Origin of the sequence: Aquimarina rhabdastrellae (assembly GCA_947387485.1) — a bacterium.
Lineage (GTDB): Bacteria > Bacteroidota > Bacteroidia > Flavobacteriales > Flavobacteriaceae > Aquimarina.
Window position 1 is genome coordinate 1 of sequence record CANDNT010000005.1, and the last position, 115,343, is coordinate 115,343.

A 115,343-nucleotide genomic window follows, 5' to 3' on the forward strand; every position below is an offset into this window, starting at 1 on the left:
CCATTCCGAACAGAGAAGTTAAGCCCGATAGCGCCGATGGTACTGCGCTCGTGGGAGAGTAGGTCGCCGCCTTTTTTAAACCCTTCACAATAACTGTGAAGGGTTTTTTGTTTTTATAAATCTTTGGGATTAAGATAAGATAATACTTCATAGAAAAGAATCTCGAACAAGAAGAATAAAATAAGCTTATTTAAGCCATTAACTACACTCAAGCATACTTCTGTCTCAACTTATTTATAAAAGATTAAATTACTTTCATTTTAATGGTTAGAATGAATTGTTTTACTAGGATATAAATATCTATAAAATACTTTATGAATTTATAAAAGGGAAATTATTTATAATTAAAAAAAGAAATGGGTAGGGAAATACTTGTTTAAAAAGTTTTATTTAAAAAGAAATATTCAAATTGTTGATTTACTGCAAATTGAATATGATAATAAATAAGCTTTAAACCTATATCTAATTGATTGTTCTTATGGATTTGAAAAATACCCACAATGTGCTTCGTTTTTTTAAAAGGACATGTTCTTTTTTGGCGATTAACCTGTTGATTATGCTATGTTTTTCTTGCAAAGATTCAGATAAAACTAATAGAGAAAAAGATGAATATGCAAAATCACCTCATGACTTTATGTTTATGCAAAGAGCATATCCTAGTGGGGAGATTGAAACAACAGCTTACGCGAAAGCTGTAGCATGGAAAAAAGAAATTGTAAAACATCAAAAAACAAATACTGCCATTTGGGAATTTGTAGGGCCAGAAAATGTAGGAGGTAGAATTACGGATATTGAAATTCCTATAGACAAAGCAACGACATACTTTGTTGGAGCTGCTTCAGGAGGGATTTTCAAAACTACTGATGCGGGGAATACATGGCAACCTATTTTTGATGATCAAGAGATGTTATCTATAGGAGATATAGAAATCTCAAAAAGGAATACAGATATTATTTGGGTTGGAACAGGAGAAGTTAATGCAGGAGGTGGTTCATTAGCCTATGATGGTGACGGAATTTATAAAAGTATAGATGGTGGATTAACATGGGAAACAAAAGGACTGCCTGATGTAGGGAGTATTGGTAAAATAGTAATTGATCCTGTTAATGACGATATCGTATATGTAGCTGCCATGGGACCTCTTTTTAGAAATGATACGAATAGAGGAGTATATAAGACTACAGACGGAGGAGATACTTGGAATCAAGTATTATTTGTAAGTGATATAACAGGAGTGATCGATATGGCGATTCATCCTACTAATGGAAATATTTTATATGTAGCAAGTTGGGAACGTATAAGAAGACCTGATAATAGAAGTTATGGAGGAGCTACATCAGGAATTTATCGTTCTAATGATGGTGGAGTGAATTGGGAAGAATTAACTAATGGTTTACCTTCAAATCCTAATGAAAAAGGACGTATTAGTATTGATATATCTCAATCGAATCCTAATGTTTTATATACACGTTATGCAGATGCTAATGGTAGTATTCGTGGTGTGTTTAAAACAGTAGATGGAGGGGATACTTGGCAAGAAGTTAATTCCAGTCAATTAACAAATGTAGGATTCCATTGGTGGTTTAGAGGTATTTATATCGATCCTAAAGATGAAAATACATTATATAATGTAGATTTTGTTGTAGAAAAATCTACAGATGGAGGTATGAATTGGCAATCAGCATTCCCTAATGTACATGTAGATCAACATGCATTAGCATTTAATACACTGGTTAATAATGAAGTGGTTTTGGGGAATGACGGTGGTTTTTATAAAAGTACTGATGCTGGAGTATCTTCTACAAAAGATCTATCCTTACCCATAACACAATTTTATCGTTTTTATGTAGATCCGCAGAATGGGAATAAAATTTATGGAGGAACTCAGGATAACGGAACACAAAGAACAATAACTGGTAGTACAAATGATTGGCATAGAATTTTTGGAGGAGATGGTTTTCAACCATTAGTTGATGCATCTAATACAAATATTATTTATGCTTTATCTCAACGAGGTAATTTAGGGAAGTCTATAGATAATGGTAATTCATTTGCAAATGCAACTAATGGGATTTCAGGAATAGATAGAAATAATTGGGATACACCAGTAGTTTTTGACCCTAATAATCCAGAGACCTTATATTTTGGTACAGATAAAATTTATAAAACAACTAATGGAGCGCAACAATGGACAGCAATTAGTACAGATTTAACTAATGGTTCAGGTAGTGGTAATTTAGCCTTTGGAACGATAACAAGTATAGATGTATCTCCATTAAATAGTGAGATTATTATTGCAGGTACAGACGATGGTAATGTTTGGATTACAATAGATGGAGGAGGAATTTGGGATAACATATCAAATATATTGCCTAATAGATGGGTAACTAAGGTTTTGACGGATAGGAATAATGAAAACACACTATATGTAACATTTTCTGGGTATCGATTTGGGGAAGATAATGGACACATATATAAAAGTACAGATAGAGGCGTTACTTGGAATGATATAGGAACAAGTTTACCAGATATACCCATTAGTGATGTTGTAAAAGATAAACATGGAGTCTTATTTATAGGAACTGATATAGGTGTTTTTGCTTCTAGTGATGAAGGATCTACATGGGAAGCAATAGGAGATAATATGCCATCGGTAGTGATTACAGATCTATACATTCATGAAAATGATGAATACTTATATGCAGCCACTTATGGGCGATCGGCTTATAAATTAGATATATCTTCAAATGTATTAAGTATTGAGGATATAAATGATAAAGAAAGAGTGATTATTTATCCTAACCCTACTAGTGAGCAATTAAGAATTAATGGATTGGAAAGTGTAGATAATTTAGAAATCTATAATATTCAAGGACAATTAGTAGAAATTGATACGCAATGGAACCTAGAACAAAAGTTACTTAATGTACAAGAGTTAAGTGCAGGGACATATTTCTTAAAAATTTACTCAGATAAAAAAGCACATACATTTAAATTTATCAAAAGATAATTTTAGAATAGTCTTATACTGATTTTAATAAAATAAAAGCCTCATAAAATTTTATGAGGCTTTGAGTTATGATAGAATTGTTTCAATAATGTTTTAGAAACTGTGATGTAAACTAAGTTGTAACTGATTTTTATTTAAGTTATCGGTAGTTTGATTCATCACACCTAATTGAACTTTTAATCCCTTTTTGATCATATAACCTACAGCACCATATAAACGATTACGATCAAAAATTTCTACTTCACGATCATCACCGATATCACGTTGACCATTAATAAATAATTCGTTATAAAGAGCTATGTAAAATGTTTTAGGATTAAATTCGGCTGAATTTAAAGGAATGTTTAAAAAGAGATTGTATCTATATCGTGTACGGAAATCTTGATCTTCTACAAAACGTTGTTCAAATCTAAAGCGATGTGTAAAATAAAAACGTTTACCAACACGAACCGGCATTAAAGCTTCTTGATAAATTCTACTTTCAGTTGTAGTATCATATTCATCTGTACCAAAAGCTCCTGTAGTGATATGTCCATAACCAAGAGTAAATTTAACATTGGCACTTTTAGGTTTATAAGTTAATCCAGCACGAAGTAGTAATTGTTCGAGATCGCCTCCTAGATTCCAATTACGATATTGTACATCACCTTGTACACCCCAAGAACTTTCTTTAAAAGTGGTATTAAAAAAATACATATACCAGGCTCCTAATTTATCTTCGTCGACTTGTGCATTTCCATTAATAGGAATAAAAAGAGCAATAGCTATTAATGCTAAAAATAGATTCTTTTTCATTTTGTTTAACAATTGATATATTGATTCAAAAACTAAAGTAAAGAATTATCTAAGAGCAATAAAAATCTTTTATGAAGTATATAACATATAATTACATGATGTAAATATAAATTAGAGTTACTATCTATTAAAAAGCGTTGAATTAAATATAAGGTTTATGGGGGATATAGAAGATAAATATAGAAAGGCTAATGAAACGATAGAATTTCATATTATTATAGCAGAAAAGAATGGTTAAGTTGTTTTGAGAAAGAATTATAAGCTTTAATCTAGATAATATTCGTATTCCATATAAGAATAGATTTTAAACAGAAAGAAGAGGTGTTTTTGAACGGCTGTTTAAAAATAGCAATTTTCACCCCCTTTATTTTATATGTAGCTTATAAATTTGTTTTACAAACTATAATATTCTTTCTATAAGAAAGATAGTAACTTAATTATAATTATATGATCAATAAAAACTCTGATATAGGAGTATTAATATTACGAATAACTATTAGTATCCTTATGTTGTTTCATGGAATAGCCAAAATAGGTAAAGTAGAAGGCTTTTATGATGTAATGGAAAATATTAATTTACCAACATTTTTTGCCTATGGTCTCTATTTAGGTGAAATTATAGTTCCTATTGTAATATTAATAGGGGTTAGAACAAGAATAGCGGCATTAATGTTTGCTTTTACTTGTTTTGTTCTTGGGGCTTTGGGACATGGAGATGAGTTCTTTACTTTAGCACCGCATGGTGGTTGGGCATTGGAGTTGTTAGGATTATATTTTTTCGGAGCGATTACTTTATTCTTTACAGGCGGAGGAAAATATGCTATCTCTACTAGCAATAAATGGGATTAGGAGTAATGTCCCTTTCTAGAATAAGAGGACACAAAAAGAGATCAAGTTTAAAAGTTGTAAACGAATTATATTCATGAATAACGAATATCAATATAGAAATTTTAGATAGTATGGAAAAGAATCTTCCATTAGCTAGAATTGTATTCGTTAAGATAGTTTATGTAGAGAATCCTTTTTAAATACAAGTCAGCTTATTCCTTGTTACTAATTATTCTTTTCTTATAAAAAACACAATAAATGTTCTTGATTCAAAATTTGATCATTTATTGTAATTATTAGCGTGTTCTTAAAATTGAAAAAGCTTCTGATTTATCAGAAGCTTTTTTTAGTAGCGGGAACAGGACTCGAACCTGTGACCTTCGGGTTATGAGCCCGACGAGCTACCTACTGCTCTATCCCGCGATATTTGGATTGCAAAGATACAACCTCTTTTTAGTTATGCAAAGAAAAACTGATAAATATTTAAAAAATATTCCCGTAATGTTAAGAGAATGTTGTTAATGTGTTGTGTGTTAGTGGATTTTACAATTATATAATCATAAGATGTACTTGAGATAATTCAAAAAAAAGAAGGAAATCAGATTTTTGAAAGATTAAAAAAGTAAAAAGATGAACTATTTTAAATATGTGCTTTTTGCAGGAATGACTGCATTAATAGCTTGTAATAATGATGATGATACTACAGATAACGATCAACAAGTTGAACCTAAAGTAATCAACTTTGAATATAAAACTACGATAGCTGTAACAGGAGGAGGAGAAGGTAAGGCCGAAATTTCAGCATATGACTCTACAACTCAATCAATTTTTACGATTAATGCAGAGGATAATACTGTGGAAGTATATGATATTTCGACTATCGAATCACCTCTTTATAATACAACAATTGACTTAACGAATTATGGTTCGCCTAATAGTATTTCAATACATAGCGGAAAAGTAGCAATAGCTGTAGAAAATGAGAATAAACAAGAAGCAGGTAAAATTGTATTATGGGATATTCAATCTAAGACGATAACGCAGACTTATATAGTAGGAGCATTACCAGATATGGTAACATTTACACCAGATGGGAAGCAACTTGTTGTTGCTTGCGAAGGTGAACCAAATAAAGAATATACAATAGATCCTATTGGGGAGGTATCGATAATAGAATTGAATACGAATACGGTAACTAATCTTAATTTTTCAAATTTTAATGGTTTAGAAGAAACATTAGAAGAGCAAGGTTTTAGAGTTTTTGGACCAAATGCAGATTTAGCAAAAGATATAGAACCAGAATATATAGCAGTATCAGATGATTCTAAAATGGCTTGGGTTTCATTACAAGAGAATAATGGAATTGCTAGAGTGAATTTAGAAACTAAGAATATAGAAGGTATTTTTCCTTTAGGATATAAAGACTATAGTCTAAGTGGAAATGAGATTGACCCTAGTGATAAAGATGATACAAAAGTATTAGCAAATTGGCCTGTATATGGTATGTATCAACCAGATGCGATTACATATATAAATATCAATGGAACAGGATATATTATTTCGGCAAATGAAGGAGACGCTCGTGAATACGAAACTAATGATATAGATTATTTTGTAGAAGAAGAAAGAATTAAAGATATAGATTTAAATCCAATAGCATTTCCAGAAGCTAATAATTACCAGGATAATGCTAATCTAGGAAGATTGAAGATTACTACAGAACTTGGTGATGAAGATGGAGATGGAGTATATGAAAAATTATATACCTATGGTGCAAGATCTTTTTCTATATGGTCAGAGCATGGAAGTTTAATGTATGATAGTGGAAGTGAAATAGCAAAGAGAACACTTGCTTTAACTCCAGAAAGATTTAATGATAATGATAAAAGGAGTGATGATAAAGGGGCAGAACCAGAATCTGTAGAAGTTACTAAGATAGGAGAGAAGTATGTTTTATTTGTAGGATTAGAAAGAACAGATCAAGTGTTGGTATATGATATAACTAATCCATTTACGCCAGAGTTTATACAGATATTATCTCATGAAGAAGATGAGTCGCCAGAAGGTGTATTGGCTATAGAAGCCAGTGATAGCCCTACTGGTAAAGCATTGGTCGTAATTAGTAATGAAGAAAGTGGTACGGTTTCAATTTATGAAAATGAAGATTAATATTATTTTTTGTAATTTTCAAAAAATCAATTAATACAAACAAACTTTATGAAAAAACAATTAATAGTATTCTTATTAGCGTGTTTTACGGTAATACAATATTCATCAGGACAAAAAGTAAAAGGAAACCCAAAAGCTTTAAAAGAGGTTAAAGCTTATAAAGTAATTTTTGATTATACAGATATCAAAGTAGGGAAGTTTAAAACAGAAGAAGACTTCTTGAAAGATAAAATGAAAAAGCGAGAAGAAAAAGAAAAAGGCTTAGGAGAGAAGTTTAAAAAATCGTGGTTTGATGATAGAGAAACACGATTTAAACCGAAATATATAGAATCTTTTAATAAAAGATTTGAAGATGGAGAATTAGCAGTAAATGAAAACGATGAAGAGTATATAATGAAAATTCATTCTACATGGGTTTATCCAGGTTATAATGTAGGTATAGTACGACACAATGCCGAATTAACTGCTACGGTTTCTGTTTATAAAGCTTCAGAACCAGATAATGAAATTTTGAGTTTAACATATAAAAAGATTCAAGGGAAAGGAGCTTTCGGAAATGATTATAATTCAGGGTACAGAATATCCGAATGTTATGCAAAACTAGCTAAGAGTGTAGCTAAATATTTTAAAAAGAAAGTAATTAAATAACAACAAAAAGAGGCTCATTTGAGCCTCTTTTTTTATATTAGAATTTCTTCTGAATTTAATCTTTTAAAATACTTCTAGAGATTACGATTTTTTGAATTTCGCTAGTTCCTTCATAAATCTGAGTGATTTTTGCATCTCTCATTAAACGTTCAACATGGTATTCTTTTACAAAACCATTTCCTCCGTGAATTTGAACAGCTTCAACAGAAACATCCATAGCAGCTTGAGAAGCATATAATTTTGCCATAGCACCAGAAAGATCATAACTTTCATGATTATCTTTATCCATAGCAGATTTATAAACTAGCATTCTAGCAGCTTCAATTTGTGTATGCATATCAGCAAGTTTGAATGCAATAGCTTGGTGATTCATAATTTCTGTACCAAAAGCTTTTCTTGTCTTAGCATACTCTTTGGCTAATTCATAAGCACCAGCTGCAATACCTAAAGCTTGAGCAGCAATACCAATACGACCTCCAGATAATGTTTTCATAGCAAATTTGAATCCAAAGCCATCTTCACCAATACGATTTTCTTTAGGTACTTTTACATCGTTAAAAATTAAAGAGTGAGTATCACTACCTCTAATTCCTAATTTATCTTCTTTGGGGCCGATCTCAAAACCTTCCCAACCTTTTTCAACAATAAAAGCATTAATACCTCTATGTTTTTTCTCTTTATCAGTTTGTGCAATTACTAAGTAATAATCTGCAGTACCACCATTAGTGATCCAGTTCTTAGTACCATTAAGAACATAATGATCTCCCATATCTATAGCAGTAGTTTTTTGTGATGTAGCATCACTACCTGCTTCAGGCTCTGATAAACAGAAAGCACCAATAGATTCTCCAGTAGTAAGTTTTGTTAAATATTTTTCTTTTTGCTCTGGAGTACCATAAGTATCAAGACCCCAACAAACCAAAGAGTTGTTTACAGATACGATTACAGAACATGAAGCATCCACTTTGGATAACTCTTCCATAGCTAATACATAAGAAAGTGTATCCATTCCACCTCCACCATATTCAGGAGAAGCCATCATACCCAAGAAACCAAGTTCACCCATACGTTTTACTTGTTGCGTAGGAAATTCTTGCTTGTTATCACGTTCTATAACTCCAGGTAATAGTTCTGTTCTAGCAAAATCACGCGCTGCATCGCGTATCATTAATTGTTCTTCAGTTAATTTAAAGTCCATTAGATTTTGTTTAGTTTACTATGCGTGCATAATACACGGATTTGTTTTTTAATAAAAAAAAATCGAGATATACTGGATTTTTTTATGAATATCACAAATATAAGCGATAATTTGATAGTTTTTATGTTTTATTTCATTTTTGAAAGAAATGCATTCTGATCTTTCTTTGATAAAGAATGATAAAATGTTAGCAAAAAGATCGTTTTGAAAAGATCTGAAAACCAGGAAAACTTTTTTTGTGTTTAAAGTTTCCTTTGATATATTTGCTCAACTTTATTCTATCCATTTTAATATTTGTAAATAATATAGAACTATAGTGATTTTAGTTTTTATATTTGTGGATATACTTATATAAAAGGTAAGAAGGTTTAATTTATTGAATAAAGTTATTTAATATGACTCAGCTTTGACCTCCCTTGAGGGAGAACATATACATTGAATTATATACGTAATCAAAAGCATAAACGAGAAATATAAAATATCAATAAATTACAACATATAGAAAGAATGAAAGACTTACTAAAGAAATACGAAAATAAAACACCAGAAATAGTTTTTAATTGGAAAGATTCTGAAACAGATGCCGAAGGATGGGTAGTGATTAACTCATTGAGAGGTGGAGCAGCTGGAGGAGGAACACGAATGCGAAGAGGATTAGATATGAATGAAGTATTATCTCTTGCAAAAACTATGGAGGTTAAATTTACGGTATCAGGTCCTGCAATAGGAGGAGCTAAGTCTGGAATTAATTTTGACCCTAATGATCCGCGCAAAAAAGGCGTTTTAGAACGTTGGTATAAAGCGGTTTCCCCATTATTAAAAAGTTACTATGGAACTGGAGGAGATCTTAATGTAGATGAAATACATGAGGTAATTCCTATCACAGAAAATTGTGGTGTATGGCATCCACAAGAAGGGGTTTTTAATGGGCATTTTCAACCTAAAGAGGCAGATAAAATAAATAGAATCGGACAACTTAGACAAGGTGTTATTAAGGTTCTAGAAAATGAAATATTCTCTCCTAATGTAGAAAAGAAATATACTGTAGCAGATATGATCACAGGTTATGGTGTAGCAGAGGCAGTAAGACATTATTATGATATTTATGGAGGAGATGTAAAAGGAAAGCGAGCTGTAGTTCAAGGTTTTGGAAATGTAGGAGGTGCAGCAGCTTACTATTTGGCCGAAATGGGAGCCAAAGTAATAGGAATTATAGATCATGCTGGTGGTTTAATTAAAGAAGAAGGTTTTTCTTTTGAAGAAATTAAAGAATTGTTCCTAAATAAAAAAGGGAATAAACTTTATAGTGAAAAAATGATTCCTTTTGAAGAAATGAACGAGAAAGTTTGGTCATTACCAGCAGAGATTTTTGCTCCGTGTGCAGCGTCGAGATTGATTACTAAGGATCAAATCACACAAATGATCGCTTCTGGATTAGAAGTCGTATCATGTGGAGCAAATGTTCCATTTGCAGATAAAGAAATATTTTTTGGACCTATCATGCAATATACAGATGAAAGAATCAGTTTGATTCCTGATTTTATATCTAATTGCGGTATGGCAAGAGTGTTTGCCTATTTTATGGAAAAAAGAGTGCAAATGACAGATGAGGCAATTTTTATGGATACTTCAGAGACTATAAAAAGAGCTATCCAACATACATTTAATAATAATAATACAAGAATAAATATAAGTAAAACAGCGTTTGAAATAGCCCTCAAACAGCTGGTGTAATTTTAAGTAAGCGAAACTATGTTTAAATATTTTTTAGGAAATAGCCCCAAGTGGTTTAAGATGACAATGTTAGGGTTTTTAATCTTTAATGTGTTTTCTTTTTTTGTTTTAGGAAAAACCATAACGGCTTGGCTGTTTATAGGTGAGTTCATTTTTACTTTAGCAATGGCGTTAAAATGCTACCCGTTACAATCGGGAGGATTGTTGGCTATTCAAATTTTGATACTCAACCTTACTACCCCACATAATGCATATCATGAAGTTAATCAAAACTTAGAAGTAGTACTATTATTAGTATTTATGGTTGCAGGTATCTTCTTTATGAAGCCATTATTGATGTATATTTTTAGTAAAGTTTTTACCAAGATTAAATCAAAAATGGTGCTCTCATTGTTATTTGTATTCTTGGCAGCGGTATTGTCAGCATTCTTAGATGCATTAACAGTAACGGCTGTATTGATAAGTGTAGCAGTAGGTTTTTATGGAGTATATCATAAAATCCATTCTGGATCGGGAGATTATGATGAAAGCGGAGTATTGGATAGAGAAGAATTAAGTGGAGAAACCCTAGAAAAATTTAGAAGCTTTTTGCGTAGTTTAATCATGCATGGTGTAGTAGGTACAGCTCTAGGAGGTGTTTGTACACTAGTAGGTGAACCACAAAACTTATTGATAGGAGAAAAAATGGGATGGGATTTTATAGAGTTTTTCTTAAGAATGGCTCCTATTACTATGCCAGTACTATTATTTGGATTATTAACAACAGTAATATTAGAACTTACAGGAAGTTTTGGTTTTGGAGAAAAATTACCAACTGTAGCGCGTACCATTATTGAGAATTATACAGAAGAAGAAGATGCTAACAGATCTGATAGAGCAAAATTTGGATTAATAGTACAAGGAGTGTCTGCTATCTTATTAATTTTAGCACTAGCATTACACCTTGCACCAGTAGGATTTATAGGATTAGCATTAATTATAATTCAAACTGCTTTTATGGGAATCACAGAAGAGCATCATTTAGGAAAAGCTTTTGAAGAAGGTTTACCTTTTACAGGATTATTGGTAGTGTTTTTTGTTGTTGTAGCAATGATACACGATCAGCATTTATTTTCACCAATAATTAAATGGGCCTTATCACTTGACCCAGCAGAACAACCTACGATCTTTTATGCAGCAAATGGATTATTATCGATGATTAGTGATAATGTATTTGTAGCTACAGTATATATAGGAGAGGTGAAGCAGGCTTTTGAAGCAAATCAAATAACACAAGAACAATTTGAAAAATTAGCAATAGCTATTAATACAGGAACAAACTTACCAAGTGTAGCAACGCCAAATGGACAGGCAGCGTTTTTATTCTTATTAACGTCTTCTCTGGCACCGTTAATCGGATTATCATACGGAAAAATGGTGAAAATGGCATTGCCATACACGATAGTTTTAGGAACTGTAGGATTATTAGGTGTAATGTTTTTATTGTAAAAAAAAAATCTATATACTTAACCCCGTAAATTAACGTTATACACAATACAATTAAAAAATAAAAAAACACAATGTCATATTTAGTAATACTAAGTAGCATAGCACAAAAAGCTAAAACGGTTGACCCAGAAGCCGAAGAAAAAACATTATCGATTATCGAATTGTTACTGAGTGGAGGAGTAGGAGGAATGATCATCATAAGCGTGTTATTTGTGCTGTTATTTGTAGCCGTATATATTTATTTTGAACGTCTTTTTGCCATAAAAGCAGCTTCAAAATATGATGAGAGCTTTATGGATCAAATAAAAGACAATGTGACTAATGGTAAAATTGAAGCAGCAAAATTATTATGTGAGCAACACGATAATCCAGTATCTAGATTAACAGAAAAAGGAATTTCTAGGATAGGAAATCCCCTAGAAGATATCAATAAGGCTATAGAAAATGCTGGACGTCTTGAAGTATACAAATTAGAGAAAAACGTAAGTGTTCTAGCTACTGTTGCAGGAGCAGCACCTATGATTGGTTTTTTAGGAACGGTTTTAGGTATGGTTCTTGCTTTTCATAATTTGGCAACAAGTAGTGGTCAAGCAGATATGGGATCCCTTGCAGAAGGAATTTACACAGCAATGACAACCACTGTAGCAGGATTAGTAGTAGGTATTATAGCATATATAGGATATAACCATTTAGTAGTAAAAACAGATAAAGTTGTACACCAAATGGAAGCAACAGCTGTTGATTTCTTAGACTTATTAAACGAACCTGCTTAGTATGAATTTAAGAGGAAGAAATAAAGTAAGTCCAGAATTCAGTATGTCTTCGATGACAGATATTGTATTTTTATTGCTAGTATTCTTTATGCTTACTTCCCCGGTTATTACTCCAGAAGCTTTAGATTTGATTTTACCTAAAGCAAAAGGGAAGACAACTAATGTTCAAAACATATCGGTTAGTATTACCAAAAAATTACAATACTATATCGATAGTGATAGAGTTAGTCAAAGTAAACTAGAAGCAACATTAAAATCTAGATTGCGAGGACAAAATGAGCCTACTATTATTTTAAGAGCAGAAGAGGGGGTACCTATTGAGAAAGCTGTTAAAGTAATGGATATAGCCAATAGAAATAGATATAAAATAGTTTTAGCAGTTAAGCCTGAATAAAAAGATATATGTATAAGCTGGATACAAAGCATAAAAGAAAATCATTAATATTAACAACAGTATTGCATGCAATGCTGTTGTTAATCATGTTTTATGTAGGACTTAGTTATTTGGATCCAGCACCAGAAAGTGGTATAGCAGTTAACTTTGGAACTTCAGTTACAGGATCAGGTGATGTGCAACCTACCGAGCCTGTTAAAACAACTCCTAAACAGAATGTGCCAGAACCAGAAGTTCAAGAAGAAGTAGAGGAAACTTCAGAAATTACAGAAGAAGTTATCACTCAGGAAACTGAAGATGCTCCTGTGATTGAAGAAAAACCTGAGGAAAAACCTAAGAAAAAGGCAGAAAAGAAAGAAAAGAAACCCAAAGAACAAAAAGAGGTAAAGAAAAAGCCTATTAAGAAACCAGATCCAAAACCAGATAAATCTACATTGGATATTTTGGATAGCTTTTCTAATGGACCAGAAAGTGACGGTACAGCTTCAGGAGGAGAAGGAGATGATGATACGGGAGGAGATAAAGGTAATCCCAATGGTGATCCTAATGCAAAATCATATTATGGTAATGGTAAAGGATTAGATGGAGATGGTAATTACCGATTAGGAGGAAGAAAAGCACTTAATAAAGAAAAATTCGTTCAGAATTGTAATGAATCAGGAATAGTGGTTGTTCGTATTGAAGTAAATCAAAACGGAAAAGTAATTAAAGCTACTCCAGGAGTAAAAGGAACTACCAATAACGCTTCATGTTTATTGGCTCCAGCAAAAAAAGCAGCTCTAGCTACACGATTCAATAGTGATAATAAAGCACCTATAAAGCAAGTAGGGACTATTATCTATCAATTTAAACTTTCAGAATAAAGTATTATTTACATGAGTATGAATTATAGGGAAACATTACAATGGATGTTTGCCCAGCTACCTATATACCAACGCCAAGGTGCCAAAGCGTATAAAATAGATTTGTCGAATACTACAAAATTAGCCAAATATCTAGGGAATCCAGAGCGTAATTTTAAAAGTGTTCACATAGGAGGAACTAACGGAAAAGGTTCTACAAGTCACCTTATATCCTCCATTATGCAAGAAGCTGGTTATAAAGTTGGATTGTATACATCACCTCATTTAAAAGATTTTAGAGAGCGTATACGTATTAATGGGAAAAAAATAAAGAAGAAATACGTAAAACAATTTATAGCAGCTCATAAGCCATTTTTTGAAAAAGAGCAGTGTTCTTTTTTTGAGATGACTGTGGGTATGGCATTTCGATATTTTGCAGACGAATCAGTCGATATCGCAATTATTGAAGTAGGTTTAGGAGGAAGATTAGACTCTACTAATATTATTACCCCAGAAGTTGCTGTAATCACGAATATAGGCTTAGATCATACACAATTTTTAGGAACAACTATAACTGAGATAGCAGGGGAGAAGGCTGGAATTATAAAAAATGACATACCAGTAGTTATAGGGAATTCTAAAGAGGATGCAGAAAAAGTATTTTTAGCTAAAGCGAAAGAAACCAAGAGTGAAATGTTTTTTGCTAAATCTTATACAGGTAAACTGTATCCTACAGCACTCAAAGGGAATTATCAAAAAGAAAATGTAAAAACGACGCTACAAACCATTTCTGTATTACAAAATAAAGGATGGAATATTACAGATACACAGGTTCAAAATGGGTTATTGAATGTGATAGTCAATACAAAACTATTAGGAAGATGGCAAGTGATACAGGAACATCCTAAGGTAATATGTGATACAGGACATAATGAGGATGGTTTGCGATGGATTATGAAGCAACTTGAAGAAGAAAAATATAAAAGATTACATATCGTATTAGGGGTGGTCAATGATAAAAAACTAGACGAAATTTTGCCATTATTTCCTCAAGGAGCACAATATTATTTCGCTAAACCCTCTATACCTAGAGGTCTTGATGCAATTAAATTAAAAGAAGAAGCAACTTTTTTTAATTTAACAGGAAAAAAATTTAAGAGTATAAAAAAAGCATATAAAGCTGCATTACAGAGTGCTACGGATGGGGATTTGATTTTTGTAGGAGGAAGTACGTTTGTAGTAGCAGAAATAATTTAATTTTTTTTCAAAAAAGTTTTGCCATAACGTTGAAGTGTCTTATATTTGCACCCGCAACAACGCATTACGCAAGGGCAATTAGCTCAGTTGGTTCAGAGCACCTCGTTTACACCGAGGGGGTCGGGGGTTCGAATCCCTCATTGCCCACAAAATTTTAGCGTAAGGGTGATTAGCTCAGTTGGTTCAGAGCACCTCGTTTACACCGAGGGGGTCGGGGGTTCGAATCCCTCATCACCCACAATTTTAAAGCCGATTTTTAATCGGCTTTTTTTATACTTCATGTTTGGATTCATTTGAAAAGATAGTAAAGGGATCAATAACAATTGGGATCAAGAACAAAAGTTGTACTTAAGCAAAAATTTGCGTTAATCTGAAGAGAAAGAATTCTACATTTTTTACACCTCTAAATTGTGCTCTAAAAGGGATCAAGAATAATTATTGTATCCAATTATTAAAAATTAGATAACATTACTCTAATTTTTAATAGATTTTATAGCTTTAAATAAGCTATTTAAAAACTGTTCTTTAAGTAATGGTTATACGGTTAAGCATTAATATTAAAGATGGATTAAAAGCCTTTAAAATGAGGTTTGTACATATCCTAAAATGATCTATTTTGACTATTTTTAACCTAAGTTTTTAATTCTTTAGATATAAGAAACATAAAATGATAAATAGGTGGAAATATAGCCCTTAAAAAAACAGATAAAATAAACTCACCTAAATAAATATTAAAAGTTAATATTTTGAAAAAACATTATCGAATCTAAATATGATAGTGTTTTTAAATAATTAAATCACGGTATAAGTAATATAGATAGGCTAATAAACCTCATTAAAAAAGAAGGATAAAGTCTATGAAGGCTAACTATGCCTGATCTGATTGCGATCTAAATAAAAATTAAGCTGATGATATAATTATAGAAGACTATAAATTTTAAATAAAATTATGCTTAAAACTTCAAAAGCGAATAACTGATACGTATTGTATATACGATCTGATTATAAAAGAAAAGAGGATAAATAAATAAAGGCAAAAGAAATAACATCTTTTTTGCCTATGGTAAAAACTATTAAATAAGTTAGAGAAAGAATTAAGGAAACTTGATAAAATTAAGATAATATAAAAATAAATTTATAAAGTGTTATTAAATGTTTTGATAATGTGAGTTTTAGATTGTAATAAACTAAGTAAGGTTATTTTGTAATACAATAAATAGAGAAGGGAATGAAACAAAAAAATAATAGTATCATGAAAACAACAGAAGAAATTTTAGGAATAATTGTATCTAATATATCCAAGATCGTTCCAGATTTAAGTCAAGAGAATATTAATAGAAATGCAAAATTATCCCCATTAGGATTAGATTTGGTAGGGAAAGCAGAATTGATTGAAATGACTTTAGAAGAACTTAATACAGACATCTCAAGAAAAGAATTATATATAGTAGATAGTATAGGGGAGTTGGCAGATCAATTTGCTAATAAATTAAAAAGCACCTTGGTATAGGTGCTTAATGTTTCTTTTATAATAAATCTAGAATACGTTCGAGTTTCATACCTCTAGAACCTTTGATTAATATCGTTTTAATAATAGTATTTGAAGTATAAGAACTTTCAAAATCGTCATAAGTTTTAAAGCGATTGATACGAATATCTTTAAATGAGGTTTGATAAAACCATTCACCTATAATATATATATGATCAATAGCACTATCTATCAAATAATCAACAATAACTTGATGTTCTTCTAAAGAGGTGTTACCCACTTCAAACATGTCTCCTAGAAAAATAGCTTTAGGAGTATTAGAAATTTGTTTGAAATTATCAATTGCAGCAATCATACTTGTTGGATTAGCATTGTAAGCATCAAGAATGATTAAACAATCTCCCTTGGTGATCAATTGAGATCTATTGTTACTAGGATTATAAGCTTTAATAGCATTAGCTATAGTTTTGGTCGAAATCTTAAAATAATGACCTATAGCAATAGCAGCAGCAATATTTGTGAAATTATAATCACCGATTAATTGACTATGAATGGATTCATTTTCAAAAGAAGCAATGGCCATAGGGTTGGCATTACTAAGTTGTATTTTAAGATCACTTTCTTTATGTTGAGAGAAAGAATAAGTTTTGTTGAGCATTGATGCCTTGACTAATTTAGGATCCTCTTGATTAAGAAATACTAAACCATTTTTCTTTTCAAGGAATCTATAAAGTTCTGTCTTTGCAGTTAAAACGCCTTCTAAACTACCAAAACCTTCTAAGTGTGCTTTACCTATATTAGTGATATAACCATAATTAGGTTGAGCAATAGTACATAAAAAATCAATTTCTTTATGATGATTAGCCCCCATTTCTACAATACCTATTTCGGTATGAGAATTCATCGAAAGTAAAGTAAGCGGAACGCCTATATGATTATTGAGATTCCCTAAAGTAGCAGTTGTTTTAAATGTGGTGCTAAGTACAGCATTGATAAGTTCTTTTGTAGTAGTCTTACCATTACTCCCAGTTAAGGCTATAATAGGAATATCAAGATAATGACGATGATAAGTTGCAAGTTCCTGAAGCGTTTTAAGAACATCGTCGACAAGGATTAATTGAGGGTTATCTTCAAGAGGAGCTTCATCTATAATAGCGTATTTTGCTCCTTTTGATATAGCTTGAAGCGCATAAGTGTTTCCATTAAAGTTGTCTCCTTTAAGAGCAAAAAACATATCGTTAGGCTCAATTTTTCTAGTATCAGTACAAACTGATTTGCAATCTAAAAATAGAGTATGTAATTGTTGAATAGTCATAAAAGCAATTAAAAAAAAGCCCTAACTTTTACAAGTTTAGGGCTTTTTAATTATATGTTGTAATTATTAGTTACGGTGTTTAGGTGTCTTTTTGTTTTTAGACTTAGCCCCTACACGAGACATAGCATTTCTAAACCCGATATAATCAGTAGCCATATCTTGTGGTAAGTACCTTCTTTGAGCAGGATCTAACCAATAAGCTCTATCTTTCCAAGAACCTCCTTTGTATACACGAACTGCGTCATCTACTAAAGTAGTTCTCTTATCAGACTCATCATATTTTTTGTCTAAAGTTCCATTCTCTTTATTAGGAGTTACTTCATGAACAGGAGAGTTGTACATACGCTTGCTATCAGATCCAGCTTCTTGGAAACCTTCGTAATAACGAGTAGAACTCTTATCACCATCTCTATAGTTTCTGTTTTCACTTTGATCAAAATTAGTTCTTAAGTAAGTTTCATTTTCATCAACAGGAACTTGAGCAATTCCTCCAGGTAAAACTCTAGCAACAATACGACCGTTACTTAATGTATCATAAACAACTGAATCAGTAGTTACAATTTTTACAGTACCATCTGAGTTAATAGCGTTTTTAGTATATACGTTACCTCTATAGTAATTAAAGTCATTAAACTCATCATCAACTATAGGTCTGTAAACGTCAGCTACCCACTCGGCAACATTTCCTGCCATATCATATAATCCAAAAGAGTTAGGAGCATAAGATTTTACTTCTGCAGTAATATCAGCACCATCATCACTCCATCCAGAAATACCTCCGTAATCACCATCACCTTGCTTAAAGTTAGCTAACTGATCACCACGTTTTCTTCTATTTCCATCACGAGTATATTGACCATTCCATGGATATTTTTTTCTACCTCTATAAATGTTATAGCTTCTAATTTCTACTAAACCAAGAGCAGCATATTCCCATTCTGCTTCAGTTGGAAGTCTATATGCTGGTAAGAATAAACCATCTTTACGTTGAACATAAAGTCCAGTTGAATCATTATTCTTGCTATAACGTTCAGAAGTTCTACCACCTCTAGTAGCTTCGTCGTTTCCACCATAAACTTGGCTAGGAGCATTAATATAAGTTTCCGTATCAAAAGTACTTTCAGCAGAAACATCTTCATACTGAACATTCTTTTTAGTGAAACCTTCTTCTTCAAGAATTAATTCGTTTACACGATTTGTTCTCCAATTACTAAATTCTACTGCTTGGATCCAATTAACACCTACTACAGGATAATTAGCATAAGATGGATGGCGTAAATAGTTGTTTACCATTACTTCATCATATCCTAAACGGTTTCTCCATACTAAAGTATCAGGAAGTGCCCCTTTATAAATATTTCTATATTGTTGTTCTGCTGGTGGGAAAACTTGCTTGATCCAATCTAAGTATTCTAAGTACATTAAGTTGGTAACTTCAGTTTCATCCATATAAAAAGACTGAACGTGCTGTTGTGTTGGAGTATTATTCCAATCGTGCATCACATCGTCTTGAACTCTACCCATAGTGAAAGTACCTCCTTCTATGAATACTAATCCTGGACCAGTTTCTTGCTCTCTATAATTTGTGTTTACTTGGAAACCACCTTCCTTGGCATTAAATTTCCAACCGGTAGCTCTAGAGCTTTCGCTGTAATTTCTTGAATTGTTACAGCTAACTAACACAGTACTAATGACAATCACTAAAAGTGATCTGAAGATAAATGTGTTCTTCATAATTTAAGTTCGTTAAAGTAGAAATTAGGGCTTGCAATATAATAATTAACGTTAAATTTACCCCATTATTTTATAATAATAATTACGGTGACGCAAAATAACAACAATTTTGCAATGATTTTGATTTAACGCAAGATTTATTTCTTTATTGTTGTTTTAGAAGAAAAAAAACTCTGTAATTAAAGATACTAATGTGTATATTTAACACGTTTAAAAGGCTATGATGAAGAAAATTGTATTAATGTATATATTATTTTGTTGTGGAATTGTGGTAGCACAACAAAAAAAGCATATAGAGATTACCTGGAAGGATATAGATATATCCACTTCAAGATCATCTGCAACAGTACCGGGTTTTGATGCTCCTTTTTTTGATTATACAGACGAAGAAGGAATAAAATATCAAATACAATGGGATGAAAATGGTACTATAGAACAATCTTCGATCAGCGTAACTAATGTAGTATATCAGAATATTAATAAAGCGCAATTAAAAGATTTAAACACTGCTACAGTTTCTACAGAGATCAATCCTATAGTTAAAACAATTTCGGCTAGAGGAAAGAGAAAAGGTTTTTTAAGTTTCTCTCCTATAATTAAAGAAGGTAATAGTTATAAAAGAGTCTTATCATTAGATCTTATATATAATATAGGAATAGGAGTATCGAGATCATTTAATACTAATAGAAATAATAGAACCATTTCAAATTCTGTATTAGCCTCAGGAAAATGGTATAAGTTTTATATAGACAAAACAGGAGTTTTTAGAATTACACCAGATTTTTTAAGTGGATTAGGAATGGATCTCAGTGGAGTAAATCCACAAAACATAAAGATATATGGTAATGGTGGACAAATGATACCATTATTAAATGAAGAAAATACGCAATTTGATCTTAGAGAAAATGCGATTCAAATTGTAGGCGGAGAAGATGGTGTGTTTTCTGGAGATGATTATATCCTATTTTATGGAGAAGGAACACAAGGATATAATGAAGACAGTGATACACATATAAATGTATATGAGGATAGATCATATTATTATGTAACAGCAGATGGAGGACCAGGTAGACGTATTTCGTCTTATACAGAACCAACAACTGCTGCAACTACCACGATAACTACATTTACAGATTATCAATTTCATGAGATTGATCAAGAGAATATAGTAAAGGTAGGTAGACGATGGTTTGGAGATCGTTTTGATATAGAAACAAATAAACGCTTTAACTTCGAATTTCCTAATCTAGTGAGTAGTACTCCTATAGTATTAAGAGTTTATGCGGCTGCAACTGCAGAATCATTTACTAATATGAATGTAGTTGTTAATGGTCAAGTAGAAGGGACAATGACTTTTAATGCAATTACAAGTACGTCATTAGCTTCTGGACGTGAGTTAAGTCGCAATGTTACAGTTAATGGAGATGCTATTGCTATAGATTTAGTATATAATAATAATGGTAACCCAACAGCGACAGGATATTTAGATTATATAAGCATAGAGGCAGAAAGACAATTGATTGTTTCAGATAGACAAATGTCATTTCGAAATAATAATACTGCAACAATTTCAGGAATAGGAGCATATCAAGTAACGAATACTGCTGCAGTATCTCAAATATGGGATGTGACCAACCCAGAATTTATCACTACTATTTCTAATGCAGGAAACCAGAGTGCTATAAACTTTAAAGCAAACTTAGGAGAAGTAAGAGAATATATAACTGTAGTACCTAATGATTTTTATGAGCCATTATCAGGTGGTAATACTATAGTAAATAACCAAAATTTAAAGGGAACTATTTTTCAGAATGCTCAAGGACAATTTCAAGATATAGATTATTTATTGATCACTAGAAATGATCTAATAGCTTCGGCAAATAAATTAGCAAATCACCATAGAACACTTAATAATCTAAATGTAAAAGTAGTTACTCTTTCTCAGATATACGAAGAGTTTTCTAGTGGAAAACAAGATGTAGGGGCAATACGTAACCTTGTCCGTTATATATATGATAATGCGTCAGAAGAATCTAAGCGATTAAAATACTTAGGTTTATTAGGAGACGCATCTATAGATTATAAAGATAGATTAGAAGGAAATAATAATATAGTGCCAACTTTTGAGAGCTTAAGCAGTTTCTCTTTAGTTAGTTCTTTTGCGTCTGATGATTTTTACGGAATGATGGATCCTGATGAAGGAACTATGGTACCTACAGATCAATTAGATATTGCGGTAGGAAGAATTCTTGCAGATACACCACAGCTTGCAGATGCTATGGTAGATAAAATTATAAATTATGATAGTGATGCTGCAAAAGGAAGATGGCGTAATAATATCGTTTTAGTTTCTGATGATGTTGATTTAGCATGGGAAGAAACGATTCAGAGAAACCTAGATGAATTAGGTGAAGATTTAAATACGCGTAAACCTTTTTTCAATATTCAAAAAATATATGCAGATGCATTTCAACAAGAATCGTCTTCTGCAGGTAATCGATATCCTAGTGTAAACGAAGCAATAACGAATAGTGTTGAATCAGGAACATTAATACTTGATTATTTTGGGCATGGTGGAGAAGATGGTTTAGCAAGTGAGTTTATCTTTAATCAAACAAATGCTAGGGAATTAAATAACGAAAACAGATATCCTATTATCATTACTGTAACCTGTGAGTTTACAAAGTTTGATAATCCATTAAGACCATCGGCAGGAGAATTTACATATTGGAATAGACAAGGTGGATCAATAGGACTTATTTCTACAACAAGAGAAATCATTGTACCAGTAGGAATTTCTGTAAATGATAGATTGATCGATGAATTATTTCCAGATGGATCAGATTATCCTACAGCAGCAGAGGCCGTGAGATATGTAAAAAACTCATTAACTACAACAGGTAGAAGAGTTGTATTCTTTTTTGGAGATCCAGCTATGAAACTGGCAATACCAAGACCCAATGTAAGAATAACACATATTAATGATATACCATTAGCAAATGTAACAGCACCAATAGAAGCATTAAGTAAAGTGAAGATTTCTGGAGAAGTGGTCAATGAAGCTGGAGTATTATTAAATGATTATAATGGAGTACTAGCTACAAGTGTATATGATAAAGAGATTATAAGAGAAACATTAGCAAATGATAACACTAGAAATGGTGCTAATCAATTAATAAAACTAAACTTTAGAACCTTAGGAGAAAGTATATTTAGAGGACAATCATCAGTAACAAATGGACGTTTTGATGTAGAATTTATAGTACCTAGAGATATTGCAATACCAGTAGGTAATGGTAGAGTAAGTTTTTATGCGTCTCGAGAGGGGATTGTAGCAGATCAAGGTGGAGTAGATAAAACAATACAAATAGGAGGAATCAATGAAAATGCTCCAGAGGATAATACAGGACCTCAAATAGCAGTATTTTTAAATGATGAAAGTTTTATCTCTGGAGGAGTTACAAATGACTCTCCAATTTTGATTGCCAAACTTGAAGATGAAAGCGGAATTAATACCGCAAGTGGAATTGGACATGATATTGTTGCAATTTTAGATGGAGATGAAACGAATCCTTATGTGTTAAATGATTTTTATGAAACAGAAATTGATGATTTCACAAAAGGAACAGTAAATTTTAAATTAAGAGATATTGAGCCAGGATTACATACGCTAACAGTAAAAGGTTGGGATGTATATAACAATTCTTCAATACAAGAAATACAATTTGTAGTTGCTGATAACCAAGGATTAGTTCTTCAAAATGTTTTAAATTACCCCAATCCATTTATAAATTATACCGAATTTTGGTTTACGCACAGTGGCGCTGTTAATGATGTATTAGAAGTTCAAGTACAGGTGTTTACAGTTTCTGGAAAAGTCGTTTGGACAAAAAATCAAACCCTCTCAGGAAAGAGTACTTATAGAGAAGAAATCCAATGGGATGGTAGAGATGATTTTGGCGATAAAATAGGAAAAGGAGTCTATGTGTACAAGATTACAGTAAAATCCACGTTAACTAATCAGCAAGTCGAAAAATTCGAAAAGCTGGTAATTCTTTAGGAAAATTACTAAATAACTATATTTTTGTTAAAAATTAGCATTAAATTATGAGGAGAATCATATTTTTGGGGGTAGTGCTTATGGCACTAACACAGTTTGAAATACAAGCACAACAGGAAAGAGCAATAACCACAGGTGTACCTTTCTTGAGAATTGCTGCAGATGCCAGAGCAGCAGGTTTGGGAGATCAAGGGGTAGCTACTACAGCAGACGAATTTTCACAGCAGTGGAATCCTGCAAAATTTGCATTTATTACAAGTAAGCAAGGAGTAGGAGTTAACTATACACCTTATCTTAATAAGATTGCAAACGATATATTCTTAGGTAGTCTAAGTTATCACAATAGATTAAATGAACGTAGTGCATTTGCTGCAAGTTTGAGATACTTTAGTTTAGGAGAGATCGATTTTGCACAAACAGCAGATGAAGCATTAAATCCAAATGTTCAAAATCCAAACGAATTGACTATAGATGTTTCGTATTCCTTGAAATTAAGTGAAACATTCTCTATGGCTGTTGCTGGACGATACTTAAGATCAGATCTAAGATTACAGCAGGCAGGAACAGGAGATGCTAGCGCAGCTGGAAGTTTTGGTGTTGATATTGCTGGATTTTATCAAAGTGAGGAAATTGCTTACGAAAAATTCAATGGTAGATGGAGAGCAGGTTTCAACATTTCTAATATTGGACCTAAAATTAGATACGACGATGCAGGAGAAGAAAGTTTTATACCAACAAACTTTCAGGCAGGTGTAGGGTTTGATTTCATTTTAGATCAATATAACAGAATTACGCCTAGTATTGAGTTTTCTAAATTATTAGTGCCAACACCGATTGAACCAGTAGATTCTAATGGTAATGATCAAATAGACCCAGAAGAGCGTTTTGCTGCGATAGAAGAATATAATGATATTAGTGCATTTGGAGCTATTTTTTCTTCATGGGGAGATGCACCAGATGGATTTAGTGAAGAACTTGACGAGATCACATGGTCTTTAGGAGCAGAGTATAGTTATAAAGAAGCTTTTCAGTTAAGAGCAGGATACTTTAACGAAAGTGAAAGAAAAGGGTCTAGAAAATTTGCAACATTAGGATTAGGGTTTGCATTTAACGCAGTAGCAATAGATGCTTCATATTTATTCTCAACAGCACCTTCTGGACAAAGCCCATTAGAAGGAACACTTAGATTCGGGTTGACTTTCAATTTTGGAGGGAATTACGGAAAATAAAATACATTTATAGTATAAAATCAAAAAGTATCAAATTTTTTAAGTTTGATACTTTTTTTGTTTGCACTTATATCTATATATTGTCAAGCCTTTTTCTAGAATACAAATGAACTAGTAGATAGAGGTAGGGGTTTGTGAGAAAACTAATGAAGAAACAGACATGAAAGAAAAAAAGATAGAGCTGGTTTTACAAGTGTATGATACTTTTGAAGAATTGCCTGAAGAAGTACAAAGACTAATGCAAAAATCATTTGAAATAAGAGAAAAAGCTTATGCTCCTTATTCTGAATTTTATGTTGGAGCTGCTATTGAGCTTGAAACAGGTGAAATAATATTAGGTAACAATCAAGAAAATGCGGCATACCCATCAGGATTATGTGCAGAGCGAAGTGCGATCTATTATTTGGGAGCAAATTATCCAGACGCAACAATTAAGCGAATGGCACTATCTGTGAAATCTTTAAAACATGAAGTAACAACACCCACGCCACCTTGTGGAGCATGTAGACAAGCTATAGCAGAATATGAGATTAAACAAAAATCTCCAATTGAAATTTATTTTATGGGAGAAAAAGGTAAAATAGTAAGAACAGCATCCTTAGCGAATATCTTACCTTTAATTTTTGATAGCTCATATCTATAACGTTTTCGTTTATTTTTATAAGAAACTCCTTTTTCCTTATAAACGAATGTGTTATTTTTGTTTTTCGCTAAAAATTCAAAATTAAGCAACAAAAATTGTAAATACTATATTATCAGTAGCAAACACTGGTAGTATATTGAAATATCATTAATGATTCGATGAGAAAAATAACCAAAGAAGTCTACCTTAACTGGTACGAAGAAATGCTTTTCTGGAGAAAGTTTGAAGACAAACTAGCTCAAGTATACATTCAGCAAAAAGTAAGAGGTTTCTTGCATTTATATAATGGACAAGAAGCTATTTTGGCAGGGGCATTACATGCTATGGATCTTTCTAAAGACCGAATGATTACTGCATATCGTAATCACGTACAACCAATAGGAATGGGAGTAGATCCTAAACGTGTAATGGCAGAATTATATGGTAAGGGTACAGGAACTTCTCATGGTATGGGAGGATCTATGCACATCTTCTCAAAAGAGCATCGTTTTTATGGAGGTCATGGTATCGTAGGAGGACAGATTCCTTTAGGTGCAGGATTGGCTTTCGCAGATAAATATTTCAAAAGAGAAGCAGTAACACTTACCTTCTTTGGAGATGGAGCTGCAAGACAGGGATCTTTACATGAGGCATTTAATATGGCTATGTTATGGAATCTTCCTGTTGTTTTCTGTGTAGAAAATAACCAATATGCGATGGGAACATCTGTAGAGCGTACAGCAAATCATACAGATATCTGGAAACTTGGTTTAGGATACGAAATGCCATGTGGACCTGTAGATGCAATGAACCCTGTAAAAGTAGCCGAAGCTTTTGACGAAGCTATTACAAGAGCACGTACAGGAGGAGGACCAACTTTCCTTGAATTAAAAACATATCGTTATAGAGGACACTCAATGAGTGATGCTCAAAAATATCGTACAAAAGAAGAAGTAGCAGAGTATCAAAAGCTTGATCCAATTACTCAAGTATTGGATATTATTAAAGCCAAAGAATACGCTACAGAAGATGAGATCAAAGTAATTGATCAACGTGTGAAAGATAGAGTGAAAGAATGTGAGAAATTTGCAGAAGAATCAGCTTTCCCAGATAAACAATTGATGTACGACGTAGTATACGAACAAGAAGATTACCCATTTTTAGCGCATAAACCAGTATAAATCATGGCGGAAATAATAAATATGCCTAGACTAAGCGATACCATGGAAGAAGGGGTAGTCGCATCATGGCTTGTTAAAGTAGGAGATAAAGTAAGTGAAGGAGATATTCTTGCAGAAATCGAAACCGATAAGGCTACGATGGAGTTTGAATCATTTCATGATGGAACACTTTTATATATAGGAATTCAAGAAGGAGAAACAGCACCTGTTGATCAGTTGTTGTGTATTATAGGTGAAGAAGGAGAAGATATTTCTGCTCTATTAAATGGTGGAACTGCAGCTCCAGTGGCTGAGACTCCAGCTGCACCTGTAACAGAAGAACCAACTACAACTGCACCAGCAGCAACAATTCCTGAAGGAGTTGAAGTAATTACAATGCCTAGACTTAGTGATACTATGGAAGAAGGTACTGTAGCAAGCTGGTTAAAACAAGTAGGTGAAACTGTAGAAGAAGGAGACATCCTTGCCGAAATAGAAACAGATAAAGCTACTATGGAATTTGAATCTTTCTATAGTGGTACTTTATTACATATAGGAATAGATGAAGGAGGAACTGCTCCAGTTGATGCTTTATTAGCAATTATTGGACCAGAAGGTACAGATGTTTCTGGAATTAAAGATGGCAATGTTACTTCAGCTCCAGCTGAGACAGCACAGACCGAAGTTAAAGATGCTCCAGCAGCAACTAGTGCAACTCCAGTAGCTACAGCTACAAATACTGGTGGAAGAATATTTGTATCACCACTAGCAAAGAAAATTGCAGCAGATAAGGGAATTGATTTAACTCAAGTTAAAGGATCTGGAGAAAATGGACGTATCGTAAAGAAAGACGTAGAAAACTTTACTCCAGCTCAAGCTCAACCTGTAGCAGCACCAGTTAAGAAAGAAAGTACTCCAGCGCCAGCAGTTCAAACATTTGTTCCTGCAGGAGAAGAAAGTACAGAAGAAGTGAAGAACTCTCAAATGCGTAAAGTTATTGCTAAGCGTCTTTCTGAGTCTAAGTTTACAGCACCACATTACTATTTAACTGTAGAAATAGATATGGATGGAGCTATAGCTTCTCGTAAAACAATTAATCAATTACCAGATACAAAAGTATCTTTCAATGATATGGTTGTAAAAGCTTGTGCAATGGCGTTACGTCAACATCCACAAGTAAATACGACATGGAGTAATGATGCTACAATCTACAATAAACATGTAAGTGTAGGAGTAGCAGTAGCAGTTCCAGATGGATTAGTAGTTCCTGTATTAAAGTTTACAGATACTATGAGTTTAGTGCAGATAAATGGTCAAGTAAAAGATTTAGCAAGACGTGCTAGAGATAAGAAATTGACACCACAAGAGATGGAAGGAAGTACGTTTACTGTATCTAATTTAGGTATGTTTGGTATTCAGGAGTTTACTTCAATTATCAATCAACCTAACTCAGCTATCTTATCAGTAGGAGCAATTGTACAAAAGCCAGTTGTAAAAGATGGGCAAATTGTAGTAGGTAATACTATGAAAGTTACATTAGCATGTGATCACCGTACGGTAGATGGTGCTACTGGAGCTCAATTTTTACAAACATTAAAACAGTATATAGAAAATCCTGTAACGATGTTGGCTTAAGCTAAAAGCAATATCTAATAAAAACATAAAATCCCGCTTCATCAAGCGGGATTTTTTATCTTTATATCATTAGTAAAATAGTATAGAAAACAAACAGTATGAGGAAAAATATGTTTAAAACGACTGCACTGGCATTATTATGCGGGTTTGGTTTAATAGCGCAAGATAAAGGTACGACATCAAAAGAAGTTGGAGAGATTGTAACTTACCTTACTAGTGATGAATTACAAGGTCGTGATACAGGTAGCGAAGGTTTAGAAAAAGCAGCAGTGTATATAGAAAACATTTTTAAAGAAAATAAAGTAGCACCATATTTTGATACTTATAGAGATACCTTTGAAGTAGAAGGACAAGAAACGTATAATGTTGTAGGATATTTAAAAGGTAACGATAAAAAATTAGCTAAAGAGTTAGTTATTATTGGAGCACATTTTGATCATATCGGTAAAGGAAAAGAACATAATGGTGATGTAATCGCAAATGGGGCTAATGATAATGCAGCAGGTAGTGCAGCAGTAATTACACTTGCAAAATACTTTGCTAAGACAAAAAGTAATAAACGTAGTGTTCTTTTTGTATTGTTTGGAGCAGAAGAAAAAGGATTATTAGGATCTAAGCATCTGGCTCAAGTATTAAAAGAAAAACAGGCGGACTTATATACAATGATTAATTTTGAAATGATAGGGGTAGCGTTAAATAATCAACCACATAAGGCGTATATAACAGGATTTGAAGAATCAAATATGGCAAAAAAACTAAATGAATACTCAGGAGAGAATTTAATAGGTTTTTTACCAAAAGCGAAAGAATATCAATTGTTTAAGCGTAGTGATAACTATCCGTTTTATAAAGCTTTTCATGTGCCATGTCAAACGATATCAACTTTTGACTTTACAAATTATAAGTATTATCATCACGTAGATGATGAAGCCGAAAATTTAGATTTTAATTTTATGGCAGATCTTATAAACGATTGCGTACCAGCTATAGAAAAAGTATTTAATACTACAGAAAAAGAAATAAAGCTAAATAAAAAATAGTTTACGAATTTAAACACTTAGCATATTGAAAAATATTATCATCACAGGAGCAAGTAGAGGTATAGGATATGAAATGGCTCAACTTTTTGCTGATGAAGGACATCAAGTACTGGCGTTATCACGTAATGAAGCACCGATACAAAAGATAAATCATGATAAGATACACACATTTTCTTTTGATATATCCGATGAAAAAGACCTTAAAAAAGTTGCTACCTATATTAAAGAAAATTGGAAAAAGGTAGATGTGCTAATCCATAATGCAGGAAGTTTGATAAACAAACCTTTTGAAGAACTTACTAGAATAGATTTTGAAAAAGTGTATCAAGTAAATGTATTTGGAGTAGCAACTTTAACACAGATTGTACTTCCTTTTATGGAATCAGGAGCCCACGTAGTAACAGTAAGTAGCATGGGTGGAATTCAAGGAAGTATGAAATTTCCAGGATTAGCTGCATACAGTTCTAGTAAAGGTGCTGTAATCACTTTGAGTGAACTCTTGGCCGAAGAATATAAAGAAAGAGGAATAGCTTTTAATGTGCTCGCATTAGGTGCAGTTCAAACAGAAATGTTGGCAGAAGCATTTCCAGGATACCAAGCACCGTTAACAGCCGTTGAAATGGCTACGTATATTAAAGAATTTTCGTTAACAGGTAATAAGTTTTATAACGGAAAAGTCTTAGAGGTATCGAGTAGTACACCTTAAAAAATAGAATAAATAGATATTAAAAGCTTTGTAATAATGTATTGCAGAGCTTTTTTTGAATAAATGATGATAGAAACGAGGGATATAAATGAATTATTACTCTATTGTGGTTTCAGTATTAATCTATACATGGATAGTAGGTATAATGCCAATTTAGGATCAAGATTTACAATTAACCAAAACCATATCTCTAATAGTTTTTCTAGAATCTTTATTAAGTAATTTAAAATCTATATAATAAGTAAACTTTCCTTTAACTAGGTTTTTTGCAGGAGAAGCTTTTAAAGTGATTTTATAGGTATCATTAGCATAAATCTCTGTCCAAGAATCACCAGAAGTACGTTGTTGAGATCTAGGTCTAAGTATAGGAACTTGAGTTTTAGAAGTTCCTTTTTCAATTTGTAATACAGCCGATTTACCATTTTTATAACGCCCGAAATATAACTGACGAATATAACCAGCACCAGGAGTTACAGCAAAAAGACAATCACAAGCATCAATCTCATCCCATGTAAAACTTAAATCTTTTAAAGAAAAACGAACAACTTTAGTTGGTTTAAGCATAGCAGTTTCAAGAGGCATTTTTTTAGGACGTTCTCTTTTTATAGAAGAGAAAGAGAATTTAGTCGAAGTCTGCAATGTATCATCAATCATAATCACCTTCTTTTTTATAGTAGTGATAATCGAATCTGTAAATTGTTTTGCTGAGGTAGAAAAAATAACCTTAGACATAAAGGTTTGGACACTGTCTATGTTTTTGGACAAAGGAATTAGTTCTACGTTTTTAACCACAACAATAGCCGAAGTATCAATATTAAATAAAGAAGGTAAAGCAGTTTCAGAGAACTCAGGATGTGTTAAAGTTAATTTTTGCTCGTCTATATAATGTTGTAATTTCTTTTTAATAAGAAGGCTATAAGCATCTTTTTTAGCATAAGATTTCTTTTCTATAGCAGATGTGTGTTCTTTTGAAATTACAACATGCTCTTCTTTATGACGAGCACAACTGAAACAAAATACGATCAAAAAAATAAAACTTAGATATCTCATGATTTAACTTTGAATTTAAGTTTAACAATTTTTTGATCAGCTTTAATAGTTTCAACAATCTCAATATTTTTAAGCTGCGAAGTAGGAGTTGTGAGTAATTTGATAAACTCTTCTTTAGAAAATAACTCAATCCCGATGTCATAAGGAAGTACCTGAAAAATCACAGCCTTATCTGCGATAAGTTGTTTTAATTCTTGTTTCCTAGTTTTCCAATCTTTTATCTTATGATTTGCATAATAATGTATCATTAAAGCATAATCATCTGTATGTAACAATACATTTTCTTGAATAGGATTTTTATAAAAGCGATGTATAGTATCAGGTTTGTGATAAGGAGATGATGCTATAAATTTTATATAATCATCTGTTGATGACCATGAAAAACAACCTTGAGCATCACTTTTAAGATGATAAGGAGATTGATGATCATTTATGATGGTAACTGTAATTGGTGTGTTTTTTATAGGCTGATTACGATCAGCATCAGTAAAACAAAAGTGATAAGTATGTGTTCTAGGATAAAAAATATACAACAAGAGTATAGCTATGAAAACAAGACTAGATAAAATACCTATAAACTGATATTTTTTCTTAGGAGATTTCGTTTCTACTATTTCATTTTTTTTCGCTTTAAAAGCAGCCCAAGAAGATATACCGCAATATTGAGAAAGTAAATTGAGTATATCAATACGAGGTAGTTTTTTTGGTTCGTTTTTAAAATAACTATAAAAAGATTTTTCGCTTAAACTTCCTTTTACACGAAGTTTTAAATCCTCTTGAAACAAGACAATATCCTGTCCTTTCCATAACGAAATATCTGGATGAGAAGGCGTATGCTGCTTTAAAAACTGAGAAGTAATCTCTTTTTTTAAACGTTCAAAAGCTATTTTATCTTCAGTAGTAATATGAATAAGGTTTTGTAGATGAGTGAATTGTAATTTGTAAAATGATTTACAAAGCAATTACAAGCCTTTTGCAATATTAAAACTGTAGGCGCATCTATGTTTGTTTTCAATAAACAAAATAAAAACTAAAAATCATGAAAACAAAGATTTTAAAAAGAATACTATACGTCATTACATTAATTGTATTTCAAACAGCATGTACAAAAGAAAAAAATATAGGATCAGAGGCAATAGCATTAAATGCGTATGAAACTAAAAAAAAACAAACAGTAGCAAAAGAAAATGGAACAAAACAACACCAACATAAAATCATTAAAAATGCAAAATGTAAAATTAAGGTTGATAGGATAAAACCTATTAGAACACAAGTAGAGGCACTTGTTCTCAAGAATGAAGGATATATAACTGAAGAAAACTATATTAATAATCAGTATAATAAAGAAAGCGAATTTACAGTGAGAATTCCTAATCAAAAATTTCAACAAATTATAGATAGTATTTGTGAGTTAGGAGTTCAAATCGATTATCGAAATATATATACAAATGATGTAACTCAAGAATTTGTTGATATAGAAATGCGATTAAAAACAAAAGAAGAAGTTAGACAACGATATGAAGAAATACTAAGAGCAAAGGCAAAAAATGTAAAAGACTTATTATTAACAGAAGAAAAACTGAATAAACTCCAATCAGAAATTGAAATAATGAAAGGACGTATACAATACTTAAGTAATCAAACAGCAATGAGTACTATAACAGTAATATTGTATGAAGAAATAGAAGAGCGTATAATAACGAGTTCAACATATTTACAAGAGATTAAAAAGGCACTTATCTATGGTTGGGATATGATAAAAACAATGAGTATAGGAATTTTATATTTATGGCCATTTATAGTAATAGGTTTGATTATTATATATTACTACAGGAGAAAAACTAATACTTCAAAATGATTACATTTATACAGTAACAAAGAAGCCTTGGATAAAAACAATAATAAATCACAGTGAAAAAAACTCTAGTAATATTAGCAGCAGGAATGGGATCCCGATATGGAGGGCTCAAACAGTTGGATAAAATGACGATTAAAGGCGATGCCATTATGGATTATTCAATTTATGATGCATTATTATCAGGCTTTAATAAAGTTGTGTTTATTGTTAGAAAAGAAATAAAATCAATAATAGAAGAACGATACAAGAATAGAATACCAGAAGGAATAGCGATATATTATGTGATACAAGAAGTTACAAATGTACCTAAACCTTATATTGTAAAAAATAGAATTAAGCCATGGGGAACAGGACATGCGTTATGGAGTGTAAAAGATATAGTTAATGAACCATTTGCGATTATTAATGCTGATGATTTTTATGGTAGAGATGCTTTCTTGACAATGAGTAAAGCATTAGAAGATACTGTTACACAACATATGATAGGGTATCAACTTAAAAATACATTATCACCTCATGGGACTGTATCAAGAGGAGAATGTTATGTGACAGGAGATAACAATCTTGATAAAGTGATTGAACGGACAGCTATAGCATTAAAACAGAAAGAAATTCAATATTATGATGCGTATAAAAAAGAAACAAAAGCCATCGCTCCAGAAACTATTGTTTCTATGAATTTTTGGGGATGTACACCAGTTGTTTTTGATTATGCAGAACAAGAGTTCAAGAAATTCTTATCAAAAAATAAAGATGATGCTAAAGCTGAATTTTATTTACCAAGTATTATTAATAACGGAATAAAAGAGAACCTAATGAAATGTAAAGTATGGGAAACAACATCAAAATGGTTTGGGGTTACTTATAAAGAGGACAAAGAAGTTGTTGTAAATACATTACAGCAATTGATAGAAGAGGGAATTTATCCTGAAGATTTATGGAACGGTAAATAATTATTTTAAATAGAATCTATGCAAAAAGAATTACAGAGGATATTAGAACAATTTAAAAAAGATGAAGTTATAAAAACAATAACTAAACTAACCTCTGGGCATATTAATATTACCTATTTAATAACAACACATAATGAACAACAGTATGTGTTACAACAAATAAATACAGCTGTTTTTACAGATGTAGCAGCATTACAACACAACAAAGTAGCAGTGAGTGAAGTAATGCAAACGTATTATAAAACAGAACGATTAGTTTATGATACTATAAAATATATAGCTACTCAAGAAGGGAATTATTGGTATGTTGATAAAGCATTAAATCACTGGAATATGATGTTATATATACCAGAGAGTAAATGTATTCTGCGAGCTACTCAAGAAGAACAGGTTTATGAAGCAGGAAAATTATTTGCACATTTTCATAAAGCAACAGCTGATCTTGATCCAAATAAATTTTATGAGATTATACCTGGATTTCACGATGTAGCATTACGATATGAACAGTTAGAAAAAGCTATAAAAACAGGTGTTTCTCAACGAAAAGAAATTGCTGCTTCATGGATAAAACAAGCTATAGCATATAAAGAAGAAATGCACCTGCTAAACAAATTAAAAGAAAGTAAAGCGGTACCACTTAGAATGACACACAATGACACCAAGATATCAAATATCTTGTTTGATATGGAGGATAAAGGTAAATGTGTTATTGATTTGGATACAGTAATGCCTGGAATTGTACATTATGACTTTGGAGATGCAGTGCGTTCAATTTGTGCGACAGCTAATGAAGATGAAAAAGAGCTTGCAAAAATAGCTATTAACTTAACATTTTATGAAGCGTTTTGTAAAGGATATGCTGCTGTAGGAGCAAAACATTTAACAACTGTAGAAAAAGAGCATTTGGTTTCAGGTGTGAAAACAATGATATATATAATGGCAATTCGTTTTTTAACAGATTATCTTAATGGAGATGTGTATTATAATATTGTATATAAAGAACATAATTTGGTAAGAGCAAAAAATCAATTTACACTATTAGCAAGTGTAGAAAAAAACCTTTTGAGTTTAGAAAAAGTTACTCAAAAGGTTTTTGGTATGTAAATTATATCGTGCGTAAAACTTCAGCTTTACGTTTGTTTTTCCAGGTACCGCCAGTAAAATCAGGAATCTGAATACTAGTACTATTATTAGCAACAGAAGCTTCAGAAAGAGGTGTAATGGAACTCCATAAAACACTATCGTATACATTAATGTCTAAAGGTAATCCTTCATTAAGACAACGAATAAGACGATAAATCATAACAAAATCCATACCGCCATGACCAATAGATTTATCAGAAATCTGTTGTTTGAGTTTATTCCATAAAGGATGATCGTATTTTTCGCGATAAGCTTTATATTCTTCGTCCTTTAACCAATTATGTCCCCAGTATTTAAGTTCAGGCTCATTGATAAATAATTTAGAAGGATATCCCTGATGAACCGCTTTTGTACCAGTAACAGTATTTAATCTTGAATAAGGACGCCCAGTGTGCACATCAAATTGAAGCATGATACTTTTACCAAGCTTAGTTTTGATTAAAGTTGTATTCATATCACCACAAGCAAAATTGTTAAACTTGCTATTTTGAGCTTCGGCAGCGAGACTTAAACTACGTTCTTTAGAACTCATAGAAACTAGGTGATCATACATATCACCACGACCAATATCCATATAAAAACTCACAGGACCTAAACCATGAGTTGTATAAAAATTACCATTACGAGTTTGATGATGCTTGATACGCCATTGATCTTCATAATACACATCATCTAATAAATGCTTTCTTAAATCGTGAATATAAGCACCTTCTGCATGATTAACTTCACCAAAAACACCTTGATCAATCATGTTTAAAATCCAAAGCTCTTCACCATTAAAACAACAATTTTCGAGCATAATGCAGTGTTTTTGAGTACGCTCTGTAACCTCAATAATCTTCCAGCAATCTTCAAGAGTATAAGCAATAGGTACTTCGCAGGCTACATGTTTACCATTTTCCATTCCATAAATAGACATAGGAGTATGATATTTCCATGGAGTAGCAATTAAAAGAAGATCAATATCATCACGTTCGGCAACCTTTTTCCATGCATCTTCACTACCAAAATATAAAGAAGCTTCTTCTTTTTGAATCGTTTTTAGGTAGTCATTATTCTTATTTACTTTATCCTCTTTAAGGTCTGATAAAGCAACGATTTGGGCATGATCATTTTTAATAAGCCATTCATGCATGTTTAATAAAACAGAACCTCTATTACCTAAACCTATGATTCCTATTCGGACTTTAGGTATAGGATTAGCAGTTAAAGATAAAGCACTACCCGTAGCTTTGGCAACAGCCAAAGACTCTTTAATTTGCTCAGCATCGGCAGTGTTTTTTTCAGGAGTATTAGCACAAGAAGTTATGGCTGGAGTAAGTCCAAAAAACAAAGAAGCTTTTGCTCCTAGATTTAAAAAGGTTTTTCTATTCATGATGAGGTATTTATATACGATGGTTTTTTAAGGACATTAAATTACTAATAAAAAAGGAAACGAGTTTTTGCCTTACAACAAATAAGGAGTAACCTTAAAAAAGAAAGATAAAATGACCGTTTATCGATATTTATAGAAAAATAACTCAAAAAGTTACTAGAAATATACCGAATTGATTATTTTGTTACTATATATGCAGTTCGTAAGGTGCATATTATACATGTAATTGAGGAGAAATACGTTGAAAGAAATTTTAAAAAAATATATACCAGAGCAGGCAGTAGTGCCAGCGTTTAATTTGATCATTAAGCATAATGTACATTTAAAGATAGTGAATGAGCGTGTAACACGACATGGAGATTATCGTAGAATGCCCAATGGGCAACACCAAATCACGGTAAATTCGTCATTAAATCCGTATCGTTTTTTGATTACTCTAATTCACGAAATAGCACATCTTATAGCTTTTGAGCGATATGGGATGAGAATTAAACCTCATGGTATAGAATGGAAAAAAACCTTTCAACATTTAATGTTACCGTATATTAATCCAGGGGTTTTTCCGGCAAAATTATTACCCTTAATAGCAAGACATTTTAAAAATCCAAAAGCAAGTAGTGATACAGATGCACAGCTCTCTATTGCACTAAAACAATACGATCCGCCTAGTGATAAGAATTATGTTTTTGAAATTCCACCAGGAGGTGTTTTTAGATTGTATAACGGACGTGTTTTTAAAAGAGGTAATAAGAGAGTAAAACGATATGAATGTATGGAGTTGAATACAGGTAAAATATATTTGTTCAATCCTAATGCAGAAGTAGAAATCATTAACGTATAAACCAACTTAGATGAGTAAAAATTATTATGCAATTTTAATGGCAGGAGGAATAGGGTCAAGATTTTGGCCTGTAAGTACTTCAGAATTTCCTAAACAATTTCATGATATGTTAGGTACGGGAGAAACGTTGATTCAGCGTACATTTAAAAGATTAGCAAAATTAATTCCCGAAGAAAATATTTTTATTCTTACTAATGAGCGTTACAATGATTTAGTACTAGAGCAATTACCACAAATAGCACAAAGACAAGTGGTGACAGAGCCGGCAATGCGTAATACGGCACCATGTATATTATATGCTTCAATGAAGATTCAAAAAGAGAATCCAGATGCTGTTATGGTAGTAGCACCTAGTGATCATTGGATAGAAGATGAAGATGCATTTATAGTAAATCTAGAACACTCTTTTAAGGCATGTAGTCAAGAAGATATGTTAATGACCTTGGGTATAAAACCTACTTTTCCCAATACTGGATATGGTTATATACAATATGAAGCAGTAGAAAATGCAATAAAAAAAGTATCACAGTTTACAGAAAAACCAGATTATGATACAGCAAAGAAATTCTTAGCAGAAGGAAATTATTTATGGAATGCAGGGATTTTTATCTGGAGTGTAACGAGTATACTCAAAGCCTTTAAAGAGTATCAAGATGAGATGACTTCTCTTTTTGCAAAGGGAGAAATACAATATAATACTGCCGAAGAAAAATCTTTTATAGATGAGCATTATCCACAAGCAGAAAATATTTCTATTGATTATGCCATTTTAGAAAAGGCTTCAAATGTTTATGTGTTACCGGCAACATTTGACTGGAATGATTTGGGGACTTGGGGATCTCTATACGATAAGTTAGATAAACAAGAAGGAAATAATGCCGTAGTAAATGCACGAGTGTTATTAGAAGATGCAGAAGGAAATATGATTAGAACCGCTAATAATAAGGTAGTTGTGGTAGACGGTTTAAAAGATTATATTGTGGTAGATAAAGAAGATGTGCTTTTGATTTATCCAAAAGCTAAGGAGCAGGATATTAAAAAAGTATTAACAAATGTAAAAACAACCTACGGAGATAAATACGCATAAATATATGTCAGAAGAAAATACAAATAATAATACCGATAATACAGAAGAAAATAAGCAAATACCACCAACGCCAGAAGCAGAACAAGCTCAAGCAAAAAAGGTAGAAGAACAGAAGGAAGCAATAAAAAAAGATGCTAAAGGGTTATGGCTTAGTGCAACTACTTTTTTACATGAGTTATTAGATTTTAGACAAGATACAGATCGAGAGAGTACTATAGAATTAATCAAAGCAGATATCCCGTTTAAAGGAGCTACAGCTTGGATTTTAATTTGTTCGATTTTTGTGGCATCGATAGGGTTAAATGCAAATTCGATTCCAGTAGTGATCGGAGCCATGTTAATTTCGCCATTAATGGGGCCAATTTTAGGAATAGGATTATCCATTGCTATAAATGATATTGATACACTTCGTAAATCGTTAATCAATTTTGGAGTAATGATTGGTTTAAGTATCATTACGGCATTTCTTTTCTTTTATTTATTTCCGTTAAAAGAAGAATCTTCAGAGTTATTAGCACGAACTAGGCCAGATATACGAGATGTATTAATTGCGTTCTTTGGAGGAGCGGCATTGATTATTGCACGTACTAAAAAAGGAACAATAGCCAGTGTGATTTTTGGGGTAGCCATAGCAACAGCCTTAATGCCACCATTATGTACTGTAGGGTTTGGTCTAGCAATAGGTAAATATGAATATGCTTTAGGAGCATTGTATTTATTTACTATTAACACGATATTTATTGCACTAGCTACGTTTATAGTATTAAAACTACTACGTTTCCCTATGTTGCGTTATGCAAATTCTATAAGAAGAAAGCGTATTGCACAATTAGCATCGTTTGTAGCTATATTAGCAATGGTTCCTGCGGGAGTTACATTTTGGCACGTTTGGCAAACAAGTAATCTGGAAGGAGATATTCGCAACTATATCAAAGATGAAATTACAGCAAATGATAACCTCTATCTATATAAGCATACATATGACTTAAATGATAAAGTATTGCGTTTATATTTCAGTGGAGAAATTTCTGAAGTGACCGAAAGTGATTTGCGAAAAGAATTAATAGATTATAAATATATTCAAGATTTTAAGTTGGATATTAATGGTAATAAAGCTAGAGGGATAGATCAAGTATCAAAAGCTTATGATCGCGCCATTGTAGAAATTGAACGAATGGAAGTGAGAAATAAAAACCTTGAAAAAACGATAGACAGTCTTAGTAGTCAGATAGTACAATTAAAAAGTCAATTGGCAGTTAAAGATAATAACGGTGGAGTAATACCATTTAATGTAATTGCTAAAGACGCTAAAATTAGATTTTCAGGTTTAGAAACTATAGGTTTTGCAAAAGTACTAAGATCTAATTTTCTTAAGGTTGATACAGTAGCTGTGATCTTTCCTAAATGGAAATCTTCTGTACCAGATAGTATTATTCCTATAGAAAATGTAAAGCTTAAAGGCTGGATTAAGAGTGAGTTAAAGGTGGGTGAGCTAGAAGTGCATTAAAAAAATAATATTTTTTTAATGTTTGATGTAATAAAATCGAAAAAAACTCGTCTACATAGATATAAAGATGAAATAATACATAAGACTTTAAAATATACTCAATAGAGTAACGACTACAAACAGTTTCATAACATAACTGTTCGTTTTTTGATTGATGAATGGACCTCCGGCTGATTACCGGAGGTTTTCATTTTATATAGGATACAATAAGGATTCAAAATAATAGGATAAACAAAAGGCTCAGAAATTTTCTGAGCCTTTGTTTTATATGAATTAAAGTATTTTATAAACCTTTTAATTGTGCATCTCTTACTTTTTTAAATAAGTTAGAAGAATAAACAAAATCAGTAACAGCTTTATTGTCGGTTTTAAAGATCTGAGATTTATCTCCTTCCCATTCAAGAAAACCTTTTTGTAAGAATACAATCTTTTCACCAATTTCCATAACAGAGTTCATATCATGAGTATTGATTACAGTTGTGATATCATATTCTTCTGTAATTTCTTTGATGAGGTTATCAATTACAATAGCTGTCCTTGGGTCAAGACCAGAGTTAGGCTCATCACAAAATAAATATTTAGGATGCGTTACAATAGCTCGTGCAATGGCAACACGCTTTTGCATACCACCACTAATCTCAGACGGTAGTTTTTTTTCTGCATTTTCTAGATTAACACGTTTAAGTACGGTATAAACACGCTCTAGCATTTCCTCTTTTGATTGTTTGGTAAACATTTGTAAAGGAAACATTACGTTTTCTTCAACAGTCATGGAATCAAATAACGCACTACCTTGAAAAACCATTCCCATCTGTTCACGTAGATTTCGCTGTTGCTCAATATTTAAATCAGAATAAGTAGCACCATCATAGCATATACTACCTTGTTCTGGAGTGAATAACCCTAATAAACATTTTAAAAAAACTGTTTTACCACTACCACTAGTACCTATGATAAGATTTGTTTTACCTCTTTCAAAAGTAGTTGTGATTCCTTTTAAGATGGCTTCACCATTAAACCCCTTATGTAAATTAGTAACTTCTATCATTAGCTTAAAAGTAATTGAGTTAATATGTAGTTGGCAATAATGATTACTACTGTAGTCCATACAAAGGCAGTAGTACTAGCTTTACCTACCTCTAGAGCACCACCTTTCATATAATAACCATGAAACGAAGGAATAGTAGCTAATAAAAAAGAAAATATAGCAGTTTTAATAAAGGCATAGACTAAGTGATACGAAATAAACTCCTCTTGTAATCCCGTAATAAAATCTATACTAGATAAGAATCCACCATAAACACCAGCGATATATGCACCTAGAATTCCTACAAACATTGCAATAGCAATGACAAAAGGATACATAAACATGGCTATGATTTTAGGGAAAACCAGATAATTAAGAGAATTAATACCCATAACTTCAAGAGCATCAATTTGCTCTGTTACTCGCATAGTACCAATACTAGAAGTAATAAACGAACCTACTTTACCCGCCATAATAACTGATAAAAAAGTAGGGGCAAATTCAAGTATAATAGATTGTCTTGAAGCAAATCCAATTAATTGTTTTGGGATTAATGGATTAGTTAAGTTTAAAGCAGTTTGTATTGCAACTACAGCTCCGATAAAGAAAGCTAGAAACACAGTGATTCCCAAAGAGCCTAGTATAAGGTCATCTATTTCTTTAAGAATTAAGTTTCGCAATACAGATCCTTTGGTCATTCGACTAAAGACTCCTTTTAACATCAAAAAATAACGACCAATATCGTCTAAATAAAACATATATCTGTAGCTAAAGTATAGGGCTAAAATAGAAAAAATATTAAGGACTTATTGTAGAGACTACTTTAAAATTTCTTAAAACACTAGAATCGAATTTAAACAATAAGAGTACAGCTTATGATAAATTGAATAAAGAATCCTTCTTTTTAGTTAAGGGCTTTAACATTTTAATAAAGATATTCACCAAGAGTTATAGTACATTTGTACTATAAAATTTAGATTACCATGCTTAAAAAACTATTTACAGCACTGTTCCTTACAACACTTACAATACAATGTAAAGCGCAGCAGGCACCATTAACAACAGTTAATACAGATGTGCCTAAGTTAGTTGTAGGAGTAGTCGTTGATCAAATGAGATATGATTACTTAACTCGTTTTTATGACCGTTTTGGAGACGAGGGATTCAAACGAATGATGAACGAAGGATTTAACTGTAAAAACAATCATTTTAATTATATACCTACATATACAGGACCTGGACATGCTTCGGTTTATACAGGAACAACACCTCAAATACATGGAGTGATTTCTAATACATGGTATGATAAGTTTAAAGATGAAGAGGTTTATTGCGCTTCAGATAATAATGTTAATCCTATTGGAACTGAAGATAGAGCAGGGAAGATGTCTCCACATCGATTAAAAACGATGACTGTAGCAGATCAAAATAGATTGCATACACAAATGAGAGGTAAAACGATTGGTATTTCATTAAAGGATCGTGGAGCGATTTTACCAGCAGGTCATACTGCAAATGCAGCATATTGGTTTCTTGGAAAGAATGAAGGGAAGTGGATTACAAGTTCTCATTACATGAAAAAACTTCCAAAATGGGTATCAAATTTTAATACTTCTAAGAAAGCGGATAGTTACCTTAAAGAATGGAATACGTTATACGATATAAAGACCTATAAAGAAAGTGGAACAGATTCAAATACTTTTGAAGGAGGTTTTGAAGGAAAAGAAACAGCTACTTTTCCGTATGACTTAAAAAAGTTGAAAGATAAGAATAAAGGATATAGTATTATAAAATCTACACCTTATGGAAATAGTTTAACTGCTGATTTTGCTTTGGCAGCAGTAGACGGAGAAGATTTAGGAAAAGATACCGATACAGATTTTTTAACAGTAAGTTTTTCAAGTACAGATTATGTAGGACATAATTTTGGTGTAAACTCAAAAGAGCTTGAAGATACATATTTAAGATTAGATCAAGATTTAGCAAGATTATTAACAGGTTTAGATGCCAAAGTAGGTAAAGGAAATTATACAGTGTTTTTAACAGCAGATCATGGTGCTGTTCATGTACCAGCATATTTAAAATCAGTGAAAATACCAGCAGGGTATATCAATATTGATGATTTAAAAGCAAAAGTAAATAATTATGTTAAAGAGACTTTTGGAGAAGAAAAGTTGATCAAAAAAATATTGAACAATCAAGTGTTTTTTAATTACGAAATACTAGCGGAGAAAAAAATTGATCATGAAAAACTTCAAAATGTAGTCTCACATTTCTTATTACAGCAAGAGAAAGTGAGTTATACATTTACAAGAGAGCAATTAGAAACTGGAAATTATACAATAGGATTACCATATTTGATTCAGAAAGGGTTTAATCAAAAGAGAAGTGGAGATGTTATATTTGTATTTGATCCTGCTGTGATTTACTCATTTTATGAAACAGGAACAACACACGGAAGCGGAATGAATTATGATACTCATGTGCCTCTTTTATTTTATGGAAATGGAATTAAAAAAGGAGGTACAGTTACCAAAACTAAAATAACAGATATAGCACCTACTATTTCTGCCTTATTAGGTATTTCTTTTCCTAATGGAGCAACAGGAGATGTTTTGCCTTTTGTTTTAAAATAGATAATATACCTATGATATAATAAAAAAGAGAAGGGGAACCTTCTCTTTTTTTATACTAATTACTTAAAAATTTTTGCTTTGATTTTTGACCATCTTAACTGGCGGATAAAAGCCCCTTCTTCTTTGGAAACTAAAAAGTCTTGATATTTTTTTTTTGCTTTTAAAAAACCAAGAATATAATCAATAATAAGTTTGGGACGCTTTTTTAATAAAGCTAGTTTTACTGAGGCAATAGCAGTAAGAATAAAACCATATCTCATTTTATAAAAAGCTTCTCCTTGTTTGTACTTAGCCTTTGGATTATATGTATTCCCTGTCGGTTTAAGATGTTTTACGTGTAGTGACTCATCTGTAACAATTTGCCAATTGTGATATTGTGCCAATAATTCATCAATAGTATCCCATCCCATTGCACGTTTTAAACCACCGATTTGAACGAAACATTCTTTTCGATAAGCTTTTAATGCGCCTCTAATATGGTCTTTATTAGTTAAGTTTTCTAAAACCCAATCTTGACCTGATGCGATATAACAAAAACCGCCAGCCATACCTACTTTAGAGTTAGTTTTAAATAAAGAAACTATAGTAGCTAGATAATTTTCTGGAAAAATAAGATCAGCATCAAATTTACAGATAAGATCATAATCTTGATCCAAAGAATCATAACCGTGATAAAAAGCGTTAATAACTTTACTACCTGGTAGATGTACAGCAGCAGTTGTGGTATTTATATAAGATATATTAGCATGTTTTGAACTAAATTCTTGTAAAACATCCTCTGTAGTATCTGTTGAATTATCATTGACAACTACTATTTTAGAAGCAGGATAAGATTGTGCAACTAATGAACTTAGGGTTTTCCCAATTAAATGAGCTTCATTATGTGCAGGAATAACAATGTAAATCTTCATAGATAATAAAAATTAAGAAGAAATACGTTCTGCATAGACAATATAATATCTAGGTGTAAATAACCTTAAAAGAGGACGTAAACCTAGTTTTTTTACAGGGTGAGTCCATTGCTCTCGAGCAATAATTTTCCACCCAGCTTTTTCAAGTAACCAATCAAATTGCCAATCTTCAAACTCGTGATAATGACGATCCCATGGATCTGTTTTACTTCGATATGCAGGAGCAAACCATAATTTTAAAGGTACAGAGGCTACTAGTTTGTCTGCTTTAATAGCTTTGAGCGTGTTAAAAGGTGCAATAAGATGTTCAAAAATTTCAAAAGCAGTAACGATTTCTGCATCTGTATTAGATACTGCTGTGATATCTAAATCAAGATCTTCTCCTTGAGTATTTGTAACTGTATATCCTTCTTTTTCCATAAAATCAACAAAAGGATTACGTACACCTAAATCCAAAACTGATGATGGAGCAGGAGCATGTTTACGTAAAAATGACAAGGTATTCTGAAACCTTTTATGAGGAAAAGTGCCTTCGTACATAAATAAAGATCTTTTATTAAGGTGTAAAAATAGCTAATTATGAAGATTAACGAAGTGAAGGGGTATTTATTTTTACACGAATTACTGTCGCAATAGATAAAGCGCGGGTTTTTGCTAAGTCTGCTTTTTCTCCTTTAAAAAGTTCATCCACAGTAGTGTTGAATAAAGATAGCCATCGCTCAAAATGTATAGTTTGTATGACTTTTTGAGAATGGATGTTTTGATGTATTTGTAATACATTTTTTTTATAAGCCCCTGTGTAAAATAATTGTTGTTCCCAGAAATCAGTAATATGAGGTAAATGTGCTTCTAAGTCGATTTGGGCAATTTCTGTAAAGAAAGAACCAATAGAAGGATCATTTAAGGCCTTTTGGTAAAAATTACGAAGTAATAAAGTGATATCTTCTCTAGAATGGATGTCTTTCATTAAAACAAAAATAAATAAAAAAACAGGTAACCTATAGATTACCTGTTTTGATATATAAAATAAAAGATGTTTAAGCTTCTAGATATGCTTCAATAGGAGCGCATGTACAAACTAAGTTACGATCACCATAAGCATCATCAACTCTTCTTACAGTTGGCCAAAATTTATTTTCGGCAATAAATGCTAATGGATAAGCTGCTTGTTCACGACTGTATGGGAAATCCCAAGTGTCTGCAGTTAACATAGCAAGAGTATGAGGAGCATTTTTCATAATATTATTAGGTTCGTCTGCACTAGCCTCTGCTATTTCTTGACGAATAGCAATTAAAGCATCACAAAAACGATCTAACTCAGCTTTACTTTCACTTTCTGTAGGTTCAATCATTATCGTTCCAGCAACAGGGAAAGATACTGTAGGAGCATGGAAACCATAGTCCATTAAACGCTTAGCAATATCAGTAACTTCTATACCATGAGCTTTGAATGGGCGACAATCTACAATCATTTCATGAGCTGCTCTACCACGTTCTCCAGAGTATAATACATCATAATGACCGTTAAGACGCTCCTTGATATAATTTGCATTAAGAATAGCATTTTCTGTAGCAGCTTTTAATCCATCTGCACCAAGCATGGTAATATATCCATAAGAGATAAGACAAGCTAGAGCAGATCCCCATGGAGCTGCAGAAATAGCGGTAATAGCTTGCTCTCCTCCAGTAGGTATAACTGGATTTCCTGGTAAGAAAGGAACTAATTGTTCGGCAACACAGATAGGACCAACTCCAGGACCGCCTCCACCATGTGGAATAGCAAATGTTTTATGTAAGTTTAAGTGACATACGTCTGCACCAATTGCACCAGGATTTGTTAATCCTACTTGTGCATTCATATTTGCTCCATCCATATATACTTGACCTCCATTATCATGGATGATTTGAGTAATCTCTTTAATAGCAGATTCATATACTCCATGAGTAGAAGGATAAGTAACCATTAATGCTGCAAGATTATCTTTGTGCTTAATAGCTTTTTCTCTTAAATCTTCAACATCTATGTTACCTTCTTCTGTAGCTTTGGTAACTACTACTTTCATTCCAGCCATAACAGCCGAAGCAGGATTGGTACCATGAGCAGAAGATGGGATTAAACAAATGTTTCTGTGATGGTCATTACGCGATTCATGATAAGCACGAATAGCCATTAATCCAGCAAACTCTCCTTGAGCACCAGAATTAGGCTGTAATGAAGTGCCTGCAAAACCTGTAATTTCTGTAAGTTGTTCTTCTAATTTTGTTAAGACTTCTTGATATCCTTGTGCTTGATCAATAGGAACAAATGGATGTATATTACCCCATTGAGGATTACTTAACGGAAGCATTTCTGCTGCAGCATTAAGTTTCATAGTACAAGAACCTAGAGGTATCATAGAGTGATTTAATGATAAATCTTTACGTTCTAGTTTTTTGATGTAACGCATCAATTCTGTTTCAGAATGGTATTGATTAAATACTTCATTTGTTAAGAAATCAGAATTACGTTTAACTGTGTCATCAAGAATTGTAGCTTCAATTAAAGTATCAATTGTTTTTGCATCTTGCTGAGTAGCTTCGGCAAAAATAGCCACAATGGTATTTATATCTTCTAATGTTGTTGTTTCATTTACCGAGATGGCTATAGTATCATTATCTGGGTAATAGAAATTAACTTCATTGCGTTCTGCGATAGTTTTGATTACAGTACTGTCTCCTTTTACAGTGATCGTATCAAAATATGAAGTGTTTTGTTGTGTAATACCCATAGAAGTTAAGGCTGTAGCTAAAGTATAAGCTGTAGCATTTACTTTTTGAGCGATATAAGATAATCCTTTAGAACCGTGATATACTGCATACATTCCAGCCATTACAGCAAGTAATACTTGGGCAGTACAAATATTTGAAGTTGCTTTATCTCTTTTTATATGTTGCTCTCTAGTTTGTAGCGCCATACGTAGTGCTCTATCTCCATTAGTATCTTGAGTAACACCAATAATACGACCAGGGATATTACGTTTATAAGCTTCTCTCGTAGCAAAATAAGCTGCATGAGGACCTCCATATCCTAATGGGATTCCAAACCGTTGTGTTGTACCTACAACAACATCTGCATCAAAACTTCCTGGAGCTTTTAACGATACTAAACTTAATATATCGGCAGCAACAGCAACTTTGATTTCATTTTGATGTGCCTGAGCAACAAAATCGGCATAATCAAATACTTGACCTGTTTTACCAGGATACTGTACTATAGCTCCAAAGAAATCAGTAGAAAAATCAAACTGTTGATGATCACCTATTACAAGTTCAATTCCGATAGGAATAGCTCTAGTTTGTAATAGAGAAAGTGTTTGTGGAAGAATTTCTTCTGAAACAAAAAACTTATTGACATTTTCTTTTTTCTGAGCTCTAGATCTCAAAGCAAATAACATTGTCATTGCCTCTGCAGCAGCAGTACTTTCATCTAGTAAAGAAGCATTTGCTAATTCCATACCTGTAAGATCACAGATCATGGTTTGATAGTTTAATAAAGCTTCTAATCTACCTTGAGCAATTTCTGCTTGATAAGGAGTATACGCAGTATACCATCCTGGATTTTCAAGTATGTTACGTTGAATTACAGCTGGTAAATAGGCTTCATGATAACCGAGACCTATATACGATTTGTATACTTTGTTTTTTGATGATAATTTTTGGATATGAGCCAAGTATTCTTGTTCGCTTAAAGCAGGATCAAGTTGTAATGGCTTTTTTAAAAAAATATCATCAGGAATTGTTTCATAAATAAGTTGATCCAAAGAATCAGCTTTTACTGTAGACAACATGCTACTTAAATCCTTGTCTGAAGGACCTATGTGGCGTAGTTTAAAAGAGTCGGTTTTCATGTTATAAAAACAGTTGAGATTTTGGGCAGTAAAAATACATATTAAAATAATACTAATGATACAATAAATTATCAATAAGTGATAAGTTTTTAACCGAAGAAGGGATTTATTAACATAAAATGTATTTTTGTTAATGAAATAATGAAAAAGCTTGTAAATTTTTATATCAATAGTAGCATGCATGTTGCTCTAGCAGTATGTGCTCTAGTAGGCGTAACTAGTTTAGAATTTGAACTTCCTATAGATTTGTTTTTTATAGGTTTTTGTTTTTTTGGGACAATTACAGGATATAATTATGTGAAATATGCGCAGCTAGCAAAATTTAATCACAAAAAGCTAACAGATACATTACGTAGTATCCAAGTATTCTCTTTAAGTAGTTTTATAGCATTAATTTATTTTTTATGGCAACTTCCGTTGAAGTTATGGTGGTATAGCATACCTTTTGGGATACTTACATTTTTATATGCAATGCCCATTTTTCCGAAAGAGAAAAATTTAAGAAGCCAAGCAGGAGTAAAAGTTTTTGTAATTAGTGTAGTATGGGGGGGAGTCACAGTTATTTTACCAATACTAAATGCTAATGCTACGATTGATATGAACGGAGCATTAGAAATGATACAGCGATTTTTGTTTATAGTGGTTCTAATGTTACCTTTTGAGATAAGAGATTTAAAATATGATCCAGATACCTTAGCTACGATTCCGCAACAGATTGGTGTCTTTAGAACCAAAGTGTTTGGTATAATACTATTAATAATATGTATAGGCATAGAAATACTTCAAAATTATACAGAGGATAAGTTTAGTATTTTGAAGTTTTTTGTAGTAGCTTTAATTACAGTGGTATTCTTATGGAAAGCCAAACAAAAACAATCAGAATACTACAGTTCCTTTTGGGTAGAGAGTATTCCGATTATATGGTTTTGTATAGTATATCTTACTTAGATAATTCTTGGCTTAACAAATCTTTCATAGCTTGCTTTTGGTCATCAGCAATACTATGAACTTCTGGTTTGTTAATTAATTTAGTAAGCTTATTATTATTTGCAGAGTATTTTCTACACGCTCTACAATAAATCAAATGAATATTAAGCTTTACTTTTTCCCATAAGGTAGCCTCCTTATATTGATTTTTATCACAATAATGATTCGCCTCATGGCATTCAACGAATATTTTGTTTTTACTCATAACACTTTTATGATTATCGAACTATAATTTAGTGGTAACCCACCTAACAAATGCTTTGGGGTAAAAGCCTTTATTATCTTATTAGACGGAGTTAGGTTTTAAACATTACATGAGAATGTCAAAAAATATTAAAGTTTTTATAAAAACGTATAGTTTGTCATTATAGTATGATTGTTTTTAATGATGTATGTTAATTTTAGATGGACAAGGGTGCTGTGTTCAAGTTGTTGAAAGTAAATTTGTTGTTTGTGTTTTGAGATGAGATTTGATCTAAGGTGGGATACAATTTTTATCTTAAAAAAATATTAAAAATAATATAAAAAAAATCCGTAATCCCCGATGTTTATAAGCGAGTTTACGGATTAAATGATGTATTTTATAGTTATGAGAAACTAAAATTATTGGTGATTAGAAAGTTCTTGCATTAAACGTTCTTTCATAGCTTGTTTGTCTCTTTGGTCTATAGTTTTAACTTCTGGACTTTTCATCAGTTTAGTTAACTTTAGATTGTTTTTAGTATATTTTCTACAAGCACGACAATAAATGAGATGAACATTTAATCTGATTTTTTCCCATAATGTAGCTTCTTTATATTGAGCTTTATCACAAACGTGATTGGCTTCATCACAAGCTAATAATATTTTGCTTTTTCCCATAGTTGTACTTTAATTAAAACCAGCTTTTTTCTAGACAAGCAGCAAGTGCAGTTCTAGCTCTGTGGATGATTACCCATAAATTAGAGGCTGTAATGGAGAATTCATCACAGATAGTTTCTGTGTCAAATCCTTGAATAGTTTTCATTTTAAAGATGGTAGCCTGTTTTTCGGGTAATTTACCTATACAATTATGAATAGCAGTTCCTAATTCTTTATTTTCAATTTCACCTTCTGCATTAGCATCAAATGGATCTGCAACTCGTTCTTCTAACCAATCACCTTCAGAGTCAGAGTCACTATTATAATTAAGGCGTACTTCAGCTTTTCCTTTTTTACTGTTTATTTTACGATAATAATCGATGATCTTTCTTTTTAAGATAGAAATAAGCCAAGTTCGTTCACTGGCTTCTCCCTTAAAATTCTTCATAGACTTAAGACCTGCCAAAAATGTTTCTTGTACCAAATCTTGCGCAATTTCCTTATCATCAACTCTCACTATGGTATAATTGAATAGATAATCACTGTATTTATCTACCCAAGTAGTGGGGTCTATAGTATTTGTCGGCATAGTTGTTATTTATTGTATTTTCAAAAATAAAATAAAATGTTGAATCTAGTTTGTTTGTTCAAAAGGTATGTGGTATTACCTCTTAAAACCTTACATAATAAAATAAAATAGCGTGTTGTTTTTGCTTGAAAGGTACTAAAAAAAAATGAACCGATTTATGAGAGATAAGGTGTTGAGGCTATATACTTGTAATATGTTATTTGAATTAATAAAGAACAAGCTAGCAAAGCTATTATTAATAAAGATCAAAAAATATATTCGTAGATTAAAATAAAAGTTGAATGAATTAAATTATAAAGCAAAGCTTAAACAGTTGTTTTATTGTGGTTATACTGTTTTTATTCTTGTTTGATTTTGTGTAAGTTATAAATCTAACACAAACTCATTTTATCTATGAAAAAAAATAGTCTAATAATAAGCTTTTTCATGTTATGGATAAGCTTATCGATGTATTCGCAAAAAGGAGAGTCAACCTTTTATGCTACAATGGAAACCAAGGATGCTACGGCTTTAAAAAAGAATCATCCTAGTGAAATTGAAATACTAGCATCAAGAGCAGGAACAAGTGCTGTACTTCTTACAGAGAAAGGAGCCGAAGAACTACATCATAAGGTACTGGTGCATGGACCAGGATTTATTTATGAAAGGTCAAAAGAATCAGCTTTACAAACTATAAAAGAACAATTAGTTAAAAGATCAAGAAGTAATAGGATGGCATATACTATTGATCAAGATCAATTAGTTAATCAAAGTTTGAATTTGGTTAATAATATTAATATAGCAAATCAAATACAAGAATTAGAAAACTACGGAACAAGATACCATACTACTAGTAGTGCAACCCAAGCAATAATGGATTTAAAAACTAAATGGGAGGGATTAGCTGCAGGAAGAAGTGATGTGACAGTAAGAATAGTTAATCATACATCTACAAATATGCCATCTGTGGTAATGACGATTACAGGAACAGAATTACCAGATCAGTATGTAATAATAGGTGGACATGCAGATTCTACTGCTAGTGGAAATAATAACAATGCCCCTGGTGCAGATGATAACGCTTCAGGAATATCTACTATTACCGAAGCAGCACGAGTTTTACTTGATATGAACTTTAAACCTAAACGAACGATAGAGTTTATGGCCTATGCAGCAGAAGAAGTAGGATTAAGAGGTTCTAGAGAAATTGCAGAAGATTATAAAAACAGAAATGTAAATGTGATAGGATATGTACAATTTGATATGACAAACTATAAAGGATCTGCTCAAGATGTTTCTATTTCGACTGATACCTATACTAATAATGATTTGAATACTTTTTTAATGCAGTTGATGGATCATTATAATGCAACAGGAACTCATCAAATTACATATGGAACTTCTAGATGTAATTATGGTTGTTCAGACCATTATAGTTGGGCACAACAAGGATATGATGTTTCTTTTCCGTTTGAAGCACATTTTTCAGAACATAATCCACATATTCATACTTCTAATGATACTTTTGATAGATCACCTACACCTAATGCTACTCATGCGATGAAGTTTACCAAGCTAGCACTAGAATTTTTAATAGAAGTAGCAAAAGGGACTACAGGAACGATTCCAACATGTGGAACGCCAACAGGATTAATAGAAAATGCAGTAACAGCAACTACAGCAAGTATTTCATGGAGTACAGTAAATAATGTTCAAGGATATGAAGTGCAATATAAAGAAGCAAGTGCTAATTCTTGGACAACAATAACTGTTTCAACAACAAATGCAACAGTGTCAAATCTTAATAGTGGTACAACCTATACAATAAGAGTAAGAGCAAATTGTCAGGGTTCAAATTCTAGTTATACAGCAATCAATATAACTACACAAAGTACAGTTCCTGCATGTGATAGTACTAGTTTACCATATAATCAAGGGTTTGAAAACGGAATAGAGGTGTGGACTCAAAATAGTGATGATGATAATGATTGGGATGTGAATAGTAATGGAACACCTTCTACAGGAACAGGACCTTCTAGTGCTGCCGAAGGGAGTAACTATATTTATATAGAAGCATCGGGTAATGGATCTGGATATCCTAATCGAAGAGCAATTTTAACCTCACCATGTTTTGAATTAGTGAATATGACTTCTCCTGTATTTGAATATCAATACCATATGCAAGGAAATGCAGTGGGGAACATGGATGTAGAATTAAGCGAAGATGGGGGATCTAATTGGACTACGATAGCCACTAAGAGCGGAAGTCAAGGAGCTAGTTGGTTAACAGAAACGATAGATTTATCTTCATATTTAAATAAAGAAATTCGAGTTAGATTTAATGTTCTTACAGGATCAAGTTGGCAAGGTGATATAGCTATAGATGCTATTAGTATTAAAGAAAATATAGGGAGTACAGATATTTGTGAAGGTGTAGCCGCATACAATTCTTCAACTAATTATCAAGTAGGAGACCGTGTAACTTATTTTGGTAATTTATATGAGAGAACAAGTTCTGGATGGACCTTAATTGGAGCATGTGAGAATACTGCAAAACAAGATATTGTTGCTCAGGGATTAAGAGAAGATAGCGAGGTGTTAAAATTCTATCCTAATCCTATTGAAGAAGGATCAGTTACAATAACGGTATCTAATGGTTTATGGAAAAAAGGAACAATACATATTGTAAATCTTAAAGGAGATATTATTAAAGAAGAAGTCTTAAATGAGCAAGTGACTAAGATTGACGTATCAAATATGTCAACAGGAATTTATTTTATTAGCCTAACTCAAGGTGTAAAAACGTATTATAAACGTTTAATAAAAAAGTAAACGAATTCATGGCCACTAAACCTGAATAACCGAAAAGCTGTTATTGCATATGCAATAACAGCTTTTTATATAGCGTAATAGCTTAATGTTATAATAATCCAGCACGTTTTAATAAAGCATCTGGTTGAGGTTCTTTTCCTCTAAAACGCTTATAAAGTGTCATTGGGTTTTCTGTACCTCCTTTAGATAAAATATGTTCTTTAAATTTTGAAGAAATATCTTTATTAAAAATACCATGTTCTTTAAAATGAGCAAAAGCATCTGCGTCTAAAACTTCGGCCCATTTATAAGAATAATATCCAGAAGAATAACCTCCCTGAAAGATATGAGAAAAAGCAGTACTCATACAATTCTCTGCTATATTTGGAAATAAAGAAGTATTCTTGAATGCTTCAACTTCAAAAGCTTTAACATCTGTAATATTAGATGGGTCTTGACTGTGCCAAGCCATGTCTAATAAACCAAAGCTTAATTGCCTTAAAGTAGCCATTCCTTCTAAGAAAGAAGCAGAAGCTTTGATCTTTTCAATTAACTCAATAGGAATTACTTCTCCTGTTTCATAATGCTTAGCAAATAATTCAAGAGCTTCTTTTTCGTAGCACCAATTTTCTAAAACTTGACTAGGTAGTTCTACAAAATCCCAATAAACACTAGTACCAGATAAACTAGGATACGTAGTGTTGGCAAGCATACCGTGTAAGGCATGTCCAAATTCATGAAATAAAGTAGTAACTTCATTAAAAGTTAATAATGAAGGTTTACTAGGTGTAGGTTTAGTAAAGTTACAAACAATAGAAATGTGTGGCCTTTGATCTTCACCATTAACACGCATTTGAGACTTGTAAGAAGTCATCCAAGCACCATTGCGCTTTCCTGATCTAGGATGGAAGTCGGCATAAAGGTAAGAGATAAACTGTCCTTGATTATCCATCACTTTATATGTTTTTACTTCATTGTGATAGACATCAATAGTAGTAACTTCTTCAAATTGAAGATCGAATAATTTTCCTGCAATAGTGAAAACACCATCAATTACATTTTCTAGTTTAAAATAAGGCTTTAATTGCTCATCATTTAAGTCAAATAATTGTTGTTTTAACTTTTCAGAATAATAAGCTTTGTCCCATGATTCAAGTCTATCGATATTGTCAAGTTCTTTGGCAAAATTTTGTAATCGATCAAATTCTTTTTGAGCAGCAGGTTTAGCTTTTGCCAAAATGTCATTTAAAAAAGTAAAAACTTTTTCAGGTTTTTCTGCCATACGTTGCTCTAATACGTAATAAGCATGAGAATCATAACCTAATAGTTGCGCACGTTGATGTCTTAATTTAACGATAGATAATACATTTTTTTGATTATCTAAATCATCATTATGAAATCCTTTTGAAGCAAATGCAAGAGCCATTTTTTTACGTAAAGCTCTATTTTTTACATAAGTCATAAAAGGAATATAACTAGGATAGTCTAGTGTAAATAACCATCCTTCTTTTTCTTTGGCTATAGCCAAAGCTTTGGCAGCTTCTTTCGCCCCTTCAGGTAAGCCATCGAGATCATTTTCGTCTGTGATGAATAACTCAAACTTATTGGTCTCTGCTAAAACATTTTCTCCAAAAGATAAACTTAATGTAGCTAATTCTTTATCAATAGCTCTTAATTGTTGTTTTTTCTCTTCAGGGAGAGTAGCTCCATTACGAGCAAATGATTTATAACTTTTATCTAATAAAGTAGTCTGTTCTGGAGTAAGATCTAAGGATGCTTTGTTATTATAAACAACTTCAATACGTTTAAATAAATCAATATTTAAAGCAATATCATTACCATATTCAGACAATAGAGGGAAAATTTCTTGAGCAGTTTTTTGTATTTGCTCATTAGTTTCGGCGCTATTTAAGTTTGAAAAAGTACTGGAAACACGGCTTAATAAATAGCCACTATAATCCAATGCTTCTATAGTATTTTCAAAAGTAGGAGCTGCGGTATTTGTAACAATAGTATTAATTTCTTTTTTAGCTTCGGCTATAGCATTTTTTATAGCAGGTAAAAAATGATCTGGTTGTATTGTAGCAAATGGAGCAGTGTCAAAAACTTGTAATAAAGGATTACTCATAAACTAATTTTTTATCTAAATCAAATATAGATAAAGCCATGGATTTATTCTGTTTTTTAAAAGAAAACCTTAGGTAAAAATGTTAAGGTATGGTTAAATGGTTGTGAGATTGGCTAAAAGGTTTTTATACTTGATGTTAACCCGTAAGAATGTTAAAAATGTGCTTTTTGTCGATATTAAGTGTTTTTTATCGAAAAAGCTGTTTCTTTTTTTAGTAATTTTGCGATGCTAAGATGTAAGATGTATACCTTCGACTCAGGTTTTAAGAGTAGTGGTCTTACTTTAAAATTTTGTGTAATATATTTAAATTGGTTAATAAATAATATTATATTTTTAGTAAGACCTAAATATTGTAAAAGAGTCGCTATTATTAGCGACTCTTTTTATTTTATAATGAGAATAATATCTCTTTAAATATTATTTTATTGAGTAATCGATTTTGCTCCTTCAATTACTTTATTTTTTAAACCTTCTTTATAAGTAGATATTTTATTTAGAATACCCATATTTGAAGCACCAATGATTTGGGCAGCAAGAATACCTGCGTTAAGTGCACCATCAAGAGCAACAGTAGCTACAGGTACTCCTCCAGGCATTTGTAGGATTGATAGTACAGAATCCCAACCATCAATAGAATTTCTTGACTTTACAGGAACACCTATAACAGGCAAAGGAGATAAAGAGGCTACCATTCCAGGTAAGTGCGCAGCACCACCAGCTCCGGCTATGATAACATTGATTCCTCTAGTATGGGCATTTTTTGCAAAATCAAATAGTTTTTCAGGAGTACGATGAGCAGAAACAATGTCTACGTCAACTTCGATGTCGAATTCCTTTAAAACATCAATAGCTTGTTGCATAACAGGAAGATCACTTGTACTTCCCATAATAACGGCTACTTTGTTCATAAGATATAAATTTTGATATGTTGTGTTATATACTAATTACTTTAATTGTATTTTTTACATTTTGGGCTATGACTCTAGCTTGACTTAAGTCTTCGTGAATAATGGTTACATGTCCCATTTTTCTGAAAGGACGAGTTTGTTTTTTTCCATAAATATGAGGTGTGACGCCATCCATTTCCATAATGGTTTCTATGTTTTGATATGCTACATTACCAGTATAGCCTTCTTCACCTACTAGATTTACCATAATCCCTCCAACTTTGTTTGCGGTTTTTCCGAGTGGGAGATTTAAAACAGCACGGAGATGTTGTTCAAATTGATTAGTGTAACTAGCTTCTATGCTGTAATGACCACTATTATGTGGGCGAGGAGCAACCTCATTAACAAGAATTGTATCTTCGTGAGTAAGAAACATCTCTACAGCAAGAATACCTACATGTTCAAAAGCATTTGAAACTTGATGAGCAAGTTGTCTAGCTTTATCCGCAATATTTTCAGGAATACGAGCAGGACAAATTACATATTCTACCTGATTAGCTTCAGGATGAAATTCCATTTCAACTACAGGATATGTTTTTACTTCTCCACTAGGATTACGAGCAACAATTACAGCCAATTCTTTCTTAAAAGGAATCATATCTTCTGCAATACAAGGAGTGTCTGGTAATTGTTCTATATCATTTATAGAGCGTATTATTGCAACACCATTACCATCGTATCCACCTTGAGTGCTTTTCCATACAAAAGGCAATTGAACAGCCTGCTCTGTAACAGCCTGTAATAGCTCTTCTTTTGAATTATATGCCGTGAAATTTGCTGTCGGAATATTTTTTTCTTTGTAAAAAAGTTTTTGAGTGCCCTTGTTTTGAATACGCTTTAAAGTAGTTGCATTTGGGTATACTTTAACGCCTTCTTTTTCTAATTGTATAAGTGCATCGGTATTAATAACCTCTATTTCGAGAGTGAGAATATCTACTTTTTTTCCAAAATTATAGACAGTATCAAAATCGGTTAGATCCCCTTGCTCAAAATAATCACAAGCAATTTTACAAGGAGCATCTGGATTGGGGTCTAAAACATGAGTTTGAATGTCATACTTTCGAGTTTCATAAAGGAGCATTTTGCCTAATTGTCCGCCTCCTAAAATTCCAAGTTTGAAGTTGGACGAGAAATAAGTAATCATTTGTTTTGTTGTGCTAAAGTGGTTTATGATTGCAAAAATAATTTTTTAAACGCTAATAGCCTTATAAAAGCACTTTAGATTTAAAACAGAAGACAAAGCACTATAAATCATATTTTAATCATTATCTTTGCCCTTTTTACAAAATGAGTTACTCATAAAGATTAAAAATAAGCTCGTGATACAATTACATGACCTCCAGTTTACACCTTATATTGCTGAAAAGGATATTATTGCATCTATAGAAAAATTAAGTAAACAATTAAATGAAGATTTGAAAGGAGAGTGTCCTCTTTTCTTAGGTATTTTAAATGGTTCATTTATGTTTGCATCAGAAGTAATAAAGCGATATAAAAGGGACTGTGAAGTTAGTTTTATAAAGGTAGCATCTTATGAAGGAACTTCTACTACAGAAAACGTAACAGAGCTTATAGGGTTAAAAGAAGATTTAAAAGGCAGAACAGTTGTTATACTTGAAGATATCATTGATACAGGAAACACGATTGAAGCTTTGCAAGAAATTCTAGAAGCAAAAGAATGTAAGGCTATAAAAATAGCTACATTGTTTTATAAGCCCGAAGCATATACAAAGGAAATTATTATAGATTATATAGGGATGTCTATCCCAAATCGTTTTATTGTTGGTTTTGGCCTTGATTATAATGGTCTAGGAAGAAATCTAACAGACGTATATCAATTAAAATCAAATACTACTACCATGACAAATTTAGTGTTATTCGGACCTCCAGGTGCGGGTAAAGGAACACAAGCAAATGTATTAAAAGAAAAATACGAACTTAAACACATTTCTACAGGAGACGTATTTAGATACAATATTAAAAATGCTACTGAATTAGGAACGTTAGCAAAATCATATATAGATAAAGGGCAGTTAGTACCAGATGAGGTTACTATAAAAATGCTTAATGAAGAAGTAGAAAAGAACCCAGAAGCAAAAGGATTTATTTTTGATGGATTCCCTCGTACAGAAGCACAAGCAGAAGCGTTAAAAGAACTGTTAGAATCTAAAGGATCTCAAGTAAATGCGATGGTAGCATTAGAAGTAGATGATGAAGTGCTAGTAGAGCGATTATTAGAAAGAGGAAAAACTTCTGGAAGAGCTGATGATGCAGATGAGAGCGTGATACGTAATCGTATTAAAGTATACTATAATGAAACAGCTATTTTAAAAGAATATTACGAAAAAGAGGATAAATACTTTGGAGTTGATGGAGTTGGTAGTATTGAGGATATTACAGCGCGTTTAAGCGAAGTGATAGATCGATTAAAGTAATAAAACTTTACTTGAGAGAATACAATTAATAAGAAAAGAATATGACTGAAGGGAATTTTGTAGATTATGTAAAACTACATGTTGCATCTGGTAATGGAGGTAAAGGTTCTACACATTTGCATAGAGAAAAATATATCACGAAGGGAGGTCCAGATGGAGGTGATGGAGGTCGAGGAGGACATATCATCCTTCAAGGAGATTCAAATTTGTGGACGCTTTATCACTTAAAATTTAAAAGACATTTTAAAGCAGGACATGGTGCGCATGGTAGTAAAAATAGAAGTACAGGAGCAGATGGAGACGATATTTATGTCAAAGTACCATTAGGAACTGTAATAAGAGATACAGAAACACAAAATGTCCTTCATGAAATTACTGAAGACGGGCAAGAAATCATCATAGCCGAAGGAGGTATGGGAGGTAGAGGAAATTGGCATTTTAAAAGCCCAACGAATCAAACCCCAAGATATGCTCAACCAGGAATCCCGGGAGAAGAGCACGATATTACATTAGAGCTTAAAGTTCTTGCAGATGTGGGATTAGTAGGATTTCCTAATGCAGGAAAATCTACACTATTGTCTGTAGTTACAGCAGCAAAGCCTAAGATTGCAGATTACGAGTTTACAACACTTAAACCTAACTTGGGGATAGTGAAGTATAGAGATTTTCAAACTTTTGTAATTGCTGATATACCAGGAATTATAGAAGGGGCGGCAGAAGGAAAAGGAATTGGTCACCGTTTTTTAAGACATATAGAAAGAAACTCGACCTTATTGTTTTTGATTCCTGCAGATGCAGATGATATTGTAAAGCAATATGAAATCTTATTAGATGAGTTACGCAGATATAATCCAGAACTACTAGATAAGGATAGATTAATAGCGATCTCAAAATGTGATATGCTTGACGAGGAACTTAGAGAAGAACTTAAAGCAGAATTAGATGAGACTTTAAAAGCACCATATTTGTTTATTTCTTCTGTAGCTCAACAGGGATTACAAGAATTAAAAGATAAGTTATGGAGTATGCTTAATAACTAAAAATATAATAAGCAGAGTAGAAAAAGCGAGTCACAAGTTGAACTCGCTTTTTTTATATGTGAAAAGGAAAAAATCATACTAAACTAGTTATCTTTACAAGATAAAATTGTAAAGAATGCATATACATTTCATAGCGATAGGCGGGAGCGCGATGCATAACTTGGCCATAGCACTTCATCAAAAAGGAGAACGCGTTACTGGTAGCGATGATGTGATTTTTGAACCATCAAAATCAAGATTAGAAAAATACGGATTACTTCCAGAATGTTTTGGATGGGATGCAAACCGTATAACAACAGATATTGATATTATAATTCTAGGAATGCATGCAAAAGCAGATAATCCAGAATTGTTAAAAGCTCAAGGATTAGGAATAACAATTTATTCATATCCTGAGTTTTTGTACGAACATTCTAAAGAAAAAACTAGAGTGGTTATTGGGGGGTCTCATGGCAAGACAACAATCACCTCTATGATACTACATGTGTTGCAATACCATGATCATGAAGTGGATTATATGGTAGGAGCTCAATTAGACGGTTTTGAAACTATGGTGCATCTTACTCAAGAGAATGATTTTATTATTCTAGAAGGTGATGAATATTTATCTTCTGCATTAGATCGTAGGCCTAAATTTCATTTATATAAACCTAATATAGCTTTAATTAGCGGAATAGCGTGGGATCATATAAATGTATTCCCAACACTTGAAAATTATAATGAACAATTCAAGATTTTTATTGATCAAATTGTGAATGGAGGAGCTTTAGTATATAATGAAGAAGATGCTACAGTAAAAGCATTAGCCGAAGCTACAGAGAACCCTATAAGGAAATTTCCTTATCAAACACCAGATTATAGTATAGTTGATGGAGAAACTTTATTAGATACTCCAGAAGGAGAAATGCCGATAGAAGTCTTTGGAAAACATAATTTAAATAATATTGCAGGAGCAAAATGGGTATGTCAGCATATAGGGATAGATGAGGATGACTTTTATGAAGCAATAGCAACATTTAAAGGTGCATCAAAGCGATTAGAAAAAATTGCGGCTAATGAAAATACTGTGATTTATAAAGATTTTGCACATAGTCCATCTAAAGTAAAAGCTACTACAGCAGCGGTAAAAGAGCAATATAAAGAAAGAAAAGTGCTAGCGTGTTTAGAATTACATACATATAGTAGTTTAAATGGAGCATTCTTAAAAGAGTATAACGAAACATTGACAGCAGCAGATGAAGCAGTTGTGTTTTATTCGCCTGAAGCAGTATCACTTAAACGATTAGAAACTATATCTGAAGAGCAAATTCAAGAAGCTTTTAATAAAGAAGGTTTGCAAGTATATACAAATCCAGACGCATTCAGAGAGTTCTTATTTAATAAAGATTTAAGTAATACAGCAGTATTGTTGATGAGTAGTGGGAATTATGGAGGGCTTGAGTTTGATGAAGTAGCAAAAATGCTATAAAATAATAACGACATAAATTAAAACAAAAAGGTTGGTATATTACCAACCTTTTTGTTTTAATTATTAAACTGTCTTAAGTGATGATCTAAATGTTTGTAATGTAGTTTCCCCCATTGCTCTATTGTAAATTCACCAAAAATAGGATGACTAGGCCAAGATGAGTTTCTCTTTTCAAAAATCTCATCTATAAGTTTAAGTAAATTTCGTCGTTCATTTTCAAAAACTTTAGGGTAAACGACTTTTAACTTTTTATGGGTAGGTAGATTTTTTCTCCAAAGTTTATCACTATATAATGATTTTTTAAAGAATAGTATGGCAAAAATATTTTTTCGTAATTTAAAATCTTCTTTTTGAAGGGCTATTTTTAGAGGGAATTGACAGTGAAAGATCATTTGAGATACATTCATTTTCCCCCATTGAGCAGGACTTCTGTAAGATAGATTATTGATACGATCAATAATTTCGTTTTTTGAATTTTCGTCGAATAATGATTTCATAATAACTTTTAACCTTAATCAATAAGGTGTAAAAAAGGATTGATTAGCTTAAAAAATAAAGTTATAGTGTTTTTATACCCATTCTTATACTCAAAAGTAATTTATAATTAGTGACAAAAAAAATAGAATATTAGACATATTATGCTATGTGCTAAAGTGTAGAAATAAAAAAAGGAAATCTATAATTAGACTTCCTTGATATATATAGTTAAGAAAATATTTTTAGCCAATCTCTTCGAAAATTAATTTTAAAATACCTGATAATTCATCCATAGATGTAATATTGGTATTTGTTCCTACGGTCATCATTACACCTTTATCTTTGATTTTTCCTGATAAAAAGTATTGATAAGTCATGTGACTACCTGATTTTTGTTCAAATTTAACACCAGTTAATTGACCACCATATGATTTTGCGGAAAAAGCAGATTTACTAGCTCCAGCAGCACTTTGTTCGTAAGAAGTGATAATTTGCTCTGATACAGCCTGTAAAAGATCTTCACTGTAATAAGACCATTGGATAGAAGTACCATCACAAGCTAATAATTCATACTCAGAAGTAGCTTTACAACTTTTAGGGACTTGAATGTAATTACCAGCTAAATCTAAAAAGGTAATTTTTTTGTCTTGGGCAAAAAAACTAATCGAAGTAAAAACAAGGATTAGAGTAAAAATTCTTTTCATAGAATTAATGAGTTTATTATTAGTATTAAGTTCGGTTAAGAGGGGGTTTAACTATAAACTTTCTCTTCTCTTTTGAGAGATATAACGGGTAAATTTAAGTTTTTTTTAAAACAAATGAAGTAGAAATGCTAAAAAAAATAAAATAAAAATATAAATGCTTGATAAATAATAGTACTGTATAGTAAAGTATGCAATGAATGATAGAGTTATACAAGTAAGTAGTGTGTTTTTGAAAAAACGGAAAATGAGGCTTATCTTTAAAGAAAAAGAATTGTATGAATAAAAATGACTATTTATTACCTATAACTGCTTGGAGTGAAGATGATAAGCCTAGAGAGAAATTGTTGAATAAAGGGAGAAGAGTATTAACTAATGCAGAATTGATAGCAATATTAATTGGTTCTGGAAACAAGGATGAAACAGCTGTAGATTTGAGTAAGCGGATTCTATCTAGTGTAGATAATAAACTCCATGCATTAGGAAAGATGAGTATAAAAAAGTTGATGAAATTTAAAGGGATAGGCGAGGCTAAAGCAGTCTCTATTATTGCTGGATTAGAATTAGGAAAAAGAAGAAGTCAAGAAGAATTGCCAAAACTTTTTAAGATAACGAATAGTATGGATGTATTTAGTATAATGCATCCAATAATAGGGGAATTAGAGCATGAAGAGTTTTGGGTATTATATTTAAATAATTCAAATAAAGTGCTACGTAAAACCAGAATTAGTAGTGGCGGAAAAACAGGTACAATAGTAGATGTCCGTATAGTTTTTAAAGAAGCTTTAGAAGCAGGTGCTACAGCAATAATACTAGCACATAATCATCCCAGTGGATCGATGACCCCTAGTAAATCAGATAAGCTTATTACGCAGAAAATAAAAGAGGCAGGAACAACTTTAGACATAAATTTATTAGATCACTTGATTATAAGTGAAAAAACGTATTTTAGCTTTGCCGATAAGTTACTGCTTTAAGGGGATAACAAGAAAACATGCTATTAGTATATACACAAAAAAATACACCTAGAATTGCTTATACGTTTAAACAAATATGCAAAAGAATATTAGGAATAGAAGTAGGTTTTACCTCAAAGATCGAAACATTTATAGCTCATGATGGGGCAAAGATTTCATATGGTAAACAACCTTTAGGAAAAGAATTGTATATACAAAGTGCAGAACTATTATTTGAACATGGTTTTAATGATGTAGAAATATATGTTCAACAGTGGGAAGAAACTAAATGTTTTTTCTCCTGTACTAATAAAAGATCAGCACTGCCTTTTGACATTTTTGCAGCTACATTTTACCTTTTATCAAGATATGAAGAATATCTACCACATGTTAAAGATGAGTATGGAAGATTTATGGCTGAAGAGAGTATAGCATATCAGCATAATTTTTTACATCAACCTGTAGTAGATATTTGGGCATATAAATTTAAAACAGTACTTCAAACTAAATTTCCAGATATTGATTTTAAAGAAAAGGATTTTGCAATAAAACCTGTGATAGCAGTTTCTCAAACTTTTGCATATAAACGCAAAGGAATATTAAGATCTATAGGAGGTGGTTTGAGGGATGTAAGTAGATTTAAAATAAGAGAAGTACTAAATAGAATAAATGTGTTGTTGGGAATCCAAAAAGATCCCAATGATACTTTTACATATTTAATAAAAACACAGAGAGAAAAGAAAAAGAAGTTTTTAGTATTATTTGGATTAGGAGATTATTCAAATTTTGAAAAAAATATAAATGCCAATAGGACAGAACATAAAATTCTTATAAAATACGTAGCAGATTATATCGAGATAGGATTAAAAGTCTCTTATGATGCTATTAAAGAAATGCTAATTCTTAAAAAGGAGAAAAGAAGAATTGAGAATATAGTAAATAGACCATTAAAAAGTGTTTTATGCGCTTTTTATAAAATAAACTTGCCAGAGGCATATCGCAATTTTGTAGGATTAGAAATTAGTAGAGATTATTCTATGGGGTTTCCTAAATATATGGGATTTAGAGCTGGTACATGTACACCTTTTATGTTTTATGATTTAGATTACGAAGTGCAAACACCATTGGTAGTGCATTCTTTTTGTTTTACTAATCAGGCACTTGAAAATATAGAGGATTTAGAAATAGCTAAAGATGAAATAAAAACATTTGTTAATGAAATAAAAAAGGTAAGAGGAACTTTTATACCTATTTTTAGTAATGGTTTGTTTGGTAGACTTAATAATGATCGATTTTGGAAATCTATTTTTGAATATATTCTTGATTTAGAAAATAACTAATGAAAACAGTTAAAGATATCTTTTTTGATTTGGATCATACCTTATGGGATTTTGATAAGAATTCTGCATTAGCGTTTCAATTACTTTTTAAAAAGCATAAAATAGCTATAGATATTCAGGAATTCTTAAACGAGTATGAACCTATTAATGCACAATATTGGGAAAAGTATAGAAAAGATAAGATTCAAAAAGAAGAGCTACGGAGAGGGCGTTTAATAGATACGTTTAACACGTTAAATTTGTCGTTTTCAGTAAAAAAAATAGATGCGATAGCTCAAGATTATATAGAAATGTTACCTTTACATAACTATTTAATAGAAGGTACTCAAGAATTACTTGAGTATTTATATCCGAATTTTAGATTGCATATCATTACAAATGGTTTCAGTGAAGTTCAAGAAACTAAACTACAGAAATCTGGAATTGCAAAATATTTTGCAACCCTAACCACCAGTGAAGCTGTAGGAGTGAAGAAACCAAATCCCCAGGTATTTGAATATGCATTAGCTAAAGCTGAAGCAACTATAGAAGAAAGCTTGATGATTGGCGACAATTATGAAGCAGATATTGTAGGTGCTGATAATATTGGAATGAAAACAATATGGTTTAATTATCACAATCAGGCTATAGCTGGTAATTGCATTGAAATTAGTAGATTAATTGAAGTAAAAAAATATCTTTGACAATAATTAACAAGTGTTAATCGTTTGTTAAAGTAATTAATGCCCCCTAAATTACGATGAATAAAAATGCATTTTCCCTCAAAGTGCTATTAGTATTGATTGCTGTAGTCACTTTATCGTGTGTAAAGGATGTTGATTTTGATCAAACAGAAAATTTGGTATTAACACCAATATTTGAAGCTGATTTTGTCTATTCAAAAGTTAATACAGAAGATCTTATTGATGTCGATACAGATATAATAGTACCTGTTGTAAGAGATACTATTAGTTTTGATGTTTTTAGTACAGATTTTGCTATAGATAACCTAGAACAATTAGAGTTATTCTTTAAGTTTGAAAACTCGATGGAAAGAGATATAGAGTTTACTTTCATCTTTACAGACGATGCTTATACTCCATTACATAGTTTTTCTAGAGTAGCTATTAAAGGAACAAATCAAATCCCAGTAATTACAGAGACAACAGAGATTTTTGATAAACCTACACTTAATAATTTAACGACTTCGTCAAAAATCATTTCAGAAATACGAGTTATAGATACCACAGGAAGCCTGCAAGGTGAAATTGAAGTACAATCAACAGCTACATATTTTGTCCGATATCAATCATGAAGAAAATATTTTGTTTAGTATTTGCATTAGCAACAGGGATGTTGTGTGCTCAAAATAAAGAACAGTTATACGATTTTACAGACGTGCCTCAGTCTTTATTATTAAATCCAGGTGCCGAAGTTAATTTTAAAAGCCATGTAGGAGTTCCTTTCTTATCACATATTCATGTGAATGCAGGTTCGTCGGGTGCTTCTGCATATGATGTTTTTGCAAATGATGGAAGATCCATTAATGAAAAAATTGAAGAGACACTGACCCAATTAGGAAGTCGAGATTACTTTACAGTTAACCAGCAGTTAGAAATTCTTAATTTTGGTTGGCGTTCAAAAAATGATGTGTATTATTCTGGTGGGATTTATGAAGAACTTGATGTGATCGCATATTTTCCTAAAGATTTTGCTGTGTTAGCATATGAGGGAAATCGAGATTTTGTAGGAGAGACGTTTAGGTTATCTACTATTAGTGCTACTGCAGAATTAATGTCTGTTTTTCATTTTGGATACAATAAACAAGTCAACTCGCGATTAAGATTTGGTGGAAGATTAAAGTTATATTCAAGCATTTTTAATGCAAGATCAGTTAGAAATAGAGGAACTTTTACTACAATCGAAAGCCCTAATGGTAATAATATCTATCAGCATATTATAAGAGGAGCAGATGTAAGATTACAGACAGCTGGATATGCTTCTTTAAGAGATATTGAATCTGAAGATAATGCAGATGGAGCAAAACAAGTATTAAATAAATTTTTGAATAGAGCTTTGTTAGGAGGTAATTTAGGAATAGGTGTAGACCTAGGTTTTACCTATGATATAGAAGATCAATGGAAGGTTACGGGAAGTGTGACAGATTTAGGTATGATTTTTTATACAAAAGACGTAGAAACTTATAAAGCTATAGGAGATTATACTTTTGAAGGACTGAATTTGCCAATTGACTTTTCTGGAGATCAAAGCGAAGAACAAGATGTATTAGATGATCTAGAAGAAGCAGTGTCATATGATACCATTCATGATAGTTATTCCGCATTTAGACCAATGAAACTTAACGGTTCTGTGAGATATTCTTTTAATAGATATCGTAGTGCTAGCTGTGATTGTTATCTAGATTCAGGAAAAATACCATATATGGATGGAGTAGGAGCACAAGTATTTATGCAATTTAGACCAAGACAACCGCAATTGGCATTGTCTTTGTTTTATGATAAAAGGTTTTCTAAATATTTTAGAACAAAGATTAATTATACCATAGATGATTATTCGTATTCAAATATAGGATTTATGTTATCGACCTATGTAAGTAAAATTAATTTTTATCTTGCAGCAAATAATGTGTTAGAATACCAGAATTTGGCCAAAGCAAGAGGAGCTTCGGTTCAGTTAGGGTTTAATATAATAATGTAATATAAATGAGAATATTTTTTATAAGTCTGATTGTAGGACTTTTTTCAGCAGTAACAATAGCCCAAGACAATATCAACAATTATAAATATATAATAGTTCCTGAACAATATAGTTTTACAGATGAAAAAGACAAGTATCAACTGAATTCACTGACTCATTTTTTATTTAATAAATATGGATATCAAGCTGTAAAGGGGAAAATAAATTACCCAGGAGATTTGATTCAAAATCCATGTAAAGGTTTAACTGTCGATTTAATTAAAAACTCCACGTTATTTCGTACTAAATTAGCCATAGCATTAAAAGATTGTAGAGATAGAATTGTATATACTTCTGCTGAAGGTCAAAGTAAGAGTAAAGACTATAAAAAAGCATATCATGAAGCATTAAGAGAAGCTTTTGAAGATATTAGGACGATTAATTATAATTATGTAGGAGATAAAGAAGAAGTTGTAAAACCTCAAAATAAAGATGTAGTAGTACAGGAGCAATTGAATACTACGTTGCCAAAGAAAAAAGAGGTAGTAAAAACTCAAGAATTGAATTTTACGATGGGTGAGCAAAAAATTAAATTTGTCGCGCAAAGTTATGGTTATGAAATATTCATGGTTAAGGAAGGAAAAGAAGTTTCATTAGGAAAAGCTATAAAATCTGAAGAATTAGCGGGTTATCGTATTGAAGCTAAGGAACTAAGCGGATTAGGGCATTTTGATGCATATAATAATTTTATTTTAGAGCGTATAAATCCATTAAGCAATAAGAAGATTAAAGATACCTTAATAAGAGAATAATTAATAATTATATTTTCTGCCCCATAATCTTTTTAAGAATGCTCTAAAAGCATTTTCACGTTGATTATTACTTGGTTCGTATAATTTTGTATTTTCTATTTCTTTAGGTAAAAATTCTTGAGCTACAAAGTTATTTTCATAATCGTGAGAATATTTATAATCTTGACCATAACCTAGCTCCTTCATTAATTTTGTAGGAGCATTTCTTATATGTAAAGGAACAGAAAGATCACCGGTCTGTTTAACTAATTGCTGGGCTTTATTGATCGCCATATAAGAAGAATTACTTTTAGGTGAAGTAGCTAAATATACAGCACATTGGCTTAAAATAATACGAGCTTCAGGATAACCTACAGTGGTAACAGCTTGAAAGGTGTTGTTTGCAAGTATCAAAGCTGTAGGATTAGCATTCCCGATATCTTCAGAAGCTAAAATAATCATACGTCTAGCTAGAAACTTGATATCTTCTCCACCTTCAATCATTCTAGCTAACCAATATACCGCAGCATTAGGGTCACTACCTCTTACAGATTTAATAAAAGCAGATATGATGTCATAATGTTGCTCTCCAGTTTTATCATAACGTACAGTATTTTGTTGTACTCTTTGTAAAACAATGTCATTGGTGATTTCGATTAAATCAGTATCAAAACTATTGATAAGGAGTTCAAATATATTTAATAGTTTTCTAGCATCTCCGCCACTTAACCTTAATAAGGCTTCAGTTTCTTTTAGTGTTATGTTTTTTGTTTTTAAAATAGTATCGTTTGTTATAGCTCGTTTTAATAAGTTTTCTAAATCTTCTTTGCTAAAAGGATTTAACGTATAAACTTGACAACGTGATAACAGGGCAGGGATAACTTCAAAACTAGGATTTTCTGTAGTTGCACCAACTAAGGTAACCCAACCTTTTTCAACCGCACCAAGAAGTGAATCTTGTTGAGATTTGCTAAAACGATGTATCTCATCAATAAACAAAATAGGGTTTTTTGAAGTAAATAAGCCGCCACTTTGTTTCGCTTTATCAATAACCTCTCTAACTTCTTTTACGCCACTATTAATTGCACTTAATGTATAAAAGGGGCGATTTGAAGTAGTAGCAATAATATTCGCTAATGTTGTTTTTCCAACACCTGGTGGTCCCCATAAGATGAGTGAAGGAATAACTCCTCGTTTGATATGTTGAGTAAGAGACCCTTGTGATCCAATTAAATGATGTTGACTTAGATATTCTTCTAAAGAATTTGGACGGATACGTTCTGCTAAAGGTTGATTCATAAAACAAAAATACGTTTTTTAAGAAATTCTCTTTAGAAATTAATGAGGTAGACTGACAATTAAGCGGTTTTTTGAGTTTTGGAAAGGTGTTTGAATTATAAGTTTAAAATTAAAAAGAACTTAATGAGTATAAGCTAACTCATTATATTACGTTATGGAAAAGAAAGATGATTTTTTGTTTACAACAGGGGTGATAGGTTATCCTATTCTTTTTGTGCTATTAATATGGATCGTTTATTGGGTTGAAATTCGATTTGATATTTCGTTTAATAGTTTTGGTGTTTACCCTAGAACTATAAAAGGATTAAGAGGAATTATTTTTTCGCCATTTATACATTCTGATTTGAAGCATTTATGGAATAATACGCTCCCTTTGCTAATACTCTCTAGTGCACTGTTTTATTTTTATGATAAGGTAGCTTGGAAAGTTTTAGGGCTAGGACTATTATTAACGGGAATAATGACATGGATTTTAGGACGACCAGCAAATCATATTGGCGTAAGTGGGGTAATATATATGTTATTTGGCTTTTTATTCTTTAAAGGAGTCGTAAGTAAGTATTATCGATTAATAGCATTATCTTTTGTTGTAGTTTTTCTATATGGAAGCATGATGTGGTATATTTTTCCAATAGAAAAAAAGATATCTTGGGAAGGGCATTTATCTGGATTATTAATAGGAGTAATATTTGCCTTTATTTTTAAACAAGGAATTCATTTACCTAAAAAATATGAATGGGAAAGAGAAGACTATAATGAAGAAGAAGATGAATTCTTAAAACATTTTGATGAAAACGGAAATTTTATCGAATTTAAAAATGATATAGAAACAGAAATATATGAGTTCAATCAAACTAATACTACAAACAATAGTAAGATTGATATTATATATTTTGAAGAAGAGTAGAAAGTAATTAAGACATACGTTGCCTAATTACTTCATAAAGAAAAGCACCACATGCAACAGATACATTAAGAGAAGCTATTTCTCCTAACATAGGAAGTTTAGCGCTATCATTAACCAATTTTAAAACAGAATTAGAGACACCTTTTCCTTCACTTCCCATAACAATAGCTGTCGGAATTTTAAAGTCTACATCATATAAGGTTTGAGATGCTTTTTCTGATGCAGCTACTACATTTATCCCAGAACCTTGTAGATAAAATAGAGCATCTTTGATATGATCAACTTTACAAATAGGGATTTTAAAAATGGCTCCAGTAGATGTTTTTACGGTATCAGCATTAACAGGAGCACCACCTTTTTTTTGAATAATGATTCCGTTTACTCCTGTACATTCAGCCGTACGAATAATTGCTCCAAAATTACGTACGTCGGATAATTGATCTAGTAATAGAAACAAAGGAGTTTTTCCAGATTCGAGTGTAGATAAAACTAAATCTTCTAGATTATGAAAATCGATAGGAGAGGTATAGGCTACAGCTCCTTGATGATTCTTTTTAGTTAATTTATTTAGTTTTTCAACAGGAACATATGATACAGTTAAGTTTTGTGATTTGATAAGTTGCATTAATTGTTTAGCTAAATCACCTTGAAGTCCTTTTTGTACAAAGACTTTATCAATAGTTTTTCCAGCATTTATAGCTTCAATAATTGCACGTATTCCAAAAAGTAAAGTATCATTTTTCATGCCGCAAATATAGATATAAAAAAAACAACCCAAAGAAAAACTTCTTTGGGTTGTTTTTAAAAACTAATATATCGGATATATTTTATTGCTTTGTAAATTTATACGATGTTTGAGCCGGACTAGCACAGTCACTTTGAGCATCATCAGTAAAAGTAATAGTAAATCCACTATCATCATTTGGATCATAAGTAGTAGAAACTACTGCTGGACCAAACCAATTACCACCATCGCCACAAACACAGTTACTATCTTGTTGAGGAACGATAATTTCTCCACAAACAAAATCAATAGTAAATGTATTAGGTGTTGAACAATATAAAGGATAGTTCGAAGTTTGGAAAGATCTAGAAGAACCAGAAGAAGCACTAAGTTCAACGACTGTATTATGAGAAAGTGTTGGACCGTCTACAAATGGACTTGTTTGTTCAATTAAATAATTTCCTATAAAAAGATTTTCATCTAATGGACAAGATACAGAACTGGAATATTCAAATGGCGAGTTAAATACAGGTTGTCCTGTAATCGCACTAGAACTATTGTTATTAGAATACGAATTACCGTCTGTTAAATTTAATACGAATCTAAATGTGAATATATCAGAAGCTTCAAGATCGGTATCATTTAATCCTAAAGAGTCCATTCCTTCACGTATACCAGTTGAATAAGTTACTTGAGGGAAACCATCATTATTAAAAGAAAAAGCTGAGGCATTAATAGTTTCTAATAAAACTTCAGTTTTTGTATTATTAATATCATCAGATTCATCATCTGGTGTACCATTATCATCTATAGTATTATCGTTAAATCTAATATAAACTTGAACATTATCAATAAGACTACCATCATTTAATTTATCGTGTTCTTCTAATGTAACAGAAAATAGAGAACTATCTAAATCAAGTAAGTTTACATCAAATGAAGATTCTATTGTTTTTAAATATCCTCCATTAATTTGAATATCATCAGAAGTTAGAGGACTTGGTACTTTTTCATCATCAGTACATCCAGTAAGGATTAACATGCTACTTAGAAATGTAGAGTATAATATGTGTTTAAATTTCATTCTATTGAGAATTTATAAATAGGTTTAGTTGCAATTTATAAAAAAAAACATCCCAATACAATAAATATATTGTTACTGGGATGTTTATAATATTAATAAACAATGTTTATATCAAACAATTATTGTTTAGTAAATCTTAGTGTAACTAACAAATTAGCAGATCCACCACAGTCAGCAGTGTTTTCTGATAAGTTAACTTCTACAACACCGTCATCCTGGAAAGTAGTATCAAATTGTGTAAATACATCAGGAGTATTCAATGTTATAAGTTCAGCTTGAGTACAAGTAAGACCTGTACTTTGATTATCATCCCATATAATATTTCCACAAACTAGAGTCATACTATAATTGTTGACAGTACCAAAGTTGAACCAGTTTCCATCAAATCTTCTTACTGTTGGGTTATTCGGATCCGCTGTAACTTCTACGATTCCGTCAAATACAGTTCCAAATCCTCCTGGATTTGTATTAATTACTTGATAAGTACCTGTAAAGAAATCAGGCTCATCAAAAATACAAACTACAGAACCAGAATACTCAAATGGAGAGTTAAATACTGGTTGACCTAAAATACTAGCAGCACTATTAGAGTTAGTATAAGAAGTACCATCGGTAAGATTTAATACAAATCTATAGAAAAATAAGTCAGATCCATCTATATCAGCATCAGCTAATCCTAAAGCATCCATTGCATCTCTAACCCCACTAGTATAAGTTACTTGAGGAAAACCACTTTGGTTAATAGAAAAACTTGATCCTGGAACTGTCTCAAGTAACATTTCAGCTTTAGTGTTATCAATGTCATCAGATTCATCATCAGGAGTACCATTGTCATCGATTGTTAAATCTGAAAAACGGATATATACTTGAACATTATCAATTAAACTACCATCATTTAATCGGTCATGTTCTTCTAAAGTAACTGAAAACTCAGAGGAATCAATATTGAATAAGTCTACTACAAAAGATGACTCTAATGTTTTTAAGTAAGCTCCATTTACTTCAATATCAGATGCTTGTAACGGATCTGGAATTTTTTCGTCATCAGAACAACCTGTAAGCATTAAAGCTGTACTAAGTAGTCCCGTATATAATATATTCTTTAAATTCATAATCCTTTTATTGTTAATTAATTAATAAAGTTAGCTGGGTTTGTATCCCAGAAAATCTGCTCAGTTCTTAGCTTTTGATTAGCATTAGAATTCCTGTTTACATATGCAGCAGGATATAAAGCAGATCTATAGAAATCACCTGGGTTAGGTGTTATAGATGGACCTAAATTTGAAGGTAAACCAGTTCTTCTATAAAAATTGTACATTTCTAAACCATTACCAAAAGAAGCAATATAATATTCTTTAGCTAAGATAGCCATTTTTCCTTCATCGGAAGCAGCATTATATTGTGAAGTAACATAAGAAACATAAGTGTTTCCTGAAATTGGTCCTTCTCCAGAAACAGCTTCTACTTTGTTAAAACTATTAGTGATACCATTAGTGATATGAGTTAATGCATCACCTGGTAGACCTAGAGCTAATACAGCTTCAGCTTTCATGAAATCTGTAAAGAAACTAGTAATGATAGGTGTAATTCCTCTACCTCTTAGACCATCTTCTCCATCGTTTTGAACAGCTCCAGCGCTACCGTCGTCAAAAGATCCTCCAGCAGGATAAACTCCATATACTGTTCTTTTACCTTGATCTGGTGGAATCCCTTCCGCTTGTAGATGATCTCTACCCCAGAATCCTCTTGCAGCATCAGCTGTACAGAAAGGAACACTAGCAGTTACATCACTATATTGAGAAGTTACTGTTAAGAAGTGAGAAGGAGTAGCTGTAGTAGCACATTGTAATGTAAAGTTATCTTCGTTAGTAGCATCTAAATCTTGTCTAAAGAAATAATAAGGAGTACGAGGATCTTCAACAGCTTTTTCTCCTATGAGAGTCCACATATAATAATTAGAAACATAAGATCCTCCAGGGTTATTCTCATAGAATAACGCATATGCAGGATGTCTATTATCAGGATTTACTCTATTATCTCCATAATTTAATTGCCAATCTTCTTCAGGAGTATCAATCAAATCATTTTCTGTAAGTAATGCTTGAACTTCAGTAGCTATATTTCTATTAATAGCTTGACCATTCAATCTAGCGTTAATTAGAGCTCTTAATTTTAAAGTTTTAGCTGCAGTTATCCAACGAGGCATTTTGTCTTCATCAACATCGCCTTCACCATAGAATAAATCTACTTCAGGAAGAGATGATGGAGTTTCTCCTAAAAGAGTGATAGCCTCATCTAATTCTGTTAAAGCAGCCATATATACAGCTGTTTGATCATCTGCACTTGGATTTAAATTATCGTTTCCGAGAATTGCTTCAGAATATGGTACATCTCCAAAAAGGTCAACTAAAGTAAAAAGAACGTAAGCTTTCATAACTTTAGAGGCTCCTAAGTGATAAGATAAACCTTCACTTTCTGCAAGAGGTTGTAAAGTTTGAACATCTTGTAAAACATCTGCATATGCACTTTCCCATATAGCATCAAAACTAGAAGGAACAAATGCTTCATCATAAGTGTCTCCACCTACAGCAGCATGCATTCTCGTAGCTTGTGCTGCAAATGAATTGTAATCTGCAGCATTTGCTATAAAACCGTAAAATGATAACTGAATATTGTTAAATAAAAAGTTAGGATCAAGTTGATCTTGAGCGACTTGGTTTGGACTCTCAGTGAGATCAAGTTCAGTTGTTTCACATGATGCGATAACACCGGCACCAATTAATGCGAAACATATATTTTTAAATATTTTTTTCATGATTTAATTCTTTATTATTAGAATGTCATAGTTAAGTTAAATCCATATCTTTTTGATGTTGGACCAGTTAAATAATCAAATCCTTGACCATTACCTACACCTAAACTAATAACTTCTGGATCAAAATTAATATGCTCAGGGAAATTAAAGGCTTTAAACCATAAATTTTGCCCAATAACAGATAAAGAAATACTTCCAAATGGAGTTTTATCTAAAAATCTTTCAGGGAATTTATAAGATAAAGAAATTTCTCTTAAACGTAAAGTTGTTCCATCATAAACAGCTCTTTCATTGATTCCTCCTGCTGATGCAACACCAATATTATCAAAATATAAATCTGTAGCATTAATTTGGATATCATTAGGAGTACCATCTTGTTTAACACCTGGTAAGATGAAGGTTTGAGTTCTATCAAAATTTGTATCCTCAGTTAATCCTCTAGCAATTAAAGCACCAGCTGTAGTTGAATAAATATCACCTCCGTGTACATATTCCCATTGCATTCCTAATCCAAATCCTTTATATGATAAATTGTTAATTACAGTAGCTCTCCAGTCAGCATTAGGATCACCTATAATAGCATTTTCTTGTGCAGTAACATAGTTTCCATTATTACCCACAATTCTATTTCCATTTGCATCACGTGCATAAGTTGTTCCATATAATACACCATAAGCTTCACCAGCTATAGCTGCATTACCAAGTGTATCAAAACCTGCGATGATTTCAAGATCAGAATTAGCTCCTAAATCCTCAACAATATTTTCGTTAATTGTGTACTGTCCAGAGATATCCCATCTAAAATCATCTTTATCATTTCCTCTAATAGGAGTAAAACCAAAACCAACTTCAATACCTTGGTTAGAAACTTCTGCAATATTATCTGAAGTTACTGTATATCCAGTTGTTGGGTCAAGAAGTCTATTGTTTAAGATTAAGTCAGTTGAACGTTTGTCATAAACAGATAAATCAAGAGAAACTCTATTGTCAAATAGCTTGGCTTCAATACCAGCTTCTAATTCAGTAATTAATTCAGGCTTTAAAGCTAGGTTACCTAATCTATCATTTTGAGATAAGGTATTAACTACTGTACCTCCATCTGGATTTGGATCAATAAATACGTTTGTACCACTATCAAGTCCTACTACAGTAGAATATGGATTTGGGAATCCTGCAGATGAACCATAACCTAATCTTACTTTTAAGTAATTGATAGTTTTATTTCCTCTAAGTGCTTCAATAGCTGAAGTTGGTACAAATGATAAACTAGCAGATGGATAGAAAATTGAACGAGTATCTGGTTGTAAAGAAGAATACCAATCATTTCTACCTGCTACATTTAAGAATAAGTAATTAGAATAGTCTATTGTAGCAGATGCGTAAAGACCAAGAGTATTAAACTCTCTATAATCACTAAAGCCTGTAGTTTCTTGGAAGTTATCATGTCTGATTAATCCAAATACGAATTGTTGAGTACTAGTTGTTAAATCTCTAGAACGTTCTTCTCTTCTTGGGTTAAAACCAACAGTACCAGATAGATTCCAAGAATCACTTAAATCTTTATTGAAGTTAGCACTAAACGTATGATCCCATACAGTATTACTAACAATGAATGTTCTTAATATACCATTTGGTACTTGAGGACCTCCTTTATTTACAAAACGATCTTCATCTTGTACATATGAATCTAAAGATAGTCTATAGCTTAAATTTAACCAATCATTAACTTCATATAGTGCACTAACATTTCCGAAAAATCTTCTTGTATCTTCAATATTACTTGCATATCTCTGAGTCCATCTTGGGTTTACAATATCGTTACCCGTTCTATAATAAACACTTTCGTTTGTTATTGGGTTTTCAAATGGTAAATTGAATAAATCAACACTACGAGGTGTATATAAAATATTTGCGAATAAAGATGCATTACCTGCAGTAGTATTACTACCAAAACCAGCAGAAGTTGGTGGTGTTACTAGATCAGTTAACACATAGTTAAATGAACTACTAATAGTAAATTTGTTAGATAGTTTTGTACTACCACCAGCACTAATATTAAAACGCTTATACTTATTACCTTCGATAAATCCTTCATCGTCAGTATTACCTACACTAACATTATAAGATGATTTTTCATTACCTGAAGATACAGATAAAGATGTAGTAACAACACTACCAGTCTTAAAGAATGGCTTTACGTTATCGTAAGGTCTATATTCATAACGAGCTCCTTGAAATTCAGGAAAAACAGAATTTAAATCAGCTCTATCATAAGGGTGAGCTATAGTTCCGTCAGCAGCTACACCATCACCAACTCTTCTATCGGTAAAGTGAGCTCCCCAGTTAGAGAATGCTGGAGAAGCAGTTTGGTTAAATCCATTACCATAACTATCTTGATAATCAGGTAAGTCAGAGATTTGGTTAGCGAAATAAGATTGATTCAATGTAATCTCAAATTTCTTATTAGCACCACCTTGTGCAGAACCAGATTTTGTAGTTACTAAAACTACCCCGTTACGTCCTGCTTGACCATATAAAGTTGTTGCACTTAATCCCTTTAAGATAGAGATCTCTGCAATATTATTTGGATCAATATCTAAGAATCTACTCGATGCAGAAGCTCCACCTGTAGTAAAGTTTTCTGATGAGTTAGAATCTGAGTTAAATGGTACACCATCAACTACGAATAGAGGCTGGTTACTACCATTAATAGAAGAATAACCTCTAATAATAATGTTTGTACCAGTACCAGAAAGACCAGATGTTTGAGTAATGTTTACCCCAGGAGCTTTACCTGTAAGAGATCTTACAACATCTGTTTGAGGTTGTGAAGCAATATCGTCTGCAGCAATTGTTGCTACAGCATAACCTAAAGCTTTTTTCTCCCTCTTAATTCCTTGAGCTGTTACTACTACTTCTTCTAATTCGGCAGCAGAAGCAGCTAATTGTACATTTATTGTGTTACTGCTACTTACAGTAACTTCTTTTGTTGTAAAACCAACGTAACTAAATGTGATTATTGCTCCATTAGCAGCTTTGATAGAGTAATTTCCATCAAAATCACTTTGAGTTCCGTTAGCAGTACCTTTAACAACGATATTTACTCCTGGTAAAGGGACTCCACTGTCGTCCGTAACATTACCTGAGATCGTCTTTTCTTGTGCAAAAGCTAGCTGCACAACAAACGCTAGTAATAGCGTTAAAATTCCACTAAACTTTGTTCTCATTTTATAATTTGTTTGAATTAACCGGTCTCAAAAATCATAATAATATCTTAATAAAACAACTTTTTGTCATTAAAATTTAAATTATTGCAGGCGTTCTATTAATAAATTGTAAAGATTGTTGATGATTTATTAAAGATAATTTAGTGAAGGATTTGTTTTTTTTATGTAATTGTAAGGTGATTGATATTTAGTGATTTATGTGTTTGTGAAGTTGCTTGAACTTTGTGTTTATCTTAGATTAGACTGTTTTAGTGTTTTAAAATTTGGTAATCAGTTTAATATGAATTTTTGTGTTTGAAAAACTGAAATTTTGATTATTACTTTTACCATTTGCAAAGATGATTTTGAATAATCCTGTCTTGTTTTTTAAGCCTAAACCGATACCAAAACTTGTTAAATTTTGAGTGATAGAAGATGTCTGTTCTTCAAAATAAGCATAGTCTATTATAGAATTTACATAAAGGTTTGAAGAGAGTAGATATCTATATTCGGATCTTATGACATTGTAAAACGATGCAGGAATACTATTTTCTTCAAATCCTCTGATTGAATTGATTCCTCCAAACCTAAAGAGTTCGTTTTCAAAAATATCTTCTGAGGATAGGTATCCTGTAATATTATTTAGATAAAGTGCATTTCTATTATTAAGTGGCAATGTATAAACTAATGAGGTTGTATTTCTGAATTGAAATATAGAGTTTGATGTGTTTTTTCTTTGTCCAAAATCATTAACGGTATGTATTTGTATGTTTTTTGGTTTTATTAAAGAATTCCCTTCTTTTAAATAATTTATTTCTGTAGTAAAATATGAGGCTGTCAGATCTTGAATTGTATTATTTGAAGGAATTGTGTTTAGTAAATTTGAAGAAGAGATATTTTTATATCCTAAGGTTACTTCTGTTCTAGGAGTAATGTTATAGTTGATACCAAGGTTTTGTTGTGTACTTACAAATGAAGAATCTTTCTTGAAGATTTCTAAAGATGCTTTTAATCCAATTGGAGATTTAAAAATGTACGGGAGGTGAGTGTTAATATTAAAAAGTTGTTGTTCCCTGCCGTCACTTCTATAGATGATTTGAAGTTTTTCACCATAATTCAAATTATTATATAAACTTAAATTCACATTTCCTGTAAATTCTATTTTGTTAGTTTCAGAGTTTGTTGTAAAACCTAAGAATCCTTCAAAATTATTTGAAGGTATTTTTTTCAGATAAAGAAAGAGTTGTGTCGAATCTTTTGTAAAAAGAATGTCTGGTGATTTTATATTTTTTGAAAAAGGTAAGTTATCTATTTTTAGTGTTTTTGATAAAATTGCTTTTTTATCAAATAAGGTTTTGGATTTTATCTTTGCATAATATTTTAAGTAAGATAAAGGGAATTTTTTATAGCCCCTAATGATAATATGATCCAATATTCTTTGTTTTGTTATATTTATATGTAAACTACCTATTATTGTATCATGTTGTTTGTGAATTTTTTTGACTTGTATGGTACTAAAAGGGCTTCCAGTATTTACATAATGATCTGTAATGTTGTTTAGGAAATCTAAACTTTCGTTGGTCTTGATAACAATATGATCATCTTTTATGTTTTTTTTAAACTGATTTGAAATTGATAAAGAAAGAGTATTTGGTGCAAAATTTAGTTTTAGATGATTGTATCTTTTGTTAAGTAAGAAAGATAATTCATATATGGAATCTTGTTTTTTTTCAAATAATTCTAAATCTATATACCCTAAAAGGAACAATTTTTCCTGTAAAGAGGTGAGTTCCTTTTTAATTGAGATATAATTTTCATGACTTTTTTTATAAGATAAACTATCTATAAGTTTCGTTTCGTTTTTGCTATTACCAGTAATATTTAAATATAGCTGATCTTGAGCTATAAATGTATTGATTGATAAAAAATAAATTCCTATAAATAATAAGGTATGTAAATGGTATTCTTTAAACATAATTCTTTAAGTCGTAAAAACAACGTAAAAGTAATATGAAAAGTATATCATTTTAAGTCACTTTTTAATGTGTTTGAAAATTAATGAATTAGGGTTTGATTTCAAATAAAAATTTCATACTTTTGCAGTCCCTTAGAAGAAAAGGGATTTAATTTAATTAAAATATTGTAAAGCAAATTATGCCAACAATTTCACAATTAGTACGTAAAGGTAGAGCCAAAATAACTAAGAAGAGTAAATCGGCTGCCTTAGATTCTTGTCCACAACGCCGTGGAGTATGTACTCGTGTGTATACCACTACACCTAAGAAACCGAATTCGGCTATGCGTAAAGTAGCTCGTGTTAGGTTAACTAATGGTAAAGAGGTTAACGCGTACATCGGAGGTGAAGGACATAATCTACAGGAGCACTCGATAGTATTAGTTAGAGGTGGAAGGGTAAAAGATTTACCAGGAGTTAGATATCACATCGTTCGTGGTGCTTTAGACACAGCAGGTGTTGAAGGTAGAACACAACGTAGATCTAAGTATGGTGCAAAACGCCCTAAAAAGTAATTTTTGAATTTATTTTAAAAAGAAGACATGAGAAAAAGAAAGGCTAAAAAAAGACCAATCCTTCCGGATCCACGTTTTAACGATCAATTAGTGACTCGTTTCGTAAACATGATGATGTGGGATGGAAAAAAGTCAGTGGCTTTCAAAGTGTTTTATGATGCTATTGATATCGTAGAACAAAAGAACCAAAACGAAGAAAAAACAGCTTTAGAAATTTGGAAAGATGCATTATCAAATGTGATGCCTCACGTAGAAGTTCGTAGCCGCCGTGTAGGTGGAGCTACATTCCAAATTCCTAACCCAATTAGACCAGATCGTAAAATATCTACTGCTATGAAGTGGTTGATTCTTTACGCGCGTAAAAGAAATGAAAAATCTATGGCTCAAAGATTAGCTGCTGAGATATTAGCTGCTGAGAAAGAAGAAGGAGCTGCGGTTAAGAAGAGAGTTGATACGCACAAAATGGCGGAAGCAAACAAAGCATTCTCACACTTTAGATTTTAATCATATACAGAAATGGCTAGAGATTTAAAATATACTAGAAACATAGGTATTGCTGCACACATTGATGCAGGAAAAACTACTACTACTGAGCGTATCCTATATTATACAGGAGTAAGCCACAAAATAGGAGAAGTACATGACGGTGCTGCAACTATGGACTGGATGGAACAAGAGCAAGAGCGTGGTATCACAATTACGTCTGCTGCTACAACTTGTACTTGGAAATTCCCAACAGAGAATGGTCAGCCTACTAAAGACGCAAAAGGATATCACTTTAATATCATTGATACTCCTGGTCACGTTGATTTTACAGTAGAGGTAAACCGTTCTTTACGTGTATTAGATGGTTTAGTATTCTTATTTAGTGCTGTTGATGGTGTTGAACCTCAATCAGAAACTAACTGGAGATTAGCTGATAATTACAAAGTTCCAAGAATGGGGTTTGTAAACAAAATGGACCGTCAAGGATCTAACTTCTTAAACGTGTGTAAGCAAGTTAAAGAAATGTTAGGATCTAATGCAGTGCCTATCGTATTACCTATTGGTGAAGAAGCTGATTTCAAAGGTATCGTAGACTTGGTTAAAAACAGAGCTATTGTATGGCATGATGAGACTCAAGGTTCTACATTTGATATTGTTGATATTCCAGAAGAATTAAAGGAAGAAGTAGCTGAATATAGAGCGCACTTGATCGAAGAAGTTGCTGCTTATGATGAGAATCTTTTAGAGAAATTCATGGAAGATGAGAACTCTATTACAGAAGACGAAGTGCACGCTGCACTTAGAGCTGCTGTAATGGATATGTCTATTATTCCTATGATTTGTGGATCTGCATTTAAAAATAAAGGAGTTCAATTCTTATTAGATGCAGTATGTCGTTATTTACCATCACCTTTAGATAAAGATGATATTGTAGGAACAGATCCTAATACTGATGAAGAGATTACTCGTAAGCCAGATGTTAAGGAACCATTTTCTGCTTTAGCATTTAAAATTGCTACAGATCCTTTTGTTGGACGTTTAGCATTCTTTAGAACATATTCTGGTAGATTAGATGCAGGTTCTTATGTTTTAAATAACCGTTCAGGAAAAAAAGAACGTATCTCTCGTATATATCAAATGCATGCTAATAAGCAAAATGCGATTGATTTTATCGAAGCAGGAGATATCGGAGCTGCAGTTGGATTCAAGAGTATCAAAACTGGAGATACGTTATCAGATGAGAAGAATCCTATTGTTTTAGAATCTATGGACTTCCCAGATCCAGTAATTGGTATAGCTGTTGAGCCTAAAACTAAAGCAGATGTAGATAAATTAGGATTGGCTTTAGCTAAATTAGCAGAAGAAGATCCAACATTTACAGTAAGAACTGATGAAGCTTCAGGGCAAACAGTTATTTCTGGAATGGGAGAACTTCACTTAGATATCATCGTTGATCGTTTAAAACGTGAATTTAAAGTTGATGTTAGTCAAGGACAACCTCAAGTAGAGTACAAAGAAGCTATTACAGCTGCTGCTGATCATAGAGAAGTTTATAAGAAGCAGTCTGGTGGACGTGGTAAATTCGCAGATATCGTATTTACTATGGAGCCTGCTGAAGAAGGAGTTCAAGGATTAGTATTCGAATCTACTATTAAAGGTGGAAACGTACCTAAAGAATTCGTTCCTTCTGTAGAGAAAGGTTTCAAAGAGGCTATGAAAAATGGACCTCTTGCAGGATATGAAATGGATTCTATGAAAGTTACTCTTAAGGATGGATCTTACCACGATGTGGATTCAGATCAATTATCTTTCGAATTAGCTGCAAAATTAGGGTATAAAGCTGCTGCAAAAGCTGCTAGAGCTGTAATTATGGAGCCAATTATGAAATTAGAAGTGCTTACTCCTGAAGAAAACATGGGAGATATCGTAGGTGATTTGAACAGACGTAGAGGACAAGTAAATGATATGGGAGATCGTTCTGGATCAAAAGTTGTTAAGGCTAATGTGCCATTATCAGAAATGTTTGGATATGTAACTTCATTAAGAACATTATCTTCTGGTAGAGCAACTTCAACTATGGAATTTTCTCATTATGCAGAAACACCTGCTAACATTTCTGAAGAGGTAATTAAAGCAGCTAAGGGTAACGAATAATATCTATTAAAATGAGTCAAAAAATTAGAATTAAATTAAAATCTTACGATCACAATTTAGTAGATAAATCTGCTGAAAAAATCGTAAAGACGGTAAAAAGCACTGGAGCTGTAGTAACAGGTCCAATCCCATTACCAACACATAAAAAAATATTCACAGTATTACGTTCTCCACACGTAAACAAAAAATCTAGAGAACAATTTCAATTAAGTTCTTACAAAAGATTATTGGATATTTATAGCTCTTCTTCAAAAACGATTGATGCGTTAATGAAGCTTGAGTTACCAAGTGGTGTTGAAGTAGAGATCAAAGTGTGATCTAATTAAGAAATAAAAATTAAATTTCGGAATCAGAGATTTAACATCTCTGGTTCTGAATTTTGTTTGTTTATATTTAAATTAATTATTAATCGAGAAATAAACTTTTATTGATAAAGTAATAACATTAAAAGTAAATTTCTCAAATCTAAAATCAAATGTCTGGGTTAATAGGAAAAAAAATCGGCATGACAAGTATCTTTGATGAGAACGGAAAAAACATTCCGTGTACAATAATCGAAGCAGGTCCATGCGTAGTTACCCAAGTCAGAACTGAAGAAGTTGATGGTTATAATGCTATCCAACTTGGTTTCGATGACAAGGCAGATAAGAATGCTACTAAAGCGGCTTTAGGTCACTTTAAAAAAGCTGGAACTTCTGCAAAACGTAAAGTTGTTGAATTTCAAAGTTTTGATGAGGAGTACAAATTAGGTGATACACTTACTGTGGATCATTTTGTAGAAGGTGAATTTGTTGATGTGTCAGGTACATCTAAAGGAAAAGGTTTCCAAGGTGTTGTTAAGAGACACGGATTCGGTGGAGTTGGTCAAGCAACTCACGGTCAACATAACCGTTTAAGAGCTCCAGGTTCTATTGGTGCCGCTTCATATCCTGCAAGAGTATTTAAAGGAATGAGAATGGCCGGAAGAATGGGTGGAGATAAAGTAAAAGTTCAAAACTTGAAAGTGTTAAAAGTAGTTGCAGAGAAAAATCTACTTGTAGTTAAGGGATGTGTTCCTGGACACAAAAACGCTTACGTAACTATTCAGAAGTAATGGAAGTAGCAGTAATTGATATTAACGGAAAAGAAACAGGTAGAAAGGTGAACCTTTCTGATGCTGTTTTTGGTATTGAGCCAAATAATCACGCAGTATATTTAGACGTTAAGCAATACTTGGCAAACCAACGTCAAGGAACGCATAAATCTAAAGAACGTGCAGAAATTGCAGGTAGTACTCGTAAGATTAAAAAACAAAAAGGTACTGGTACGGCTCGTGCAGGTAGTATTAAATCTCCTGTATTTAGAGGTGGAGGAAGAATTTTTGGTCCTAGACCAAGAAATTATTCTTTCAAATTGAATAAGAACTTAAAGAGATTAGCTAGAAGATCTGCACTAAGTATTAAAGCAAGTGAAAGTAATGTTGTAGTAGTTGAAGACTTCAATTTTGATACTATTAAAACAAAGAATTTTACAACTGTTTTAAAATCATTAGGGTTAGATAATAAAAAATCTCTATTTGTGTTGGGTGAGTCAAATAAAAACGTATATTTGTCGTCACGAAATTTAAAGAGTGCTGAAGTTGTAACAGCTTCAGAATTAAGCACTTATAAAATATTGCACGCAAATAGTGTAGTACTTTTAGAAGGTTCTTTGAAAGGTATTGAAACGAATTTAAGTAAATAAGAAGCCATGAGTATCTTAATTAAACCTATTATTACGGAAAAAGCTACAGCTGATAGTGAGTTAAATAACCGTTATAGCTTTGTAGTAAATAAAAAAGCGAATAAGGTAGAGATAAAAAAAGCAGTTGAAGCTGCTTATGGAGTTTCTGTTGATAAAGTTCGTACAATTAACGTCCGCCCAGACCGCAAAACTCGTTATACAAAAACAGGTATGGTCACTGGTAAAACAAATGCTTATAAAAAAGCAATTGTACAGGTGGCGGAAGGTGATGTAATTGATTTGTATAGTAATCTATAGATTAGAAAATGTCAGTAAGAAAATTAAAACCAATCACCCCAGCACAGCGATTTAGAGTAGTAAATGGATTTGACGCAATTACTACTGATAAGCCGGAGAAAAGTTTATTAGCTCCGAAAAAGAGAACTGGTGGTAGAAACAGTCAAGGAAAAATGACAATCCGCTACAGAGGTGGAGGTCATAAAAAGAGATATCGTATTATCGATTTTAAGCGCGATAAGCAAGGAATTCCTGCTACCGTAGCTACAATCGAATATGATCCAAATAGAACTGCTTTTATAGCGTTGTTAAATTACCAAGATGGTGAGAAGCGCTATATCATTGCTCAAAACGGACTTCAAGTTGGGCAAAATATAGTTTCTGGTAGCAATGTAGCTCCAGAAATTGGAAATGCTATGCCACTTAGCGATATTCCATTAGGAACAATTATTTCTTGTATAGAACTACGTCCTGGACAAGGTGCTGTAATGGCTCGTAGTGCAGGTGCTTTTGCTCAATTAATGGCAAGAGACGGTAAGTTTGCTACTATCAAATTACCTTCAGGTGAAGTAAGAATGATATTAGTTAACTGTATGGCAACTATTGGAGCTGTTTCTAATAGTGATCACCAATTAATAGTTGGAGGTAAAGCCGGTAGAGGAAGATGGCTTGGTCGTCGTCCACGTACTAGACCAGTAGCGATGAACCCAGTTGATCACCCAATGGGTGGTGGAGAAGGACGTTCATCTGGAGGTCACCCACGTTCTAGAAAAGGTCTTCCTGCTAAAGGATATAGAACCCGTTCTAAAACAAAAGCGAGTAATAAGTATATTGTAGAACGTAGAAAGAAATAATAAAGCATGGCACGTTCATTAAAAAAAGGACCTTACGTTCACTATAAATTAGAGAAGAAGGTTGCTGCAAATGTAGAGAACAATAAAAAGACTGTTATCAAAACTTGGTCAAGAGCTTCTATGATAACACCTGATTTTGTTGGACAAACGATTGCAGTTCACAATGGTCGCCAATTTGTTCCAGTATATGTGACTGAGAACATGGTAGGACATAAATTAGGAGAATTTTCGCCAACACGTTCTTTTAGAGGACATGGTGCTGATAAGAAAAATAAAGGAAAAAAATAATTTAAGCTATTATGGGAGTTCGTAAAAAAGAAATGGCAGAAAGAATTAAGGCTGAGAAAAAGCAGATTGCTTTTGCTAAACTTAATAACTGCCCTACTTCACCACGCAAGATGCGTTTAGTAGCAGACTTAGTTCGTGGAGAAAAAGTTGAAAGAGCGCTTCATATTCTTAGATTTAATCCTAAAGAAGCATCACGTCGTTTAGAAAAGTTATTGTTATCTGCAATAGCAAACTGGCAGGCGAAAAATGAAGACGCTAGCATCGAAGATGCAGAGCTTATTGTTAAGGAGATCCGTGTAGATGGTGGAAGTATGTTAAAAAGACTACGTCCAGCACCACAAGGTCGCGCACACAGAATTAGAAAACGTTCTAATCACGTAACTATCGTGGTAGGAGCAAACAATAATACACAAAGCAATTAATAAATAGTATGGGACAAAAGACAAATCCAATCGGAAATCGCCTTGGTATCATTAGAGGTTGGGAGTCCAACTGGTACGGAGGTAATGACTACGGTGACAAGCTTGCTGAAGACGATAAGATTAGAAAGTATATCCACGCTCGTTTATCAAAAGCTAGTGTATCAAGAGTAATCATTGAGCGTACACTTAAACTTGTAACCGTTACTATCACTACGGCTCGTCCTGGTATCATCATTGGTAAAGGAGGTCAAGAGGTAGACAAGTTAAAAGAAGAGCTTAAAAAGATTACTGATAAGGAAATTCAGATCAATATCTTTGAAATTAAGAGACCTGAACTTGACGCATTCTTAGTAGCTTCAAGTATTGCAAGACAAATCGAAAATCGTATCTCTTACCGTCGTGCAATCAAAATGGCTATCGCGGCTGCAATGAGAATGAATGCAGAAGGAATTAAGGTACAGATTTCTGGACGTTTAAACGGAGCTGAAATGGCACGTTCTGAAGCGTACAAAGATGGTCGTATTCCTTTATCAACATTTAGAGCTGACATAGATTATGCTTTAGTTGAAGCACATACTACTTATGGTAGATTAGGTGTTAAAGTATGGATTATGAAAGGCGAAGTTTATGGTAAGAGAGAACTTTCTCCTTTAGTAGGATTATCTAAAAAACAAGGAAAAGGAGACAAAGCCGGACGAGGTGGTAACAAATCACGTCGTAGAAAGTAATTTTAAAGTAAATTAAAGATGTTACAGCCTAAAAGAACAAAATTCCGTAAGCAACAGAAAGGGCGTATGAAAGGACTTTCTCATAGAGGTCACGTACTTTCTAACGGTACTTTCGGAATTAAATCACTGGATGCAAATTTTATTACTGCAAGACAAATTGAAGCAGCTCGTATTTCTGCTACGCGTTATATGAAAAGGGAAGGATCTCTTTGGATTAAAATTTTCCCAGATAAGCCTATTACTAAAAAGCCTTTAGAGGTACGTATGGGTAAAGGAAAAGGTGCCGTAGAATATTGGGCAGCAGTAGTAAAACCAGGAAGAATTTTATTTGAGATTAGTGGTGTACCACATGACGTAGCTAAAGAAGCTTTACGTTTAGCAGCTCAAAAGCTTCCTGTAAGAACTAAATTTATAGTAGCTAGAGATTATCAAGCATAATATTGAGAGAAAATGAAACAATCAGAAGTAAAACAATTATCTACAGCTGAATTGCAAGAAGAACTTGGTAAAACTCGTAAAGCGTATTCAGAATTAAGAATGGCTCACGCTATGTCTCCGTTAGAGAATCCTTTACAATTACGTAAAGTAAGAAGATCTATCGCAAGAATGGCTACTGAGTTAACAAAAAGAGAATTAAACGGTTAATTCTGCTGAAAGATGGAAAAAAGAAACTTAAGAAAAGAACGTATAGGTGTTGTTACTAGTAACAAAATGGAGAAATCAATAGTGGTTTCTGAGGTTAAAAAAGTAAAACACCCTATGTACGGTAAGTTCGTGTTAAAAACGAAAAAGTACGTTGCACACGACGAGAAAAATGACTGCAATATTGGAGATACTGTAAGGATCATGGAAACAAGACCTTTAAGTAAATCTAAATGCTGGAGATTAGTAGAAGTAATTGAAAGAGCGAAGTAATTATGGTACAACAAGAGTCTAGATTAAAGGTAGCCGATAACACTGGAGCAAAAGAAGTTTTGACTATTCGTGTTTTAGGTGGTACAAAAAGAAGATACGCCTCTGTAGGTGACAAAATCGTTGTCAGTGTAAAAGAAGCGACTCCTAACGGAAACGTAAAAAAAGGAGCAGTTTCAACTGCAGTTGTAGTTCGTACTAAAAAAGAAGTGCGTAGACCAGATGGTTCGTACATTCGTTTTGACGATAATGCTTGTGTACTATTAAACGCAGCAGGTGAGATGAGAGGGACTCGTGTATTCGGTCCTGTAGCGAGAGAACTTCGTGATAAGCAATTCATGAAGATTGTGTCATTAGCGCCAGAGGTGCTTTAATACATTTTTAATAATGGCAACAAAGCTTAAAATAAAATCAGGAGATACTGTACTTGTTATTGCTGGAGACAACAAAGGAAAACAAGGTAAAGTACAAAAAGTATTAATTGATAAAAATAAGGCAATTGTAGAAGGTATTAATTTAGTATCTAAACACAAGAAGCCTAGTGCAGCTAATCCACAAGGTGGTATTGTAAAGCAAGAAGCTCCAATTCATATTTCTAACTTATCTTTGCTAACTTCAGATGGTAAAGCAACTAGAGTTGGTTATAAAATGGAAGGAGATAAGAAAGTGAGATTTTCTAAAAAATCTAATGAGGTAATTTAGTTATGGCTTATATTCCAAGACTTAAACAAGAGTATAAAGACAGAGTAGTGTCTGCTCTTACAGAAGAATTCAGTTACAACAATGTAATGCAAGTACCAAAACTTAAAAAGATTGTTTTAAGTAGAGGTATTGGTGCTGCTGTTGCTGATAAAAAGTTAATCGACTATGCAGTAGACGAAATGACTACAATCACTGGACAAAAAGCTGTACCTACGATTTCTAAGAAAGATGTTGCTACGTTCAAATTACGTAAAGGTATGCCTGTAGGGGCTAAAGTTACGTTAAGAGGAGAGCGTATGTACGAATTCTTAGACCGTTTAGTTACTTCTGCTTTACCACGTGTAAGAGATTTTAACGGAATTAGTGCTACTGGTTTTGATGGTAGAGGTAATTACTCTTTTGGTATTACTGAGCAAATCATCTTCCCAGAGATTGATATTGATAAAGTAAACAAGATTTCAGGAATGAATATTACTTTTGAAACATCTGCTAATACTGATAAAGAAGCAAAATCATTGTTAACTCAACTAGGATTACCATTTAAAAAGAATTAATTATGGCTAAAGAATCAATGAAAGCCCGTGAGGTGAAGAGAGCTAAAACAGTAGCTAAATATGCTGAAAAACGTAAAGCTTTAAAAGAAGCTGGAGATTATGAAGCATTACAAAAGTTACCAAGAAACGCTTCTCCAGCTCGTATGCACAACAGATGCAAATTAACGGGTAGACCAAAAGGTTACATGCGCCAGTTTGGAATTTCTCGTGTAACATTCAGAGAAATGGCAAACAAAGGATTAATTCCTGGAGTAACTAAAGCTAGTTGGTAACAAACAAAGTAAATTAATTGGTTTTAGGTTCGGAATTTCGAAAACCAAAACCGCAAATTAAATACAATGAATACAGATCCTATTGCAGATTTTTTAACTAGAATTCGTAACGCTAATGCGGCTCAACACAGAGTAGTTGAGATTCCTGCGTCTAAAGTTAAAAAAGCGATTACAAAAATATTATTCGATCAAGGATATATTTTAAGTTACAAATTTGAAGATAATACAGTTCAAGGTACTATCAAGATAGCCCTTAAGTATAATAAACTTACTAAGGAGCCTGTAATACGTGAATTACAAAGAATCAGTAAACCTGGTCTTCGTAAGTATGCAGGAGCAAATGAAATTCCAAGAATCCTTAATGGATTAGGAATTGCTATCGTTTCTACTTCTCATGGAGTAATGACTGGAAAGCAGGCAAGAAAAGAGAATGTAGGTGGTGAAGTACTTTGTTACGTTTATTAACAGTATTAAAAGACAAGAAAAAAATGTCAAGAATAGGTAAAAATCCAGTAACTATACCGTCTGGTGTCACAGTTGATGTGAAAGGAAATGTTGTTACTGTTAAAGGTAAATTGGGAGAATTATCTCAAGAATTTGATGCTATCGATATTAAAGTTGATGGTGATCAAGTAATCTTCGAAAGACCTAGCGATGCAAAAGATCATAAATCAAAGCACGGTTTATACCGTGCCTTGGTTAATAATATGGTTAAGGGTGTTTCAGAAGGATTTACAAAAGAGTTAGAGTTAGTAGGAGTTGGATATAGAGCTTCTAATCAAGGTCAGAAATTAGATCTTGCTTTAGGATTTTCTCACAACATCGTATTAGAATTAGCTCCAGAAGTAAAAGTAGAAACGATTTCTGAAAAAGGTAAAAACCCTATCGTTAAGTTAACTTCTCATGACAAGCAATTAGTAGGACAGGTGGCAGCGAAAATCAGAGGTTTCCGTAAGCCTGAGCCATACAAAGGAAAAGGAGTTAAATTTGTAGGAGAACAATTAAGAAGAAAAGCAGGTAAATCTGCATAATAACTAAGTTATGGCATTCTCAAAAGATTTAAGAAGATTAAAGATAAGAAAGCGTATCCGTGGAACTGTAAGCGGAACAGCGCAACGCCCAAGATTATCTGTTTTTAGAAGTAACAAAGAAATCTATGCGCAAGTAATAGATGATGTAACTGGTAAGACTATCAGTGCAGCCTCTTCTAGAGATAAGGATATTGCAAAATCTGGTAATAAAGTTGAAATAGCAAACTTGGTTGGAAAAGCCCTTGCTGAAAAAGCAATCAAAGCTGGTGTAGAAACTGTTTCTTTTGATAGAGGTGGTTATTTATATCACGGAAGAGTAAAATCATTAGCAGATGGTGCTAGAGAAGCAGGACTAAAATTCTAAGAAATTATGTATCAAAAATATAAAAACGCAGAATTAGTAAAACCAAGTGGTCTTGAATTAAAAGATCGTTTAGTAGGTGTACAACGTGTTACCAAAGTTACTAAAGGAGGTAGAGCATTTGGATTCTCTGCTATCGTAGTAGTAGGTGATGAAAAAGGTGTTGTAGGTCACGGTTTAGGTAAGTCTAAGGAAGTTGCAGAAGCTATTGCTAAAGCAGTAGAAGATGCAAAGAAGAACTTAGTACGAATCCCATTGCATAAAGGAACTTTACCACACGAGCAAAAAGGTAAATTTGGAGGAGCTAGAGTATTATTATTACCAGCTGCGACAGGTACCGGAGTAATTGCTGGTGGGGCTATACGTGCGGTTCTTGAATCAGTAGGAGTACACGATGTACTTTCTAAGAATCAAGGATCTTCGAATCCACATAACGTAGTAAAAGCAACTTTTGATGCTTTATTAAACCTACGTAGTGCTCAGCAAGTAGCTCAGCAAAGAGGGATTACACTAGATAAAGTTTTTAAAGGATAAAAATTAGGAACGATGGCAAAGATTAAAGTAACTAAAGTAAAAAGTGCAATCAATCGTACTAAAAACCAAAAAAGAACTCTTGAGGCTTTAGGACTTAAGAAAATTGGTCAAGTGGTTGAACATGAGGACACTCCTAATATCCTTGGAATGATTAATAAAGTTCAACATTTAGTTTCTGTTGATAAAAAATAAAAGACTAAGATGGATTTAAGTAACTTAAAACCTGCTTCAGGTTCTGTTAGAAGCAATGGGAAACGTTTAGGTCGTGGACAAGGATCAGGAAAAGGTGGTACCGCTGCACGTGGACACAAAGGAGCGAAATCACGTTCTGGTTATTCAAAAAAGATCGGTTTTGAAGGAGGACAAATGCCACTTCAAAGACGTGTGCCTAAATTCGGTTTTAAAAACATTAATCGTAAAGAATACCAAGGAATCAACTTGGATACTTTACAAGCATTAGTGGACGCTGGAAAAATAACAGACACAGTTGATCTTGACGTGATATTAAATACACGTCTAGCAGGTAAAAATGATTTAGTTAAGATACTAGGAAGAGGTGAATTGAAGGCGAAGTTAAAAGTATCTGCTCATAAATTTACAGCCACTGCAAAAGCAGCAATCGAAGCTGCTGGTGGTGAAGCAGTAACCTTATAATTAACAATTCATGAAATTTATTGATACAATAAAAAATATTTGGAAAATAGAGGAATTAAAAAATAGAATTTTAGTTACTCTAGGTTTACTTTTAGTATATCGCTTTGGAGCGCAAGTGACGCTTCCTGCTATTGATGCAACTCAATTAGCTAATCTTAGTGCACAAGCCGATGGTGGATTATTAGGTTTACTTAATGCATTTACCGGTGGAGCATTTTCTAATGCTTCTGTATTTGCACTAGGAATTATGCCTTATATATCTGCATCTATTGTTGTACAATTGATGGGAATTGCAATTCCATATCTTCAAAAACTGCAAAAAGAGGGAGAAAGCGGTAGAAGAAAGATTAACCAAATTACTCGTTGGTTAACTATTGCAATTACTCTAGTTCAAGGTCCAGGTTACATCTACAACTTATTTGTAACTTTACCTAGCTCAGCATTTGTTTTAGAAAGCCAAACGCTTTTTGTTGTATCATCAGTAATCATCATTTCTGCAGGTTGTATTTTTGCAATGTGGTTAGGTGAAAAAATTACTGATAAAGGTATCGGAAACGGTATATCATTATTAATTATGGTAGGTATTATTGCTACTTTACCTCAATCTTTCTTACAAAACTTGTTATCTAGAGTATCTGGAGACGGTGGAGGAATGATTATGGTATTGATAGAATTAGCAATTTGGTTTGCAATTATACTAGGATCTGTATTGTTAGTAATGGCAGTACGTCAAATCCCAGTACAATACGCTCGTAGAACAGCAACAGGAGATTATGAAAAGAACATTTTTGGTTCTCGTCAGTATATCCCATTAAAGTTGAATGCTTCTGGAGTTATGCCAATCATTTTTGCTCAAGCGATAATGTTTATTCCAGCTGCAGTTGCAGGACTTTCAGATTCTGAAACTTCTCAAGGAATTGCAGCAGCTTTTAGTGATATATTCGGATTGTGGTACAATGTTGTTTTTGCTTTATTAATTATTGTTTTTACATATTTCTATACGGCAATTACAGTACCAACAAATAAAATGGCAGATGATCTTAAACGTAGTGGTGGTTTTATTCCTGGAATTCGTCCTGGAACAGAAACTGCTGAATATCTAGATAAGATCATGTCACAAATTACATTACCAGGTTCTATATTCTTAGCTTTTATTGCTATATTTCCTGCAATTGCAGTGAAATTGTTGAATGTACAACAAGGTTGGGCATTATTCTTCGGTGGAACATCACTATTAATTTTAGTAGGTGTAGCGATCGATACTATGCAACAAGTTAATTCATACTTGTTAAATAGACATTATGATGGATTAATGAAAACAGGTAAAAATCGTAAAGCAGTAGCATAATGGCAAAGCAACCAGCAATTGAGCAAGACGGAAGTATTATTGAAGCATTATCAAATGCTATGTTCCGTGTAGAATTAGAAAACGGTCATGTTGTGACAGCACATATCTCTGGTAAAATGCGTATGCATTATATAAAGTTATTGCCGGGAGATAAAGTAAAACTAGAAATGAGTCCTTATGATTTATCTAAGGCAAGAATAACATACAGATACTAAGTATTATGAAAGTTAGAGCATCATTAAAAAAGAGAAGTGCCGAGTGCAAGATTGTGCGTAGAAAAGGCCGTCTTTACGTAATTAATAAAAAGAATCCTAGATTTAAACAAAGACAAGGGTAATTATGGCAAGAATTGCAGGGGTAGACGTACCTAAACAAAAGCGAGGAGTTATAGCATTAACCTATATCTTCGGAATTGGTAGAAGTAGAGCCAAAGAAATTTTGGAAACTGCCAAAGTGGATGAGAATTTAAAAGTTTCTGAATGGAACGATGATCAAATCGGTCGTATCCGTGAAGCTGTAGGAGCCTATACAATAGAAGGAGAGTTACGTTCTGAAATACAGTTGAACATCAAACGTCTTATGGATATAGGATGTTATAGAGGAATCCGTCACAGAGTTGGACTACCTTTAAGAGGACAACGTACTAAGAATAATTCTAGAACACGTAAAGGAAGAAGAAAAACTGTTGCTAACAAGAAAAAAGCAACTAAATAATACCTAGAATAATGGCAAAGTCAACTTCAAAAAAACGTAAGGTAATTGTTGAGTCTTATGGAGAAGCACACGTAACAGCTTCTTTTAACAACATTATTGTATCGTTAACGAATAAAAAAGGAGACGTTATTTCTTGGTCTTCTGCTGGTAAAATGGGATTTAGAGGTTCTAAAAAGAACACTCCTTACGCAGCGCAAATGGCAGCTGAAGATGCAGCAAAAGTTGCAATTGAGGCAGGACTTAAGAAAGTAAAAGTATACGTTAAAGGTCCAGGTAACGGTAGAGAATCTGCTATTCGTTCTATTCACAATAGTGGAATAGAAGTAACAGAAATCATCGACGTTACTCCAGTACCACACAACGGATGCCGTCCACCAAAAAGACGTAGAGTATAATTATTTATATTAAGTAGATCTAAAAAAATAGGGGGAACAAGATTATCGAAGGAAAGAGACCTTAATTCATAATCTCCCCCTTTAATTAATTAATTTATTAGAAATGGCAAGATATACTGGTCCAAAAACTAAAATCGCTCGTAAATTTGGACAAGCGATATTCGGAGATGATAAATCTTTCGAAAGAAGAAATTACCCTCCTGGGCAACACGGAAACAACAGACGTAGAGGTAAGAAAAGTGAATATGCTATCCAGTTAATGGAAAAGCAAAAAGCTAAATATACTTATGGAATTCTTGAAAGACAATTCCGTAACTTATTTGAAAAAGCTACACGTTCAAGCGGAATTACTGGTGAAGTTTTACTTCAACTTTGTGAGTCTCGTTTAGATAATGTGGTATTCAGAATGGGGTTAGCTTCTTCTCGTAGAGCTGCTAGACAATTAGTATCTCACAGACATATCACTGTAAACGGTGAATTAGTTAACATTCCTTCGTACCAATTAAAAGCAGGAGACGTTGTAGGTGTTCGTGAAAAGTCTAAATCATTAGAAGTTGTTGTTAATGCTTTAGCAAATAGCAATAGCGTATATGAGTGGATTACGTTTAATAATGAGACTATGCAAGGTACATTCGTTTCTGTACCAGCTAGAATTCAGATTCCAGAAGCTATCAACGAACAATTCATCGTCGAATTATATTCGAAGTAATAACACTTAGAAGTCACAATATGGCAATATTAAATTTTCAGAAGCCCGATAAAGTTATCATGATCGACTCTACTGAGTTCGAAGGTAAATTTGAATTTAGACCTTTAGAACCAGGATATGGTTTAACCATAGGTAACGCTTTACGAAGAGTTTTGCTATCTTCTTTAGAGGGATTCGCTATCACTTCTTTACGTATTGAAGGAGTAGATCATGAATTCTCTACTATTTCTGGTGTAGTAGAAGACGTAACTGAGATTATTCTTAATCTTAAACAAGTTCGCTTCAAACGCCAAATCGAAGATGTGGATAATGAATCAGTAACAATATCTATCTCTGGTCAAGAGCAATTAACAGCTGGTGATTTCCAGAAATTCATCTCAGGTTTTCAAATCCTTAATCCGGATTTAGTAATCTGTAACATGGATAAAAAAGTTGCACTTAACCTAGAAATTACTATAGAAAAAGGTAGAGGTTACGTTCCTGCTGAAGAAAATAAGAAAGCCAATGCTCCTATTGGAACTATTTTCACAGACTCTATTTACACACCGATTAAAAATGTTAAATACAGCATTGAAAATTATCGTGTAGAGCAAAAAACTGACTATGAAAAGTTAGTTTTTGAAATTAGTACTGATGGGTCTATACATCCTAAAGATGCATTGACTGAAGCTGCCAAAACATTAATTCATCATTTTATGTTATTCTCTGATGAGCGTATCACTCTGGAAGCAGATGAGATTGCTCAAACAGAAACTTATGATGAAGAGTCATTACACATGAGACAACTATTAAAAACTAAATTAATAGATATGGATCTGTCTGTACGTGCTCTTAACTGTTTAAAAGCTGCAGAAGTTGATACTTTAGGAGACTTAGTATCTTATAATAAAAATGACTTAATGAAGTTCCGTAACTTTGGTAAGAAGTCTTTAACAGAACTAGAAGAACTAGTTAATGTAAAAGGACTTAACTTCGGTATGGATCTTTCTAAATATAAATTGGACAGGGACTAATCCATTAAGGAATAGTTAAAAGATTATCGAAAATGAGACACGGAAAGAAAGTAAATCACTTAGGTAGAAAAACTGCACACCGTAAAGCAATGTTAGCAAACATGGCGTGCTCCCTAATTGAACATAAAAGAATAAATACTACAGTAGCTAAGGCTAAAGCTCTTAAACAATTTATTGAGCCTCTTGTAACTAAATCTAAAGAAGATACTACGCACAACCGTCGTATTGTATTCGCTAGATTACGTAACAAATATGCTGTTACAGAATTGTTTAGAGATGTGGCTACTAAAGTAGGAGATAGACCAGGTGGATATACAAGAATTATCAAACTTGGTAACCGTTTAGGAGATAACGCTGATATGGCAATGATAGAGTTAGTTGATTATAACGAGCTTTACAATGTTAATAAGCCAGCTAAAAAGAAATCTACTCGTAGAGGTAGATCTAAAAAAGCTCAAGCTCCTGCGGCTCCAGCTGCTGAAGTTTCTAATTCTGAAGAAGAATAAAATGATAAGTGTTCTATAACACATATAAGAAAAGGATAAGCATTTAATGTTTATCCTTTTTTTTTAACCTATTGAGCAGTAAAACTGCATAAAATTGAGTACAATTTTTTTATTATATACAATACAACACAATTTCAATGAAATATCAATCACGTAAGAAAGCAATACTACTATTAGCTGATGGTACAATTTTTCACGGAAAAGCTTTAGGAAAAGAAGGAAATGCTTTTGGAGAAGTTTGTTTTAATACTGGAATGACAGGATATCAAGAAATTTTTACAGATCCGTCATATTATGGGCAGTTAATGATAGCTACTAATGCGCATATTGGTAATTATGGAACTAAAAGCGATGAAGTAGAATCAGATTCAATTAAAATCGCGGGATTAATAGTTAAGAATTTTAGTGAAGAATTCTCTAGAGTTGCTTCAGATAGTTCATTACAAGAATTTCTTGAAAAAAATGATTTATTAGCAATATCAGATGTTGATACAAGAGCTTTGGTAAGCTATATTAGAGATAATGGTGCTATGAATGCTGTTATTTCTACAAAAGTAGATAGCATAGAAGAATTGAAACAAGAGTTAAAAAATACACCAGATATGAGTGGATTAGAATTAGCTTCAAAAGTTTCAACTAAAGAACCATATTATTTTGGTAACCCGGATTCTGATATCAAAATTGCTGCTTTGGATTTAGGAATTAAGAAAAATATATTAAGACACTTAGGTAGTAGAGGAGCATATGTAAAGGTATTTCCATATAACTCAACTTATCAAGAATTGACTTCATGGAATCCTGATGGTTATTTCTTATCTAATGGACCTGGGGATCCAGAACCTCTTACAGATACTATTGCTACCGCAAAAGAGATTATAGCTAATGATAAACCGTTATTTGGAATTTGTTTAGGACATCAAATTATAGCTCTTGCAAATGGAATTAGTACCTATAAAATGCACAATGGACATAGAGGAATTAACCATCCTGTTAAAAATTTAGAAACTGGAAAAGGTGAAATTACTTCTCAAAATCATGGTTTTGCTATTAATAGGGAAGAGACAGAAGCTCATAATGATATTGAAATTACTCATGTACATTTAAATGATAATACTGTTGCAGGAATCAAGATGAAAAATAAGAACTGTTTCTCTGTTCAATATCATCCTGAAGCAAGTCCTGGACCAAATGATTCAATATATCTTTTTGATCAATTTATTGAAAATATAAAAAAGGCTAAAACAAAATAATAAATATAAAATTTAGACTAAGCTCTATTTTTAAATCGGTAATAAAATGCTATAACGTTATAGTTAATAACTTACCTAAACAAAGTAGTATTTTGTAATAAAATAGGAGAGTTATACATATTAATAAACTAGGTGGTTTTGTATATTGCGCTTTATTAAAATAGATACAATAATTTATTAAACTAAAGAAATGAGTATAATAATTAATGTTCACGCAAGACAAATTTTAGATTCGCGTGGTAATCCAACAGTTGAAGTTGATGTAATTACTGAAAGTGGAGTATTAGGAAGAGCAGCAGTTCCTTCTGGAGCTTCTACTGGAGAGCACGAGGCTGTAGAGTTACGTGATGGTGGAAATGCATTTATGGGTAAAGGTGTTTCTAAGGCAGTAGAAAATGTAAATACAGTGATTGCAGAAGCATTATTAGGATACTCTGTATTTGATCAAAATTTATTAGATCAAACCATGATTGAATTAGATGGTACGCCTAATAAATCAAAATTGGGAGCTAATGCTATTCTAGGAGTTTCTTTGGCAGCAGCTAAAGCAGCAGCAAACGAATTAGGTATGCCATTATATCGTTATGTTGGTGGAGTAAGTGCTAATACATTACCAGTACCTATGATGAATATCATTAATGGTGGATCTCATAGTGATGCTCCAATTGCATTTCAAGAATTCATGGTAATGCCTGTTAAAGCTCAAAACTTTACCGAAGCAATGCAAATGGGAACTGAGATCTTTCATAACTTAAAGAAAGTTCTTCATGATAGAGGTTTAAGTACTGCAGTTGGTGATGAAGGAGGTTTTGCACCTACTTTAGAAGGTACAGAAGATGCATTAGATTCTATTGCTTTAGCAGTTGAAAAAGCTGGTTATAAATTTGGAGAAGAAGTTATGATTGCTTTGGATTGTGCTGCAGCAGAATTCTATGTTGATGGAAAATACGATTATACTAAATTTGAAGGAGAAAAAGGTCAAGTAAGAACAAGCGAAGAGCAAGCAGATTACTTGGCAGAATTAGCTGCTAAATATCCTATTATTTCTATCGAAGATGGAATGGATGAGAATGACTGGGATGGATGGAAGTATTTAACAGATAAGATTGGAGATAAAGTACAATTAGTAGGTGATGATTTATTTGTAACAAACGTAGAGCGTTTGTCTAGAGGAATTGAAAATGGTACTGCTAATTCAATACTAATTAAAGTAAATCAAATAGGTACATTAACCGAAACTATTGCAGCTGTAAATATGGCACATAATGCAGGGTATACTTCTGTTATGTCTCATAGATCTGGTGAGACAGAAGATAATACTATTGCAGATTTAGCTGTAGCGTTAAATACAGGACAAATTAAAACAGGTTCTGCTTCAAGAAGTGATAGAATGGCAAAATATAACCAATTATTACGTATAGAAGAAGAGTTAGGTACTGTAGCATATTACCCAAAAGAAAAAGCATTTAAAGTAAAACAATAACATACTTTAAATTATAATAAATGAAAAGCGGAAAAATCAATTGATTTTTTCGCTTTTTTTATGAAGTAATTATAGCTAAAACTTAAGATGTAGGTAAAGTTCAAAAAGTAATAAAAAAGTATATTTATAGGTCGATTTAAAAGAAGATTTTATTAATCATAAAGAATTTGATAAAAAAATTAAAGAATCTTTAAATTGAATACTTGTAAGGATTAAAATGATCGTTCGATTAATAAGATGTTAACAGTATATTTCGTAATTTAGCAGACCAAAATTTAATAATAATTCAAAATAACATATGTCAAAGATAGCAACACTAGAGATAGACGGAAATAAATACGAGTTTCCTATTATTGAAGGAACAGAAAATGAATTGGGAATCGATATCAAGGCATTGCGTGGAGCAACTGAAGGTGTCATTACAATTGACCCAGGATATAAAAATACAGGAAGTTGTCAGAGTGCAATTACGTATTTAGATGGTGAACAAGGTATTTTACGTTATCGAGGATATGCTATTGAAGATTTGGCAGAAAAAGCAAGCTTTTTAGAAGTAGCTTATTTGTTGATTTTTGGAGAATTACCAAATGCAAGTCAATTAGAAAAATTTGATAATGATATCAAAGCAGAATCTCATGTAGACGAAGAGATGAAGAAAATACTTGATGGATTCCCTAAAACGGCACATCCAATGGGAGTATTATCTTCTTTAACAAGTGCTTTGATAGCATTTAATCCTAGTTCTGTTGATGTTGATTCAGAAGAAGCAATGTACAATGCTATTGTAAAGATCTTAGCAAAATTCCCAGTTTTGGCAGCATGGACTATGAGAAAGCGTATGAGCTTACCATTAGACTATGGAGATGATTCTTTAGGATATGTAGAGAACTTACATAAAATGATGTTCTCTCGTCCAAATAAAAATTATCAAGCAAATAAAATTGTTAATGATGCTTTAGATAAATTATTAATCTTACATGCAGACCATGAGCAAAACTGTTCTACATCTACAGTAAGAATAGTAGGATCTTCGCATGCAGGATTATTTGCTTCATTATCTGCTGGAATTTCAGCATTATGGGGACCACTTCATGGAGGAGCAAACCAAGCTGTACTTGAAATGTTAGAAGCTATTAAAGAAGATGGTGGAGATACTAAAAAGTACATGGGTAAAGCAAAAGATAAAGAAGATCCATTCCGTTTAATGGGATTCGGACATAGAGTTTATAAAAACTTTGACCCAAGAGCAAAAATTATCAAAGTAGCAGCAGATGAAGTTTTAGGAGATTTAGGGGTATCAGATCCAATTTTAGATATAGCTAAAGGATTAGAGCAAGAAGCGTTACAAGATGATTATTTTGTAAAACGAAAACTATATCCAAATGTAGATTTCTATTCTGGAATCATCTATAGAGCAATGGGTATTCCAGTAGAGATGTTTACAGTAATGTTTGCTTTAGGTCGTTTACCAGGATGGATAGCGCAATGGAGAGAGATGCGTTTACGTAAAGAGCCTATTGGTAGACCAAGACAAATCTATACAGGTGAAACTTATAGAGCGTTTAAAGATATTAGCGAGAGATAAAAACATAATAAATAAAAAAATGTCATTTAGTTTAAATGACATTTTTTTGTGAAAATACAACAGATGAAGAACATCAAAATTATCAAGAATAGATCTGATATTGGTGCAGGGACTAGAGGTGCAGATATGGGTATTGATGCTATTGAGATAGCAGCAATAAACTCAAAAAACGATTATTTTAATCGTTTTGATTTTGAAGATGTAAAAACTGAAAATGAAGCAATTTATAATGAAATTGCAGCAGCTACAGAATATAAAAACCCTTATGCTAAGAGAATTGATAGCATATTAAGGCAATGTACAAGATTAAGTGAACATGTAGCGACAAATATAAAAGACGATAATTTCCCTATAGTTATTTCAGGAGATCATTCTTCGGCATTAGGAACAATAAGTGGTATAAAAGCGGCCGATGCTCAAAAAAGAGTGGGAGTAATTTGGATCGATGCACATGCAGATATTCATTCGCCATATACTTCTCCTTCAGGAAATATACACGGAATGCCTTTGGCTGCAGCTTTAGCAAATGATAATTTAGATTGTCAGGTTAATGAAATATCAGAAGAAACTGCTCAGTTATGGAATAAAATGAAGCAGATTGGTGTTCCTGATATTAAAGTACAAGCAGAAGATGTAGTGTATTTTGGAGTGCGTGATACAGAGGAACCAGAAGATAAGCAAATTGATAAGTTAGGTATTAAAAACTATAAGGTAGCAGAAGTTAGATATAGAGGACTAGAAATCTGTGTTAATGAAGCCTTATCTAAGTTATCTAATTGTGATGTGATATATATATCATTTGATGTAGATGCAATGGATTGTGATATGGTTTCTTATGGGACGGGAACTCCAGTGCCAAAAGGATTTGAACCAGAAGAAATCATAGTAATGATAAGACAAATTATGGCCAGTAAAAAAGTAGCTTGTGTCGAATTTGTAGAAGTAAATCCGTTATTAGATTTTAAAGGAAATAAGATGGCGGAGACAGCTTTTAGAATTCTTGAAGAAATGACAGATGCTATCCAAAAACTGTATTAGAATAAAATAATATATAAGATATAAGAGAAAACAAAACCGATAAGGTTTTGTTTTCTTATATTTAGCCATATGGAACAACATACAGATACTATTTTAATGATTCGTCCAGCTAGTTTTAAAATGAACGAGCAAACGGCGGTGAATAATTATTTCCAGAAAGAAATAAAAGATATCTTACCAGAAGCTTTAAATAGAAAAGCACAATTAGAATTCGATTCTTTTGTAGAGAAATTAGAAACTGTAGGTGTTAATGTGATCATTGTAGAGGATACAATAGAACCAGAAACACCAGATGCTATATTTCCTAATAATTGGATTAGTTTTCATCAAAATGGGGATATAGCAGTATATCCTATGTTTGCAGAGAACCGAAGATTAGAGCGAAGAGAAGATATTCTTGAAACTATAGAAAATAGAGGATATCAAATAAATAATGTTGTTGATTATACATCTGCAGAAGGCGAAGCTGTTTTTTTAGAAGGAACAGGGAGTGTAGTATTAGATCGAGTTAATCGAAAAGCATATTGCGCAATATCACCTAGAGCAGATGAAGAATTATTTATAGAGTTTTGTGAAGACTTTGAGTTTACTCCTGTAATTTTTGTAGCTAATCAAACTGTAGAAAATACAAGAGAGGCTATCTATCATACTAATGTGATGATGTGTATTGCTGATCAATTTGCAGTAATATGCTTAGACACCATAGATGATAAAAAAGAAAAAAAGAATGTAGTTTCTCATCTTAAAGGAGATGGAAAAGAAATTATAAAGATTACAGAACAGCAAATGCATCATTTTACAGGGAATATGCTACAAGTAAAAGGAAAAGACAATGTAGCATACTTAGTAATGAGTGAAGCTGCTCATCAAAGTTTAACAAATGAGCAAATAAAAGTTATAGAAAAATATAATAAAATAATTAGTAGTGACTTAACTATCATTGAAACTTGTGGTGGAGGAAGTGCACGATGTATGATGGCAGAAGTATTTTTGCCTAAAAAAAGCGTAAATTAGTAAGATGCTATCAAAAAAAACCAAATACGGATTAAAAGCGTTAACCTATATTGCAAAAAAGAATTGTGATCATCCTGTTTTGATCTCAGAAATTGCAAAGAATGAAAATATATCTCAAAAGTTTCTAGAAAGTATATTATTAAGTTTAAAAAAGACAGGTTTTTTAGGCTCTAAAAAAGGTAAAGGAGGAGGGTATTACCTAATAAAAAAACCTGAAGAAATTACAATGGCTTCTATTATTAGAGTTTTAGAAGGACCTATCGCTATGGTGCCATGTGTAAGTTTAAATTTTTATGAAAAATGTAATGACTGCCCAGACGAAGATGCTTGTACTGTACATAAATTAATGATAGAAGTTAGAGATAGTACCCTTAAAGTATTAGAGAATAGAACATTATTTGAGTTTGTCAAAACCCAAATCGAAGAATAAACAGATGAAAAACCTTATGAATTAATTTCCATAAGGTTTTTTTGTAGCTGTAAAAGGTAAAAGAAGAACAGAGAGACTGTATAAATTCTATTATCTTTGCAGCTTAAATTTTTTGAAAAATGATTTTACAAGAAACCATTTCAGTACATGTTAAAGCAGCTATAAAAGAGCTTTACAATGCCGAATTACCATCGGTAGAATTTCAAACCACTCGCAAAGAGTTTGAAGGGGATGTAACCGTTGTAGTTTTTCCTATGTTACGGGTAGTAAAAGGAAACCCTGTGCAGATAGGAGACGCAATTGGTAGGTACTTAGTGGATCGTGTAGAAGAAGTTTCAGCATTTAATGTAGTTAAAGGGTTTTTAAACTTAGTAATCTCAGATGTATTTTATCAAAATACATTTAAGCAAATTAGAGCAGTAGAACAATTTGGATTTGTTAGTCCAGATGAAAAGGATGCTGTAATGGTAGAGTATTCATCTCCAAATACAAATAAGCCTTTACATTTAGGACATATCAGAAATAACTTATTGGGATATGCAGTAGCAGAGATTATCAAAGCTAGTGGTAAAAAAGTTTATAAAACTCAGATAATTAATGATAGAGGAATCCATATCTGTAAATCAATGCTTGCTTGGCAACGTTTTGGAAATGGAGAAACTCCAGAAAGCACAGGTTTAAAAGGAGATAAGCTTGTTGGTAATTACTATGTCAAGTTTGATCAAGAATATAAAAAAGAGATCAATGAGCTAATTGAATCAGGAAAAACCGAAGAAGAAGCTAAGAAAGAAGCACCTCTATTGATAGAAGCTCAAGCGATGTTAAGAAAATGGGAGGCTGGAGATGAAGAGATTGTATCGCTTTGGAAGAAGATGAATGGTTGGGTTTATGATGGATTTGAAAAAACATATACAGCTTTAGGTGTTGATTTTGATAGTTATTATTATGAAAGTAATACCTACTTATTAGGAAAAGATAATATAGAAGAAGGCTTAGCAAAAGGTATTTTCTATAAAAAAGAGGATGGATCCGTTTGGTGTGATTTAACAGATGAAGGATTAGATGAAAAATTAGTTTTACGTAGTGATGGTACAGCTGTTTATATGACACAAGATATAGGTACAGCTATACAACGTGTGAAGGATAATCCAGATGTAGGAGGAATGATATATACTGTAGGTAACGAACAAGATTATCACTTTAAGGTATTGTTCTTAATTCTTAAGAAACTAGGATATACATGGGCAGAGCATTTATTCCATTTAAGTTACGGAATGGTAGATTTACCTAGTGGAAAGATGAAGAGTAGAGAAGGTACTGTAGTAGATGCAGATGATTTAATTGTTGAGATGGCAGCTACAGCTAAATCTATATCAAAAGAGCTTGGGAAATTAGACGGATACTCTGAAGAAGAAAAAGAGAAAGTTTATAATATCATTGGATTAGGAGCGCTTAAATATTATATATTAAAAGTAGATCCTAAAAAAAGAATTTTATTTAATCCAGAAGAATCTGTAGATTTTCAAGGTAATACAGGGCCATTTATTCAATATACGTATGCGCGTATTCAAGCAATATTGAGAAAAGTAGATTTTGATATAACAGATGATGTAGTACTAACACAATTGCATGAAAAAGAAAGAGAACTGGTAAAACACTTGATGTTATATCCAGAGATCATTCAAAATGCAGCAATAGATAAAAGTCCAGCAATAATTGCTAATTATACTTATGATTTAGTAAAAGCATATAATTCATTCTTCCAGAATGTATCTATTTTTGGAGCTGATACAGAGACAGAAAAAATATTTAGAGTACAACTTTCAAAGGTAGTAGGAGAAACCATTAAATCTGCTTTAGGATTGCTAGGAATTCAAGTTCCTAATAGAATGTAAAACGATTATGTTTTAATAATCTAAAATAGATCAAAAAAAGCTTAGAGATTTTCTCTAAGCTTTTTTGTTATAGGATAGGGTGATTTTGAGGAATTGATTGTTTTTTATGTCATGATTTAGATAATACTAAAAAAAGTAGTCATTTTTTAAGTAAAATTTAGAAGTAATAAAAAGAGTGTACTTATTGTTAAGTCAAAAGTAAGTTTGGATGGAAACTTCTTAAAACAAGAACTTTGTAATTGCTTGTCTTTACACTATCTTTGCAACTTTCAAAATGAAGAGACAATTATGTTTGATAATTTAAGTGATAAGTTAGATAAAGCGTTACACATCCTTAAAGGACATGGGCAAATTACAGAAGTAAATGTAGCAGAAACTTTAAAAGAAGTTCGTAGAGCCCTTGTTGATGCCGATGTGAACTATAAGATAGCAAAAGAGTTTACTAATACGGTAAAGAAAAAAGCATTAGGTCAAGATGTATTAAAAAGCCTTAAGCCAGGACAATTAATGGTTAAATTGGTTAAAGATGAATTGACTGAGTTAATGGGAGGAGATGCTGCCGGAGTTAATTTATCAGGAAAACCTTCAGTAATTTTGATGTCAGGTTTACAGGGGTCAGGTAAAACGACTTTTTCAGGTAAGCTAGCAAACTTTCTTAAAAATAAAAAAACAAAGAAACCATTATTAGTAGCTTGTGATGTATACCGTCCTGCGGCAATTGATCAGTTACATGTAGTTGGAGAACAAATTAATGTAGAAGTATTTAGTGATCGAGGAAATAATGATCCGGTGGCTATTGCTAAAGCTGGGGTAGCTTATGCTGAAGAAAATGGTTTTAATGTAGTTATAGTAGATACAGCAGGACGTCTTGCAGTAGATGAAGAAATGATGACTGAGATTGCAAATATTCATAAAGCAATTAAACCTCATGAAACTTTATTTGTTGTAGATTCTATGACAGGTCAAGATGCTGTAAATACAGCAAAAGCCTTTAATGATGTGTTGAATTTTGATGGGGTTATTCTTACAAAATTAGATGGAGATACAAGAGGTGGAGCTGCTATTTCTATTAAATCTGTTGTAAACAAACCAATTAAGTTTATTGGTACAGGAGAGAAGATGGAGGCTATAGATATTTTCTACCCTTCTCGTATGGCAGATCGTATCTTAGGAATGGGAGATGTTGTGTCTCTTGTAGAAAGAGCTCAAGAACAATTTGATGAAGAAGAAGCAAGAAAGCTTCAAAAGAAGATTGCTAAAGATCAATTTGGTTTTGACGACTTCTTAAAGCAGATTCAGCAGGTTAAGAAAATGGGTAATATGAAAGACCTAATGGGAATGATACCTGGAGCTGGAAAAATGCTTAAAAATGTAGATATAGATGATGATGCTTTTAAGCATATAGAAGCTATTATCCATTCTATGACTCCAGCAGAGAGAACAAAACCTCAAATCATTAATGCTAGTCGTAAAAAGAGAATAGGTAAAGGTTCTGGAACATCTGTGCAACAAGTAAATCAATTGCTTAAGCAATTTGATCAAATGAGTAAGATGATGAAGATGATGCAAGGTGGAGGCGGTAAACGCATGATGCAGATGATGAATAGAATGAGATAATAAAATAAGACAACACAACAACAATAAATGAAAGTTTTAGACGGTAAAAAAATTAGTAATGACATTAAAAATGAAATCGCTGCTGAGGTAGATAAAATGAAATCTAATGAGGAAAAAGTTCCTCATTTAGCAGCCGTTATTGTAGGTAATGATGGAGCTAGCTTAACTTATGTAGGTAGTAAAGTTAGAGCGTGTGAAAGAGTTGGTTTTGAATCTACTCTTGTAAAAATGCCAAGTACAACTAGTGAAGTTGAGTTATTACAAAAAATAAAAGAGCTCAATGAAAATGATGCGATAGATGGATTTATAGTACAACTACCATTACCACCTCAAATAGATACGCAAAAAATATTAATGGCTATTGATCCAGATAAAGATGTAGATGGTTTTCATCCTACGAATTTCGGGAAAATGGCCTTAGATATGTCTACATTCATTCCTGCTACACCATTTGGTATTTTAGAGCTTTTAGAGCGATATGAAGTGGATACTAAAGGAAAGCATACTGTAGTAGTAGGAAGAAGTCATATAGTAGGTAGACCAATGAGTATCCTTATGGGAAGAAGAGGTTGGCCAGGAAATTCTACTGTTACTTTAACACATAGTCATACTAAGAATATTACTCAAATTATATCTCAGGCAGATATCATTATTACGGCATTAGGTACGCCTAATTTCCTTAAAGCTGAAATGGTTAAAGATGATGCTGTAGTAATCGATGTAGGGATAACGAGAGTTGCAGATGAAACTAGAGAAAAAGGTTATAGAATAGTAGGAGATGTGGATTTTGAAAATGTAAGCAAGAAGGTATCTTATATAACCCCAGTTCCTGGTGGTGTGGGACCAATGACTATAGCAATGTTGCTTAAGAATACTTTACTAGCAAGAGAAAGACATAGATTAAAAGCTTAAAAAGTTTTAACTAAATAAATAATAGAAAAGCATTGAAGGAATGAATATTTCTTCAATGCTTTTTTATTGAATAATATTAAGTATAGATGTGTGCACATGATTGTTTTTAGTAGTGTTAAAAATGAAAACGAATAATGAATAAAAAGATTCCTAATTAAGTTGTTTTAAGAGGAGCTAAAACTTAATCAAAGAAAATATTAAAGAGAGAAGAAACTTAGAAAAAACAAGATAGATTTTGTTTTATAATGGGGTATCGGTAGTTTTTGTTTTTATAAATGATATTTTATTATACGGTATTTATCTCTCGGAAGTGAGGATAAGAGAGGTAATGGGGTTTTGTTTATTTAGAATTTACTACTAGGAAGTAAGCTAGATGAGGTACTTTTTTTAAGTAATAATAAAACAAAGAGATTAGAATAGAATGAATAAAAAAAGGCGTCAATTTAAATTGACGCCTTTGGACATTATATATTTCCCTTTTACATTTTAAAAGCCGTAAGTACTGACTTGACTATTGGTTGAATTCGTCAGCATTTATGTTGTCTTCTTCACTATTGTAACCTCCAGCTCCATCAGAAACTAAATCAAGGTTTAAAGTGAATGAAGGTACAATTAAATCACCTGCGTTATTTTTTCTAGGTGTAAATGGTAAGATAGAAGGATCTCTTTCATATAAAGCATGTTTTGTGAAAACTCCATATCTTTTTCCATTTTTAGTAGTTTCTTTCCAGTCTTTACCATATGCAATTTTCATATAGTAATCACCAGCAGGAATGTTTCTAATTAAGTGAGTAGCTCCACTATTTACATAAGCCTCTCTGATACAAACATCTCCTTTTTTATCATCCATTCTATATAGTTTAACAACTACATCAGTATTTTTTCCGATAATTAGACGTAAATAGTTATCTAATTTGTAATCGTATTTAGCTTTTACAGTTGATGTTTTAGGAGCTTCACCTGTTTTATAGGCTACTTTCTCCCAGTTTTTATAAGATTCTTTCTTCTTATCTGCTGGTTTAGATGATGAACCAAAAGATGAAGTAGAACCTACTGTATTATCAGCAACTTGACCTTCTTCAGCAGCTCTTTGTTGAGCTTCTTGTAAAGCTCTTTCTGTTTCAGATACATCATCTTTAATAGATGCTGCAGCTAATTCTTTATTTCTTGCTGCCATTGCAGCATCTTCAGTAGCTCTTCTTGCGTTTTCCTCAGCTCTTCTTTTGATAGCTTCAGCTTCTGCGATAGCTTTTCTTGCAGCTTCTTCAGCAGCTTTTCTAGCTCTTTCTGCAGCAGCTATAGCTTGAGCAGCAGCAGCTTGAGCAGCAGCTTTTCTAGCTTCAGCTTCGTTAGCTACTCTTTCTGCATCAGCAATACGGCTGTCTTTAGCTAAGAATTTTGTTAATACAAAACCATTTGTGTTTTTGTATTGGATTGTACTCCAATCTCCATACTCAGAACTAATAACGTATACCTGAGTTGCTTGTGGAACTTCTGCGATTGGATTGTAATTTGTACCGGGACCACTTCTTACAACTAGTCTTTGAGTAGACATTAGATAAGATCCTGCATTTTGTGCAAAAGCAGATGTAAACGTGATCACCAATAATAGGGCAAATGTAAAAGTCGATTTCATAATCTTTTGTGTTTACAGTAAATTAATAATATATGTTGACATACACAGGGGAACCGCTTTTGTCAATATTTTATAAATTAAAACTACGAATAAAAATATTAATATTCATATTCTTTTTTGAGGTTTTAATTATTTTGTTTCTATTTATTTGGTTTTTAGGGTTTTAAAAGTTTTTATCTATAGGGAAACTTTAAATCTTTTTTTTTGATATAGAATTCTCCCATATGTTTTCAAAAACAAAGGTACAGTATTAATATTAAATAGACAAAAACTTATGTATTAATTTATTAGAAAATGATACTTTATCAAGCGTTTTTGTGTCTTTTAACGGTGAATTTTGGTATTACATCTGCTGTATTAAAGAATTTATGAAGTCATTTGTAAGAGAGTTTTTTGCTTTTAAAAAATCAAAAATGTTCATCTTAATGTTAGAAGATGAACATTGGTATTAATAGTTAATGAGAGCTTTTTTCTTTTAATAATTCAGGAAATTTACTCTTAAATCGATTTAATCTAGGAATGGATACTCCTTGAATGTACCTATTATATGGATGATTTTTTTCATAGTCTTGATGATAGGCTTCGGCAATCCAAAACTTTTGAAAAGGTAAAACTTCAGCAGCAATTGTTGCATTTAATTTTTTTGCTAAAGCGTTCTTTTTTTGAATGATAATATCTTTTTCCTTTTGATTTTGATAAAAGATTATTGATCTGTATTGAGAACCTCTATCAGGACCTTGACCGTTTACTTGTAATGGGTTTTGAGAACCAAAATAAACATCAACTAAAGAGGTAAAAGAAACTATTTTTGGATCATAAATTACTTCAACAGCTTCTGCGTGACCGGTACGTCCAGTATTACTTTCTTCATAAGTAGGGTTTTTTGTGTGACCACCAGAATAACCTGAAATGACTTCTTTAACACCTTTAACACTTTCGTAAACAGCTTCTACACACCAGAAACAACCACTAGCAAAATAGGCTTTTTTAAGTCCGTTTACTGTTTCTGTTTGAACGGGAGGAAGTTTTTGAGCGGCTTCTAATTGTAATTGACGTGTCGATTTTTTAGTATCACTACATCCAGTAGCGATAAAGGCTATACTAAATATAAGACTAAATAAGATTTTCATAGCATTGTTTTTTTAGTAAGTCTCATGCATATAAAAATCCTTTCAATAAAAAAGAGTAATATTCATGACAAATATTACTCTTTGATATATTGTAGTATAATTTAAAAAACCTTATCCATTCATTGAGATTAAGAATTCTTCATTATTTCTAGTTTGTTTAAATCGCTCATTGATAAACTCCATCGCTTCAACAGGATTCATGTCTGCAAGATATTTTCTCATAATCCACATACGTTGTATAGTTGCATCATCTAGAAGGATGTCATCTCTACGAGTACTACTAGATATAAGATCTATGGCAGGGAAAATACGTCTATTAGATATACGTCTATCTAATTGTAATTCCATATTACCCGTACCTTTGAATTCTTCAAAAATAACTTCATCCATTTTTGATCCGGTTTCAGTTAAAGCAGTTGCAATAATAGATAGAGATCCTCCACCTTCAATATTTCTAGCAGCTCCAAAGAAACGTTTAGGTTTATGGAGTGCATTAGCATCAACTCCACCACTCAATATTTTACCACTGGCAGGCTGTACAGTGTTATAGGCACGAGCTAGACGAGTGATTGAATCTAACAATATAACTACATCATGTCCACATTCTACTAATCTTTTTGCTTTTTCGAGTACGATATTAGCAACTTTAACGTGCTCTTGAGCTTCTTTGTCAAAAGTAGAAGCAATTACTTCTCCTTTAACATTACGTTGCATATCAGTAACTTCTTCAGGGCGCTCATCTATAAGTAAAATCATTTGATAAACTTCTGGATGATTTGCAGCAATAGCATTTGCTACATCTTTAAGAAGCATTGTTTTACCTGTTTTAGGTTGAGCTACAATCATTCCTCTTTGACCTTTTCCTATTGGAGAGAATAAATCCATTATTCTTGTAGAAATGGTACTTTGTTTTTCTGCAAGGTTGAATTTTTCTTGAGGAAATAAAGGAGTTAGATGTTCAAAAGAAACACGATCGCGTACAACTTGAGGATCAAGACCATTAATTTTGTTTACTTTAATTAATGGGAAATATTTTTCTCCTTCTTTAGGTGGTCTAACTTGACCTAAAACAGTATCTCCTGTTTTTAACCCAAATAAGCGTATTTGTGATTGAGATACATAAATATCATCTGGAGAAGATAAATAATTATAATCACTAGAACGTAAGAAACCATAACCATCTTGCATGATATCTAAGACACCTTCACTTTGAATAATAGCATCAAATTCATAATCTGGCTCTTTGTAACGGTTTCTATTATCCTTATTACCGTTATCTCTATGATCTTTATAATTGTCTCTTTTTGAGTTGCGAGGTCCTTTGTTTGAAGACTGCTTATCGTTTTTATAACGTGATTCCTTTTTTTGAGGAACTCTTTTATATTCTTTTTCTTTAGTATCTTCTTTGGCAGTGCTCTCTTCGTTTGTATTGTTTGAAGATGAAGTTTCTGGAGCTACAGGTTTATTTGTAGTCCCATTTTCTTTTGGGGTATGATCTTCTTTTGCTTTTGGTGCTTTTGAAACTTCATTAGAAGGTTTTTCTTCTTTGGTTTCTTTAGTAGAAGTTTCTTTTTGAGAGTCTCTTTTGGTAGCAGCAACGCTTTCTATTTTTTTAGTACGTTGACGCTTAGGCCTAGGTGTTTTTTCTTTCTCTTTTGTATTTTTTGAAGCTTCTGCCGGTTCTTCTGTAATAACTTCTTTAATCTTGGTAGGGTTTGAAGCCTGGTAATCTAATATTTGGTATACCAAGTCTAGTTTTTTCATAGATCTATACTTGGGAACCTTGAGAGCTTTAGCAATTTCCTGTAATTCAGGTAGTTTTTTTGCTTTTAATTCTGATATTTCTAACATTTAATTTGTTATAAATTTACGTTGGGTATTGTTGTTAAAGAAGACTTCTTTAAAATAAAAAAAAATGTTTTTGAGGTAATTGTCCTATTATGAATAGGTTATGAAATCGTTTTGCAATTATACAACTTTATTTTTAATTTTTAGTGGAGAATAATAAAAAGAAACTATTATTTTTGCCTAGAATATAAATATTTATCTAATACTAATGTTACAACGTATACAATCTATATATTTATTACTAGCTGCTGTGGTTTCAGGAGCTTTACCATATTTTTTTGGTGGTAAAATTTTGACAGAAAATATAGTTGTTGTATTATTGTTTGCTGTATCAGCAGTATTGTCTCTAGTGACAATTTTTTTATTTAAAAATAGAAAGCTTCAATTTGTTTTGGGGCGTCTAAATATAATATTAAACTTTATTTTACTAGGAGTATTTGTTTATTGGTCTCTAACTATATCTGGAGAAGCATCAGTTTCTGAGAAAGGTATTGAGAAACTCATACCAGTTATTTCTATCGTTTTATTAGTGCTGGCCAACAGAGCCATTAAAAAGGATGAGGATCTTGTAAAATCTGTAGATCGATTACGATAAACCTAAAATCTTAGTAGTATTAGTGCGTAAAAACCAGAGCCTGCCAGCTCTGGTTTTTTATTTTTAGAAAATATTGAAGTATACGATTTTTAAAAGAGATCTTTGTAATATGTAACAAAACAACAAAATAAACTACTTATCAATTAAAAAAGGAACAAATGGGATTATTTGATTTTTTTAAGAAAAAAGAAGAAGAACCTCACTATGATGTGACTAATATAAAAGTTGAAGATATAGAAGAGAACTATATTTTTGATTATGATCTTGAATCATGGATAGTGAAAAAGATGTATGAATATGATTGGGGTAATAATTTTTACTCTAGAGAATTTTTGATTTCTAACGGAAGAGAAAGCAAATACTTAAGTATAGAAGAGGATGATGAATTGACTATTTCGATGATGACAAAAATTCCAATTCGTAAACTCGATGCAACTATTCCTGAAGAAATTCAGGAAAACGAAAAGCCGCCTAGAAAGATTTTTTATGAAGGTGTAACCTATTTTCGTGATACAGAAGATATGGGGTATGTGAGACATGTGAATACAGAAGATTGGAGTGAAGTAATTGTATGGACTTATCATGATGAGAGCGAAAAGTTGGTCTTATCAATAGAACAATCTGGGGCAGATGAATTTGAGGCGACTATAGGGAATTACATCAAATCTTTTGAAATTAGTAATATACTGCCTCAAAAAAGCTAAGAATAAAGAAACCTTTAAATAATTAATTAAAAATAAGATAAAGTGAAGCCTATAATAACTATCTATTGTAAAGTGCTTTTACTTCTAGTGGTATTTACTTCTTGTAGTTCTGATAGAGAGCAAAGAAGATATGAGAAAACACCATTAGACAAAATTATAACTACGTATCTCAATGAACCTAATTATAGTGTGATTCTAGCAGATATGGATTATAATGAAGCAGAAAAAGCATATTATCATAAATATAGAATCTTAATTGAAAAACCTCAAAAAACAGTTGATTCTACTAAGTTAAATGACAATACAACAAAAGCCGAAGATGTTGTAGTTGAAGATACAGATTGGAAACGTGTAAGTCCGACTTTTTTTGATAAACATGTGGATGATTTAGGAATGACAATTCTATCTAAAAAAGATGGGGTTTTGGATAAAAAAGCAACA

The 115,343-nt window shown here is 32.4% G+C and carries 112 protein-coding genes, 3 tRNA genes and 1 rRNA gene (1 of these 116 running past the window's edge); 84 read left to right on the plus strand and 32 right to left on the minus strand.

The window, feature by feature from the left end:
* Together rrf and ACYEKI_RS09700 are read left to right on the plus strand one after the other, a co-directional pair.
* Positions 1 to 75 (plus strand): 5S ribosomal RNA (rrf, locus tag ACYEKI_RS09695); the annotation flags it as partial.
* Positions 76 to 556: 481 nt separating this feature from the next.
* On the plus strand, positions 557 to 3,010 hold the full coding sequence (locus tag ACYEKI_RS09700) for a VPS10 domain-containing protein (RefSeq protein ID WP_459210994.1): 2,454 nt from the start codon (positions 557 to 559) through the stop codon (positions 3,008 to 3,010).
* 93 nt (positions 3,011 to 3,103) lie between these two features.
* Here ACYEKI_RS09700 and ACYEKI_RS09705 read toward each other — a convergent pair whose 3' ends face one another.
* Positions 3,104 to 3,805, minus strand: coding sequence for a DUF2490 domain-containing protein (locus ACYEKI_RS09705; RefSeq protein WP_459210995.1), 702 nt, complete (start codon positions 3,803 to 3,805; stop codon positions 3,104 to 3,106).
* A 447-nt stretch (positions 3,806 to 4,252) separates the two neighbouring features.
* On the opposite strand from ACYEKI_RS09705, the gene ACYEKI_RS09710 reads away from it, so the two are divergent.
* A complete protein-coding gene (locus ACYEKI_RS09710) occupies positions 4,253 to 4,654 on the plus strand; it encodes a DoxX family protein (RefSeq protein ID WP_459210996.1) in 402 nt (133 codons plus the stop codon).
* Between the two features lie 329 nt (positions 4,655 to 4,983).
* On the opposite strand, the gene ACYEKI_RS09715 is transcribed toward ACYEKI_RS09710, so the two are convergent.
* Positions 4,984 to 5,056 (minus strand) — tRNA-Met (locus tag ACYEKI_RS09715).
* A 207-nt stretch (positions 5,057 to 5,263) separates the two neighbouring features.
* Between ACYEKI_RS09715 and ACYEKI_RS09720 the strand changes: the two genes are divergently transcribed.
* Entirely contained in the window at positions 5,264 to 6,802 is a 1,539-nt protein-coding gene (locus ACYEKI_RS09720; protein ID WP_459210997.1) for a choice-of-anchor I family protein, read from the plus strand.
* 48 nt (positions 6,803 to 6,850) lie between these two features.
* Positions 6,851 to 7,450 (plus strand): hypothetical protein, encoded by a 600-nt coding sequence (locus tag ACYEKI_RS09725; RefSeq protein WP_459210998.1) that lies wholly within the window; start codon positions 6,851 to 6,853, stop codon positions 7,448 to 7,450.
* 55 nt (positions 7,451 to 7,505) lie between these two features.
* On the opposite strand, the gene ACYEKI_RS09730 is transcribed toward ACYEKI_RS09725, so the two are convergent.
* Positions 7,506 to 8,648, minus strand: a complete 1,143-nt coding sequence (locus tag ACYEKI_RS09730; RefSeq protein WP_459210999.1) for an acyl-CoA dehydrogenase — start codon at positions 8,646 to 8,648, stop codon at positions 7,506 to 7,508.
* A gap of 507 nt (positions 8,649 to 9,155) precedes the next feature.
* On the opposite strand from ACYEKI_RS09730, the gene ACYEKI_RS09735 reads away from it, so the two are divergent.
* From ACYEKI_RS09735 to ACYEKI_RS09775, 9 genes are all read left to right on the plus strand, one after another.
* On the plus strand, positions 9,156 to 10,382 hold the full coding sequence (locus ACYEKI_RS09735) for a Glu/Leu/Phe/Val dehydrogenase dimerization domain-containing protein (protein ID WP_459211000.1): 1,227 nt from the start codon (positions 9,156 to 9,158) through the stop codon (positions 10,380 to 10,382).
* 18 nt (positions 10,383 to 10,400) lie between these two features.
* Positions 10,401 to 11,870 carry a sodium/proton antiporter NhaB gene (gene nhaB, locus ACYEKI_RS09740; RefSeq protein WP_459211001.1) on the plus strand — a complete coding sequence of 490 codons (1,470 nt, stop codon included), beginning with the start codon at positions 10,401 to 10,403 and terminating at the stop codon, positions 11,868 to 11,870.
* Positions 11,871 to 11,941: 71 nt separating this feature from the next.
* On the plus strand, positions 11,942 to 12,643 hold the full coding sequence (locus ACYEKI_RS09745) for a MotA/TolQ/ExbB proton channel family protein (protein WP_459211002.1): 702 nt from the start codon (positions 11,942 to 11,944) through the stop codon (positions 12,641 to 12,643).
* Position 12,644: 1 nt separating this feature from the next.
* On the plus strand, positions 12,645 to 13,037 hold the full coding sequence (locus tag ACYEKI_RS09750; protein WP_459211003.1) for an ExbD/TolR family protein: 393 nt from the start codon (positions 12,645 to 12,647) through the stop codon (positions 13,035 to 13,037).
* Between the two features lie 8 nt (positions 13,038 to 13,045).
* Complete coding sequence (locus ACYEKI_RS09755; RefSeq protein ID WP_459211004.1) at positions 13,046 to 13,900, plus strand: energy transducer TonB; 855 nt, start codon at positions 13,046 to 13,048, stop codon at positions 13,898 to 13,900.
* Between the two features lie 12 nt (positions 13,901 to 13,912).
* A complete protein-coding gene (locus tag ACYEKI_RS09760; protein ID WP_459211005.1) occupies positions 13,913 to 15,136 on the plus strand; it encodes a bifunctional folylpolyglutamate synthase/dihydrofolate synthase in 1,224 nt (407 codons plus the stop codon).
* A 72-nt stretch (positions 15,137 to 15,208) separates the two neighbouring features.
* Positions 15,209 to 15,283 (plus strand) — tRNA-Val (locus ACYEKI_RS09765).
* A gap of 16 nt (positions 15,284 to 15,299) precedes the next feature.
* Positions 15,300 to 15,374 (plus strand) — tRNA-Val (locus ACYEKI_RS09770).
* Between the two features lie 990 nt (positions 15,375 to 16,364).
* Positions 16,365 to 16,646 carry an acyl carrier protein gene (locus tag ACYEKI_RS09775; RefSeq protein WP_459211006.1) on the plus strand — a complete coding sequence of 94 codons (282 nt, stop codon included), beginning with the start codon at positions 16,365 to 16,367 and terminating at the stop codon, positions 16,644 to 16,646.
* A 16-nt stretch (positions 16,647 to 16,662) separates the two neighbouring features.
* Here the strand turns inward: ACYEKI_RS09775 and ACYEKI_RS09780 are convergent, their stop codons facing one another.
* Positions 16,663 to 17,940, minus strand: a complete 1,278-nt coding sequence (locus tag ACYEKI_RS09780) for a UDP-N-acetylmuramoyl-tripeptide--D-alanyl-D-alanine ligase (protein ID WP_459211007.1) — start codon at positions 17,938 to 17,940, stop codon at positions 16,663 to 16,665.
* Positions 17,941 to 18,006: 66 nt separating this feature from the next.
* Positions 18,007 to 19,674, minus strand: coding sequence for a gliding motility lipoprotein GldJ (gldJ, locus tag ACYEKI_RS09785; RefSeq protein WP_459211008.1), 1,668 nt, complete (start codon positions 19,672 to 19,674; stop codon positions 18,007 to 18,009).
* Between the two features lie 220 nt (positions 19,675 to 19,894).
* On the opposite strand from gldJ, the gene porU reads away from it, so the two are divergent.
* The 7 genes from porU to ACYEKI_RS09820 all read left to right on the plus strand — a co-directional run bounded on the left by porU (position 19,895) and on the right by ACYEKI_RS09820 (position 30,126).
* On the plus strand, positions 19,895 to 23,734 hold the full coding sequence (gene porU / locus ACYEKI_RS09790) for a type IX secretion system sortase PorU (protein WP_459211009.1): 3,840 nt from the start codon (positions 19,895 to 19,897) through the stop codon (positions 23,732 to 23,734).
* Positions 23,735 to 23,781: 47 nt separating this feature from the next.
* The gene (gene porV / locus ACYEKI_RS09795; RefSeq protein ID WP_459211010.1) at positions 23,782 to 24,963 is read left to right on the plus strand and encodes a type IX secretion system outer membrane channel protein PorV; all 1,182 of its coding nucleotides are present in this window, start codon (positions 23,782 to 23,784) and stop codon (positions 24,961 to 24,963) included.
* A gap of 160 nt (positions 24,964 to 25,123) precedes the next feature.
* Entirely contained in the window at positions 25,124 to 25,606 is a 483-nt protein-coding gene (locus tag ACYEKI_RS09800) for a cytidine deaminase (RefSeq protein ID WP_459211011.1), read from the plus strand.
* A gap of 158 nt (positions 25,607 to 25,764) precedes the next feature.
* Positions 25,765 to 26,766 carry a pyruvate dehydrogenase (acetyl-transferring) E1 component subunit alpha gene (pdhA, locus tag ACYEKI_RS09805; RefSeq protein WP_459211012.1) on the plus strand — a complete coding sequence of 334 codons (1,002 nt, stop codon included), beginning with the start codon at positions 25,765 to 25,767 and terminating at the stop codon, positions 26,764 to 26,766.
* Between the two features lie 3 nt (positions 26,767 to 26,769).
* Positions 26,770 to 28,380, plus strand: a complete 1,611-nt coding sequence (locus ACYEKI_RS09810; RefSeq protein WP_459211013.1) for a pyruvate dehydrogenase complex dihydrolipoamide acetyltransferase — start codon at positions 26,770 to 26,772, stop codon at positions 28,378 to 28,380.
* 98 nt (positions 28,381 to 28,478) lie between these two features.
* Positions 28,479 to 29,420 carry a M20/M25/M40 family metallo-hydrolase gene (locus ACYEKI_RS09815; RefSeq protein WP_459211014.1) on the plus strand — a complete coding sequence of 314 codons (942 nt, stop codon included), beginning with the start codon at positions 28,479 to 28,481 and terminating at the stop codon, positions 29,418 to 29,420.
* Positions 29,421 to 29,445: 25 nt separating this feature from the next.
* Positions 29,446 to 30,126 (plus strand): SDR family NAD(P)-dependent oxidoreductase, encoded by a 681-nt coding sequence (locus tag ACYEKI_RS09820; protein WP_459211015.1) that lies wholly within the window; start codon positions 29,446 to 29,448, stop codon positions 30,124 to 30,126.
* 159 nt (positions 30,127 to 30,285) lie between these two features.
* Here the strand turns inward: ACYEKI_RS09820 and ACYEKI_RS09825 are convergent, their stop codons facing one another.
* Together ACYEKI_RS09825 and ACYEKI_RS09830 are read right to left on the minus strand one after the other, a co-directional pair.
* Positions 30,286 to 31,176: a hypothetical protein gene (locus tag ACYEKI_RS09825; protein ID WP_459211016.1), complete on the minus strand. Its 891-nt coding sequence runs from the start codon at positions 31,174 to 31,176 to the stop codon at positions 30,286 to 30,288.
* Positions 31,173 to 32,138, minus strand: a complete 966-nt coding sequence (locus tag ACYEKI_RS09830) for a hypothetical protein (protein ID WP_459211017.1) — start codon at positions 32,136 to 32,138, stop codon at positions 31,173 to 31,175. Before ACYEKI_RS09830 ends, ACYEKI_RS09825 begins: the two co-directional genes overlap by 4 nt.
* Before the next feature lie 77 nt (positions 32,139 to 32,215).
* Here ACYEKI_RS09830 and ACYEKI_RS09835 point away from each other — a divergent pair, with 77 nt between their 5' ends.
* From ACYEKI_RS09835 to ACYEKI_RS09845, 3 genes are read left to right on the plus strand one after another with little or no spacing between them, the layout of a single operon-like run.
* Entirely contained in the window at positions 32,216 to 33,034 is an 819-nt protein-coding gene (locus ACYEKI_RS09835; RefSeq protein WP_459211018.1) for a DUF4349 domain-containing protein, read from the plus strand.
* Between the two features lie 53 nt (positions 33,035 to 33,087).
* Positions 33,088 to 33,987 (plus strand): nucleotidyltransferase family protein, encoded by a 900-nt coding sequence (locus ACYEKI_RS09840; RefSeq protein WP_459211019.1) that lies wholly within the window; start codon positions 33,088 to 33,090, stop codon positions 33,985 to 33,987.
* Between the two features lie 18 nt (positions 33,988 to 34,005).
* A complete protein-coding gene (locus tag ACYEKI_RS09845) occupies positions 34,006 to 35,091 on the plus strand; it encodes a phosphotransferase enzyme family protein (RefSeq protein ID WP_459211020.1) in 1,086 nt (361 codons plus the stop codon).
* Position 35,092: 1 nt separating this feature from the next.
* Here ACYEKI_RS09845 and ACYEKI_RS09850 read toward each other — a convergent pair whose 3' ends face one another.
* Positions 35,093 to 36,505 carry a Gfo/Idh/MocA family protein gene (locus ACYEKI_RS09850; RefSeq protein ID WP_459211021.1) on the minus strand — a complete coding sequence of 471 codons (1,413 nt, stop codon included), beginning with the start codon at positions 36,503 to 36,505 and terminating at the stop codon, positions 35,093 to 35,095.
* Between the two features lie 241 nt (positions 36,506 to 36,746).
* On the opposite strand from ACYEKI_RS09850, the gene ACYEKI_RS09855 reads away from it, so the two are divergent.
* From ACYEKI_RS09855 to ACYEKI_RS09865, 3 genes are read left to right on the plus strand one after another with little or no spacing between them, the layout of a single operon-like run.
* Positions 36,747 to 37,346 (plus strand): SprT-like domain-containing protein, encoded by a 600-nt coding sequence (locus ACYEKI_RS09855; RefSeq protein WP_459211022.1) that lies wholly within the window; start codon positions 36,747 to 36,749, stop codon positions 37,344 to 37,346.
* Positions 37,347 to 37,356: 10 nt separating this feature from the next.
* On the plus strand, positions 37,357 to 38,433 hold the full coding sequence (locus ACYEKI_RS09860) for a mannose-1-phosphate guanylyltransferase (RefSeq protein WP_459211023.1): 1,077 nt from the start codon (positions 37,357 to 37,359) through the stop codon (positions 38,431 to 38,433).
* A gap of 4 nt (positions 38,434 to 38,437) precedes the next feature.
* Positions 38,438 to 39,940, plus strand: a complete 1,503-nt coding sequence (locus ACYEKI_RS09865) for a DUF389 domain-containing protein (protein ID WP_459211024.1) — start codon at positions 38,438 to 38,440, stop codon at positions 39,938 to 39,940.
* 283 nt (positions 39,941 to 40,223) lie between these two features.
* On the opposite strand, the gene ACYEKI_RS09870 is transcribed toward ACYEKI_RS09865, so the two are convergent.
* Positions 40,224 to 40,988 (minus strand): ABC transporter ATP-binding protein, encoded by a 765-nt coding sequence (locus tag ACYEKI_RS09870; RefSeq protein ID WP_459211025.1) that lies wholly within the window; start codon positions 40,986 to 40,988, stop codon positions 40,224 to 40,226.
* A complete protein-coding gene (locus ACYEKI_RS09875; RefSeq protein ID WP_459211026.1) occupies positions 40,988 to 41,725 on the minus strand; it encodes an MlaE family ABC transporter permease in 738 nt (245 codons plus the stop codon). The genes ACYEKI_RS09870 and ACYEKI_RS09875 overlap by 1 nt, the downstream gene beginning before the upstream one ends.
* 225 nt (positions 41,726 to 41,950) lie before the next feature.
* On the opposite strand from ACYEKI_RS09875, the gene pafA reads away from it, so the two are divergent.
* Complete coding sequence (gene pafA / locus ACYEKI_RS09880; protein ID WP_459211027.1) at positions 41,951 to 43,603, plus strand: alkaline phosphatase PafA; 1,653 nt, start codon at positions 41,951 to 41,953, stop codon at positions 43,601 to 43,603.
* A gap of 59 nt (positions 43,604 to 43,662) precedes the next feature.
* Here the strand turns inward: pafA and ACYEKI_RS09885 are convergent, their stop codons facing one another.
* The 4 genes from ACYEKI_RS09885 to gcvP all read right to left on the minus strand — a co-directional run bounded on the left by ACYEKI_RS09885 (position 43,663) and on the right by gcvP (position 48,401).
* Entirely contained in the window at positions 43,663 to 44,514 is an 852-nt protein-coding gene (locus ACYEKI_RS09885) for a glycosyltransferase family 2 protein (protein ID WP_459211028.1), read from the minus strand.
* A gap of 12 nt (positions 44,515 to 44,526) precedes the next feature.
* Positions 44,527 to 45,054: a methyltransferase domain-containing protein gene (locus ACYEKI_RS09890; protein ID WP_459211029.1), complete on the minus strand. Its 528-nt coding sequence runs from the start codon at positions 45,052 to 45,054 to the stop codon at positions 44,527 to 44,529.
* A 46-nt stretch (positions 45,055 to 45,100) separates the two neighbouring features.
* Positions 45,101 to 45,481: a group III truncated hemoglobin gene (locus ACYEKI_RS09895; RefSeq protein WP_459211030.1), complete on the minus strand. Its 381-nt coding sequence runs from the start codon at positions 45,479 to 45,481 to the stop codon at positions 45,101 to 45,103.
* 70 nt (positions 45,482 to 45,551) lie between these two features.
* The gene (gene gcvP, locus ACYEKI_RS09900; protein WP_459211031.1) at positions 45,552 to 48,401 is read right to left on the minus strand and encodes an aminomethyl-transferring glycine dehydrogenase; all 2,850 of its coding nucleotides are present in this window, start codon (positions 48,399 to 48,401) and stop codon (positions 45,552 to 45,554) included.
* A gap of 141 nt (positions 48,402 to 48,542) precedes the next feature.
* Here gcvP and ACYEKI_RS09905 point away from each other — a divergent pair, with 141 nt between their 5' ends.
* A complete protein-coding gene (locus ACYEKI_RS09905; RefSeq protein ID WP_459211032.1) occupies positions 48,543 to 49,349 on the plus strand; it encodes a UbiA prenyltransferase family protein in 807 nt (268 codons plus the stop codon).
* Here ACYEKI_RS09905 and ACYEKI_RS09910 read toward each other — a convergent pair.
* From ACYEKI_RS09910 to ACYEKI_RS09920, 3 genes are all read right to left on the minus strand, one after another.
* Positions 49,342 to 49,593 carry a hypothetical protein gene (locus ACYEKI_RS09910; RefSeq protein ID WP_459211033.1) on the minus strand — a complete coding sequence of 84 codons (252 nt, stop codon included), beginning with the start codon at positions 49,591 to 49,593 and terminating at the stop codon, positions 49,342 to 49,344. The genes ACYEKI_RS09905 and ACYEKI_RS09910 overlap by 8 nt on opposite strands.
* 398 nt (positions 49,594 to 49,991) lie before the next feature.
* Positions 49,992 to 50,249, minus strand: a complete 258-nt coding sequence (locus ACYEKI_RS09915; protein ID WP_459211034.1) for a hypothetical protein — start codon at positions 50,247 to 50,249, stop codon at positions 49,992 to 49,994.
* A gap of 13 nt (positions 50,250 to 50,262) precedes the next feature.
* Entirely contained in the window at positions 50,263 to 50,817 is a 555-nt protein-coding gene (locus ACYEKI_RS09920; protein WP_459211035.1) for a sigma-70 family RNA polymerase sigma factor, read from the minus strand.
* Between the two features lie 393 nt (positions 50,818 to 51,210).
* On the opposite strand from ACYEKI_RS09920, the gene ACYEKI_RS09925 reads away from it, so the two are divergent.
* Positions 51,211 to 53,628, plus strand: coding sequence for a M20/M25/M40 family metallo-hydrolase (locus tag ACYEKI_RS09925; RefSeq protein ID WP_459211036.1), 2,418 nt, complete (start codon positions 51,211 to 51,213; stop codon positions 53,626 to 53,628).
* Positions 53,629 to 53,716: 88 nt separating this feature from the next.
* On the opposite strand, the gene ACYEKI_RS09930 is transcribed toward ACYEKI_RS09925, so the two are convergent.
* The 3 genes from ACYEKI_RS09930 to ACYEKI_RS09940 form a co-directional block, all read right to left on the minus strand.
* Positions 53,717 to 55,735 carry a M3 family metallopeptidase gene (locus ACYEKI_RS09930; protein ID WP_459211037.1) on the minus strand — a complete coding sequence of 673 codons (2,019 nt, stop codon included), beginning with the start codon at positions 55,733 to 55,735 and terminating at the stop codon, positions 53,717 to 53,719.
* A 422-nt stretch (positions 55,736 to 56,157) separates the two neighbouring features.
* On the minus strand, positions 56,158 to 56,643 hold the full coding sequence (gene purE / locus ACYEKI_RS09935) for a 5-(carboxyamino)imidazole ribonucleotide mutase (protein WP_459211038.1): 486 nt from the start codon (positions 56,641 to 56,643) through the stop codon (positions 56,158 to 56,160).
* A gap of 25 nt (positions 56,644 to 56,668) precedes the next feature.
* Positions 56,669 to 57,826: a 5-(carboxyamino)imidazole ribonucleotide synthase gene (locus tag ACYEKI_RS09940; protein WP_459211039.1), complete on the minus strand. Its 1,158-nt coding sequence runs from the start codon at positions 57,824 to 57,826 to the stop codon at positions 56,669 to 56,671.
* A gap of 175 nt (positions 57,827 to 58,001) precedes the next feature.
* Here ACYEKI_RS09940 and ACYEKI_RS09945 point away from each other — a divergent pair, with 175 nt between their 5' ends.
* The 3 genes from ACYEKI_RS09945 (at position 58,002) to ACYEKI_RS09955 (ending at position 61,625) form a co-directional block, all read left to right on the plus strand.
* Positions 58,002 to 59,117 carry an adenylate kinase gene (locus tag ACYEKI_RS09945; protein ID WP_459211040.1) on the plus strand — a complete coding sequence of 372 codons (1,116 nt, stop codon included), beginning with the start codon at positions 58,002 to 58,004 and terminating at the stop codon, positions 59,115 to 59,117.
* 41 nt (positions 59,118 to 59,158) lie between these two features.
* The gene (obgE, locus tag ACYEKI_RS09950; protein ID WP_459211041.1) at positions 59,159 to 60,157 is read left to right on the plus strand and encodes a GTPase ObgE; all 999 of its coding nucleotides are present in this window, start codon (positions 59,159 to 59,161) and stop codon (positions 60,155 to 60,157) included.
* Between the two features lie 115 nt (positions 60,158 to 60,272).
* A complete protein-coding gene (locus ACYEKI_RS09955) occupies positions 60,273 to 61,625 on the plus strand; it encodes a UDP-N-acetylmuramate--L-alanine ligase (RefSeq protein WP_459211042.1) in 1,353 nt (450 codons plus the stop codon).
* A gap of 56 nt (positions 61,626 to 61,681) precedes the next feature.
* On the opposite strand, the gene ACYEKI_RS09960 is transcribed toward ACYEKI_RS09955, so the two are convergent.
* Both ACYEKI_RS09960 and ACYEKI_RS09965 read right to left on the minus strand, forming a co-directional pair.
* A complete protein-coding gene (locus ACYEKI_RS09960) occupies positions 61,682 to 62,122 on the minus strand; it encodes a DUF1569 domain-containing protein (RefSeq protein ID WP_459211043.1) in 441 nt (146 codons plus the stop codon).
* Positions 62,123 to 62,344: 222 nt separating this feature from the next.
* A complete protein-coding gene (locus ACYEKI_RS09965; RefSeq protein WP_459211044.1) occupies positions 62,345 to 62,806 on the minus strand; it encodes a hypothetical protein in 462 nt (153 codons plus the stop codon).
* 275 nt (positions 62,807 to 63,081) lie between these two features.
* Here ACYEKI_RS09965 and radC point away from each other — a divergent pair, with 275 nt between their 5' ends.
* The 6 genes from radC to ACYEKI_RS09995 are packed head-to-tail and all read left to right on the plus strand — an operon-like array spanning position 63,082 to position 68,587.
* Entirely contained in the window at positions 63,082 to 63,780 is a 699-nt protein-coding gene (gene radC, locus ACYEKI_RS09970) for a RadC family protein (RefSeq protein ID WP_459211045.1), read from the plus strand.
* Between the two features lie 17 nt (positions 63,781 to 63,797).
* Positions 63,798 to 65,099 (plus strand): DUF7033 domain-containing protein, encoded by a 1,302-nt coding sequence (locus tag ACYEKI_RS09975; RefSeq protein WP_459211046.1) that lies wholly within the window; start codon positions 63,798 to 63,800, stop codon positions 65,097 to 65,099.
* A complete protein-coding gene (locus ACYEKI_RS09980; protein WP_459211047.1) occupies positions 65,099 to 65,782 on the plus strand; it encodes a YjjG family noncanonical pyrimidine nucleotidase in 684 nt (227 codons plus the stop codon). The genes ACYEKI_RS09975 and ACYEKI_RS09980 overlap by 1 nt, the downstream gene beginning before the upstream one ends.
* A gap of 56 nt (positions 65,783 to 65,838) precedes the next feature.
* On the plus strand, positions 65,839 to 66,393 hold the full coding sequence (locus ACYEKI_RS09985; RefSeq protein ID WP_459211048.1) for a hypothetical protein: 555 nt from the start codon (positions 65,839 to 65,841) through the stop codon (positions 66,391 to 66,393).
* A complete protein-coding gene (locus tag ACYEKI_RS09990; protein WP_459211049.1) occupies positions 66,390 to 67,796 on the plus strand; it encodes a DUF5723 family protein in 1,407 nt (468 codons plus the stop codon). The genes ACYEKI_RS09985 and ACYEKI_RS09990 overlap by 4 nt, the downstream gene beginning before the upstream one ends.
* Positions 67,797 to 67,801: 5 nt before the next feature.
* Positions 67,802 to 68,587 (plus strand): hypothetical protein, encoded by a 786-nt coding sequence (locus tag ACYEKI_RS09995; RefSeq protein ID WP_459211050.1) that lies wholly within the window; start codon positions 67,802 to 67,804, stop codon positions 68,585 to 68,587.
* On the opposite strand, the gene ACYEKI_RS10000 is transcribed toward ACYEKI_RS09995, so the two are convergent.
* Positions 68,588 to 69,865 (minus strand): replication-associated recombination protein A, encoded by a 1,278-nt coding sequence (locus tag ACYEKI_RS10000; protein ID WP_459211051.1) that lies wholly within the window; start codon positions 69,863 to 69,865, stop codon positions 68,588 to 68,590.
* Positions 69,866 to 70,019: 154 nt separating this feature from the next.
* Between ACYEKI_RS10000 and ACYEKI_RS10005 the strand changes: the two genes are divergently transcribed.
* Positions 70,020 to 70,772, plus strand: a complete 753-nt coding sequence (locus tag ACYEKI_RS10005; protein WP_459211052.1) for a rhomboid family intramembrane serine protease — start codon at positions 70,020 to 70,022, stop codon at positions 70,770 to 70,772.
* A gap of 7 nt (positions 70,773 to 70,779) precedes the next feature.
* Here the strand turns inward: ACYEKI_RS10005 and rlmB are convergent, their stop codons facing one another.
* From rlmB to ACYEKI_RS10035, 6 genes are all read right to left on the minus strand, one after another.
* Positions 70,780 to 71,517: a 23S rRNA (guanosine(2251)-2'-O)-methyltransferase RlmB gene (rlmB, locus tag ACYEKI_RS10010; RefSeq protein WP_459211053.1), complete on the minus strand. Its 738-nt coding sequence runs from the start codon at positions 71,515 to 71,517 to the stop codon at positions 70,780 to 70,782.
* A gap of 82 nt (positions 71,518 to 71,599) precedes the next feature.
* On the minus strand, positions 71,600 to 72,580 hold the full coding sequence (locus ACYEKI_RS10015) for a hypothetical protein (protein ID WP_459211054.1): 981 nt from the start codon (positions 72,578 to 72,580) through the stop codon (positions 71,600 to 71,602).
* A gap of 119 nt (positions 72,581 to 72,699) precedes the next feature.
* Positions 72,700 to 73,692, minus strand: coding sequence for a hypothetical protein (locus ACYEKI_RS10020; protein ID WP_459211055.1), 993 nt, complete (start codon positions 73,690 to 73,692; stop codon positions 72,700 to 72,702).
* 17 nt (positions 73,693 to 73,709) lie between these two features.
* Positions 73,710 to 75,395, minus strand: a complete 1,686-nt coding sequence (locus ACYEKI_RS10025; protein ID WP_459211056.1) for a SusD/RagB family nutrient-binding outer membrane lipoprotein — start codon at positions 75,393 to 75,395, stop codon at positions 73,710 to 73,712.
* Positions 75,396 to 75,412: 17 nt separating this feature from the next.
* On the minus strand, positions 75,413 to 78,622 hold the full coding sequence (locus ACYEKI_RS10030) for a SusC/RagA family TonB-linked outer membrane protein (protein ID WP_459211057.1): 3,210 nt from the start codon (positions 78,620 to 78,622) through the stop codon (positions 75,413 to 75,415).
* Positions 78,623 to 78,878: 256 nt separating this feature from the next.
* Positions 78,879 to 80,576, minus strand: coding sequence for a ShlB/FhaC/HecB family hemolysin secretion/activation protein (locus ACYEKI_RS10035; RefSeq protein ID WP_459211058.1), 1,698 nt, complete (start codon positions 80,574 to 80,576; stop codon positions 78,879 to 78,881).
* A gap of 179 nt (positions 80,577 to 80,755) precedes the next feature.
* Between ACYEKI_RS10035 and rpsL the strand changes: the two genes are divergently transcribed.
* The 41 genes from rpsL to ACYEKI_RS10240 all read left to right on the plus strand — a co-directional run bounded on the left by rpsL (position 80,756) and on the right by ACYEKI_RS10240 (position 108,989).
* The gene (rpsL, locus tag ACYEKI_RS10040) at positions 80,756 to 81,130 is read left to right on the plus strand and encodes a 30S ribosomal protein S12 (protein ID WP_024770883.1); all 375 of its coding nucleotides are present in this window, start codon (positions 80,756 to 80,758) and stop codon (positions 81,128 to 81,130) included.
* Positions 81,131 to 81,157: 27 nt separating this feature from the next.
* Positions 81,158 to 81,634, plus strand: a complete 477-nt coding sequence (gene rpsG / locus ACYEKI_RS10045) for a 30S ribosomal protein S7 (RefSeq protein WP_459211059.1) — start codon at positions 81,158 to 81,160, stop codon at positions 81,632 to 81,634.
* A 12-nt stretch (positions 81,635 to 81,646) separates the two neighbouring features.
* A complete protein-coding gene (fusA, locus tag ACYEKI_RS10050) occupies positions 81,647 to 83,770 on the plus strand; it encodes an elongation factor G (protein WP_459211060.1) in 2,124 nt (707 codons plus the stop codon).
* Between the two features lie 11 nt (positions 83,771 to 83,781).
* Positions 83,782 to 84,087, plus strand: coding sequence for a 30S ribosomal protein S10 (gene rpsJ / locus ACYEKI_RS10055; RefSeq protein ID WP_010181931.1), 306 nt, complete (start codon positions 83,782 to 83,784; stop codon positions 84,085 to 84,087).
* A 158-nt stretch (positions 84,088 to 84,245) separates the two neighbouring features.
* A complete protein-coding gene (gene rplC, locus ACYEKI_RS10060) occupies positions 84,246 to 84,863 on the plus strand; it encodes a 50S ribosomal protein L3 (RefSeq protein ID WP_459211061.1) in 618 nt (205 codons plus the stop codon).
* Positions 84,863 to 85,492: a 50S ribosomal protein L4 gene (gene rplD / locus ACYEKI_RS10065; protein WP_459211226.1), complete on the plus strand. Its 630-nt coding sequence runs from the start codon at positions 84,863 to 84,865 to the stop codon at positions 85,490 to 85,492. Before rplC ends, rplD begins: the two co-directional genes overlap by 1 nt.
* 6 nt (positions 85,493 to 85,498) lie before the next feature.
* The gene (rplW, locus tag ACYEKI_RS10070) at positions 85,499 to 85,789 is read left to right on the plus strand and encodes a 50S ribosomal protein L23 (protein WP_459211062.1); all 291 of its coding nucleotides are present in this window, start codon (positions 85,499 to 85,501) and stop codon (positions 85,787 to 85,789) included.
* Positions 85,790 to 85,797: 8 nt separating this feature from the next.
* Positions 85,798 to 86,622, plus strand: coding sequence for a 50S ribosomal protein L2 (gene rplB / locus ACYEKI_RS10075; RefSeq protein ID WP_459211063.1), 825 nt, complete (start codon positions 85,798 to 85,800; stop codon positions 86,620 to 86,622).
* Between the two features lie 6 nt (positions 86,623 to 86,628).
* The gene (rpsS, locus tag ACYEKI_RS10080; RefSeq protein ID WP_459211064.1) at positions 86,629 to 86,910 is read left to right on the plus strand and encodes a 30S ribosomal protein S19; all 282 of its coding nucleotides are present in this window, start codon (positions 86,629 to 86,631) and stop codon (positions 86,908 to 86,910) included.
* Between the two features lie 11 nt (positions 86,911 to 86,921).
* The gene (gene rplV / locus ACYEKI_RS10085) at positions 86,922 to 87,332 is read left to right on the plus strand and encodes a 50S ribosomal protein L22 (protein WP_459211065.1); all 411 of its coding nucleotides are present in this window, start codon (positions 86,922 to 86,924) and stop codon (positions 87,330 to 87,332) included.
* An 8-nt stretch (positions 87,333 to 87,340) separates the two neighbouring features.
* Positions 87,341 to 88,060: a 30S ribosomal protein S3 gene (gene rpsC / locus ACYEKI_RS10090; RefSeq protein ID WP_459211066.1), complete on the plus strand. Its 720-nt coding sequence runs from the start codon at positions 87,341 to 87,343 to the stop codon at positions 88,058 to 88,060.
* 18 nt (positions 88,061 to 88,078) lie between these two features.
* On the plus strand, positions 88,079 to 88,498 hold the full coding sequence (gene rplP, locus ACYEKI_RS10095; RefSeq protein ID WP_459211067.1) for a 50S ribosomal protein L16: 420 nt from the start codon (positions 88,079 to 88,081) through the stop codon (positions 88,496 to 88,498).
* Positions 88,499 to 88,510: 12 nt separating this feature from the next.
* Entirely contained in the window at positions 88,511 to 88,705 is a 195-nt protein-coding gene (rpmC, locus tag ACYEKI_RS10100) for a 50S ribosomal protein L29 (RefSeq protein ID WP_459211068.1), read from the plus strand.
* Between the two features lie 12 nt (positions 88,706 to 88,717).
* Positions 88,718 to 88,975 carry a 30S ribosomal protein S17 gene (rpsQ, locus tag ACYEKI_RS10105; RefSeq protein WP_459211069.1) on the plus strand — a complete coding sequence of 86 codons (258 nt, stop codon included), beginning with the start codon at positions 88,718 to 88,720 and terminating at the stop codon, positions 88,973 to 88,975.
* A gap of 2 nt (positions 88,976 to 88,977) precedes the next feature.
* The gene (rplN, locus tag ACYEKI_RS10110; protein ID WP_459211070.1) at positions 88,978 to 89,346 is read left to right on the plus strand and encodes a 50S ribosomal protein L14; all 369 of its coding nucleotides are present in this window, start codon (positions 88,978 to 88,980) and stop codon (positions 89,344 to 89,346) included.
* 13 nt (positions 89,347 to 89,359) lie between these two features.
* Positions 89,360 to 89,674, plus strand: a complete 315-nt coding sequence (gene rplX / locus ACYEKI_RS10115) for a 50S ribosomal protein L24 (protein ID WP_459211071.1) — start codon at positions 89,360 to 89,362, stop codon at positions 89,672 to 89,674.
* Positions 89,675 to 89,676: 2 nt separating this feature from the next.
* The gene (gene rplE, locus ACYEKI_RS10120) at positions 89,677 to 90,228 is read left to right on the plus strand and encodes a 50S ribosomal protein L5 (protein WP_459211072.1); all 552 of its coding nucleotides are present in this window, start codon (positions 89,677 to 89,679) and stop codon (positions 90,226 to 90,228) included.
* A gap of 2 nt (positions 90,229 to 90,230) precedes the next feature.
* A complete protein-coding gene (rpsN, locus tag ACYEKI_RS10125; protein WP_459211073.1) occupies positions 90,231 to 90,500 on the plus strand; it encodes a 30S ribosomal protein S14 in 270 nt (89 codons plus the stop codon).
* 66 nt (positions 90,501 to 90,566) lie between these two features.
* On the plus strand, positions 90,567 to 90,965 hold the full coding sequence (gene rpsH / locus ACYEKI_RS10130; protein WP_459211074.1) for a 30S ribosomal protein S8: 399 nt from the start codon (positions 90,567 to 90,569) through the stop codon (positions 90,963 to 90,965).
* A gap of 23 nt (positions 90,966 to 90,988) precedes the next feature.
* On the plus strand, positions 90,989 to 91,531 hold the full coding sequence (rplF, locus tag ACYEKI_RS10135; RefSeq protein ID WP_459211075.1) for a 50S ribosomal protein L6: 543 nt from the start codon (positions 90,989 to 90,991) through the stop codon (positions 91,529 to 91,531).
* A 10-nt stretch (positions 91,532 to 91,541) separates the two neighbouring features.
* Positions 91,542 to 91,895, plus strand: coding sequence for a 50S ribosomal protein L18 (gene rplR / locus ACYEKI_RS10140; protein WP_459211076.1), 354 nt, complete (start codon positions 91,542 to 91,544; stop codon positions 91,893 to 91,895).
* A gap of 6 nt (positions 91,896 to 91,901) precedes the next feature.
* The gene (rpsE, locus tag ACYEKI_RS10145) at positions 91,902 to 92,426 is read left to right on the plus strand and encodes a 30S ribosomal protein S5 (protein ID WP_459211077.1); all 525 of its coding nucleotides are present in this window, start codon (positions 91,902 to 91,904) and stop codon (positions 92,424 to 92,426) included.
* 12 nt (positions 92,427 to 92,438) lie between these two features.
* Complete coding sequence (gene rpmD / locus ACYEKI_RS10150; protein WP_459211078.1) at positions 92,439 to 92,618, plus strand: 50S ribosomal protein L30; 180 nt, start codon at positions 92,439 to 92,441, stop codon at positions 92,616 to 92,618.
* Positions 92,619 to 92,627: 9 nt separating this feature from the next.
* Positions 92,628 to 93,080 carry a 50S ribosomal protein L15 gene (gene rplO / locus ACYEKI_RS10155; protein ID WP_459211079.1) on the plus strand — a complete coding sequence of 151 codons (453 nt, stop codon included), beginning with the start codon at positions 92,628 to 92,630 and terminating at the stop codon, positions 93,078 to 93,080.
* Positions 93,081 to 93,090: 10 nt separating this feature from the next.
* The gene (gene secY, locus ACYEKI_RS10160; protein ID WP_459211080.1) at positions 93,091 to 94,428 is read left to right on the plus strand and encodes a preprotein translocase subunit SecY; all 1,338 of its coding nucleotides are present in this window, start codon (positions 93,091 to 93,093) and stop codon (positions 94,426 to 94,428) included.
* Positions 94,428 to 94,643: a translation initiation factor IF-1 gene (gene infA / locus ACYEKI_RS10165; protein ID WP_010181908.1), complete on the plus strand. Its 216-nt coding sequence runs from the start codon at positions 94,428 to 94,430 to the stop codon at positions 94,641 to 94,643. Before secY ends, infA begins: the two co-directional genes overlap by 1 nt.
* 5 nt (positions 94,644 to 94,648) lie before the next feature.
* Positions 94,649 to 94,765, plus strand: a complete 117-nt coding sequence (gene ykgO, locus ACYEKI_RS10170) for a type B 50S ribosomal protein L36 (RefSeq protein ID WP_073316873.1) — start codon at positions 94,649 to 94,651, stop codon at positions 94,763 to 94,765.
* Between the two features lie 2 nt (positions 94,766 to 94,767).
* Positions 94,768 to 95,142 (plus strand): 30S ribosomal protein S13, encoded by a 375-nt coding sequence (rpsM, locus tag ACYEKI_RS10175; RefSeq protein WP_459211081.1) that lies wholly within the window; start codon positions 94,768 to 94,770, stop codon positions 95,140 to 95,142.
* 11 nt (positions 95,143 to 95,153) lie between these two features.
* Complete coding sequence (rpsK, locus tag ACYEKI_RS10180; RefSeq protein WP_459211082.1) at positions 95,154 to 95,537, plus strand: 30S ribosomal protein S11; 384 nt, start codon at positions 95,154 to 95,156, stop codon at positions 95,535 to 95,537.
* Positions 95,538 to 95,640: 103 nt separating this feature from the next.
* Complete coding sequence (rpsD, locus tag ACYEKI_RS10185; protein WP_459211083.1) at positions 95,641 to 96,246, plus strand: 30S ribosomal protein S4; 606 nt, start codon at positions 95,641 to 95,643, stop codon at positions 96,244 to 96,246.
* A gap of 20 nt (positions 96,247 to 96,266) precedes the next feature.
* Positions 96,267 to 97,259, plus strand: a complete 993-nt coding sequence (locus tag ACYEKI_RS10190; RefSeq protein ID WP_459211084.1) for a DNA-directed RNA polymerase subunit alpha — start codon at positions 96,267 to 96,269, stop codon at positions 97,257 to 97,259.
* 32 nt (positions 97,260 to 97,291) lie between these two features.
* Complete coding sequence (gene rplQ / locus ACYEKI_RS10195; protein ID WP_459211085.1) at positions 97,292 to 97,765, plus strand: 50S ribosomal protein L17; 474 nt, start codon at positions 97,292 to 97,294, stop codon at positions 97,763 to 97,765.
* A gap of 137 nt (positions 97,766 to 97,902) precedes the next feature.
* The gene (carA, locus tag ACYEKI_RS10200; RefSeq protein WP_459211086.1) at positions 97,903 to 99,015 is read left to right on the plus strand and encodes a glutamine-hydrolyzing carbamoyl-phosphate synthase small subunit; all 1,113 of its coding nucleotides are present in this window, start codon (positions 97,903 to 97,905) and stop codon (positions 99,013 to 99,015) included.
* Between the two features lie 190 nt (positions 99,016 to 99,205).
* Complete coding sequence (gene eno / locus ACYEKI_RS10205; protein ID WP_459211087.1) at positions 99,206 to 100,498, plus strand: phosphopyruvate hydratase; 1,293 nt, start codon at positions 99,206 to 99,208, stop codon at positions 100,496 to 100,498.
* A 298-nt stretch (positions 100,499 to 100,796) separates the two neighbouring features.
* Positions 100,797 to 102,083 (plus strand): citrate synthase, encoded by a 1,287-nt coding sequence (locus ACYEKI_RS10210; protein ID WP_459211088.1) that lies wholly within the window; start codon positions 100,797 to 100,799, stop codon positions 102,081 to 102,083.
* A 63-nt stretch (positions 102,084 to 102,146) separates the two neighbouring features.
* On the plus strand, positions 102,147 to 103,121 hold the full coding sequence (locus ACYEKI_RS10215) for an arginase (RefSeq protein WP_459211089.1): 975 nt from the start codon (positions 102,147 to 102,149) through the stop codon (positions 103,119 to 103,121).
* Positions 103,122 to 103,190: 69 nt separating this feature from the next.
* Positions 103,191 to 104,135: a citrulline utilization hydrolase CtlX gene (gene ctlX / locus ACYEKI_RS10220; protein ID WP_459211090.1), complete on the plus strand. Its 945-nt coding sequence runs from the start codon at positions 103,191 to 103,193 to the stop codon at positions 104,133 to 104,135.
* 4 nt (positions 104,136 to 104,139) lie between these two features.
* Positions 104,140 to 104,565, plus strand: a complete 426-nt coding sequence (locus tag ACYEKI_RS10225; RefSeq protein WP_459211091.1) for an RrF2 family transcriptional regulator — start codon at positions 104,140 to 104,142, stop codon at positions 104,563 to 104,565.
* Positions 104,566 to 104,684: 119 nt separating this feature from the next.
* Entirely contained in the window at positions 104,685 to 106,460 is a 1,776-nt protein-coding gene (gene argS / locus ACYEKI_RS10230) for an arginine--tRNA ligase (RefSeq protein ID WP_459211092.1), read from the plus strand.
* 288 nt (positions 106,461 to 106,748) lie between these two features.
* Positions 106,749 to 108,077 carry a signal recognition particle protein gene (gene ffh / locus ACYEKI_RS10235; protein WP_459211093.1) on the plus strand — a complete coding sequence of 443 codons (1,329 nt, stop codon included), beginning with the start codon at positions 106,749 to 106,751 and terminating at the stop codon, positions 108,075 to 108,077.
* Positions 108,078 to 108,104: 27 nt separating this feature from the next.
* On the plus strand, positions 108,105 to 108,989 hold the full coding sequence (locus tag ACYEKI_RS10240) for a bifunctional 5,10-methylenetetrahydrofolate dehydrogenase/5,10-methenyltetrahydrofolate cyclohydrolase (protein WP_459211094.1): 885 nt from the start codon (positions 108,105 to 108,107) through the stop codon (positions 108,987 to 108,989).
* A gap of 511 nt (positions 108,990 to 109,500) precedes the next feature.
* On the opposite strand, the gene ACYEKI_RS10245 is transcribed toward ACYEKI_RS10240, so the two are convergent.
* The 3 genes from ACYEKI_RS10245 to rho all read right to left on the minus strand — a co-directional run bounded on the left by ACYEKI_RS10245 (position 109,501) and on the right by rho (position 113,606).
* Positions 109,501 to 110,625, minus strand: a complete 1,125-nt coding sequence (locus tag ACYEKI_RS10245; protein ID WP_459211095.1) for an SH3 domain-containing protein — start codon at positions 110,623 to 110,625, stop codon at positions 109,501 to 109,503.
* Positions 110,626 to 111,080: 455 nt separating this feature from the next.
* Complete coding sequence (gene msrA, locus ACYEKI_RS10250; protein WP_459211096.1) at positions 111,081 to 111,755, minus strand: peptide-methionine (S)-S-oxide reductase MsrA; 675 nt, start codon at positions 111,753 to 111,755, stop codon at positions 111,081 to 111,083.
* A gap of 111 nt (positions 111,756 to 111,866) precedes the next feature.
* On the minus strand, positions 111,867 to 113,606 hold the full coding sequence (rho, locus tag ACYEKI_RS10255; protein WP_459211097.1) for a transcription termination factor Rho: 1,740 nt from the start codon (positions 113,604 to 113,606) through the stop codon (positions 111,867 to 111,869).
* 205 nt (positions 113,607 to 113,811) lie between these two features.
* On the opposite strand from rho, the gene ACYEKI_RS10260 reads away from it, so the two are divergent.
* The 3 genes from ACYEKI_RS10260 to ACYEKI_RS10270 form a co-directional block, all read left to right on the plus strand.
* Positions 113,812 to 114,198, plus strand: coding sequence for a DUF4293 domain-containing protein (locus ACYEKI_RS10260; protein ID WP_459211098.1), 387 nt, complete (start codon positions 113,812 to 113,814; stop codon positions 114,196 to 114,198).
* 158 nt (positions 114,199 to 114,356) lie between these two features.
* Positions 114,357 to 114,902, plus strand: coding sequence for a DUF4178 domain-containing protein (locus tag ACYEKI_RS10265; protein ID WP_459211099.1), 546 nt, complete (start codon positions 114,357 to 114,359; stop codon positions 114,900 to 114,902).
* Positions 114,903 to 114,944: 42 nt separating this feature from the next.
* Positions 114,945 to 115,343, plus strand: partial view of a hypothetical protein gene (locus ACYEKI_RS10270; RefSeq protein WP_459211100.1) — the 5' portion only. The gene runs 435 nt beyond the window's last position; the window shows 399 of its 834 coding nt (coding positions 1-399); the start codon lies at positions 114,945 to 114,947; the stop codon falls past the right edge of the window.

Coding starts and splice junctions, on each gene's coding strand:
- ACYEKI_RS09755 (WP_459211004.1), top strand. CDS start 13,046: ATGTATAAGCTGGATACAAAGCATAAAAGAAAATCATTAATATTAACA.
- eno (WP_459211087.1), top strand. CDS start 99,206: ATGAGTATAATAATTAATGTTCACGCAAGACAAATTTTAGATTCGCGT.
- ykgO (WP_073316873.1), top strand. CDS start 94,649: ATGAAAGTTAGAGCATCATTAAAAAAGAGAAGTGCCGAGTGCAAGATT.
- ACYEKI_RS09760 (WP_459211005.1), top strand. CDS start 13,913: ATGAGTATGAATTATAGGGAAACATTACAATGGATGTTTGCCCAGCTA.
- ACYEKI_RS09885 (WP_459211028.1), bottom strand. CDS start 44,514: ATGAAGATTTACATTGTTATTCCTGCACATAATGAAGCTCATTTAATT.
- ACYEKI_RS09810 (WP_459211013.1), top strand. CDS start 26,770: ATGGCGGAAATAATAAATATGCCTAGACTAAGCGATACCATGGAAGAA.
- rpsD (WP_459211083.1), top strand. CDS start 95,641: ATGGCAAGATATACTGGTCCAAAAACTAAAATCGCTCGTAAATTTGGA.
- ACYEKI_RS10215 (WP_459211089.1), top strand. CDS start 102,147: ATGAAGAACATCAAAATTATCAAGAATAGATCTGATATTGGTGCAGGG.
- ACYEKI_RS09960 (WP_459211043.1), bottom strand. CDS start 62,122: ATGAAATCATTATTCGACGAAAATTCAAAAAACGAAATTATTGATCGT.
- ACYEKI_RS09995 (WP_459211050.1), top strand. CDS start 67,802: ATGAGAATATTTTTTATAAGTCTGATTGTAGGACTTTTTTCAGCAGTA.
- ACYEKI_RS10025 (WP_459211056.1), bottom strand. CDS start 75,395: ATGAAAAAAATATTTAAAAATATATGTTTCGCATTAATTGGTGCCGGT.
- ACYEKI_RS09990 (WP_459211049.1), top strand. CDS start 66,390: ATGAAGAAAATATTTTGTTTAGTATTTGCATTAGCAACAGGGATGTTG.
- ACYEKI_RS09730 (WP_459210999.1), bottom strand. CDS start 8,648: ATGGACTTTAAATTAACTGAAGAACAATTAATGATACGCGATGCAGCG.
- ACYEKI_RS09835 (WP_459211018.1), top strand. CDS start 32,216: ATGAAAACAAAGATTTTAAAAAGAATACTATACGTCATTACATTAATT.
- porV (WP_459211010.1), top strand. CDS start 23,782: ATGAGGAGAATCATATTTTTGGGGGTAGTGCTTATGGCACTAACACAG.
- ACYEKI_RS09910 (WP_459211033.1), bottom strand. CDS start 49,593: ATGAGTAAAAACAAAATATTCGTTGAATGCCATGAGGCGAATCATTAT.
- ACYEKI_RS09750 (WP_459211003.1), top strand. CDS start 12,645: ATGAATTTAAGAGGAAGAAATAAAGTAAGTCCAGAATTCAGTATGTCT.
- rplD (WP_459211226.1), top strand. CDS start 84,863: ATGGAAGTAGCAGTAATTGATATTAACGGAAAAGAAACAGGTAGAAAG.
- ACYEKI_RS09860 (WP_459211023.1), top strand. CDS start 37,357: ATGAGTAAAAATTATTATGCAATTTTAATGGCAGGAGGAATAGGGTCA.
- ACYEKI_RS09815 (WP_459211014.1), top strand. CDS start 28,479: ATGAGGAAAAATATGTTTAAAACGACTGCACTGGCATTATTATGCGGG.
- ACYEKI_RS10190 (WP_459211084.1), top strand. CDS start 96,267: ATGGCAATATTAAATTTTCAGAAGCCCGATAAAGTTATCATGATCGAC.
- rpsL (WP_024770883.1), top strand. CDS start 80,756: ATGCCAACAATTTCACAATTAGTACGTAAAGGTAGAGCCAAAATAACT.
- nhaB (WP_459211001.1), top strand. CDS start 10,401: ATGTTTAAATATTTTTTAGGAAATAGCCCCAAGTGGTTTAAGATGACA.
- obgE (WP_459211041.1), top strand. CDS start 59,159: ATGACTGAAGGGAATTTTGTAGATTATGTAAAACTACATGTTGCATCT.
- rplV (WP_459211065.1), top strand. CDS start 86,922: ATGGGAGTTCGTAAAAAAGAAATGGCAGAAAGAATTAAGGCTGAGAAA.
- purE (WP_459211038.1), bottom strand. CDS start 56,643: ATGAACAAAGTAGCCGTTATTATGGGAAGTACAAGTGATCTTCCTGTT.
- gldJ (WP_459211008.1), bottom strand. CDS start 19,674: ATGAAGAACACATTTATCTTCAGATCACTTTTAGTGATTGTCATTAGT.
- rpsN (WP_459211073.1), top strand. CDS start 90,231: ATGGCTAAAGAATCAATGAAAGCCCGTGAGGTGAAGAGAGCTAAAACA.
- rpsM (WP_459211081.1), top strand. CDS start 94,768: ATGGCAAGAATTGCAGGGGTAGACGTACCTAAACAAAAGCGAGGAGTT.
- ACYEKI_RS09895 (WP_459211030.1), bottom strand. CDS start 45,481: ATGAAAGACATCCATTCTAGAGAAGATATCACTTTATTACTTCGTAAT.
- ACYEKI_RS09915 (WP_459211034.1), bottom strand. CDS start 50,249: ATGGGAAAAAGCAAAATATTATTAGCTTGTGATGAAGCCAATCACGTT.
- ACYEKI_RS09775 (WP_459211006.1), top strand. CDS start 16,365: ATGAAACAAAAAAATAATAGTATCATGAAAACAACAGAAGAAATTTTA.
- pdhA (WP_459211012.1), top strand. CDS start 25,765: ATGAGAAAAATAACCAAAGAAGTCTACCTTAACTGGTACGAAGAAATG.
- msrA (WP_459211096.1), bottom strand. CDS start 111,755: ATGAAAATCTTATTTAGTCTTATATTTAGTATAGCCTTTATCGCTACT.
- secY (WP_459211080.1), top strand. CDS start 93,091: ATGAAATTTATTGATACAATAAAAAATATTTGGAAAATAGAGGAATTA.
- rplB (WP_459211063.1), top strand. CDS start 85,798: ATGTCAGTAAGAAAATTAAAACCAATCACCCCAGCACAGCGATTTAGA.
- rpsC (WP_459211066.1), top strand. CDS start 87,341: ATGGGACAAAAGACAAATCCAATCGGAAATCGCCTTGGTATCATTAGA.
- ACYEKI_RS10265 (WP_459211099.1), top strand. CDS start 114,357: ATGGGATTATTTGATTTTTTTAAGAAAAAAGAAGAAGAACCTCACTAT.
- rpsK (WP_459211082.1), top strand. CDS start 95,154: ATGGCAAAGTCAACTTCAAAAAAACGTAAGGTAATTGTTGAGTCTTAT.
- pafA (WP_459211027.1), top strand. CDS start 41,951: ATGCTTAAAAAACTATTTACAGCACTGTTCCTTACAACACTTACAATA.
- fusA (WP_459211060.1), top strand. CDS start 81,647: ATGGCTAGAGATTTAAAATATACTAGAAACATAGGTATTGCTGCACAC.
- rplC (WP_459211061.1), top strand. CDS start 84,246: ATGTCTGGGTTAATAGGAAAAAAAATCGGCATGACAAGTATCTTTGAT.
- ACYEKI_RS09710 (WP_459210996.1), top strand. CDS start 4,253: ATGATCAATAAAAACTCTGATATAGGAGTATTAATATTACGAATAACT.
- ACYEKI_RS09975 (WP_459211046.1), top strand. CDS start 63,798: ATGCTATTAGTATATACACAAAAAAATACACCTAGAATTGCTTATACG.
- infA (WP_010181908.1), top strand. CDS start 94,428: ATGGCAAAGCAACCAGCAATTGAGCAAGACGGAAGTATTATTGAAGCA.
- gcvP (WP_459211031.1), bottom strand. CDS start 48,401: ATGAAAACCGACTCTTTTAAACTACGCCACATAGGTCCTTCAGACAAG.
- ACYEKI_RS10005 (WP_459211052.1), top strand. CDS start 70,020: ATGGAAAAGAAAGATGATTTTTTGTTTACAACAGGGGTGATAGGTTAT.
- rplW (WP_459211062.1), top strand. CDS start 85,499: ATGAGTATCTTAATTAAACCTATTATTACGGAAAAAGCTACAGCTGAT.
- ACYEKI_RS09980 (WP_459211047.1), top strand. CDS start 65,099: ATGAAAACAGTTAAAGATATCTTTTTTGATTTGGATCATACCTTATGG.
- ACYEKI_RS09800 (WP_459211011.1), top strand. CDS start 25,124: ATGAAAGAAAAAAAGATAGAGCTGGTTTTACAAGTGTATGATACTTTT.
- rpsG (WP_459211059.1), top strand. CDS start 81,158: ATGAGAAAAAGAAAGGCTAAAAAAAGACCAATCCTTCCGGATCCACGT.
- ACYEKI_RS10015 (WP_459211054.1), bottom strand. CDS start 72,580: ATGAAATTTAAACACATATTATACTCTACATTTCTAAGTAGCATGTTA.
- ACYEKI_RS09930 (WP_459211037.1), bottom strand. CDS start 55,735: ATGAGTAATCCTTTATTACAAGTTTTTGACACTGCTCCATTTGCTACA.
- rplX (WP_459211071.1), top strand. CDS start 89,360: ATGGCAACAAAGCTTAAAATAAAATCAGGAGATACTGTACTTGTTATT.
- porU (WP_459211009.1), top strand. CDS start 19,895: ATGATGAAGAAAATTGTATTAATGTATATATTATTTTGTTGTGGAATT.
- ACYEKI_RS09875 (WP_459211026.1), bottom strand. CDS start 41,725: ATGTTTTATTTAGACGATATTGGTCGTTATTTTTTGATGTTAAAAGGA.
- ACYEKI_RS10240 (WP_459211094.1), top strand. CDS start 108,105: ATGAAAGTTTTAGACGGTAAAAAAATTAGTAATGACATTAAAAATGAA.
- ACYEKI_RS10000 (WP_459211051.1), bottom strand. CDS start 69,865: ATGAATCAACCTTTAGCAGAACGTATCCGTCCAAATTCTTTAGAAGAA.
- ACYEKI_RS09965 (WP_459211044.1), bottom strand. CDS start 62,806: ATGAAAAGAATTTTTACTCTAATCCTTGTTTTTACTTCGATTAGTTTT.
- ACYEKI_RS09890 (WP_459211029.1), bottom strand. CDS start 45,054: ATGTACGAAGGCACTTTTCCTCATAAAAGGTTTCAGAATACCTTGTCA.
- ACYEKI_RS09920 (WP_459211035.1), bottom strand. CDS start 50,817: ATGCCGACAAATACTATAGACCCCACTACTTGGGTAGATAAATACAGT.
- argS (WP_459211092.1), top strand. CDS start 104,685: ATGATTTTACAAGAAACCATTTCAGTACATGTTAAAGCAGCTATAAAA.
- ACYEKI_RS09905 (WP_459211032.1), top strand. CDS start 48,543: ATGAAAAAGCTTGTAAATTTTTATATCAATAGTAGCATGCATGTTGCT.
- ACYEKI_RS09850 (WP_459211021.1), bottom strand. CDS start 36,505: ATGAATAGAAAAACCTTTTTAAATCTAGGAGCAAAAGCTTCTTTGTTT.
- rplO (WP_459211079.1), top strand. CDS start 92,628: ATGGATTTAAGTAACTTAAAACCTGCTTCAGGTTCTGTTAGAAGCAAT.
- rplP (WP_459211067.1), top strand. CDS start 88,079: ATGTTACAGCCTAAAAGAACAAAATTCCGTAAGCAACAGAAAGGGCGT.
- rplN (WP_459211070.1), top strand. CDS start 88,978: ATGGTACAACAAGAGTCTAGATTAAAGGTAGCCGATAACACTGGAGCA.
- ACYEKI_RS09870 (WP_459211025.1), bottom strand. CDS start 40,988: ATGATAGAAGTTACTAATTTACATAAGGGGTTTAATGGTGAAGCCATC.
- rplE (WP_459211072.1), top strand. CDS start 89,677: ATGGCTTATATTCCAAGACTTAAACAAGAGTATAAAGACAGAGTAGTG.
- ACYEKI_RS10260 (WP_459211098.1), top strand. CDS start 113,812: ATGTTACAACGTATACAATCTATATATTTATTACTAGCTGCTGTGGTT.
- rlmB (WP_459211053.1), bottom strand. CDS start 71,517: ATGAAAAATGATACTTTACTTTTTGGAATACGTGCAATTATTGAAGCT.
- rplF (WP_459211075.1), top strand. CDS start 90,989: ATGTCAAGAATAGGTAAAAATCCAGTAACTATACCGTCTGGTGTCACA.
- rpsS (WP_459211064.1), top strand. CDS start 86,629: ATGGCACGTTCATTAAAAAAAGGACCTTACGTTCACTATAAATTAGAG.
- ACYEKI_RS10020 (WP_459211055.1), bottom strand. CDS start 73,692: ATGAATTTAAAGAATATATTATATACGGGACTACTTAGTACAGCTTTA.
- rplQ (WP_459211085.1), top strand. CDS start 97,292: ATGAGACACGGAAAGAAAGTAAATCACTTAGGTAGAAAAACTGCACAC.
- ACYEKI_RS09745 (WP_459211002.1), top strand. CDS start 11,942: ATGTCATATTTAGTAATACTAAGTAGCATAGCACAAAAAGCTAAAACG.
- ACYEKI_RS09955 (WP_459211042.1), top strand. CDS start 60,273: ATGCATATACATTTCATAGCGATAGGCGGGAGCGCGATGCATAACTTG.
- ACYEKI_RS10225 (WP_459211091.1), top strand. CDS start 104,140: ATGCTATCAAAAAAAACCAAATACGGATTAAAAGCGTTAACCTATATT.
- rpsQ (WP_459211069.1), top strand. CDS start 88,718: ATGGAAAAAAGAAACTTAAGAAAAGAACGTATAGGTGTTGTTACTAGT.
- rplR (WP_459211076.1), top strand. CDS start 91,542: ATGGCATTCTCAAAAGATTTAAGAAGATTAAAGATAAGAAAGCGTATC.
- ACYEKI_RS10210 (WP_459211088.1), top strand. CDS start 100,797: ATGTCAAAGATAGCAACACTAGAGATAGACGGAAATAAATACGAGTTT.
- ACYEKI_RS09735 (WP_459211000.1), top strand. CDS start 9,156: ATGAAAGACTTACTAAAGAAATACGAAAATAAAACACCAGAAATAGTT.
- rpsH (WP_459211074.1), top strand. CDS start 90,567: ATGAATACAGATCCTATTGCAGATTTTTTAACTAGAATTCGTAACGCT.
- radC (WP_459211045.1), top strand. CDS start 63,082: ATGAATAAAAATGACTATTTATTACCTATAACTGCTTGGAGTGAAGAT.
- carA (WP_459211086.1), top strand. CDS start 97,903: ATGAAATATCAATCACGTAAGAAAGCAATACTACTATTAGCTGATGGT.
- ACYEKI_RS09940 (WP_459211039.1), bottom strand. CDS start 57,826: ATGATTACTTATTTCTCGTCCAACTTCAAACTTGGAATTTTAGGAGGC.
- rpsJ (WP_010181931.1), top strand. CDS start 83,782: ATGAGTCAAAAAATTAGAATTAAATTAAAATCTTACGATCACAATTTA.
- ACYEKI_RS09700 (WP_459210994.1), top strand. CDS start 557: ATGCTATGTTTTTCTTGCAAAGATTCAGATAAAACTAATAGAGAAAAA.
- ACYEKI_RS09705 (WP_459210995.1), bottom strand. CDS start 3,805: ATGAAAAAGAATCTATTTTTAGCATTAATAGCTATTGCTCTTTTTATT.
- ACYEKI_RS09725 (WP_459210998.1), top strand. CDS start 6,851: ATGAAAAAACAATTAATAGTATTCTTATTAGCGTGTTTTACGGTAATA.
- ACYEKI_RS10035 (WP_459211058.1), bottom strand. CDS start 80,576: ATGTTTAAAGAATACCATTTACATACCTTATTATTTATAGGAATTTAT.
- rpmD (WP_459211078.1), top strand. CDS start 92,439: ATGGCAAAGATTAAAGTAACTAAAGTAAAAAGTGCAATCAATCGTACT.
- ACYEKI_RS09780 (WP_459211007.1), bottom strand. CDS start 17,940: ATGACTATTCAACAATTACATACTCTATTTTTAGATTGCAAATCAGTT.
- rpsE (WP_459211077.1), top strand. CDS start 91,902: ATGTATCAAAAATATAAAAACGCAGAATTAGTAAAACCAAGTGGTCTT.
- ACYEKI_RS10245 (WP_459211095.1), bottom strand. CDS start 110,625: ATGAAATCGACTTTTACATTTGCCCTATTATTGGTGATCACGTTTACA.
- ACYEKI_RS09845 (WP_459211020.1), top strand. CDS start 34,006: ATGCAAAAAGAATTACAGAGGATATTAGAACAATTTAAAAAAGATGAA.
- ACYEKI_RS10030 (WP_459211057.1), bottom strand. CDS start 78,622: ATGAGAACAAAGTTTAGTGGAATTTTAACGCTATTACTAGCGTTTGTT.
- ACYEKI_RS09985 (WP_459211048.1), top strand. CDS start 65,839: ATGAATAAAAATGCATTTTCCCTCAAAGTGCTATTAGTATTGATTGCT.
- ctlX (WP_459211090.1), top strand. CDS start 103,191: ATGGAACAACATACAGATACTATTTTAATGATTCGTCCAGCTAGTTTT.
- ffh (WP_459211093.1), top strand. CDS start 106,749: ATGTTTGATAATTTAAGTGATAAGTTAGATAAAGCGTTACACATCCTT.
- ACYEKI_RS09865 (WP_459211024.1), top strand. CDS start 38,438: ATGTCAGAAGAAAATACAAATAATAATACCGATAATACAGAAGAAAAT.
- ACYEKI_RS09825 (WP_459211016.1), bottom strand. CDS start 31,176: ATGAGATATCTAAGTTTTATTTTTTTGATCGTATTTTGTTTCAGTTGT.
- rpmC (WP_459211068.1), top strand. CDS start 88,511: ATGAAACAATCAGAAGTAAAACAATTATCTACAGCTGAATTGCAAGAA.
- ACYEKI_RS09925 (WP_459211036.1), top strand. CDS start 51,211: ATGAAAAAAAATAGTCTAATAATAAGCTTTTTCATGTTATGGATAAGC.
- rho (WP_459211097.1), bottom strand. CDS start 113,606: ATGTTAGAAATATCAGAATTAAAAGCAAAAAAACTACCTGAATTACAG.
- ACYEKI_RS09720 (WP_459210997.1), top strand. CDS start 5,264: ATGAACTATTTTAAATATGTGCTTTTTGCAGGAATGACTGCATTAATA.